The 115,343-nt window shown below is 38.3% G+C and carries 107 protein-coding genes and 2 pseudogenes (1 of these 109 running past the window's edge); 46 read left to right on the top strand and 63 right to left on the bottom strand.

Going from position 1 to position 115,343, the window contains the following annotated elements; genetic code table 11:
* The 5 genes from CXF79_RS16575 to CXF79_RS16555 all read right to left on the bottom strand — a co-directional run.
* Window positions 1–157, bottom strand: partial view of an ATP-binding protein gene (locus CXF79_RS16575; protein ID WP_232769223.1) — the 5' portion only. Its footprint begins 2,867 nt before the window's first position; 157 of the gene's 3,024 nt are visible here — the first part of the coding sequence; the start codon lies at window positions 155–157; its stop codon lies beyond the left edge, outside the window.
* A 398-nt stretch (window positions 158–555) separates the two neighbouring features.
* Window positions 556–1,629: a hypothetical protein gene (locus CXF79_RS16570; RefSeq protein ID WP_101156615.1), complete on the bottom strand. Its 1,074-nt coding sequence runs from the start codon at window positions 1,627–1,629 to the stop codon at window positions 556–558.
* Window positions 1,630–1,891: 262 nt separating this feature from the next.
* On the bottom strand, window positions 1,892–3,388 hold the full coding sequence (locus CXF79_RS16565) for a CoA-acylating methylmalonate-semialdehyde dehydrogenase (protein WP_101156612.1): 1,497 nt from the start codon (window positions 3,386–3,388) through the stop codon (window positions 1,892–1,894).
* Window positions 3,389–3,444: 56 nt separating this feature from the next.
* Window positions 3,445–4,779, bottom strand: coding sequence for an aspartate aminotransferase family protein (locus CXF79_RS16560; RefSeq protein WP_101156609.1), 1,335 nt, complete (start codon window positions 4,777–4,779; stop codon window positions 3,445–3,447).
* Between the two features lie 427 nt (window positions 4,780–5,206).
* A complete protein-coding gene (locus tag CXF79_RS16555) occupies window positions 5,207–6,262 on the bottom strand; it encodes a porin (RefSeq protein WP_101156606.1) in 1,056 nt (351 codons plus the stop codon).
* A 363-nt stretch (window positions 6,263–6,625) separates the two neighbouring features.
* Between CXF79_RS16555 and CXF79_RS16550 the strand changes: the two genes are divergently transcribed.
* The 11 genes from CXF79_RS16550 to mnmH all read left to right on the top strand — a co-directional run bounded on the left by CXF79_RS16550 (window position 6,626) and on the right by mnmH (window position 24,781).
* Window positions 6,626–7,498, top strand: coding sequence for a LysR family transcriptional regulator (locus CXF79_RS16550; RefSeq protein ID WP_269801475.1), 873 nt, complete (start codon window positions 6,626–6,628; stop codon window positions 7,496–7,498).
* A gap of 585 nt (window positions 7,499–8,083) precedes the next feature.
* Window positions 8,084–9,121 carry a TRAP transporter substrate-binding protein DctP gene (gene dctP, locus CXF79_RS16545; RefSeq protein WP_198560089.1) on the top strand — a complete coding sequence of 346 codons (1,038 nt, stop codon included), beginning with the start codon at window positions 8,084–8,086 and terminating at the stop codon, window positions 9,119–9,121.
* Window positions 9,122–9,200: 79 nt separating this feature from the next.
* A complete protein-coding gene (locus CXF79_RS16540) occupies window positions 9,201–9,809 on the top strand; it encodes a TRAP transporter small permease (protein WP_101156601.1) in 609 nt (202 codons plus the stop codon).
* Between the two features lie 6 nt (window positions 9,810–9,815).
* A complete protein-coding gene (locus tag CXF79_RS16535; RefSeq protein ID WP_101156599.1) occupies window positions 9,816–11,120 on the top strand; it encodes a TRAP transporter large permease in 1,305 nt (434 codons plus the stop codon).
* A 294-nt stretch (window positions 11,121–11,414) separates the two neighbouring features.
* Window positions 11,415–12,041, top strand: coding sequence for a trimeric intracellular cation channel family protein (locus CXF79_RS16525; protein WP_049757728.1), 627 nt, complete (start codon window positions 11,415–11,417; stop codon window positions 12,039–12,041).
* Between the two features lie 873 nt (window positions 12,042–12,914).
* Window positions 12,915–17,522 carry a glutamate synthase large subunit gene (gene gltB, locus CXF79_RS16520; RefSeq protein WP_011041610.1) on the top strand — a complete coding sequence of 1,536 codons (4,608 nt, stop codon included), beginning with the start codon at window positions 12,915–12,917 and terminating at the stop codon, window positions 17,520–17,522.
* A gap of 20 nt (window positions 17,523–17,542) precedes the next feature.
* On the top strand, window positions 17,543–19,033 hold the full coding sequence (locus tag CXF79_RS16515; RefSeq protein ID WP_101156597.1) for a glutamate synthase subunit beta: 1,491 nt from the start codon (window positions 17,543–17,545) through the stop codon (window positions 19,031–19,033).
* Window positions 19,034–19,367: 334 nt separating this feature from the next.
* The gene (locus CXF79_RS16510; protein ID WP_101156595.1) at window positions 19,368–21,353 is read left to right on the top strand and encodes a methyl-accepting chemotaxis protein; all 1,986 of its coding nucleotides are present in this window, start codon (window positions 19,368–19,370) and stop codon (window positions 21,351–21,353) included.
* A 186-nt stretch (window positions 21,354–21,539) separates the two neighbouring features.
* The gene (locus tag CXF79_RS16505) at window positions 21,540–22,466 is read left to right on the top strand and encodes an AEC family transporter (RefSeq protein WP_101156593.1); all 927 of its coding nucleotides are present in this window, start codon (window positions 21,540–21,542) and stop codon (window positions 22,464–22,466) included.
* 165 nt (window positions 22,467–22,631) lie between these two features.
* Window positions 22,632–23,666, top strand: a complete 1,035-nt coding sequence (gene selD / locus CXF79_RS16500) for a selenide, water dikinase SelD (protein ID WP_101156591.1) — start codon at window positions 22,632–22,634, stop codon at window positions 23,664–23,666.
* Window positions 23,663–24,781, top strand: coding sequence for a tRNA 2-selenouridine(34) synthase MnmH (mnmH, locus tag CXF79_RS16495; RefSeq protein WP_101156589.1), 1,119 nt, complete (start codon window positions 23,663–23,665; stop codon window positions 24,779–24,781). The genes selD and mnmH overlap by 4 nt, the downstream gene beginning before the upstream one ends.
* A gap of 117 nt (window positions 24,782–24,898) precedes the next feature.
* On the opposite strand, the gene CXF79_RS16490 is transcribed toward mnmH, so the two are convergent.
* Window positions 24,899–25,801: a LysR family transcriptional regulator gene (locus tag CXF79_RS16490; protein WP_101156587.1), complete on the bottom strand. Its 903-nt coding sequence runs from the start codon at window positions 25,799–25,801 to the stop codon at window positions 24,899–24,901.
* Between the two features lie 78 nt (window positions 25,802–25,879).
* Here CXF79_RS16490 and CXF79_RS16485 point away from each other — a divergent pair, with 78 nt between their 5' ends.
* From CXF79_RS16485 to CXF79_RS16450, 8 genes are all read left to right on the top strand, one after another.
* Complete coding sequence (locus tag CXF79_RS16485) at window positions 25,880–26,830, top strand: cysteine hydrolase family protein (protein WP_101156585.1); 951 nt, start codon at window positions 25,880–25,882, stop codon at window positions 26,828–26,830.
* 174 nt (window positions 26,831–27,004) lie between these two features.
* Window positions 27,005–27,595, top strand: coding sequence for a zf-TFIIB domain-containing protein (locus CXF79_RS16480; protein WP_101156583.1), 591 nt, complete (start codon window positions 27,005–27,007; stop codon window positions 27,593–27,595).
* A 314-nt stretch (window positions 27,596–27,909) separates the two neighbouring features.
* Window positions 27,910–29,166: an efflux RND transporter periplasmic adaptor subunit gene (locus tag CXF79_RS16475; protein WP_101156581.1), complete on the top strand. Its 1,257-nt coding sequence runs from the start codon at window positions 27,910–27,912 to the stop codon at window positions 29,164–29,166.
* Between the two features lie 103 nt (window positions 29,167–29,269).
* Window positions 29,270–30,001, top strand: coding sequence for an ABC transporter ATP-binding protein (locus CXF79_RS16470; protein WP_101156578.1), 732 nt, complete (start codon window positions 29,270–29,272; stop codon window positions 29,999–30,001).
* 16 nt (window positions 30,002–30,017) lie between these two features.
* Window positions 30,018–32,441 carry an FtsX-like permease family protein gene (locus CXF79_RS16465; RefSeq protein WP_101156575.1) on the top strand — a complete coding sequence of 808 codons (2,424 nt, stop codon included), beginning with the start codon at window positions 30,018–30,020 and terminating at the stop codon, window positions 32,439–32,441.
* Between the two features lie 173 nt (window positions 32,442–32,614).
* Entirely contained in the window at window positions 32,615–34,000 is a 1,386-nt protein-coding gene (locus CXF79_RS16460) for a sigma-54-dependent transcriptional regulator (protein ID WP_101156572.1), read from the top strand.
* Window positions 33,987–35,381 (top strand): sensor histidine kinase, encoded by a 1,395-nt coding sequence (locus CXF79_RS16455; protein ID WP_101156570.1) that lies wholly within the window; start codon window positions 33,987–33,989, stop codon window positions 35,379–35,381. The genes CXF79_RS16460 and CXF79_RS16455 overlap by 14 nt, the downstream gene beginning before the upstream one ends.
* 127 nt (window positions 35,382–35,508) lie before the next feature.
* Window positions 35,509–36,120, top strand: coding sequence for a 3'-5' exonuclease (locus tag CXF79_RS16450; RefSeq protein ID WP_101156565.1), 612 nt, complete (start codon window positions 35,509–35,511; stop codon window positions 36,118–36,120).
* Between the two features lie 85 nt (window positions 36,121–36,205).
* Here the strand turns inward: CXF79_RS16450 and prsT are convergent, their stop codons facing one another.
* Window positions 36,206–38,980 carry an XrtA/PEP-CTERM system TPR-repeat protein PrsT gene (gene prsT / locus CXF79_RS16445; protein WP_157825892.1) on the bottom strand — a complete coding sequence of 925 codons (2,775 nt, stop codon included), beginning with the start codon at window positions 38,978–38,980 and terminating at the stop codon, window positions 36,206–36,208.
* A 252-nt stretch (window positions 38,981–39,232) separates the two neighbouring features.
* Between prsT and CXF79_RS16440 the strand changes: the two genes are divergently transcribed.
* Window positions 39,233–39,967 carry a PEP-CTERM sorting domain-containing protein gene (locus CXF79_RS16440; RefSeq protein WP_101156559.1) on the top strand — a complete coding sequence of 245 codons (735 nt, stop codon included), beginning with the start codon at window positions 39,233–39,235 and terminating at the stop codon, window positions 39,965–39,967.
* A 215-nt stretch (window positions 39,968–40,182) separates the two neighbouring features.
* On the opposite strand, the gene CXF79_RS16435 is transcribed toward CXF79_RS16440, so the two are convergent.
* Window positions 40,183–40,725, bottom strand: a complete 543-nt coding sequence (locus CXF79_RS16435) for a TrmH family RNA methyltransferase (RefSeq protein WP_101156556.1) — start codon at window positions 40,723–40,725, stop codon at window positions 40,183–40,185.
* A gap of 433 nt (window positions 40,726–41,158) precedes the next feature.
* Here CXF79_RS16435 and CXF79_RS16430 point away from each other — a divergent pair, with 433 nt between their 5' ends.
* The gene (locus CXF79_RS16430; RefSeq protein WP_101156553.1) at window positions 41,159–42,247 is read left to right on the top strand and encodes a metalloprotease; all 1,089 of its coding nucleotides are present in this window, start codon (window positions 41,159–41,161) and stop codon (window positions 42,245–42,247) included.
* Window positions 42,248–42,373: 126 nt separating this feature from the next.
* Here the strand turns inward: CXF79_RS16430 and CXF79_RS16425 are convergent, their stop codons facing one another.
* The 6 genes from CXF79_RS16425 to CXF79_RS16400 form a co-directional block, all read right to left on the bottom strand.
* Window positions 42,374–42,829, bottom strand: coding sequence for a DoxX family protein (locus CXF79_RS16425; RefSeq protein WP_442871900.1), 456 nt, complete (start codon window positions 42,827–42,829; stop codon window positions 42,374–42,376).
* 97 nt (window positions 42,830–42,926) lie between these two features.
* Window positions 42,927–43,769: an HvfC/BufC N-terminal domain-containing protein gene (locus CXF79_RS16420; protein ID WP_101156547.1), complete on the bottom strand. Its 843-nt coding sequence runs from the start codon at window positions 43,767–43,769 to the stop codon at window positions 42,927–42,929.
* Entirely contained in the window at window positions 43,762–44,703 is a 942-nt protein-coding gene (locus tag CXF79_RS16415; protein ID WP_101156544.1) for a DUF692 domain-containing protein, read from the bottom strand. Before CXF79_RS16415 ends, CXF79_RS16420 begins: the two co-directional genes overlap by 8 nt.
* Before the next feature lie 256 nt (window positions 44,704–44,959).
* A complete protein-coding gene (locus tag CXF79_RS16410; protein ID WP_011041661.1) occupies window positions 44,960–45,244 on the bottom strand; it encodes a BufA1 family periplasmic bufferin-type metallophore in 285 nt (94 codons plus the stop codon).
* 32 nt (window positions 45,245–45,276) lie between these two features.
* A complete protein-coding gene (locus tag CXF79_RS16405; RefSeq protein WP_011041662.1) occupies window positions 45,277–45,606 on the bottom strand; it encodes a thioredoxin family protein in 330 nt (109 codons plus the stop codon).
* Window positions 45,607–45,643: 37 nt separating this feature from the next.
* Window positions 45,644–46,123: a YHS domain-containing (seleno)protein gene (locus tag CXF79_RS16400; RefSeq protein WP_011041663.1), complete on the bottom strand. Its 480-nt coding sequence runs from the start codon at window positions 46,121–46,123 to the stop codon at window positions 45,644–45,646.
* A 201-nt stretch (window positions 46,124–46,324) separates the two neighbouring features.
* Here CXF79_RS16400 and CXF79_RS16395 point away from each other — a divergent pair, with 201 nt between their 5' ends.
* Entirely contained in the window at window positions 46,325–47,152 is an 828-nt protein-coding gene (locus CXF79_RS16395) for an AraC family transcriptional regulator (protein WP_101156542.1), read from the top strand.
* 89 nt (window positions 47,153–47,241) lie between these two features.
* On the opposite strand, the gene CXF79_RS16390 is transcribed toward CXF79_RS16395, so the two are convergent.
* Window positions 47,242–48,108, bottom strand: a complete 867-nt coding sequence (locus tag CXF79_RS16390; RefSeq protein WP_041736645.1) for a LysR family transcriptional regulator — start codon at window positions 48,106–48,108, stop codon at window positions 47,242–47,244.
* Between the two features lie 153 nt (window positions 48,109–48,261).
* On the opposite strand from CXF79_RS16390, the gene CXF79_RS16385 reads away from it, so the two are divergent.
* The 3 genes from CXF79_RS16385 (at window position 48,262) to CXF79_RS16375 (ending at window position 51,657) form a co-directional block, all read left to right on the top strand.
* The gene (locus tag CXF79_RS16385) at window positions 48,262–49,392 is read left to right on the top strand and encodes an S-(hydroxymethyl)glutathione dehydrogenase/class III alcohol dehydrogenase (protein WP_011041666.1); all 1,131 of its coding nucleotides are present in this window, start codon (window positions 48,262–48,264) and stop codon (window positions 49,390–49,392) included.
* A gap of 109 nt (window positions 49,393–49,501) precedes the next feature.
* On the top strand, window positions 49,502–50,353 hold the full coding sequence (gene fghA / locus CXF79_RS16380; RefSeq protein WP_011041668.1) for an S-formylglutathione hydrolase: 852 nt from the start codon (window positions 49,502–49,504) through the stop codon (window positions 50,351–50,353).
* Window positions 50,354–50,655: 302 nt separating this feature from the next.
* Window positions 50,656–51,657, top strand: a complete 1,002-nt coding sequence (locus CXF79_RS16375; RefSeq protein ID WP_011041669.1) for a GGDEF domain-containing protein — start codon at window positions 50,656–50,658, stop codon at window positions 51,655–51,657.
* A 156-nt stretch (window positions 51,658–51,813) separates the two neighbouring features.
* On the opposite strand, the gene CXF79_RS16370 is transcribed toward CXF79_RS16375, so the two are convergent.
* Window positions 51,814–52,458 (bottom strand): cupin domain-containing protein, encoded by a 645-nt coding sequence (locus tag CXF79_RS16370; RefSeq protein ID WP_101156539.1) that lies wholly within the window; start codon window positions 52,456–52,458, stop codon window positions 51,814–51,816.
* A 389-nt stretch (window positions 52,459–52,847) separates the two neighbouring features.
* Here CXF79_RS16370 and CXF79_RS16365 point away from each other — a divergent pair, with 389 nt between their 5' ends.
* Complete coding sequence (locus CXF79_RS16365; protein ID WP_101156536.1) at window positions 52,848–53,192, top strand: winged helix-turn-helix transcriptional regulator; 345 nt, start codon at window positions 52,848–52,850, stop codon at window positions 53,190–53,192.
* A 197-nt stretch (window positions 53,193–53,389) separates the two neighbouring features.
* A complete protein-coding gene (locus CXF79_RS16360; protein WP_101156534.1) occupies window positions 53,390–54,157 on the top strand; it encodes an SDR family NAD(P)-dependent oxidoreductase in 768 nt (255 codons plus the stop codon).
* A gap of 104 nt (window positions 54,158–54,261) precedes the next feature.
* Here the strand turns inward: CXF79_RS16360 and CXF79_RS16355 are convergent, their stop codons facing one another.
* The 4 genes from CXF79_RS16355 to CXF79_RS16340 form a co-directional block, all read right to left on the bottom strand.
* A complete protein-coding gene (locus CXF79_RS16355) occupies window positions 54,262–55,731 on the bottom strand; it encodes a dihydrolipoyl dehydrogenase (RefSeq protein ID WP_101156532.1) in 1,470 nt (489 codons plus the stop codon).
* Window positions 55,732–55,777: 46 nt separating this feature from the next.
* A complete protein-coding gene (locus tag CXF79_RS16350; RefSeq protein WP_101156530.1) occupies window positions 55,778–56,047 on the bottom strand; it encodes a glutathione S-transferase N-terminal domain-containing protein in 270 nt (89 codons plus the stop codon).
* Window positions 56,048–56,277: 230 nt separating this feature from the next.
* A complete protein-coding gene (locus tag CXF79_RS16345; RefSeq protein WP_101156528.1) occupies window positions 56,278–57,249 on the bottom strand; it encodes an alpha/beta fold hydrolase in 972 nt (323 codons plus the stop codon).
* A 21-nt stretch (window positions 57,250–57,270) separates the two neighbouring features.
* Window positions 57,271–57,525 (bottom strand): glutaredoxin domain-containing protein, encoded by a 255-nt coding sequence (locus CXF79_RS16340; protein WP_101156526.1) that lies wholly within the window; start codon window positions 57,523–57,525, stop codon window positions 57,271–57,273.
* A gap of 253 nt (window positions 57,526–57,778) precedes the next feature.
* Between CXF79_RS16340 and CXF79_RS23705 the strand changes: the two genes are divergently transcribed.
* Together CXF79_RS23705 and CXF79_RS16330 are read left to right on the top strand one after the other, a co-directional pair.
* Entirely contained in the window at window positions 57,779–57,991 is a 213-nt protein-coding gene (locus tag CXF79_RS23705; protein WP_232769222.1) for a hypothetical protein, read from the top strand.
* 26 nt (window positions 57,992–58,017) lie between these two features.
* Window positions 58,018–58,908: a LysR family transcriptional regulator gene (locus CXF79_RS16330; RefSeq protein ID WP_101156524.1), complete on the top strand. Its 891-nt coding sequence runs from the start codon at window positions 58,018–58,020 to the stop codon at window positions 58,906–58,908.
* Window positions 58,909–58,980: 72 nt separating this feature from the next.
* Here CXF79_RS16330 and CXF79_RS16325 read toward each other — a convergent pair whose 3' ends face one another.
* A complete protein-coding gene (locus CXF79_RS16325) occupies window positions 58,981–60,012 on the bottom strand; it encodes a lipid A deacylase LpxR family protein (protein ID WP_232769221.1) in 1,032 nt (343 codons plus the stop codon).
* 332 nt (window positions 60,013–60,344) lie between these two features.
* On the opposite strand from CXF79_RS16325, the gene CXF79_RS16320 reads away from it, so the two are divergent.
* The 4 genes from CXF79_RS16320 (at window position 60,345) to CXF79_RS16305 (ending at window position 65,616) form a co-directional block, all read left to right on the top strand.
* Window positions 60,345–60,938, top strand: a complete 594-nt coding sequence (locus CXF79_RS16320; protein WP_232769220.1) for an HdeD family acid-resistance protein — start codon at window positions 60,345–60,347, stop codon at window positions 60,936–60,938.
* A 144-nt stretch (window positions 60,939–61,082) separates the two neighbouring features.
* Window positions 61,083–63,029, top strand: coding sequence for an alpha/beta hydrolase family protein (locus CXF79_RS16315; protein ID WP_101156522.1), 1,947 nt, complete (start codon window positions 61,083–61,085; stop codon window positions 63,027–63,029).
* A 401-nt stretch (window positions 63,030–63,430) separates the two neighbouring features.
* On the top strand, window positions 63,431–64,483 hold the full coding sequence (locus tag CXF79_RS16310) for a hypothetical protein (RefSeq protein ID WP_101156520.1): 1,053 nt from the start codon (window positions 63,431–63,433) through the stop codon (window positions 64,481–64,483).
* Between the two features lie 80 nt (window positions 64,484–64,563).
* Complete coding sequence (locus CXF79_RS16305; protein ID WP_101156518.1) at window positions 64,564–65,616, top strand: hypothetical protein; 1,053 nt, start codon at window positions 64,564–64,566, stop codon at window positions 65,614–65,616.
* 137 nt (window positions 65,617–65,753) lie between these two features.
* On the opposite strand, the gene CXF79_RS16300 is transcribed toward CXF79_RS16305, so the two are convergent.
* On the bottom strand, window positions 65,754–68,087 hold the full coding sequence (locus CXF79_RS16300) for an aminotransferase class V-fold PLP-dependent enzyme (RefSeq protein ID WP_442871899.1): 2,334 nt from the start codon (window positions 68,085–68,087) through the stop codon (window positions 65,754–65,756).
* Window positions 68,088–68,469: 382 nt separating this feature from the next.
* Here CXF79_RS16300 and CXF79_RS16295 point away from each other — a divergent pair, with 382 nt between their 5' ends.
* On the top strand, window positions 68,470–69,330 hold the full coding sequence (locus CXF79_RS16295) for a bile acid:sodium symporter family protein (protein ID WP_101156512.1): 861 nt from the start codon (window positions 68,470–68,472) through the stop codon (window positions 69,328–69,330).
* A 4-nt stretch (window positions 69,331–69,334) separates the two neighbouring features.
* Here CXF79_RS16295 and CXF79_RS16290 read toward each other — a convergent pair whose 3' ends face one another.
* Window positions 69,335–70,327 (bottom strand): helix-turn-helix domain-containing protein, encoded by a 993-nt coding sequence (locus tag CXF79_RS16290; protein WP_101156510.1) that lies wholly within the window; start codon window positions 70,325–70,327, stop codon window positions 69,335–69,337.
* Between the two features lie 288 nt (window positions 70,328–70,615).
* On the opposite strand from CXF79_RS16290, the gene CXF79_RS16285 reads away from it, so the two are divergent.
* The 6 genes from CXF79_RS16285 (at window position 70,616) to CXF79_RS16260 (ending at window position 78,001) form a co-directional block, all read left to right on the top strand.
* On the top strand, window positions 70,616–72,370 hold the full coding sequence (locus CXF79_RS16285) for an arylsulfatase (protein WP_101156507.1): 1,755 nt from the start codon (window positions 70,616–70,618) through the stop codon (window positions 72,368–72,370).
* A gap of 154 nt (window positions 72,371–72,524) precedes the next feature.
* On the top strand, window positions 72,525–74,417 hold the full coding sequence (locus CXF79_RS16280) for an Ig-like domain-containing protein (protein ID WP_101156504.1): 1,893 nt from the start codon (window positions 72,525–72,527) through the stop codon (window positions 74,415–74,417).
* A gap of 227 nt (window positions 74,418–74,644) precedes the next feature.
* Window positions 74,645–75,742 (top strand): DUF1254 domain-containing protein, encoded by a 1,098-nt coding sequence (locus tag CXF79_RS16275; RefSeq protein ID WP_101156501.1) that lies wholly within the window; start codon window positions 74,645–74,647, stop codon window positions 75,740–75,742.
* A 192-nt stretch (window positions 75,743–75,934) separates the two neighbouring features.
* Window positions 75,935–76,222, top strand: coding sequence for a BufA1 family periplasmic bufferin-type metallophore (locus CXF79_RS16270; RefSeq protein ID WP_101156497.1), 288 nt, complete (start codon window positions 75,935–75,937; stop codon window positions 76,220–76,222).
* Between the two features lie 109 nt (window positions 76,223–76,331).
* Window positions 76,332–77,219: an MNIO family bufferin maturase gene (gene bufB, locus CXF79_RS16265; protein ID WP_232769219.1), complete on the top strand. Its 888-nt coding sequence runs from the start codon at window positions 76,332–76,334 to the stop codon at window positions 77,217–77,219.
* A gap of 2 nt (window positions 77,220–77,221) precedes the next feature.
* Window positions 77,222–78,001, top strand: a complete 780-nt coding sequence (locus CXF79_RS16260; protein WP_101156491.1) for an HvfC/BufC N-terminal domain-containing protein — start codon at window positions 77,222–77,224, stop codon at window positions 77,999–78,001.
* A 144-nt stretch (window positions 78,002–78,145) separates the two neighbouring features.
* Here CXF79_RS16260 and hmpA read toward each other — a convergent pair whose 3' ends face one another.
* The 3 genes from hmpA to CXF79_RS16245 form a co-directional block, all read right to left on the bottom strand.
* Window positions 78,146–79,342 carry an NO-inducible flavohemoprotein gene (gene hmpA, locus CXF79_RS16255; RefSeq protein WP_101156488.1) on the bottom strand — a complete coding sequence of 399 codons (1,197 nt, stop codon included), beginning with the start codon at window positions 79,340–79,342 and terminating at the stop codon, window positions 78,146–78,148.
* Between the two features lie 77 nt (window positions 79,343–79,419).
* The gene (locus tag CXF79_RS16250; protein WP_101156485.1) at window positions 79,420–80,706 is read right to left on the bottom strand and encodes an NnrS family protein; all 1,287 of its coding nucleotides are present in this window, start codon (window positions 80,704–80,706) and stop codon (window positions 79,420–79,422) included.
* 1 nt (window position 80,707) lies between these two features.
* Window positions 80,708–80,980: a hypothetical protein gene (locus tag CXF79_RS16245; RefSeq protein ID WP_011041699.1), complete on the bottom strand. Its 273-nt coding sequence runs from the start codon at window positions 80,978–80,980 to the stop codon at window positions 80,708–80,710.
* A 252-nt stretch (window positions 80,981–81,232) separates the two neighbouring features.
* Between CXF79_RS16245 and norR the strand changes: the two genes are divergently transcribed.
* Window positions 81,233–82,816: a nitric oxide reductase transcriptional regulator NorR gene (norR, locus tag CXF79_RS16240; protein WP_101156482.1), complete on the top strand. Its 1,584-nt coding sequence runs from the start codon at window positions 81,233–81,235 to the stop codon at window positions 82,814–82,816.
* Here the strand turns inward: norR and CXF79_RS16235 are convergent.
* From CXF79_RS16235 to rpsJ, 21 genes are all read right to left on the bottom strand, one after another.
* Complete coding sequence (locus CXF79_RS16235) at window positions 82,813–83,112, bottom strand: hypothetical protein (protein ID WP_101156479.1); 300 nt, start codon at window positions 83,110–83,112, stop codon at window positions 82,813–82,815. The two genes, norR and CXF79_RS16235, sit on opposite strands and share 4 nt — an antisense overlap.
* A gap of 420 nt (window positions 83,113–83,532) precedes the next feature.
* On the bottom strand, window positions 83,533–84,426 hold the full coding sequence (locus CXF79_RS16230; protein ID WP_101156476.1) for a LysR substrate-binding domain-containing protein: 894 nt from the start codon (window positions 84,424–84,426) through the stop codon (window positions 83,533–83,535).
* Window positions 84,427–84,710: 284 nt separating this feature from the next.
* A complete protein-coding gene (locus CXF79_RS16225) occupies window positions 84,711–86,027 on the bottom strand; it encodes an amidohydrolase (RefSeq protein ID WP_101156473.1) in 1,317 nt (438 codons plus the stop codon).
* 112 nt (window positions 86,028–86,139) lie between these two features.
* Window positions 86,140–87,879 carry an insulinase family protein gene (locus CXF79_RS16220; protein WP_101156469.1) on the bottom strand — a complete coding sequence of 580 codons (1,740 nt, stop codon included), beginning with the start codon at window positions 87,877–87,879 and terminating at the stop codon, window positions 86,140–86,142.
* Window positions 87,876–89,012, bottom strand: coding sequence for a pyrroloquinoline quinone biosynthesis protein PqqE (pqqE, locus tag CXF79_RS16215; protein ID WP_101156466.1), 1,137 nt, complete (start codon window positions 89,010–89,012; stop codon window positions 87,876–87,878). The genes CXF79_RS16220 and pqqE overlap by 4 nt, the downstream gene beginning before the upstream one ends.
* Window positions 89,005–89,277: a pyrroloquinoline quinone biosynthesis peptide chaperone PqqD gene (pqqD, locus tag CXF79_RS16210; protein WP_101156463.1), complete on the bottom strand. Its 273-nt coding sequence runs from the start codon at window positions 89,275–89,277 to the stop codon at window positions 89,005–89,007. Before pqqD ends, pqqE begins: the two co-directional genes overlap by 8 nt.
* On the bottom strand, window positions 89,274–90,029 hold the full coding sequence (pqqC, locus tag CXF79_RS16205; RefSeq protein ID WP_101156460.1) for a pyrroloquinoline-quinone synthase PqqC: 756 nt from the start codon (window positions 90,027–90,029) through the stop codon (window positions 89,274–89,276). The genes pqqD and pqqC overlap by 4 nt, the downstream gene beginning before the upstream one ends.
* A 330-nt stretch (window positions 90,030–90,359) precedes the next feature.
* Entirely contained in the window at window positions 90,360–91,277 is a 918-nt protein-coding gene (pqqB, locus tag CXF79_RS16195) for a pyrroloquinoline quinone biosynthesis protein PqqB (RefSeq protein WP_011041710.1), read from the bottom strand.
* 238 nt (window positions 91,278–91,515) lie between these two features.
* Window positions 91,516–91,587, bottom strand: a complete 72-nt coding sequence (gene pqqA / locus CXF79_RS16190) for a pyrroloquinoline quinone precursor peptide PqqA (protein ID WP_011041711.1) — start codon at window positions 91,585–91,587, stop codon at window positions 91,516–91,518.
* Between the two features lie 109 nt (window positions 91,588–91,696).
* On the bottom strand, window positions 91,697–92,653 hold the full coding sequence (pip, locus tag CXF79_RS16185) for a prolyl aminopeptidase (protein WP_101156457.1): 957 nt from the start codon (window positions 92,651–92,653) through the stop codon (window positions 91,697–91,699).
* A gap of 465 nt (window positions 92,654–93,118) precedes the next feature.
* Entirely contained in the window at window positions 93,119–93,370 is a 252-nt protein-coding gene (rpsQ, locus tag CXF79_RS16180; protein ID WP_011041713.1) for a 30S ribosomal protein S17, read from the bottom strand.
* Window positions 93,370–93,561, bottom strand: a complete 192-nt coding sequence (gene rpmC / locus CXF79_RS16175; RefSeq protein WP_011041714.1) for a 50S ribosomal protein L29 — start codon at window positions 93,559–93,561, stop codon at window positions 93,370–93,372. Before rpmC ends, rpsQ begins: the two co-directional genes overlap by 1 nt.
* Complete coding sequence (gene rplP / locus CXF79_RS16170; protein WP_011041715.1) at window positions 93,561–93,974, bottom strand: 50S ribosomal protein L16; 414 nt, start codon at window positions 93,972–93,974, stop codon at window positions 93,561–93,563. The genes rpmC and rplP overlap by 1 nt, the downstream gene beginning before the upstream one ends.
* Window positions 93,975–93,985: 11 nt before the next feature.
* On the bottom strand, window positions 93,986–94,681 hold the full coding sequence (rpsC, locus tag CXF79_RS16165; protein ID WP_011041716.1) for a 30S ribosomal protein S3: 696 nt from the start codon (window positions 94,679–94,681) through the stop codon (window positions 93,986–93,988).
* Window positions 94,682–94,693: 12 nt separating this feature from the next.
* Window positions 94,694–95,026: a 50S ribosomal protein L22 gene (gene rplV, locus CXF79_RS16160; protein ID WP_011041717.1), complete on the bottom strand. Its 333-nt coding sequence runs from the start codon at window positions 95,024–95,026 to the stop codon at window positions 94,694–94,696.
* A gap of 11 nt (window positions 95,027–95,037) precedes the next feature.
* Window positions 95,038–95,313, bottom strand: coding sequence for a 30S ribosomal protein S19 (gene rpsS, locus CXF79_RS16155; RefSeq protein ID WP_011041718.1), 276 nt, complete (start codon window positions 95,311–95,313; stop codon window positions 95,038–95,040).
* A gap of 81 nt (window positions 95,314–95,394) precedes the next feature.
* On the bottom strand, window positions 95,395–96,219 hold the full coding sequence (gene rplB / locus CXF79_RS16150) for a 50S ribosomal protein L2 (protein WP_011041719.1): 825 nt from the start codon (window positions 96,217–96,219) through the stop codon (window positions 95,395–95,397).
* 12 nt (window positions 96,220–96,231) lie between these two features.
* Window positions 96,232–96,534 (bottom strand): 50S ribosomal protein L23, encoded by a 303-nt coding sequence (gene rplW, locus CXF79_RS16145; protein ID WP_011041720.1) that lies wholly within the window; start codon window positions 96,532–96,534, stop codon window positions 96,232–96,234.
* Window positions 96,531–97,136 carry a 50S ribosomal protein L4 gene (rplD, locus tag CXF79_RS16140; RefSeq protein ID WP_011041721.1) on the bottom strand — a complete coding sequence of 202 codons (606 nt, stop codon included), beginning with the start codon at window positions 97,134–97,136 and terminating at the stop codon, window positions 96,531–96,533. Before rplD ends, rplW begins: the two co-directional genes overlap by 4 nt.
* A 16-nt stretch (window positions 97,137–97,152) precedes the next feature.
* Window positions 97,153–97,791 carry a 50S ribosomal protein L3 gene (gene rplC / locus CXF79_RS16135; RefSeq protein WP_011041722.1) on the bottom strand — a complete coding sequence of 213 codons (639 nt, stop codon included), beginning with the start codon at window positions 97,789–97,791 and terminating at the stop codon, window positions 97,153–97,155.
* 14 nt (window positions 97,792–97,805) lie between these two features.
* Window positions 97,806–98,117 carry a 30S ribosomal protein S10 gene (gene rpsJ, locus CXF79_RS16130; RefSeq protein WP_011041723.1) on the bottom strand — a complete coding sequence of 104 codons (312 nt, stop codon included), beginning with the start codon at window positions 98,115–98,117 and terminating at the stop codon, window positions 97,806–97,808.
* Window positions 98,118–99,415: 1,298 nt separating this feature from the next.
* On the opposite strand from rpsJ, the gene fusA reads away from it, so the two are divergent.
* The 3 genes and pseudogenes from fusA to CXF79_RS23920 form a co-directional block, all read left to right on the top strand.
* Window positions 99,416–101,521: an elongation factor G gene (fusA, locus tag CXF79_RS16120; protein ID WP_101156453.1), complete on the top strand. Its 2,106-nt coding sequence runs from the start codon at window positions 99,416–99,418 to the stop codon at window positions 101,519–101,521.
* A gap of 391 nt (window positions 101,522–101,912) precedes the next feature.
* Window positions 101,913–102,074, top strand: coding sequence for a hypothetical protein (locus CXF79_RS23535; RefSeq protein ID WP_198560088.1), 162 nt, complete (start codon window positions 101,913–101,915; stop codon window positions 102,072–102,074).
* Window positions 102,070–102,298: pseudogene (locus CXF79_RS23920) on the top strand (tyrosine-type recombinase/integrase); the annotation flags it as partial. The gene CXF79_RS23535 and the pseudogene CXF79_RS23920, both read left to right, overlap by 5 nt.
* Window positions 102,299–102,308: 10 nt before the next feature.
* Here CXF79_RS23920 and CXF79_RS16110 read toward each other — a convergent pair.
* From CXF79_RS16110 to CXF79_RS16060, 11 genes are all read right to left on the bottom strand, one after another.
* Window positions 102,309–103,454 (bottom strand): Fic family protein, encoded by a 1,146-nt coding sequence (locus CXF79_RS16110; protein WP_101156450.1) that lies wholly within the window; start codon window positions 103,452–103,454, stop codon window positions 102,309–102,311.
* Between the two features lie 1,367 nt (window positions 103,455–104,821).
* Entirely contained in the window at window positions 104,822–105,415 is a 594-nt protein-coding gene (locus CXF79_RS16105) for a hypothetical protein (protein ID WP_101154019.1), read from the bottom strand.
* An 87-nt stretch (window positions 105,416–105,502) separates the two neighbouring features.
* A complete protein-coding gene (locus CXF79_RS16100; protein WP_101156446.1) occupies window positions 105,503–106,870 on the bottom strand; it encodes a zonular occludens toxin family protein in 1,368 nt (455 codons plus the stop codon).
* An 89-nt stretch (window positions 106,871–106,959) separates the two neighbouring features.
* Entirely contained in the window at window positions 106,960–107,364 is a 405-nt protein-coding gene (locus tag CXF79_RS16095) for a hypothetical protein (protein WP_101156444.1), read from the bottom strand.
* Window positions 107,361–108,818: a hypothetical protein gene (locus CXF79_RS16090; RefSeq protein WP_198560087.1), complete on the bottom strand. Its 1,458-nt coding sequence runs from the start codon at window positions 108,816–108,818 to the stop codon at window positions 107,361–107,363. Before CXF79_RS16090 ends, CXF79_RS16095 begins: the two co-directional genes overlap by 4 nt.
* Window positions 108,819–108,938: 120 nt before the next feature.
* A complete protein-coding gene (locus CXF79_RS16085) occupies window positions 108,939–109,166 on the bottom strand; it encodes a hypothetical protein (RefSeq protein WP_101154016.1) in 228 nt (75 codons plus the stop codon).
* A gap of 15 nt (window positions 109,167–109,181) precedes the next feature.
* Window positions 109,182–109,436 (bottom strand): hypothetical protein, encoded by a 255-nt coding sequence (locus CXF79_RS16080; protein WP_011041226.1) that lies wholly within the window; start codon window positions 109,434–109,436, stop codon window positions 109,182–109,184.
* Between the two features lie 6 nt (window positions 109,437–109,442).
* Complete coding sequence (locus CXF79_RS16075; RefSeq protein WP_101156441.1) at window positions 109,443–109,787, bottom strand: hypothetical protein; 345 nt, start codon at window positions 109,785–109,787, stop codon at window positions 109,443–109,445.
* Window positions 109,788–109,814: 27 nt separating this feature from the next.
* Window positions 109,815–111,248: a replication initiation factor domain-containing protein gene (locus tag CXF79_RS16070; protein WP_101156439.1), complete on the bottom strand. Its 1,434-nt coding sequence runs from the start codon at window positions 111,246–111,248 to the stop codon at window positions 109,815–109,817.
* The gene (locus tag CXF79_RS16065) at window positions 111,238–111,441 is read right to left on the bottom strand and encodes a hypothetical protein (RefSeq protein ID WP_011041731.1); all 204 of its coding nucleotides are present in this window, start codon (window positions 111,439–111,441) and stop codon (window positions 111,238–111,240) included. Before CXF79_RS16065 ends, CXF79_RS16070 begins: the two co-directional genes overlap by 11 nt.
* 2 nt (window positions 111,442–111,443) lie before the next feature.
* Window positions 111,444–111,686 carry a hypothetical protein gene (locus CXF79_RS16060; protein ID WP_101156436.1) on the bottom strand — a complete coding sequence of 81 codons (243 nt, stop codon included), beginning with the start codon at window positions 111,684–111,686 and terminating at the stop codon, window positions 111,444–111,446.
* Between the two features lie 112 nt (window positions 111,687–111,798).
* Here CXF79_RS16060 and CXF79_RS16055 point away from each other — a divergent pair, with 112 nt between their 5' ends.
* On the top strand, window positions 111,799–112,188 hold the full coding sequence (locus tag CXF79_RS16055; RefSeq protein ID WP_101156434.1) for a hypothetical protein: 390 nt from the start codon (window positions 111,799–111,801) through the stop codon (window positions 112,186–112,188).
* On the opposite strand, the gene CXF79_RS16050 is transcribed toward CXF79_RS16055, so the two are convergent.
* Genes CXF79_RS16050 through CXF79_RS16040 form a run of 3 tightly spaced genes read right to left on the bottom strand, consistent with a single transcriptional unit; the run spans window position 112,181 to window position 113,078 of the window.
* Window positions 112,181–112,405 carry a hypothetical protein gene (locus CXF79_RS16050; RefSeq protein ID WP_101156432.1) on the bottom strand — a complete coding sequence of 75 codons (225 nt, stop codon included), beginning with the start codon at window positions 112,403–112,405 and terminating at the stop codon, window positions 112,181–112,183. The genes CXF79_RS16055 and CXF79_RS16050 overlap by 8 nt on opposite strands.
* Complete coding sequence (locus CXF79_RS16045) at window positions 112,405–112,890, bottom strand: hypothetical protein (protein ID WP_101156429.1); 486 nt, start codon at window positions 112,888–112,890, stop codon at window positions 112,405–112,407. Before CXF79_RS16045 ends, CXF79_RS16050 begins: the two co-directional genes overlap by 1 nt.
* Window positions 112,890–113,078: a hypothetical protein gene (locus CXF79_RS16040; RefSeq protein WP_101156426.1), complete on the bottom strand. Its 189-nt coding sequence runs from the start codon at window positions 113,076–113,078 to the stop codon at window positions 112,890–112,892. The genes CXF79_RS16045 and CXF79_RS16040 overlap by 1 nt, the downstream gene beginning before the upstream one ends.
* A gap of 125 nt (window positions 113,079–113,203) precedes the next feature.
* On the opposite strand from CXF79_RS16040, the gene CXF79_RS16035 reads away from it, so the two are divergent.
* Window positions 113,204–113,776, top strand: a complete 573-nt coding sequence (locus tag CXF79_RS16035) for a hypothetical protein (RefSeq protein WP_101156424.1) — start codon at window positions 113,204–113,206, stop codon at window positions 113,774–113,776.
* Between the two features lie 196 nt (window positions 113,777–113,972).
* Here CXF79_RS16035 and CXF79_RS16030 read toward each other — a convergent pair whose 3' ends face one another.
* Together CXF79_RS16030 and CXF79_RS16025 are read right to left on the bottom strand one after the other, a co-directional pair.
* The gene (locus CXF79_RS16030) at window positions 113,973–114,512 is read right to left on the bottom strand and encodes a DUF7010 family protein (protein WP_101156420.1); all 540 of its coding nucleotides are present in this window, start codon (window positions 114,510–114,512) and stop codon (window positions 113,973–113,975) included.
* Between the two features lie 138 nt (window positions 114,513–114,650).
* Window positions 114,651–115,343: pseudogene (locus CXF79_RS16025) on the bottom strand (IS3-like element ISCps9 family transposase); the annotation flags it as partial.

Below are 115,343 nucleotides of genomic sequence, written 5' to 3'. Positions count from 1 at the left end.
AAAATATACTGCTAATAATTTGTAAAGTGAATAGAGCAAAATTTAATGCGCTTTCAAAAGGCATTGGTAGCCAGTTGGCAACAAAAGGGTAAGGAATAAAGGTAACAAGGCACACTAAAGCTAAAGCTAAGGTTAATTGTCTAATTGGTTTTTGCAATTGCTCTTCCTATTTGGTGTTTATTCTTTATTATTATTTTAAGTTACTCCTTCCTTTAAATAACCTCTTAATGTAATTTATAGTAACACTTTATTAACATCAAGCTGATGAGTTTATCTAGCACTTTATTAAAGAATTTTGCTATTGGGGTATTTGTAGCCTTTATAATACAGTCTGAAATTAGCTGTTGAAGATAAAGTGAAAAATACGAAATTGATGGCTACTTCAAAAAATATTTTTAACTATCTTTTGAAGCAAGTAGAAAATATATTTGGAAAATTAAGGGGGAAGTAAATTAGGGCAATAGTTATATCATGACTATAACGCTGTATTGCTTGAAGTTAAACCATGAGAATAATAGAGTTAATATGCAGTTCAGTTTAAACGTTATCAACCTATTAAACTTCAACACGCTCTACAATCGCGACTCCTTGTCGATAACCTAAGCCGCCATTTCCATGTATTAAACCAAGCTTTTCTGGGCCATCACATAATCGATGATGCATTAGCACTAGTGCATTAAGCGCCGGATTATTCCAGGCGGCTTTGGCCAAATTCATACCACCTGTTATGGTAATACTATGCTTAGCAAGAAAGTCTGGAATATCTTCTAAGACTTCAACCAAACCACTGACTAATAAAAAAGCCATTGGAACAACAGGATAACAAGTATAAGTTTCTAATAAGGCATCACCACCTTTGAACAGCTGCACAAAGTCGATATTAGCTTCACCGCAGGCTTGTTGATAAGCTTGCTGTAAATGTTCATATCGAGAAATGTCGGTTAAAAACTCTCGCCCATCACCATCAAGGCGGCTCAATCCTACGGCTTTGACCTTCAACCATTGGCTTTTATCAACGCCCAACTGCTCGGCGATGTCTGCACGAGTCAATAATAATCGACCTGAAAAATCTACCATAGGATTAGCACAATCAACCCCTCTAAATAAATCTGTTATCGGTTTATGCCAACGTAAATCGGGCAATAATTCTGGGGTAAAAGTATCAGACAGAGCGTTACGAAAACTGATTTGATAATTTTCAAACAGTGCACTAGAGAATTCTTTAAATTGTTGTTCTGTAATGGTGTGGTTGTCACTAAAAGCTCGCGCTAAGTCGGTATAAGCTTGTGTTAACGGATAACTTTGTCCATAAACTGCCATTTTACTTAACCGATTTTCTCGGCTATAACCCGTTCTGATATGATCTTCACCACTAATTACAACTGCAGCTTCACCATTTTCTATTAATCTTTTTGCTTCAGCCAAGGCTTCAATTGGAGCGCAACCACTTCTAAAGTGATGTTCTTTCTCAGGGCTATGCCAATCAGCCTCTAAAGGTTCTATCACTAGATGTTTAGGCGTAATACCACGTTGAAGTAATTGTGATTCGAGCAGTAAAACCTGATCAAGACTACCTACCTCATCTTGTTTTTTAGCTGCGCCAATAATAAATGCCGATGGAGTTTTCACAAGTTATTAAATCCAGAAAGAATGATAGTGGATAACTTTATGCTATTTATAGCAAAATTAAAAACCTAAAAGCAGTCAGTGAATTTTTAGCACTACAAAACGACTAAATAACCACGAAAAAGTAACCATATTTGTTAGTGACGTTTTACTGTTTGTAAATAATGAGTGAGCTTAGGGAAATAAAAAAAAGAAAGGAAAGGGGAGGGACGAAAGTGCGACTTAATTTTAATTAAGCCGCACTGATTTTTTTCAAGGTAGTTAACTAAGCAAACGCAAAACTTGCGCCTTCACGCACGCCACTTGAAGGCCAGCGTTGCGTGATGGTTTTACGTTTGGTGTAAAAACGTACGCCATCTGGGCCATAAGCATGTAAATCACCAAATAATGAGCGCTTCCAGCCGCCGAAACTATGATAAGCAACAGGCACAGGCAGTGGCACATTGATACCAACCATACCGACCTGAATGTTATCTGAGAAATAACGCGCCGCTTCTCCATCACGGGTAAAGATACAGGTACCATTGCCGTATTCATGGTCGTTAATTAACTGCATTGCTTCTTGCATGGTTTTAACGCGCATCACTTGTAATACCGGCCCAAAGATTTCAGCAACGTAACTGTCCATTTCCGCCGTGACACCGTCAATTAAGGTGGCGCCAACGAAGAAGCCATTTTCATAACCTTCAACGTGTGGTTGGCGACCATCGACAACAATGGTTGCGCCTTGATTTTGGGCGCTGGTGATATAGCCTTCGACTTTGTCTTTATGTGCTTGCGTAATGACCGGACCAAAATCATTACTGGCCTTGTCATGAGCGCCAACACTTAAGTTTTTCATCGCTTCTGTCATTTTCTCTACTAAGGCATCAGCCGCGTCATCACCGACGGCAACCGCAACAGATAACGCCATGCAGCGCTCTCCTGATGAGCCAAAGGCAGCACCAAGTAGTTGATTGACCGCATTGTCCATGTCAGCGTCGGGCATAATGATGGCGTGATTTTTTGCGCCGCCCAGTGCCTGACAGCGTTTGCCATTGGCATTAGCGGTGGCGTAGATGTACTCAGCAATGGGTGTTGAGCCAACAAAACTCACCGCTTTAATGCGCTCGTCACTTAATAACACATCGACCGCTTCTTTATCACCGTTCACGACGTTCATTACGCCATCAGGTAAACCAGCTTCTTTTAATAGCTGAGCAATGTACAAGGTTGAACTTGGGTCGCGCTCTGAAGGTTTTAAGATAAAACAATTACCGCACACGATTGCCAGTGGGAACATCCACATAGGGACCATGGCAGGGAAGTTAAACGGCGTAATACCGGCAACAACACCTAACGGTTGAAACTCACTCCAACAATCAATGTTTGGACCAACATTTTTGCTGTGCTCACCTTTGAGTAACTCAGGTGCACCACAGGCGTACTCAACGTTTTCAATACCGCGTTGTAATTCACCCGCAGCATCGTGTGATATTTTTCCGTGCTCTTCACCAATGAGCCTGCAGATAGTATCGGCATGTTGTTCTAATAATTCTTTGAAACGAAACATCACCCGTGCACGTTTTATTGCCGGGGTATTACGCCATGCGGGGAAGGCTGTCTGAGCCGCTGAAATGGCCTGTTCAACCGTTTGCTTTGACGCTAAAGCGACTTTCTTTTCTGCATCGCCGGTAGCCGGATTAAAGACTGCTTGCGTGCGCACATCATCATTAACCATTTCACCATTGATTAAATGGCCTATTACATTTACTTCATTCATAAAATTCTCCGAGGTGGGCTGCCAATCCGATGGATAAAAGCCCATTGTTAAATTGTTTACGCTATTTCGTTAAAGGTTTCGCCCAGAGCACTGAGCAATGAATCTATTTCTTCGCGTTCACTGGTAAAGGGCAGACCAAGCTGGATAGTGGCGCCGCCGTAGCGAACATAAAATCCTTTCTGCCACATTTTCATCGCTATTTGATAAGGGCGTAATGCAGGCTCACCGGGTACGGGGTCGATAGTAAAACCAGCCGCAAAACCATAGCTACGAATGTCAGTGACGTGTTTACAGCCTTTAAGGTTATGAACGGACTCTTCAAAATACGGACTATGGTCTTTAACACGTTCAATGAGTTTGTCTGTTTGCAAAATCTCTAAGGCGGCCAGTCCGGCTGCACAAGCAACAGGGTGAGCGGAGTAGGTATAACCATGCGGGAATTCCACCATATACTCAGGGCCACCTTGCTCCATAAAGGTATCGTAGATTTCTTGCTTAGCAATCACCGCGCCCATCGGAATGGTGCCATTGGTCATCTGTTTAGCGATGTTAATAATATCGGGGGTGACGCCAAAGGCTTCTGCCCCGGTATTGGCACCCATGCGACCAAAAGCGCAAATCACTTCGTCAAAAATCAAAAGAATATTGTGCTGGTCACAAATCTCACGTAAACGGTTTAAGTAGCCTACTGGCGGTGGTATCACACCAGCAGAGCCCGCCATGGGCTCAACAATCACGGCGGCAATATTTGAAGCATCGTGCAGCGCCACTAAATCGAGTAATTCATTCGCTAGCTCAACGCCTGTTTGGGGTTGACCTTTAACAAATTTATTTTCGTCTAACATGGTATGGCGTAAATGGTCGGCATCGACTGCAGGACCAAATAACGAGCGGTTAGCACCGATACCGCCAACTGAAATACCGCCAAAATTAACGCCGTGATAACCCAAACCGCGACCGATTAATTTAGTTTTGCTGGCCAAACCTTTTTTGCGCCAATAGGCACGTGCCATTTTCAGTGAAGTTTCAGCGGCTTCTGAGCCAGAGCCAGTATAAAAAACGCGGTTTATCCCTTTGGGCATAAACTCAACAATTTTCTCGGCTAGTTGAAAGGCTTTCGGATGACCAAATTGAAAGGCGGGCGCATAATCCAATTGTTTTAATTGTTTACTCACCGCTTCGGTAATTTCCGGACGACTATGACCCGCGCCGCAGCACCACAGACCAGATAAACCATCAAAGATTTTTCTACCGTCGGCATCGGTGTAGTAATTGCCCTGGGCAGAAACGATGATGCGTGGGTCTTTTTTAAACTCACGGTTGCCGGTAAACGCCATCCAGTGCGCCTCAAGTTGTGCCTGAGTGATACCATGTTTTGTTTGGTTGTTCATATTTCACCTCATTATATGAGTCTTACAGACTTCAGATTGTGTTATTATCAACAATCTGTAAGATTAATAAATTTATAATTATTGAACTTTAGTTAAGTAAATAGTTAAGTAAAAGGTTGAGTGAAAAATTACCTTATTAAGATTAACTCTGACATTAAGTAAGCTCTCATCATTGGGCATATTCTCCAGCCCAGTCGATTTCGAAATTAGATTTAAAGCCGATTGTCATCTAAGTGAAATCACCTTAGGGTCAAAATTTCTAATCATGAATTTACAGTGGATTTGAAAATCCTAGTCTCTTTGAGAAAGTTAGCGTGAGGCGTTTATCATTTATACTGCTCTGATAAATCACCTCAACAGGATCAAATAACTCGATCCCGTTGAGTCTTGAAATAACTTTATTTAGGCTGAGTAGTTACAAAATAAGTTAAAAGTTATAATCAAAGTTGTAGCGCATACCTACGATGAGCTGATTATTATCTTTCGCGTTATCATTTTCGAAACTGTTATTTTGAAATTCAACAAATAAGCGATAATCTGGACTTCCTTGCCATTCTAATGTGGTATTAAAGCGGGTAACTTCATTACTATCAGTAGGCATCAAATCGTCAGAAAATAGAGAGTAGCCCGCTTTAAGCTTGTAGCTATCATTAATACGGTAGGCACCAACTAAATCAATCGTATTAATATCTTGACCATTACCGCCGCGATCGACGTCTTGATAAGCGGCAGCAACGTACCAGTCACCGAATGATTTTGATGCGGAGACGCCCAGGGTGTTTTCGTCAGTTCCGGCAAGGTCTTTAGTTAGATAAGCGGCAGCTAAAGTAAAGCTATCACCTGTATATTGAACACCACCGTTAACTAAGTCACTACCTTCAATATCGCTTTCACCTTTGAATTGACCTTCAATACGAAAATTTAAGTTACCAAAGCTCTTTCTGTAGCTAACCATTTCTTGTTGACGAAATGGGCTAACATCATCATAAGCAAGTGGAGATGCTGAACGGTTAAAAATATCAACTGGACCGGCAATGATGGCGAATTGAGTAGTATCTTGTTTACCTATCGCAATACGACCAAAATCACCTTTTATGCCAACATAAGCTTTACGTGCATCGCCAAAGTGCGCATCACCTTGAATTTGAACTTTAAACTCACCCTTTGCAAAACCCGTCATGCCATTGCTCAATTTATGCTCTGCGCCGATACCAATGCGTGATAACGCGTCACCAACATCCCAGCTATCTTCTGTATCACTGCTTGTTACGCCAAAAGTAGGTCGTAAAGAGCCATAAAAATTAATAGATGTTTCACTTGCATCAGCGACTGGTTTTTTAGACTCTTCTAATTGCGCTAAACGAGTCTGAATTTCAGTAAGCTGTTTTGTTAAGCTTTCTTCAGAAGTCTCTGCATAGGCTGCAGATGTTGGTAACAGAATAGCTAAAGTAAGTAGTGATGTTTTAAAGTTAAAATTATTCATAGTGTTCCCCGTTTTGATCTTGTTATAGTTATTTTTTAAGTGCGAAACTTAGTAAGTTACGTGCTATTTTTATTGATACTTATATCTCTGTTGATTTATAACTCTCAGTAATTGAGCCGCTACAAATAGGTTTATTACTACGATTTAATATCGACTGTGGGTAATCGCGTTAAGGTGATAGCCCGATGTCACACACTCATTACTTGCTTTCAAAGTGTCGATATTGACTTATACTTGCTCAACGGCTAACGTAAATAAATTCAAACATAATTAACCTAAGTTAAACATTTGTTTACCTATTGGAGAGCTATGACATTAAAAAAACGAAGTTTCACAGGACAAGTCAGTAATATTGATCTGCGGATGTTACGTATATTCAAAACAGTGGTTGATTGTGGTGGATTTTCAGCAGCTGAAGTGGAATTAAATATCAGTCGGCCCGCAATCAGTATTGCTATTTCAGATCTGGAGAAACGATTTAATCTAAAACTCTGTCAACGGGGCCGTACCGGTTTTTCTCTAACGGAAGAAGGCGCAGAGGTCTATCAGTCTGTAATTGAATTGCTTAGTGCATTGGAAACATTTCGAACTCAGGTCAATGGCATTAATGAGCAGCTTAAAGGCGAACTTAATATAGGTATTACCGATAATTTGGTTACCATTGAGCATATGAGACTTACCAATGCCTTGATGGCATTAAAAGATTTAGGTCCTGAAATACAAATAAATCTAAGGATGATGCCGCCAGATAAAATTGAGATCGATGTTCTTGATGGCCGGTTGCATATTGGTGTAGTTCCTGAACTTCGACCCCTTTCAGGCCTCAATTATCATCAACTATATCAAGAGGAATCGTTTCTATATTGCAGTAAAGACCACCCATATTTTACGCTCGACGATAAACAACTTACTAACACGATAATCTCGAAAAGTGACGCAGTAGTGCTATCTTATCAACAGACGCCTGAAATTAGACACTTGTTGCAAAAGCTTAATAGTACGGCCAGTGCTACGGATCGTGAAGGTCTGCTTTTTTTGATTCTTACCGGACGTTATATTGGATATTTGCCCGAACACTTTGCTAGACAATGGGTGACTGATGGTAAGCTCAGGGCGATAAAACCTGATAAATTTCGCATTGAAAGCTATTATTCGGCTGTTACCCGAAAAAGTGCTCGTTCAAACATTATTTTAGATAGCTTTATGGAATTACTCCTTAAGAACACAGAGAAATAAACGCGCTTTAAGTTAAACTGGAAACCCTAAAACTATTGAAAATATCGCTATTATTTTAAGGCTGACGTGTAGTGATATTGTTAATTCTGCCAGCTAAGGAGAGAGAATGTCATACAATCCTCTCTCATTAGCTGGCATGGCGAAAAAAGAATAACCTCCTTGTCACACCCAAATTCAAACTGGAATAAATCCATCAGCTAAAAGTGCAGGTGATGGTGTTCAAAGTAGAGCCATGCCATTTTACCTCGGCAGATCTCTTCATCAGACTAGCTTCACTAATCCATTTGAAAACAGCTAATTTAACATCACTATTTAGCTATCCCCACCAGAAACTTTAGCTATGGCTCCTTTAGCGATAGGTCAGGTAATTTAGGTTAATCAAAGCGCTAACAAATGGGACTGATTAATGCTTTCTGCGTTATAGGTATATGTGTCTTTTAGGTAAGCAAAAAATTAACTTTAGTTAAGATATATAACATTTATCTGAACTTTAAAACGAGGCAGACTGATCTGGACCTCGCCTATTATCGGAATAAAAAATTATTCTGAAATAAGGCATATAAAACCTAAAACAGAGGATTCAAAATGTTGAAGACAAAAAAAATTACAACAATGATCACCAAAAATAAGCTTGTTAGTGCTTGTACGATGGCTGCTGTGTTAAGTGTATCTGTAATGAATACTGCAGTAGCAGATAGTAAGTTTATTTTTGCCCAAGCTTATAACACCGAACATATTTTTCATCACACTTCTGAGAAGTTCATGGAGCAACTCAGCGATAAAGGCTCTTCTTATAAAGCTGATTATCATCCAGGCGGTGATTTAGGCGATTGGACCTCGCAGTTTGAGCAAGCAATGATGGGTGTTATTCCCATGACTATTACTTATGGTGCGTCTGAATTTGATGGCAGACTCGATCTGACTTGGCTAGGTTATGTGGTTGATGACTGGGAAAGTGCACGTAAAGTTTATGGTCCTGGTGGTCCGATGCTTGATGTTTACAACAAAATTTTTGCCGAAATGGATCTAGTGGCGTTAGGGACTATTCCAACTGGCTTTGGTTCTATTACTATCCGCAAAGGTGTTGATAAAATCCCAACTAGTTTCCCTGAAGATGCGAAAGGCATAAAAATGCGGGTGATCCCATCGCCATTGGCTATTGAGCGTTTTAAAAACTGGGGTTTCTCTGCTGTTCCTATGCCATATTCTGAGCTTTATACTGCACTACAGTTAGGTACAGTAGATGGCAGGGCATTTGGTCCGGCAGTTGAAATTTACCAAATGCGTGATGTGCTCGAAGCTTACATTTTAACGCGTGATTATTTTGAGCATGCTTTCTGGTTAGTTAATAAAGACTGGTGGGAAGATCTTCCAGCCGCTGAAAGAAAGAAGATGCAAATGGCAGCGGATGAAACGCTTAAATGGGCATGGCAGGAAGCAGAGACTATTGATAACGGATTTCTAGACAAGGTTCGTGAAAGCGGTATTAAGGTTATTGAGTTATCTGATGAGGATCGCGCTAAAGCTAAAAGTATTTTGTACGCAAAAGAATGGCCATACATGGAGAAAAAGGTTGGCAGCGACATCATGAAAATGATGCGTGAGATAGCCGGTATTCAGTAATTCCTTAATTAGGTGTGATCTGGGCTCAAGTCAGCAAGTGACCTGAGCCTATAATTTACAAAATCAAGGATATATGTTTATGAAAACCAGTACCTTAGAATCCGAGAGTCTACTTCAACAAGTTGACTTACCAAGTAAAACCAAAAAAACCACGTTACAACAGTTTCAATTTCTTCTCGATTTCTGTCTCAAAGCGGCCATGATTTTTAGTGGTCTCGGGCTTGCCATATTAATGTTCACCCAAGTCATCATGCGTTATGTTTTAGAGTCCCCTTTTGCAGGAATAGAAGAAGCGGCAATTTTAATGGCGGTATGGATCTATTTTCTCGGCATGGGCTATGCGACTAAAGAGCGGGCACACATTCACGGTGGTATCGTCAGCCTAGTTGTCACTGACCCGTTTAAAATTGAGCTGATCCGGTTTATTGTTTCGATTATTTGTACAATTGCCGCCTGTATTTTTGGCTATTATGCGACTAAATACGGATTATTTGTCATTGAAAAAGGACGTATGAGTTTGTACTTGCAATGGCCTAAAGGATTATGGAGTGCCAGCATGATCTTTGGTTTTGCGATGATGGTATTTTACTTTATGTTGCAAATCATCAAAGATTATCGCGCGATGTTAGCTGCCAAGGCCCAGTCGAAAGCGACAAAATCTCAATTATTAAACAACGGAAAGGATTAGCATATTATGGTTATTTTTCTCATATCTATGCTGGTCATAGTTGTCTTGTTATTAGCTGAACTTCCGGTAGCATTTGCCTTTGGTATCGGCGCGATAATGTTTACTTTTGCTACAGGTAATGACATTTCATTTTTGGTCATTCACGGATTTAATACCAGTGGTGGTTTTGCCCTATTAGCTTTACCCTTGTTTATTTTAGCCGGGATTTTAATGGCTGAAGGTGGTATTTCAAACCGCTTGCTTGATTTTGTTAATTCAATTGTTGGTCGTCTTAAAGGCGGCTTAGGTGCAGTAACTGTTTTAACCTGTGCACTATTTGGCGCTATTTCCGGTAGCTCCTCGGCTGCCATTGCGGCAATTGGACAGATTATGATCCCGCGGATGAAAGAAGAAGGGTATCCAGAAGGGCACGCGACGGCGTTAGTTGCTTGTTCGTCTGTACTTGCACTGTTAATACCACCAAGTATTCCAATGATTATTTTTTCGATTACTGGTGGGTTGTCTGTCGGCGCAGCTTTTCTATCAACCATTATCCCTGGCATCATGTTAACCGTAATATACTGTTGCTTAAATTTCTGGTTTTTACGTAATAATACCTTGATAAAAGTAGAACCTGCGCTGCCATTTGTTCAAGCAGCACGCGGCGTAGTTACTTCTGGCTATAATGCTTTTTGGGCACTATTGATGCCAGTTATTATCTTAGGTGCTATTTATACCGGTATTGCTACGCCAACAGAAGCGGCGGCAATCGCGGTTATCTATGCAATCCCCGTAAGTTTATTCGTCTATAAAGGCTTAACCTTTAAAACGTTGGGCAGTGCCACAGTGCGTGCTGTTATTATGACGGGTTCAATTATGGCGGTATTATTCTTCTTGTTCATTATGAGCAGGGCAATGATTTTAGAGCAGGTGCCAAAACAACTTGCCGAAGCACTATTATTGTTATCTGATAATAAGCTAGTCATCCTTTTAGTGATTAACCTTTTATTACTGCTGATCGGTATGATAGTTGATGATATTTCCGGTGGTGTTTTAGCGGCGATTATTTTCTTGCCAGTAGTACAGGCTCTTGGGATTCATCCTATTCACTTTGCCGCAATCGTAGGGGTAAATCTTGGCTTGGGTAATGTTTCGCCACCCTGCGCGCCGATGCTCTATATGGCAGGGGGAGTCGCGAAGTTACCGCTCAATAAGTATATTGTTCCGACGGTTAAGTTATTGTGCTTTGGTCACTTACCTATGGTGATTTTAGTTACTTTTGTACCGGATTTAGCATTATTTTTACCTCGTTTACTGATGGGGATTGAGTAAGTTAAACCCGTGTTCTTTGGGGCATCAGATTGTTATTTAGCTCTGATGCCTCGTTTTTTGGTCATTACTGTCTAGTTTTGTAATTTTTCTGTGAGCTATAAAAACGTGTGACTTAATCAAGTTAGCAAGGAAATAGAGCATATTTATCTACTTCTTGTCATATTGAAAGCAATGCCCTGACCATTAATAAGATTTATTAGCTGGTTTTAACTTTTGCGATTGAAGAAAATAAGAGGGTTGGGTAAAGTCTAATTAATCCGTTTGGTATAAGATGAAAGTTATGAGAGTGCTGCTGTGTTATTTGAAATTACCGATGTAGTGAATATTATGGGATTGTCTGCAGTGGCAGTCTTTGCAATATCGGGGGCACTTGATGCCGCTCGCCAGAAAATGGATATTCTTGGGTTCATGCTGATTGGTACAGCTACCGGTCTCGGTGGCGGTACACTTCGCGATTTGTTGCTGGGTAATGTCCCCGTATTCTGGATACGAGAGCCGATATGGATCATCGTCTGTTTGGTTTCTACAGCAATAACCTATTTTATCGCACCAAAATTAGCTTCTATAACGCGCGCACTGATCTGGATGGATGCGGTCGGTATTGCATTATTTGCCGTAGTTGGCACTGAGATTGCGCTAGAGTTTGGTACCTCTCCTTTGATCGCCATTTGTATGGGAGTAATGACAGCTAGCTTTGGCGGTATCGCACGTGATGTACTTAGTGGTAGCAACCTTACCTTGATGAACGAAGAACTTTATATCACCACAACTGTGGCGGGTTCAGTTATGTACCTGTGGCTCAATACCTTAAGCCTACCGGCTAATTATGATTTGATCGGAGGTTTTTTTATTGCTTTTATTCTACGCGCATTGGCGATTAGATTTCATATTAAACTACCAAATCACTATAGGAAGGACTAACGGCCCTAGCCAATGTTAGTAAATCAAAGCTGATATAAATGCTAAGTAAAGTTTAAGGTAGGAAAAGGCAAGTTCTTCGACTCAACTGAACTAAATTAATCATTATTAGGTAATACGCTCTAATTCACATTTAACAAGACTAATAAGAGTAATTGCACTAATGGGGTTCTAAAGTCATTTTAAGGGCTAATTTAGCTTCTTAGAGCATGCTAATGCTATAGAGAGTGACTTTATTAGATTATGCAGAGTCAATTATCCTGATTATATATTATTTGAATAACTATTCTCTCAATCGATGACTTTCGTTTCTGTCTTTTCACTCTATCCCTAGCGGTAAGTAACTCAATAGACTTAGTACTATTTTATTCGTAGATAATATGTCGAGTAAAACAGTGATTCTTACTCTAACCCTAGTGTAGTAGGTGTTTTTTTTATTTTACAGTAGGCGTGCTTTTTGGTTCTTTATGCGATGTTTTTGGCGTTTTATTCAAACATTCAAGTGCGTGTGTGTGAGTGCACTACTAAATGTAGCTGCCATTTAGCGTAAATAGTAATAGTTTTCAATCGTTTCAAATCACTTTTATTGTTGTATATATTCAAATATGTCGTATATATATTCATAAAATGATTGACTCAGAACCATTTTGCGGGTAATTTTGCCGGCCGCAATTAATAATGACTTTCACAATTGCATTCGTCTCAGAAAGACTCGGTAGAAGTCTGACGTTCGATGTTCAAGAAATTCTAAGTAATATTCTGAAGGATCAGCAGCGCACATTTTGAACATAAAGAATATATAGCTTAATTAGCAAGCAGCTTAATTAGAAAGCAAAAGAAGCTAATAGAAATAGTTTGATGAAATAGGAATAAGCAATGAATGATATGAGCAAAAAATCCCAAGGCCTTTATCGCGCCGAGTTTGAACATGATAGTTGTGGTATTGGCTTTGTCGCCAACCTAAAGGGTAAAAAAACTCACGATATTATTGAAAATGCACTCACCATGTTGAGTTGTATGGAGCATCGTGGTGGTACTGGTTTTGACGTCAAAAGTGGTGACGGTGCCGGTATTCTTATTCAAATCCCACACGATTTTTTAAGCCAAGAAACCGAAAAATTAGGCTTTAGCTTACCTGATGCCGGAAATTACGGCGTTGGCATGATCTTCTTTCCGCGCGATAAAGCGCAAAGCGAAGCGTGTAGAGAAATTCTAAACCAAAATATTACTGAACTGGGCTTAACCTTATTAGGTTATCGTGATGTCCCGGGTGATAACTCTATGTTAGGTGCGGCTTCATTTGATAGCGAACCGAACATTGAGCAGGTATTCATTGCCAAACCAGCAGCATTAACGGCTCAAGAATTTGAGCGTAAGTTATTTGTTTTGCGTAAATACACCTCGCATAAGATTAATGCTAGCGGTATCACAGAACGTGATGAGTTTTATGTTACCTCAATGTCATCAACCAAAATTGTCTATAAAGGACAATTTACCACGCAGCAAGTTCGCCAATATTATCTTGATCTTCAAGACGAGCGTACTATCTCTGGTATGGCGATGTTCCACTCTCGTTTCTCAACGAATACTTTTCCAGCTTGGCGTCGTGCTCAGCCGTTCCGTTATATCGCCCATAATGGCGAAATTAACACAGTACGCGGTAATATTAACTGGATGAATGCTCGTGAAGCATTGTTTAGCTCAGTTAATTTTAGCGATGCTGAATTGAAAATGTTAAACCCTATTTGTAATAACGATAACTCTGATTCAGCCAACCTTGATATGGCGATTGAGTTATTGGTGTTAAGTGGACGTTCGTTAGCCCAAGTTATGATGATGATGGTGCCAGAAGCATGGCAAACACAAACTGATATGGATGCAACTAAACACGCATTCTATGAGTATTATGCCTGCATCATGGAACCATGGGATGGCCCAGCTTCATTATCGTTTAGTGATGGTAATGTTATCGGCGCGACACTTGATCGCAACGGTTTACGTCCTTCACGTTACTTGTTAACTGAAGATGGTACTTTAGTGATGGGCTCTGAAACAGGCACCTTGTGTGTTGATCAGTCAACCGTCGTTGAAAAAGGCCGTTTACAGCCAGGTAAAATATTCATTGCTGATTTAAAGCAAGGTCGTATCATCAGTGATGATGAAGTAAAAGCACAAGTCAGCTCAGCTCAGCCTTACGGTAAGTGGCTAGCAGATAACAAAGTTGAATTAGATAAATTACCAGTTCCAATAGCGTCTATTGCTCAACCGCCACTGGCAGAACTGCGTAAAATGCAAAAAGCCTTTGGTTATACTAGCGAAGATCTTAACTTAGTGCTTGCGGGTATGGTTGGTACATCTAAAGAGCCATTAGGCGCTATGGGTACAGATACGCCTTTAGCGGTATTGTCTAGCCGTCCACAACAATTGTCTCATTACTTTAAGCAATTATTTGCTCAAGTAACTAACCCACCAATCGATCCGATTCGTGAAGAGTTGGTTATGTCATTGCGTGGTTATATTGGTAAGTCGTTTAACTTACTCGATGAGACACCAGAGCATTGCCACAAAGTTGAAATTGAACAGCCGGTATTAACAATCGATCAATTACGCAAGTTACAGTATATTGATAATAATCATCTGCAATCAAAAACCATTGCTATTACCTTTAAAGCTAGCGGTGAAGCTGGCGCACTTAAAAAGGCGCTTGACCGTGTATGTTTTAACGCAAAAAGTGCCGTTGAAGATGGTTATGAAATCCTAATTTTAAGTGATCGTGAAGTTGATAGTGACCATGTTGCTATTCCATCAGTATTAGCAACAGCAGCTGTTCATCATTACTTAATTCGCGAAAAATTACGTTCTGGCGCTGATATTATTTTAGAATCAGGAGACATCCGTGAAACTCATCATTTTGCTACCGTTATTGGTTATGGCGCGGCAGCGGTAAACCCTTACTTAGCGCTAGAAAGTATGTATGGCTTACGTGATGAAGGCGTACTTGACAGCAAGTTAACTGATGAAGAAATTGTGGCTAAGTACACCGCAGCAGTAGGCAGTGGTTTATTGAAAACTTTCTCTAAAATGGGTATTTCAACGTTACAATCATACTTAGGTGCGCAAGTTTTTGAAGCATTAGGTATCAACTCTGATGTTATCGATGAGTACTTTACTGGTACGGTTAGTCGAATCCAAGGATTAAGCTTAGATCAAATCGCACAAGAAGCGTTATTACGTCATCGTGAAGGTTTCCCTGAAGCGAGCCGTATTGCTGTTGAAAACTTATTGCCAACAGGTGGTGAATATTCATGGCGTAATGATGGCGAACGTCATCTATTTAGCCCAACGGTTATTCGTTTACTGCAGCATTCAACGGCAAGTAACGATACCAATCAATTTAAGCAATACGCCAAAACAGTTGATGATCAAAGTAAAGAAGCCTTTACCTTACGTGGCTTACTTGAACTGAATAGCGATCGTCCTTCAATTCCATTAAGTGAAGTTGAACCGATTGAAAATATTTTCAAACGTTTTGCTTCAGGTGCTATGTCATTTGGTTCTATCTCATGGGAAGCACACACTACCTTAGCTATTGCTATGAACCGTATTGGCGGTAAGAGTAACAGCGGTGAGGGTGGTGAAGATCCTATTCGTTATACACCGTTAGAAAATGGCGATTCAATGAATTCGCGCATCAAGCAAGTAGCTTCTGGTCGTTTCGGCGTTACCAGTCATTACCTAACTAATGCAGACGAATTACAAATTAAGATGGCGCAGGGCGCAAAACCGGGCGAAGGTGGTCAGTTACCTGGCGACAAAGTTGATGCTTGGATTGGTAAAACGCGTGGTTCAACACCAGGTGTTGGTTTGATTTCACCACCTCCACATCATGATATTTATTCTATCGAAGATTTATCACAGCTAATTTTTGATCTTAAAAATGCTAACCGTGAAGCGCGTGTTAACGTTAAATTAGTATCAGAAGCTGGCGTAGGTACTATCGCATCAGGCGTAGCGAAAGCCTATGCGGATGTAGTACTTATTGCAGGTCACGATGGCGGCACTGGTGCTTCACCATTGAGTTCAATTAAACATACGGGTTTACCGTGGGAACTTGGTTTGGCTGAAACCCATCAAACCTTGGTACGTAATCACTTACGTAGCCGTATTACTGTACAAACGGATGGTCAACTTAAAACACCACGCGATTTAGCTATTGCAACATTACTTGGTGCAGAAGAATACGGTATGGCAACAACAGCTCTAGTGGTTGAAGGTTGTATCATGATGCGTAAGTGTCATTTAAATACTTGTCCGGTTGGCATTGCGACACAAGACAAAGGTTTACGAGATAAGTTTACTGGTCGTGCTGATATTTTAGTTAACTTCTTTACCATGATGGCTGAAGGTTTACGTGAAATCATGGCTGAACTAGGTTTTAAAACCATTGAAGAAATGGTTGGTCAGACTCAGTGTCTTAAACAGCTTGAAAATGTTGATCATTGGAAATACCAAGGACTTGATTTAACGCCGTTATTGCACAAAGAAGAATCTCACGAGAGTGAAACGCTTTATCAATCAATCAATCAGAAGCATTTAATTGACGATATTATTGATCGCAAGATGATAAAAGATGCGCAAGTGGCTCTTGATAGTCAGCAAAGCGTTTCTCTTGAATATGATGTTATCAATACAGATAGAACGATTGGTGCGATGATTTCTAATGAAATCTCGAAGAAGTATCAAGCTGAAGGCTTACCAGAAAATACTATCAAGGTTAAGTTTAACGGCTCTGCGGGTCAAAGTTTTGGTTGTTTCTCAGCCAAAGGTTTGCATTTTGAACTGGAAGGCGATGCCAATGATTACTTTGGTAAAGGGCTGTCTGGCGCAAACTTGGTAGTATACCCAAGCAAGCAAGCTAAGTTTATAGCAAGTGAAAACATTCTAATTGGTAATGTTGCCTTCTTTGGCGCAACCTCAGGTAGTGCCTTTATACGAGGTATTGCTGGCGAACGCTTCTGTGTTCGTAACTCAGGTGCTACGGCAGTTGTTGAAGGGGTTGGTGATCACGGTTGTGAATACATGACCGGTGGTAAAGCAGTAATCTTAGGCGCAACAGGTCGTAACTTTGCCGCGGGTATGTCTGGCGGTGTTGCTTATGTACTTGATGATAACAAAGACTTTGCACCTAAATGCAACATGGAAATGGTTTCATTAGAAACAGTTGATACCGATGCAGAAAGCCTTGAGTTAAAAGCATTAATTGCAGAACATTTTGCCGCAACAGGCTCAGATGTCGCTAATGAATTACTTAATGATTGGGACAATAACGTGAAACGTTTTGTTAAAGTCATGCCAGTTGATTATAAGCGAATGCAAGGTTATATGAATGACGTGCGCGAAAGCGGTAAGTTCGAGTCAGAATATGACATTGCCGTTCAAGCATTCGATATCCATTTAAATAAACTAGCTAGCGCTAAAGCTTAAGCTGCCAAGGAGAATATATTATGGGAAATCCAACAGGATTTATCAACGTAGGTCGTGCCTTGCCAACTGAACGCAAAGCAGGTGAACGTTTATCTGATTGGCTTGAAGTCTATGAAGAAATACCACTAAAAGCTGTAGAAAAACAAGCTTCTCGCTGTATGGACTGTGGCGTACCATTTTGCCAATCGGCAAAATCAGAGTTTGCGCCTGCCGTGGCGGGTTGTCCGGTTAACAATGTTATTCCTGAATGGAATGATTTGATTTACCGAGGCCGTTGGAAAGATGCAATAGAGCTATTGCATAAAACCAATAACTTCCCTGAGTTCACTGGGCGTGTGTGCCCAGCACCTTGTGAAGGCGCTTGTGTACTAGGTATCAATGCTGATCCTGTGGCTATTAAGTTACATGAAAAAGAAATTATTGATCATGCCTTTAAGGAAGGTTGGGTAGTCGCTCAACCACCATCAGCACGTACAGGTAAAAACGTTGCTGTCATAGGTTCTGGACCTGCTGGTCTTGCTGCTGCAGCACAGCTTAATAAAGCTGGCCATATGGTTACTGTCTATGAACGTGCCGATCGTATCGGTGGTTTGTTAATGTACGGTATTCCAAATATGAAGCTGCAAAAGGAATTAGTACAACGTCGCGTTGATATTTTAGCGGAAGAAGGCATTGTATTTGTTACTAATACCGAAGTAGGTAAAGACGTTAGTGTTGAGAAACTTGAAAGCGACTTTGATGCGATAGTGTTATGTATTGGCGCCACGGTGCCACGTGACTTACCTGTTGAAGGTCGAGAACTTAATGGTGTTCATTTTGCCATGGACTTCTTGAAAGCGAATACTAAAAGTTTACTCGATAGCGAACATAAAGATGGCCAGTACATTAATGCCCAAGGCAAAAATGTGGTCGTTATTGGTGGTGGTGATACTGGTACCGATTGTATCGGCACTTCATTACGTCATCAGTGTACAAATGCTATACAACTCGAAATCATGCCGCGTCCACCAGAAAAACGTGAAGAGAATAACAACCCTTGGCCACAATGGCCAAAACGTTTGTTAGTTGATTACGGTCAAAAGGAAGCTATTGAGATTCAAGGTCAAGATCCTCGTCAGTATTTGGTGATGACTAAGAAAATTGAAAGTGATGAGCAAGGTAATGTTAAAGCGGTTCATACGGTTGATATTACTTGGGAACGCAATGACAAAGGTCAAATGTTCCCGCAGGAAGTTGCTGGTAGTGAAAAAGCTATTCCAGCCGATATCGTACTCATCGCAATGGGCTTTATGGGTCCTGAAGGTGGGTTAGTTGAGCAGTTTGGCCTTGAGCAAGATAATCGTTCTAACATAGCTGCAGAATACGATAAGTTTGCTACAAGCAAACAAGGCGTGTTCGCTGCTGGTGATGGTCGCCGTGGTCAAAGCTTGATTGTTTGGGCAATTGATGAAGGTCGTCGTTGTGCGCGTGAAGTAGACAGTTACTTAATGGGTAAGAGCTACTTACCTTAAGCAATTAGCGACTACCGCTATACTATTTAAAATAGCATTCTATAAAAATCCTACCGTGTGCATCACGGTGGGATTTTTTTATAAATTTTTTTATAATGTATTACAATAGAAAGGTGATATTCGCTAACGTTTGGTGCGTTATCTCAACAATCACTGGTTAGGTGTAGACTAAAGTTTTACCTAATTAATCAGTACCTTTTAGCGAAAGTGTTTATACTAGAACCAAACAATATTTTATTTTATTAAATGTAAAAATTTAACTATTGAAGAGTGGGAAGGGATCGCTTATTTCTTTGTTGTTTAAATTTTTGTTAAAACCTTAATAAGGATCCATATGAATTTACTTAATAACTTAGTGTTTAAACAAAAGTTAATTTTACTTGTGTTGATACCCCTTTTAGCCACACTGTATTTTAGTTTGAACAATTTAAATATCTTGACCTCAAAACAAGGGCAGCTTGAAGAGATTCATGACTTGATTACGCTAACAGTTGCTAATAATGCACTGGTTCATGAGTTGCAAAAAGAGCGTGGCGCCACTGCAGTTTATCTAGGTAGTAAAGGTGAAAAATTTTCTTACGAGTTAAAAGAACAACGAAAACTTACCGATAAAGCTCACACACTCTTAAATGCAAAGTTAAAAGTTTTCTCATCTGAGAATGACAAAGTAAATAATATTATCTTAACGGTTAAAAATGGTTTGTTAAAATTAGACAGGATTAGAGCTCGTTCTGATGAACTCTCAATTTCACTCAATGATGCTATTGGTTACTACACAACCCAAAACCATGAGATGCTTAGCTTAGCAGAGTTCTTTTCAACGATTAGTCCAACAGAAACAGTCAGTAACGCCATTGGGTATTATGTTCTTTTAGAAGCTAAAGAGCGGGCTGGTATAGAGCGGGCTGTTGCTAGTGGTGGTTTTGCAATGGATAAGTTCACACAAGCGGCCTTCCAAAAATTTACTAGCTTAGTGGCTTTACAAGATAGTTATTTAGAACAATTCAGCGCTAAAGCATCATCTAATACCATAAACGCTTATAAAAACAGCTTAAATAGTAATGCTGTAATTGAAGTTAATAGAATGAGAAACGTGGCAGTATCGGTTGGTCAAGCTGGTCCTTTCAATATTGATGCGAGTGCATGGTTTAAAAGCGCGACAGGACGAATTAATTTACTAAAAGATATTGAGAATCTCGTTGCTGATGAGTTCATTACTGACATAGATAAACTGCTTCATGAAGCAAGTAGAGGAGTCAGTATTAATTTAATTATTATTATTATAACGTTCATTATGACTATTTTTATTGTCTACGTTATTTTGACAAATTTAATTAAGCAATTGAATGAGATTTCAGTAACGATGGAAAAAGTCACTGAACATAATGACTTAACGGTACAGGCAGGTGTTTTTAGTACGGATGAATTGGGTAACATTGCCAAAGGCTTAAATAAAACACTTAGCACCTTTTCTAATGCTATCACTGAAATAAAGAGTAGTAGTATTTCTCTCGCTGCATCGGCACAACAGTCATCTGTCATTGTGAATAATAACGTAGATAGTTTACAACAGCAGCGTGATGAAACCGCTCAGGTTGCTACTGCAATAGAGGAAATGTCAGCAACAGTACAAGAAGTCTCTCGTAATGCCAATGAGGCGATGTCTTCGACGCATCAAGTAAATACTCAAGCAATAGAGAGCCAGACTGTTGTAGGCAACTCATTAGAAGCAATCAATAATTTAGCGACAGAAGTGTCGGAAATAGGCACGCTTATATCAGGACTGCACTCTACAACGTCAAATATATCAAATGTTATTGATGTTATAAAAGGTATTGCGGATCAAACTAACTTACTTGCCCTAAATGCAGCAATAGAAGCAGCAAGGGCAGGAGAGCAAGGGCGAGGCTTTGCCGTAGTGGCAGATGAAGTTAGGACCTTAGCTCAACGTACTCAAGACTCCACTATTGAAATTGAAGAAATTATCAATCAATTGCAAAGCGAAGCCAGCAATGCAAATACTATGGTGGCTGGTACCCAAAAACGTGCTGATGAAAGTATTGATGGTGCTCATCAAATTGAATTATCACTGACAAGTATCGTAACGGCAGTATCGGATATAAACCTGATGATCGAACAAATTGCTACTGCAGCAGAAGAACAAGTTAGCGTCACGGAAGATATCAATAAAAATGTTAATGATATAGATAAGAAGTCTTCTGAAATAACATCGGGAGCACAAGATGTATCTCTGGCAGCTAGTGAGCAAGTAGAGATTGCTAATACGCTTGAAAGTCTGGCAGCAAAGTTTGTGGTATAGGTAAGTAATTTAAAATTTTTATAGTGCAATAGTTAACTTACTAAGTATGGTCATGGTTAACCACTATCATTACTCTTCAGAAGCAAGACTTTATAAAAGTATGAAGTCTTGCTTATTAACTACTTCGAAAATGACTTTACTATTTATACCTATAGCTCTCCTTAATACTATGACGTGAAGAATAATGTGAATATATTTTTAATACTGTTAGTCAAAATTTTCCCACTATACATCAATGTAGGTTTAGGCTTTTTTGCGACAAAATATTTGGATGTTCAAAGACATAGTGTTGCTGCTCTTCTTATTTATATCATAGGACCTATTGTTGTATTGTCTGCAACAATGAGTGTAGAAATTAATGCCAGTGTTGCCTTTTTACCCATTTTTTTATACATCTTCGGTTCTATCATTGCCTTCGCTACTTTGTTCATTTTTGGAAAAAATTGGAATGACCCAACAGGGAATATTTTAGCTTTTTCAAGTGGAACGGGAAACACAGGTTACTTTGGAATACCGCTTGCTCTGATCTTTTTCGATACAGATTTAGCGAATATATATATATTTACGGTGTTAGCTTCTCTTTTATATGAAAATACTACAGGATTTTATGTCACTGCAAAGGGCAATTTCACCGCTAAACAAAGTCTTGTTAAGATAATTAAACTGCCAATTCTGCATGCTTTTATTGTAGGAATTACATTGAACATCATGGGAATAAAGCTTCCAGAAGAGTTAACATTTTACTCTGATCAATTTAAGAGCTCCTATGGGATTCTAGGAATGATGATGTTGGGGATGGGGCTTCATGGTTTTAACAAAAGTGAAGACTTGGATGTTAAATTTATCAAAATATCTTTTATCATCAAATTCATTTTTTGGCCGGCTTCAATTTTGGCGCTTATTTACCTAGATAAATCATTTATTCAATTACTTAACGAAGATTTATACAAGGTACTGATTCTGTTTTCAATTGTACCACTTGCAGGCAATACCGTATCACTTGCTGTCTTATTAAATGCTAAACCAGAGAAAGCGAGCTTATCGGTGTTTTTAAGTACCGTACTATCCATTTTATTCATACCATTAGCATTGTATTTATACGGTGGTTTTTAAATTTTTCAAGGTTCCTCAAATTAAAACTGCTCATGGGATCAGCTAAGTTAAGGTTATTATTTTCAGTTTTACCCTAACACCAACAATTATATATTAATCGACGGGTGTAACAGGGAAGGTATTGCTGTAAATTAGTCACTTGCTTACTCTCTTATACGAATCACCATGACATCAATTCGCTTGACTCAATACTCACACGGCGCAGGCTGTGGCTGTAAAATTTCTCCATCGGTACTTGATGTGATGCTAAAGTCATCACTTGCTTTACCCGTGAATGACGCACTTTTAGTGGGTAATAGTACTAAAGACGATGCGGCCGTTTTCGATATTGGTAATGATCAAGGTGTGATTTCAACCACTGATTTCTTTATGCCCATTGTTGATGACCCAACTGACTTTGGTAAAATCGCTGCCTGTAATGCCATCAGCGATATTTATGCCATGGGCGGAAAACCGATCATGGCAATAGCTATTTTGGGCTGGCCAGTCAATCTTTTAGCACCAGAAATCGCTCAACAAGTGCTTGATGGTGCTAGAGCTATCTGTGCTGAAGCGGGTATCCCATTAGCGGGCGGTCATTCCATTGATGCGCCAGAGCCTATCTTTGGTTTAGCGGTTACGGGACTAATTAATAATGCGCACATTAAGCGAAATAATACTGCAGAGGTTGGCGATCTTCTGTACTTAACCAAGCCATTAGGTATTGGCATTATGACCACGGCTGAAAAACAAGGGAAATTATTACCTGAACATGCGCAACTAGCACCACAAGCGATGAAGACCCTAAATGTCATTGGACAGAAGTTTGCAGAACTAGAGGTAGTTACTGCTATGACCGATGTAACCGGTTTTGCACTATTAGGACACCTTTTAGAAATGTGTCAGGGCAGTGGGGTTGCTGCAGTTATTGATTTTGAGCAAGTACCGCGTCTTGATTTCGTCAATGATTACATTGATCAAGGTTGCGTACCTGGTGGTTGTGAGAGAAACTTTATCAGTTATGGCGAGCATGTTGGGCCGTTAAGCCCCAAACAAAAAATACTTTTGTGTGACCCTCAAACCAGTGGTGGTTTACTTGTGGCAGTGAAACCACAAGGCAAAGAAGCTTTTGAAGCGTTATGCAAAGAGAATGGTCTTAATCTACAACCTATTGCTGAACTCGTGGCGGCAACTTCGCCTACAGTGAGTTTGTTGTCATGAGCATAAATACCTCTGGAAAAGTCACCTCAGCAACAGAGCGCGCCGACAGTGCTGATTTTCGCACTATCATTCGAAATAAGATCCCGTTAATGGATGTACGTGCCCCCATTGAGTTTGGAAAGGGGGCTTTTGATTTGTCCATTAATTACCCCTTAATGAACAATGATGAACGAGCAGAAGTTGGTATTTGTTATAAACAAAATGGCCAAGAAGCTGCCATTAAGTTGGGTAATGCGCTAGTTTCAGGACAAAGTAAAGCCAGTCGATTGGCACAATGGAAAACCTTTGCACGAGAAAATCCACAAGGTTATTTATATTGTTTTCGTGGCGGTTTACGTTCACAAACGGTGCAACGCTGGTTAAAGGAATCAGGAATTAACTATCCACTCATTACAGGGGGATATAAAGCACTGCGTCAGTTTTTATTGAACGAACTTGAGCAACTAGCGTTACACCCTTTAACTATTTTAGCCGGTAATACCGGTAGTGGAAAAACGCCTTTTCTGACCCATTGTGTTAACAGCCTCGATTTAGAAGGCGCAGCAGGACATCGAGGCTCAAGTTTTGGTGGCTTCGTTACACCGCAAGCAAATCAATTAAATTTCGAAAATAAGCTGGCTGAACAATATATTAGGGGTAACTTTTCTTTAGATCAAAGGTTAGTCTTAGAAGATGAAGGCAGATTAATAGGTAGTGTTCATTTACCTGAAAGTTTACGAAATGCCATGACGTTAGCGCCAGTAGTCGTTATTGAAGAAAGCTTAGACTATCGACTTGAACATATATATCAAGAATACATCATAAAAATGACAGCGCAATACCAAGCTGCTTATGGCGTTGAACGAGGTTTTATCGCCTTTGGTGAATATTTGGAACAAGGACTATTCAAAGTACGAAAACGTCTTGGTACAGAGCGTTATGGCCAATTAAAGACAATACAGAGTGCGGCTTTAACGCAGCAACAAAATGGTGAACAGAAGTATCACTTGGATTGGTTAAAACCATTACTCAGCGAATACTATGATCCTATGTATCAATATCAATTAGGACTCAAGTCCGACAGAGTTATTTTTCGTGGTAATAATTCGGAATGTTTAGCTTTTTTGCGCGATTAACACAATCCTTAAAACCCGTCTTATATGTTATATCCGTTACCAATCAAGATGAATGTTTCAGAGTGCGAGAGCTATTTCAATTCAAAGCGCTGTGATGGATTAACGGGTATATAACATTCATTGTTCTTGCAAGAACTTAGCTTTTAATTTATTGATAAATAACCGTAGGACTAACGGTAACTGTTGCTGATAAGAATGCACCGCATAGACATTTCTTGGCTCACCCAAATAATCAGGTAGTACGTGTTGCAAAGCACCTGATTGTAGTTCACTTTTAATAAAAACTGACGGAATTAAACAGATACCCGCACCTGTTATTGCACTATTGATAGCGCTGGTTGAGGTATTCATTTTCAGATATTTCAAGCTACTAAAAGTAATCGCGTTATTATCATTTTTAGTCAGAGAAAAATTATGTTGCCATGGCAGCATAATTAAATTTTGTAGTGATAAATTTTGCTCATTAATGCCTGTATGTTTAGCCAAATATTTTGGCGATGCAACTAACACACTTTCTAATTCCCCAATCAGTATCGCATGATACGAACTATCTTTTTGTGGTCCCACTGAAATGGCCAGATCAAGCTGATGTTTAAGTATATCTAAACGTTCATCGGTAAAAGTAAGCTCAGGTGTAAGTTTGGGGTATTCATCACATAACTCAGTAATGATTGGTGTGACTAAAGACGCCTCAAAAGCATGTGGAGCCGTTATTGCAATTCGGCCTGCTGGTGCTATAGCACTCTCTTGTATTTCATCTAAAGTGACGGTTAATAACTCAAGTAATTGCTCACTACGTTTGGCAACTAGCTGTCCTGTTGGCGTCAAATTTAAAGTACGGGTACTCCGATTGAGCAAACGAACTCCTAAGGCTCGTTCAAGTTGACTGACATACTGACTAATTGCTGACTTAGTATGCCCTAGGCTATGAGCCGCTTCTGTAAATGAGCCTTGTTTAAGCACTTCATCAAATACTAACATTTGGTAAGCTAAGCGCTTCTGTTCACTTTTATTGAACATTGTTTTCATCTTTTGGCTAATTATCATTCTTTAGAATAACAATAAAATGGTGCTTCTGAAATAACTAAGAGATAAAAAATGAATCAAACAACATTAAACACTATTAGAAATAACGTTATGCAAGCTAGCGCCCAGTGGATCTCTGATTTCAATCAAGGGAATGTCCAAACATGTATTAACCGATATCTACCCAGTGCAACGATGCAAGTTCATCCTTTTGGAAAATTCACTTCAATAGAAGCTATTACTGATTTTTGGCTCGAGTTTGCCAAAAGCAACCCAAGTGACTTAGTTTATCGAAACATTGAGATCAAAGTATTAAATGACCGACAAACAGTACTTTCAGCGAATTGGCGTATGAATATTGCTAGTGGTTTTATCAGTAAAGAGCTGTGGACCTTGGCAGAAGACGGTCAGTGGTACCTTGAAGAAGACGACTTTACTGTTTTAGCACAGCATACAAAACCTGTTGACGATAAAAGAACGGCTTTAGTCTTGGTTGATCTACAAAATGATTATTTTAGTGGGGGTCGTTTTGAGCTTGATAATACTGATTTTGCAGCCAAACAAGCCAGTCAATTATTAGCACACTTTAGACAAAAAGAACTGCCTGTTATTCATATTCAGCATTTATTTGAAGAGACTAATGCCGCCTTTTTCAGTGCAAATACAGTAGGCGCTGAAATTGAATCAAGTGTTAAACCTACTGCAAATGAACCTGTCATTATAAAGCATCAAATAGACAGTTTTATTGAGACAACATTGGAACAAACATTGATTGAATTAGGTATAGATAATTTAGTTATTGTCGGTGCAATGGCACAAGCGTGCGTGCAAACTATTTGTCGAAGTGCGGTCAATAAAGGTTATAAGTGCCAGGTCATCTCTGATGCGATTGCCGCGCCTAAATTAGAATATCAGCAGCACAGCTTTACCGGAGAGCAATTGGTTGCAGCTAACTTATTATCATTGTCATTTGGCGGCGCTGATATTACTGATACAAAAGGATGGTTACAAGAAAATAGTTAAGCAATAGATTAAAGCGTAATAAAAGAGTAATTATTATTCAAAATAAGTACTCTTTTTATTTACCAACGCATGAGGGGGAGCTTCTATATACCTATTGCATGACTGAAAGTAATTACTTTAGCCTGTTACTCAATTACAATAAATTCCATAGTAAGTATTTTATAATGGATTTATATGTCAAATTCGCACTGCATTCACTGCCAACACATAGTAAAAGGCACATGTCGTATTTGCCCTATGTGCGGTGGTTCGATGAAACAAGAAATAGAGAATGAAAACCGTCAATGTCCTCGATGTAAAGAACCTTTAGTGGTTTTTCAGTTTAATCATTATCAATTAGACAAGTGCACAAGCTGTGAAGGTTTATGGCTAGAGCCTGATAAATTTAAAGTTTTAACTAGTGAGTTTGACGTTTATCGTGATGAAAAGTCGGAGCCAAATTTTCTTAGGAAACCAACGCCAAAAGCGGAAGGATATTTACCTTGTGCTTGTTGCGATAAATTAATGTCCCGGAAAAACTTTAAAGCTATCTCAGGGGTAATTATTGATTCCTGCATTAGCTGTGGGATTTGGTTAGATAAAGGTGAACTAATACAAATTCGTAGTTTTATTGCTAGTGGTGGTTTAGATAGATCACAAGATAGGCAACTCGATAAACATTCACAACAAATCCAAGCGTTAGATGATCGGCTTTCAGATGTTGAATTAATGGAAAAAATGTTAAATAAATTTAGTTTGAAACGCATCTTTTTTAGAGGATTTTAAATCTAATTACCCTAGACAGGTTTTTGTATAGGCTAACATGGCATTAAGAACTTTCTGCTTTCACAGCCCTATTGTAGTGATTAGCGCAAATCAGTCATCACTAAAGCAGTAATGTTCATTTAAATATCAAGTGTTCATGTCTCACAAGTGCGACTCACTACAATAAAAACCGTGTCGAAATTGACACACCCCCTCATATGAGTAACAGTGTAATTTAAATAAAACTCAATATAATCAGTATTTTAATTTTTATTTCACAGATGGCACAAGACTTGTAAAAACTAATCATCTCATTTACAAATTTAAGATGAATCATGGATATACAAAGAAAAGCCGTTCAAAAACCACTTTGGAAAAAATACTGGTTTGTTTTACCTGTATTTATTCTACTCATCGGCACTTATTCATTAAGAAATATTTTAGGTAATGCCTCTTACTTTATTGAACGAAGCGCTGTTGTTACTGCCAAGGTAGAGCAGGGTGATTTTCGAGTGAATGTACGTGCAACAGGTGTTTTAAAACCACTTAATATTCGTTGGGTATCTTCACAAGTTTCAGGTAGAGCAGAGCAAGTTTTTGTTAAAGCAGGCGCAAAAGTCAATAAAGGTGATGTGCTTGTACAATTATCTAACCCTGAACTACATCGTAATTTAGAAAAGGCCCGTTGGGAGCTGGAAGCAAAAAAGGCTGAAAGTCATGTTGCTTTTGTGATGCTAGAATCACAGATGGTTGATTTAGAAAATTCAGTATTATCTGCAGAATATAGCTATCAATCAGCGAAACTAAAACTTGATGCAGAAACCGCTCTATTGGCACAAGGTAATGCGACAGTCTCTGCGCTCGAATACCAAAGAAGCCAATTAACTGTTAAGCAACAAATGCAATCTTGGCGCGCTCAACAACAAAAAACTGAAAAAATGAAAGCGAATATGGCGGCAACAAAAATTGCTCAACAAGCCCGTATTGGTTTAGTTGAAAATAATTATCAGCGTGTGCAAGAGCAAGTCGCTGCGCTGCAAGTGAGATCATCAACGTCTGGTGTTGTTCAACAAGTTTCACTAGAACTCGGTGAACGTGCTCAAGTGGGAGATAGTGTTGCTTTAGTAGCCGATCAAAACACCTTATTTGCAGAATTACAGGTACAAGAAGTTAGGGTAAGAGATATTGCGCTAGGCCAATTAGTGACTATTGATACTCGTATCAGTGAGATTATTGGTGAAGTGACGCGTATCGACCCAGCGGTAAAATCTGGCATGGTGTTAATTGATGTCAAACTAATGAGTGACTTACCAACGGAAGCTCGTCCTGAATTAACCGTTGATGGGCTGATTGCCATTAGCAACATTGAAAATGCTTTGTATGTAAAGCGACCTGTTTATGCGCCAAGACATACTAAGGTTGGCCTGTATAAACTGAGCCAAGACCAGCAATTTGCGAGTAAATATTCCGTTGGCTTAGGTCAAAGTTCAGTAAATAAAATTCAAATTATAGATGGTTTGATACTTGGTGATGAAATCATTATTTCAGACACATCAAGCTGGCAAGAACATCAAGAAATTAAGATCAATTAATGGTCTATTACCAATAATACTTAATGAATTGTTACTCAATACACACTACTCAAAAAATGAAAATCAGCAGCAAGTAACTTGCTGATACGATATGGGAATAATTATGACTGCACTTATCACCTTAAAAAATATTAGCAAAAAATTCTTAACTGAAGAGATAGAAACGCGGGCTTTAAATACTATTAACCTAGAGATTAATAAGGGGGAATACCTGTCACTCAGTGGTCAGTCAGGTTGTGGTAAATCAACCTTACTCTCTTTACTAGGATTATTAGATGCACCTAGTTCAGGGCATTATCATTTAGCAGGTAGTGATGTTTCTGCTTTAACACGGGATCAACGAGCAAAAATACGCAGTGAACAAATAGGGTTTGTTTTTCAATCGTTTAATTTGATTTCAGATCTCACGGTATTTGAAAATGTTATGTTGCCGTTGACGTATCAAACAGGAAAGTCTAAAAAAGCCATTGAAGCTAAAGTGAATGAAGTATTAGCGAAAGTAGAAATGGGACATCGTAAAAACCATTACCCTTCACAATTATCAGGCGGACAACAACAGCGCGTTGCCGTTGCTAGAGCCTTAGTTAATGACCCTTCAATTATTCTTGCCGATGAACCAACAGGTAACTTAGATTCAAAAAATGCCGAGGCAGTTTTACAGCTATTCGATCAACTTCATCATGATGGCGCAACTATCTGCATGGTGACCCATGATCCCTCGTCAGCGAAGAGAGCAAGTAGGTGTTTAGAAATGTTTGATGGGCAACTGATCAAAGACAATATCAATCATGATCGTCAAGTAACGCTTAAACCAGTTGAATTGGCTGCGGGCTAAACCTTAGGAGAAGTACATGTCGATGTTAATAGATATTAAATACGCTTTTCGCTTGTTATTTAAAGCGCCTAAATTTACTGCGATGACCTTGGGGGTATTAATCGGTGGATTATCGATTAGTTTATTCACCTTCTCATTTTTATATACCATGGTTTACAAACCTCTACCAATACCTGAGGCTGAAACGGCAAAAGCGATTACTGTTGAATTTGACGGTAACTATAACTTAATCACGGGTTATGAATATAACAATGTTAAAGAGAGTGTAACCAGTTTTACCGAGTTTGGTGTTTATGATAATCGTAATATTCGTTTGTCTGTTGAACAATCAGGTAAAGATATTTCAGGAAGCTATGTCCAAAATGGTTTTTTTGAGTTCAGCCGTACAGAACCTATTTTAGGTCGAGCGATACAAGCCCAAGATAACAAAGTAGGTGCATCGCCAGTCGCATTAATTAGCTATGAAATTTGGCAGTCTGAACTTAATGGCGATGAAGGTGTTTTGTCAAAAAGCCTGATGCTAAATGGGGTGATGACTGATGTTATTGGGGTTATGCCAAAAGGGTATCTATTTCCTAATACTTCACAAATTTGGTTGCCACTGTCAGACAGCGTTTTTAATGCTACGGCAGAGCAAAGTGAAAACTATTTTGCCTATGGCCGAGTTAACGCTGGTACCACTATTGAACAAGCTGAATTGGAGTTGGGGCAAGCCATTAACCAAGTTTATCAACAGAATGTAGCATTATATAACATGCCTGAGTTTGAAAAAGGCGCGAAGCTGATGTCATTCCAAGCGGCGCAAACCAACGGCCAAGGCAGTATTGTTTTTGTCTTCTTAAATGCCATTTCATGGTTGATTTTATTACTTGCTTGTATCAACGTCGGCAATTTATTACTCGCTCGTACCATTGAACGTCAAAAAGAAACCGCTATTCGCGCTGCTTTGGGGGCAACTACCTCTCGTTTAGTTAGCCAGTTAATGTGGGAAGGCGTTATCATTTCAACGGTTGGTGGCATTTTGTCATTACTATTGGTTGGGGCTGCTTTAGATTATACCGAAATTGCTTTTCACTCGTGGATTCCAGGTGGAGGTTCCTTTTGGTGGCATTGGAGTATGGATCTACAAACGTTGTTAATGGGCATTGCATTTACCGTGGTTACTATTTTACTGTCAGCTTTTTTACCGGCATGGCGCTCTGCAAATCAAGACATTAATACCACATTAAGAGATGGAACCCGTGGTGCTCAAAGTAAAAAAGCAGGCAGAATTTCTCGAATATTAGTCACTAGCCAAGTATTTTTGGTCGCCACTTTAATGTTAATTGGCTCTGTTTCTGCCTACATATCACATAAATTGATTAACCTTGAAATGGGCGATGATTATAGCTATGTGATGTCAGCAAGAATGTCGATACCTGAAAATAAATACCCAGAGCCTATGCAGCAATTAGCATTATTTCAATCGTTAAAAGAAAACATTGAGCAACATCCTCAAGTGGTTGGTGTTGTTGCAAATGATTGGCGACGTCAATCGACAGTGACTCTAGAAGGTAAGGATTATGCCTCTGAAGAGAGCAAACCTAAAATTGATACGATTACGGTTATTGGTGATACAGCAACAGTGGGTATTGACTTAGTCGCAGGGAGACAATTTACTCACCTTGATAAGTTGGGTCACCGTAAAACGGCTATGATAAGCCAATCTATGGCTAAGCGTTATTGGCCGGGAGAGTCTGCTTTAGAAAAAAGTTTTCAGGTGAAAATAGATGATAAAAATGAAAAAGTTTTTATTGTTGGCGTTGTTACAGACCGTCTTAATGCTTCTACTATGTTTGCCCGATTAGATAGTGCTGATGAAGTTTATGTATCAGGATTACAATTTATCAATAGCTTCCAAATTGTTTATTATCGTACTTTACCCAATACGCAAAACGCGGAAGAAATTTTCTATCAAGCCATGTTTGATACCGATCGTTCTATTGAGATGACATATTCGGTTCAATTAGCGAGTAAGAACAGAAACATGATGCGAGATTCAATGGGCTTAATGTCGAATGTAACCTTTGGTACTGGCTTCTTTGCTTTATTATTGGCCATGGTGGGTATTTATGGCTTAACGGCAAATTCAGTGGCTCAGCGTACCCATGAAGTAGGTATTAGGCGTGCTGTTGGCGCTAGTGATAAAAATATTACGCAGATGTTTTTAAAGCAGGGGGCTCGTCAGTTAGTTATTGGTTTAGGCTTGGCGGTGGTACTGTTTGCTTTAATCTCTTTTGGTTTTCATAAGTTTACTGAAGAAATATTCCCGGTATACCTTTACTTCGGCATTGCTATTACGGTAGTTTCGGTGCTTTCAGTCATTGTTATGTTGGCAATTTTCACACCAACCAAGCGTGCCGTTAAAATGGAACCGAGCATAGCGTTACGCTACGAGTAGGCTGATTAAGCTGCCTAGGGTAATAGATGGATCTCGTACTTCATCTGTTACCCTTATCAGTCAATTTTTTAAGCAAATAGGCTTTCTAATTATCTAATTCTTGTTCCTTTGCTCGATATTACTTACAGTGAAGACATAATCTCGGAAACTTAACTACTTATGAATAAACGCTTGTGAATAAAAAAATACTAATCGCTGATGATGATATTAATATCATTGCCAGTTTAAAATTTGTTTTAGCTGATGAAGGCTTTGATATTGTAGCGGTCACAACGCCACAAGCTGCTTTAGATAATTTAAAAACTCAAAGTGTTGATTTGATTCTGCTTGATATGAACTTTCAGCAAGACACAACCTCTGGTGCTGAGGGTGTTCAATTAGTGGAAGCAATCACAGAACTTGAACTTAATGTTCCTATTATCGTGATGACTGGCTGGGCGACTATTGATATTGCCGTTGAAGCTATGCAAGCTGGCGCAAAAGACTTCATTCAAAAACCGTGGAAAAATGAACGTATGCTCAGCGCGATTGACAATCAATTAGCCTTGGCAAAATCCGATAAAAAAGCACAGCGACTCAGTCAGCAAAATCAATTGCTCACCTCGCAAGCCCACCCTGGCAGTCGTGCAGGTATCATTGCACAATCCCAACCTATGCAAGAATTATTAGCAACCCTTGATGATTTAGCAAAAAGCGATATGAGTATTTTATTAACTGGTGATAATGGCACTGGTAAAAGCATGCTTGCAGCTTATGTGCATAGTGTTTCTACGCGAGAAAAACATTCTTTTGTGCCTGTTAATATGGGCGCTATACCCGAATCACTTTTTGAAAGCGAAATGTTTGGCCATGTAAAAGGGGCGTTTACTGACGCCAAAGAAAATCGTATTGGTCGCTTTGAAATGGCAGACCAAGGTACTTTATTTTTAGATGAACTTGCCAATATTCCTTTTGCTCAACAAGCTAAATTGCTGCACGTATTAGAAGCACAACAATTTGAGGCGGTTGGCAGTAGTAAATCATTACATGCAGATGTACGTATTATTTCGGCGACTAACAGTGATTTATTGGCTGATATTAAAAACAATACCTTTAGACAAGATCTGTATTACCGATTAAATACTATTGAGTTAAGAGTACCGTCATTAAGTGAGCGAGTTGAAGATATCCCCGCGCTCGCTGAGCACTTTCTTCAATCTTTCAGTGCTAAATACCATCGAGCTTGTCCTAAACTTACAGAACAAGCCATCATTGCAATGCAGCAATATGACTGGCCTGGTAATATTCGTGAACTCAGCCATATGATGGAACGAGTGCTTTTCACCTGTAAAAAAGACAGTATTGAGACCCAAGAGTTGATGTTAACAGGCGCTAATAACTCTGAAAATGGTGCTGCTGAATCTTTGGATGATCCCAATTTAAGTCTTGATGAAATCGAAAGGAAAACCTTAATCAAGCGTCTGAAGTTTCATCGTGGTAATGCCACTGAAACAGCGAAGTCCTTAGGGTTAAGTCGAAGTGGTTATTATCGACGTTTGAGTAAGTATGAACTGGATTAAAAAAAGTTGGCAATTACTTTTGGGTAAGTCAAAAACTCAACGCGGCGATAACCAACATAATTTATTATTGTTGGTATGTATACCGTGTTTCTTCATCACAGCCACTGCGCTTTTCTTAACGCAAATATCAGGCTATTTAATTGCTTTTATCCTCATTGTTTTATTACTGCTGTGTAGTTTTGTCATCGTGGCGAGTAGACAAAATTCACATTATCAAATCCGCACCTTATCTAACTTAATTGAGTCGATGATTGATGGCGACTACACATTAAGAGGGCGGCTTCAAACGAACCAAGCGTTTCAAGAACTGCTCAATTCAGTTAACGTTTTAGCGGATACTTTGTCAAAACATAAAATTGAAGCCAAAGAATCACGTTTGTTATTAGAGCGCATCATGGAACAAATGGATGCCATGGTATTAGCCACTGATGAGCAAGGTTTTGTCGTTATGGCGAATGCCTCGGCGCATAAACTTGTTTTGGGTCAGGTCGGTAATGAGACCGATAATATAACCAATATTCAATTAGCGACTTTACCTATTGGCGCTGAAATTATTAGCGCCAATGCGGGCATTATTGAATTTAAAGAAGGGCTCATTACCGGCGAGCACTTTTTATCTAAAGAGTCTTTTCTAAGTGATGGCAAACAGCATCAACTTTATACCCTTACTAATGCCGAACGTCTATTAATGGAGCAAGAGCGTAAAGCTTGGCAAAGTCTGCTTCGGGTATTAAGTCATGAAATGAATAATTCATTAACGCCAATTGTTACCATCAGCCAATCAATGCAAAAAAAGTTACAAAGGGAAGATCGCGAAGTAGACAAAGTATCCTTACTTGATGGCATTAACATTATTAATGAACGTGCAGACTCGTTAAGCCAATTTATTGCCAGCTACAGTCAACTATCTCAGTTACCCAAACCGAATAAATCAGCATTTAAATTAGCATTGTTGATTGATAATCTTTCGACACTTTATCCGCAATGTAAAATACAGTGTGAAATAGAATGCGAATTATTAATTGAAGCGGATAAAAATCAGCTTGAACAAGTGTTGATAAATTTATTTAAAAACTCGGTTGAAGCGATGAGTAAAATAGATGAAAAAGTCATTGAGATTAACAGTTCTCAAGAAGGAAATTGGCAGCATATATCTATTCGAGATTTCGGCTCAGGCATTGCAAACTTAGCTAATGTCTTTGTGCCATTTTACACCACAAAACCTCAAGGTAGTGGTATTGGTTTAGCACTGTGCCGACAAATTTTATTTAACCATAATGGCTCTATTAAAATAGACAATTATCAAGGTGCTCTTCAAGGCACTGATAAAATTAAGCAAGGTGTTGAAGTGGTTTTATCGCTGCCAATATATGTTGCGTAAAGTTGAAATTTTATAGAGATGAAATCACAACATTCTTGCTATAGCTGATATCATTAACTCAAAATTAAAGAAGCCTCAACAAGCTTTATTAATGACCATTACTTGATCACTACTCTGTAACTAATTTATGAACGCAAACTCTCTAATAATCCTCGATTTTGAAACAACCGGTCTCTCACCTGATAATGGCGATAGAGCCATTGAAATTGGTGCGGTAAAACTTGAAAATGGTGTGGTAACTGATCGTTTTCAAGAGCTGATGTACCCTGGGCGACCGGTAAGTCATTTTATTGCTGATTACACTGGCATCACTAATGTAATGCTAAGTAAAGCCGCGCCATGTCATGAAGTCATGGATCGTTTTAGCGATTTTATTCAAGGGCAAAACCTAGTTGCTCATAATGCATCGTTTGATAAGCGTTTTTTAGATAGTGAGCTAAAGCGTATTTCGTCGGGTTATGATGGGCAGTTTGCCTGCTCGTTATTGTTATCTCGTCGATTATATCAAACTGCACCTAACCATAAGTTAGGTACATTAATTAACTATAAAGGCATTGCCTCAAATGGCAGTTTCCATAGAGCATTATACGATTCTGAAATGACAGCAAAGCTTTGGGTCGCGATGTTAGATGATATTCAGCAACAAGCTGGTATTGATGAAGTGCCATTTTCTTTAATACAGAAGTTAACTAAAACGACTAAAGCGAATGTTGGTAAGCTTTTAGCCAACTACAGATAATCCGTAATAGCCTGATAACTACATTAGGTTAATCGCTTAATTAAAGCTAATAAAACAGTAGTCTACATTTCTTAGACTTTTATCCTTATTTTAACCATTGCTTCAATAAGACATCCGCATCAGCTTTTTCGGAATAATCTGAATTCACTACATCTACCATTAATTTTATTGCCTCTTTATCTCTATTAAGAGCTTTGAGTGTTAACGCTAAATGATATTTCACCGCCGGATTTGAATTATTGATGGCTAACGCTTTTCTAAATAGAGGTAAGGCTTTATTAAATTCTTTGGTGTGATAATAAACCCAGCCTAAAGTGTCTAAAGAGTCAGGCTGATTATCAACAAGTGCTAATGACCTTTTTACTAATGCTTCAGCTCGTGGGTAATCAGATATATTCAAAGCCACATAACTGGCATTATTTAATATTGCCGGTTGCTTAGGGTACAGCTGAACTAATGTTTGATATATCTTATCTGCATTGAGCCATTGAGATTGGTCGATATAAAGCTCAGCTAATGCTGTATTCAAGAATAAACTGTTTGGCCTGTCATTTAACGACTTTGTTAATAAGTCTACCGCTTTACTGGTTCGTTTAGTCGCTCTGTATATTAAGTTTAAACCAACTACGCTACTGTCATTACTCGCTAATTTAATACGTTTTTTATAATATATTTCAGCTAGTTTATATTGATTTATACGTAAATATGAATTAGCTAACACTTCGATTAATTGGGCAGATAACTGATGATTAACTTCAAACGATTTAATTAATTTTATTGCACTATCAGTATCATTTTCTGCATTATAAAGTTGCGCTAATCCTATGATCGCTTTATCGTTATCCCCATCCCAAGCCATCGATTTTTTATAGGCAGTGATTGCTTCAGGTACTTTAGAAAATCGTTGATAAGCATGGGCTATTAACAAATAAATTGTCCCTTTATCTCCGTCTTGTTTTATCGCCGATTTATACGCACTAACTGCAGAGTTCACATCTGAATTCATTATTTGTAAACTTGCCAGCATCAGATAAAGCTCAACTGTTTTTCTTTGATTCAATAAATAAGTATTCAATGTTTCAATAGCAAGCATCAGCTGTTTATCGCCAACATAACTAACAATTAAGTTTTTTAATAATTCTTCATTTTGATTATCAAGCTTAAATGGTTCTTCTAATAAGATGACGCTAGCAGCTGAATTATTAGTACGGTTATATAACTTAGCTAAAGCTGTAATTAAATCAATATCGTTTGCTGAGATTATTAATGCTGCTTTTAAACGATTAATAGCAATATCAGCGTTACCCTTTTGATAATCGAAGTTAGCTAAGCTAATAATGGATTTGGCATGATTTGGTTCAATAGCCAATGCTTCTTCAAATTGATGTTTTGCTTTCTCTACTTCACCTGAAATTTGGTAAATATAACCAAGATGATGCTGGATATTTGCATTGTCTGGCATGTTTTCAGCTAAGTTTTTCGCAACACTAATGCCCTTATTCATTTCTCCAGACTTAATATAAGACTCAACCAATAATAAACCAACCACTGTTGGATCATATTCTGCTGCAGAGGCTGTTAACAAATGTTTAATCGCTTTTTCGGGCATTCCTGTTGCTAAATAGCTTTGTGCAAGTTGAGTGTCTGCGATCCCTAAATTAGGCTGCAGTTTTTTAACTTTTTCAAGGTGAAAATGGGCTTTTTCATACTGCTTTAGCTCTAAGTAGGTCATGCCTAACATAGATAATATTTTTGGATTATTAGGATCTAAAAAATTAGCCCTACTTAATAACGCCTTTGCTTGCATTGGTTTTTCTTCCACTAATTCAATAGTGGCAGCAAGTGTTAAAGCGTTAATATTATTTTCATCTATAAATAAATAGTCATCTATATATTGTCTTGCTGCTTCATATTTTTGTTGGTGAAATAAAATGATACTGGCTAAATAATAATAAGAAGGATTTGACTGCAATACATCCTCACTCAGGTGATCCAGAACTTGTGCAACTTTTTCTATTGAGCTGTCAAAGCCAGTGTTTTCATTTTTTCTAATCTGTACCATAGCTTTAAGAAATTCTGCTTTAGGTTCATTAGGCACTTGTTCTAATACGGTATCTGCGTATTGTTCGGCTAACTCAAAATGTTGTAATTCGGTGTTAATAGTACTGGCAAAAATTAGTGATTGAATATTTTTTTTATCAATCAATAGCGCTTGGTTGATTGCATTAAGAGCAAGTTCGTTATTGCCTAAACTTTGCTGAATACTCGCTTTCAAATTCCAAGCTTTAATGGGGGGGATATACCCAGATAACACCTCATCAACGAGTTTTTCTGCCTGACGGAATTGAAAATAATTAACTGCAACTTGCGCTAATCCCAACTTGGCGTCTATATTTTTGGCATCAAAAGCTAACGCTGTGATGTAATCATTTTGTGATAGCTTTAGTTGTCGTAACCCCAAATGAGCATCACCACGAAGTACATAAATTTTGGCGGCTAATGTGTCGTCATTTGTTTGCTCTGGTAGGTAATCCAAGGTTTTATTATATTGCCCTTGCATAATGTAGGATTTAGCAAACAATAGTCGTAACTGCTTTTTATTTGCGCCTAGAGAAGCCGCTTTGGTTAATGCAGCTTCTGCCGCACTAGCACTACCATGAGCAAGTAATATTTCAGCGATTAAAATATTTGAGGCTAAGTGATTTGGTGATGTTTTTAGTATGTTTTTTACGTGTATCAGTGCTTCACTATATTTATTGTCGTTTAATGCACTACGAGCTGTTTCATAAAGCTTATCTTCCTGTGAGGCGGCTAACGAAAAGGAAATAAATAGTAAAAATATATACGGGGAAGCTTTCAAACATCTATCCAAAATAGCAAGTGAATATTAGATAATGATTATGGCAAAATTATTAGAATAAAGATAACGCAGCATTAATTACCTTTTTAAAACTGTCTATAAATTTTACACTTTTTGTTTTTTTATAAATGAAAAATCACAAAGAAATTAATAAAGTAATAAATAACAGGTAATTAAAAATAAGGTGTGATTTTTGCATCTTATTTTCATATGTATGATTATGATAATTGAAATATTTTTTAGGTGAATATTATGTTTTCAAAAAGAAAATTTTCAAAAGTTCTATTAATAGTAGCTTCTCTTTTCTCTAGCTTTTTTGCTAATGCTTCATTAACCCCTGTCGGTGATTTGCTCCAAGTATCTATTCTTGTAGCGGATAACGTCCAAGGAAACAGTAATGATTGTAGTGGTTATTTTGGTCAAGGATTTGAGGAATGTAAAATTACCCATGTCCCATCTTCTGACACTACAGTATTTGCTGAGATTATGGGAAAATTCGAAGGCGAGGGAGCGACACAGTTTGCAGCTCCATCACAGGCGTCTGATTGGAATTTTGATGTTAATAATCTAACAAATCAAACCAACCCCGGGGAAAATGGTACTGGAACATGGAACTACACTGGAGCTGAATATCCAGGCGTTTCATATTGGGTAGCAAAAGCAGGATCTGCTGGTTTTATTTTGAACTGGATGATTGCTGATAATGCAGATAATAGAAGTACTTGTGCATCTCCAGACGAATTCTCTGTAAGCTGCCTAGATTTAGCTGTTAGTGTTACAACAGGAGCTTGGACTACCCCTTTAACAGCTGGTAACGGTAATAGTCCCATAATACCAAGAAACCTATCTCACATATCCTTTTATGGGAACAAATGTGATGGTGACTGCGGACCAACAACAACAAGTATCCCTGAGCCAACGTCTATTGCATTATTTGCTTTAGCCTTCCTCGGTATTGCAGCTAGACGTAAAAATTCCACTTCATAATTTAGCTTGGTGAAAGCTAAGTCTATTTAAAAAGCCAGTCAGTTTATGACTGGCTTTTTTATCTTTGAGTACTTTTCTCGGAGAGGACTACTTTGTGTTACCGTAAATATAATTGCATAGCTTAGGCAACTGTTAGCAGATAGCCGGTTGAAAAATATTCCAACACGCTTTTGAGTCTCTGGTTTTTAATAATCAACTCTTACAACATGTTAGCCTTATGGCAGATTTCTAATTTGATTAGCACACTCAGCTAAAACAATAGCACCAGCGGTAGACACGTTGAGCGAGTTACCCATGCCGAACATAGGAATATGTATTTGCTGATGGCTTAATTTTAATGCTGCTTCACTCACGCCTTTACGTTCATTGCCTAATACTAATACGCATTTAGCAGGGTAAGTTACATCAGTGTAATCAACCGACTCATGGCATAATTCAACACTGTAAATTCTATGTCCCTCATCCAATAAGGTTTGTAAGCTTGCCGTAGTACTGTCGCTATATTCAACGCAAACCCATTTTGCTTCATTTCTTGAGGCTTTTTTCATCTTTTTATCTGAGATAGTTAGAGCGCCACAAACAATGACTTTTTCGATAGCAAAAGCATCAGCCAAACGAATAAAAGCACCAATGTTGTAACTGTTGGTGACGTTATCTAAGACCACGATTAAAGGTATTTTGGGCTTAGTTAAATATTCATCTCGTGTTGGTTTGTTCTTTCTAAGATCTTCTTTGGTAAGCTGTATTTTTGAATCCATTATTTCTACTCTGATTACTTAACATGACTAGGCGCCGTCTGAATTAGGTACTTACTGCGTTACGTATGCCTAGGGTAACTGGTTACTAATTTATATAGTTACATAATTGCTCTGACTTGTATTTCAGTGCGTCATTTTAAGGTGTTATTTTAGGTGTTATTTTAGGTGTTAGCTCTTGGCGAGGATTGTGCGACTTTATCTGCTGAAGATCAAATGAATGTTAGTAGGAACTCGCTCAATTATGCTAAATGGTTCAATAAATATTTCCATTGGTAATCGCTTTGTTCTCAAGTATTTTGCTCAAGTAGGCTTAAAATTTCATGCTCATGTTTTATTTATTAGTAATCATCGACAATGTTTTTTTCGATAAACCTTGCTGGTTAAGAAAATATAGCGATAATCGGGCAAGGTTTTTACTTGCTGAGTTAATTAAGTGCAATTATTAGAAATAGAGTGTTTAGGTCAAACACTACGGTTAGAAGGTTCAATGGCTGGATGGCAGCAACTATTTTGGGGTGATAAATGTGTCTCCCAGATTAATGCTAATGCCAATAGTGAGACATTTTCACATCAATTTTCTTTGCAAAGAGAGGGAAGTGAACAGGGAGAACTGCAAGTTGAACTTAAAGGATCATTACAATGGCAGCCCTTTGACCTGCAGTTTCAGCTTTTAGTCAATGATGAGCTGTTGCAAGAAAATACCCTCAATGAGAAAGACATAGAACAACGTCAAGTCACGCAAGGTGAAAAGCAACCAATTAAATTTAGCTTTGTTGGTATGGCTGGTCTTGGTTTAAAACTATTGAAAAGTGCCAAAGTCATCAAAGTGTTGTTCGCTGCGGGTAGTTTGGCGGCTTATAGCTGGTTGTTTTCTATTGAATTTGCTATCGCACTTATCCTCTGTTTAGTCTTTCATGAGTATGGCCATATTAAAGCGATGAAATATTTTGGTTTGAAAACCAAAGGTATTTATCTCATTCCATTTGTGGGTGGCTTAGCGCTTAGCGACGACAAAATTAATACTCGCTGGCAAGATATTGTCATTTCCATCATGGGGCCCTTCTTCGGCTTAATACTTTCTATTGCCTGTTTAATTGGCTATTGGCTTACCGATATAGAAATACTCGCCGGTTTAGCGGTATTTAATGCACTACTGAATTTATTTAATATGTTGCCGGTATTGCCGTTAGATGGAGGGCATGTCCTTAAAAGTATTGCGTTTTCAATCAACTCTAAAGTTGGTTTAGTGGCTTGTGTATTAGGTGCAGCATTGGGCGTATATATCAGTTACCACTTCGGTTTAGCCTTGCTAGGTTTTTTACTGGCTATTGGTAGCATTGAAATATTCTTTGAATACAAGCGTCGACATTTAAGTGATCTATTACCCTTAAATCGCTATGCGCAAATTGTATCAGCACTTTGGTATGTACTTACTGTCGGTGGTTTAAGTGCCATTATTTGGTTTGTTGGTCAAACAGCTAATGATGCCTTGTCACTACCTCTTAAAATATTGGCTAGCTAGTGCCCATTGCCGAGTATGTAGTCTCTATTGGTGAGTAAAATAATAGGTTAAACCAGCTGTGAAGCTGGTTTTCTTTTTTTAGCTAAATTAATTTAGTCAGTTTTTACAGAACTATATTAGTTAACTCTATTTACTTAACTTTGTTTTTAATAAATAATCTAATGAGAGTTTTCCTGCGCCAAATAACACAACTTGCAATAGAAGTAAGCCCCATATAACGTGTGAGTAAAGTGCTGCGGGAGCAATCTCAGTTAAGCTGACAACAGCAACGATATTTACAACAGTTAAACCTAAAGCACCAAATCGACTGGCTAAACCTAGTATCAATAAAACTGGCAGAATGAGTTCACCTGCTGTGCCCAAATACGCAGCTAGTTCAAAAGGAATAAACGGCACGCTGTATTCTTCTTCAAACAAAAATAAAGTGGAATCCCAATCTCTTAGCTTTGTTAGGCCAGAAGCAAAAAATACCCAAGCTACGTAAAATCTTGCACCGAGCAGTGCCAGGGGCTGTAAATAATTTAGCAGTTGACTCACTTGGGTGTAAGGTTGAATAAATCGTTGGGTAATTGTTGTCATCATGTTGTTCCTTTACGGGTAAATTTTTATTTAAATTGTGGTTTTTAGATTTAATTAGGGTTTGTTTAAGCGTTAATTCGGACTTAAGTTACTTTGTAAATTAAACTTTTAAATGACTAATCAGGTTTTGTTCCAGTGCTATACCAATCCATTGCGCGAAGTCAAAGTCATGTTCAAGCTCGTTATTATTGGTCATAATATCTAATGCTTTACCTATACTTACTCCTTGCTTTATTAGTGTTAACCAAGCGTATTCATTTGCTGATAATTCACGTATCTCAGCGTTGTAATAAGGTCTATATATCAGCACTTTTTGTGAGAAATCACCTTGTGCTAATTTATCTAGTGACTGTTGAATAAATCGTTGGTTGAGCTCTTCCGTGGTATCAGAAACCACACGCTGTTGATGAGATAACCAAAATTCAATCACAGGATAGTTAGAACTCAACCTAAATTGGCTGGTTGTTAGTTCTATATAAATTTCATCTATGTCGTGTGTTGCCAATAGTTGTAAGCTTGCTTGTTCTATTACCGAATTTTTCGCACGCATACTCTGTTGTCTCAGTCGGTCTACTTGCGCAATATCAGCAACAAAAGGGTAGTCAGATAATTGTGCTAAATTAGTGAGTAGCGATGGAAAATCATCTCCCCAAAGTGCCCAGTCCCCATGTTTAGGTGGTGACGATATTAATAATTCACGACTAGCATAATTAAATAAACCTTCACCAATTAACGTTAAAACAGTAGGAAAACTTATCGCGAGTGCTTGTTGGGCTGTTGCTAATAAATTGTTGCGATATATCGCCATTCCTCTGGGGTCGAATTCATCAATTACTTCACTATCGGCAGAGGGGAATATGGCAGAAATGAGCGTTTGCTGTTGTTGTGCAACTTGTTCAAATGCTGCTTGGAGTGAGTGTTTTTTTGCGTCGTTGTTATTCATGTATAAACTCACTCTCAAGTCCTGTCATAGCCGTTGTGACTTTTGATGAATGATTATCACCAAAAACCTGCTCTGCTATCATTCTCGCTTTGTCGGCTTCTGCGACTAATGTATGCCAGCTAGGCAGATTATTATCCCATTCAACTAAGGTAGGAATTTTTCCAAAACGCTCTAATGCGCTGCGATATAGTTGCCATCCTTGGCTAGAAACAGCTTGGCTATGATCATCAATAATGAGCTCACCTTCTTTTACCTCAGTAAAACCTGCAAGGTGAATTTCACCGACCATGGTTGTCGGAATTTCAGCTAACCATTGTTGTGCATAATCTAAAGGTTGTGCCGCATTAATGTTGTTGGCCGTCACAATGATATTGTTTAAATCAACTAATAACTTGCAGCCAGTTAACTCTGCAAGACGGACTAAAAACTCGGTTTCAGGCATACAAGCATGTGAATATTGAATGTAAGCTGATAGGTTTTCTACTAATAGTGAACGACCTAACGATTGTTGAACACGGTCAATATTGTGCGCTAGCACCATCAAGGTTTGCTCGCTGTAAGCTAGCGGTAATAAATCTCCCGCATGCACTTGTTGACCATTTAATTGGCTCCAACTAAAACAAGCATGGTCAGACATTAAAATAGGGTTGCAAGTACTTGCTAACTGTTTAAGCTTTTGTAAATAATGGCTCGGTACACCTTGTGCGGAACCTAAGCCCATTGCGGTTGAATGCAAACTAATCGCATATTTTTCACTGGCTTGAGCTAAGACACTTTGTGTTGCGCCGCCTTGTGCAAAAAAGTTTTCTGAATGTACTTCGACAAAATCGATATTTGATGGAGTTGTTAACGCCTCAGTAAAGTGTTGATGTCTTAATCCAACACCAATAAGTACGTCAGACTTCAATTTTTCATCTGCTCTTTGTAATGACATTAATTCAACTCCTAAATACCAAGTTCAATAAATTATTGCTCACTTGTACTGGTTAAAATACGCCAGGCCAGCGTTGCTCTCAATTACAATAGCTAGCTATTGCTCAATCGAGCGTCTTGCCCTGATTTATTTTTCCTTTGTACAACAAGAGCACAAACTTAATGTCATTGGCATGATACCAAGCTCAATAACGAGTAGTTACTCCAAGCGGACTAATAAATTTAATCCGTTGGGTATTAATCGTAACTATCGACTATTACTTTGCTTTATCTTCTGCAAATTTTTTCTTAGCTGCTGCTTTTAAAAGGCCGCCAATATCTTCGCAAGTGCCTTTAGCAACTAGTTTCCACTCACCTGGATCTTTATCTACTGCTGATTGTCCTGCACATGAATGTGTTCCCGCTAAGTTGGCGCAATCATTTTGACCAGCCATCGCTACGCCATAACACTTCTCTTTACTCGCCGCTTGAGCTGGCGCAGTAACTGCAGTAGAAAGGGCAACAACCAGTGCTGCACTAGCAAGTAATTTTTTGTTATTCATAATAAAGCCTCTATTTAATTGTATTTTTGTGTTTAAACATTCGCTTGATTAAGCTGCTCGCTTAACCAAAGGTTTATTTCTTCAGTGTTTACGCCACCTATTAAGCGAGATTTTGAACCAGAGCGGCCTAATAGCACTAATGATGGAACGCCTGTCACTTCAAGTTGTTTTGCTAACTGTGTTTGCTCATCGACATCAATTTTGATCACGTTTAGCTGATCTACATAATGTTCTGACACATCGACCATTATCGGCGCCATGCTTTTACATGGTGCGCACCATGAAGTACTAAAATAAATAAGTACCCATGATTTTTCATGATCGCACCAGTTAAGACCTTGCAGGTTGAGTTCTTCTTTCATTGGCAAAGGCTTAACTCGGGCAAACTTTGTAAGCAAATTATTCAGCATCTAACTGCGCAATAGATACACCTTGAATACCAGACCAAGTTCTATCTGCAGTCGCGATGTAACCAGGAATATCAGTTGACCATTTTTTCTGTACTGCTTTGTTCAAGTTCAAATACAATTTACCATCAACAATTTTCCATGCTGTTGGGTCAGTATCTAGTTTTTTGTTTAACGCTACGCCCATCGCACAAAAACCGCCAAATTGTGGTGCAAATTGCTCTGGGTTTTGTTTGAATTGATCACGGTTTTGTTCACTGCTAAATTGATAGATGGCGCTTTTATAAGTCGCGGTGTATTTTTGATTACCTTTAGTTGCTTTACTGTCAGTGAAATATGAAACAGCATCATAACCATGAATAGCAAGGTCATTTTCATTGCTATTAACATCAATTTGGGCAGCAAAACTTACACTGCTGATAGCTAGCGTTGCGACGATGGCGACAGATTTAAGTAGAGTAGAAATATTCATTAAAAGCTCCTTGGAGGCTAAGTAGTAAAGGTGTGCAACGTGTTGTTGTACATAATTTATTGTTATACATAATTTTTGTGTATAGACATAAGTGGTGTAATATTCACAGCACTTCGTCATGTGGTTACTTTAACAAGCTGCTTGTGAGCGAATGCCGCTATGAGTCTCGAACTTGAAACCAATCGTCTAAAAGAGTTATTTATGGATCAATTAAGTCAAATATTAGAAAATCTTTCTTTTAATGCTGATGTTTTTTTCAGCGGTAACTTGTGTGGCATTCAAAGTTTAGGCGGGGCTGATAGTAAAAAAGGCCATTTGCATTTATTAAAATCAGGTGTATTAACCATCGTTTGTGAAGAAGGGCATAAAGTTACCCTAGATAAGCCGTCGGTTATTTTTATGCCGGGCCCGAGTAAACATCAAGTTATTGCCAGTGAATCAGATGATGCCGAGTTAGTTTGTGCTGATGTTGATTTTCATTCAGGCAGTGGGGCAGCCTTGGTCAATGCATTACCAAAATTTATTTGTTTGAACATTGGACAGCATGATCCCGTAGGGAGAACTGCGCATTGGTTGTTTGAGGAAGCGTTTAACAAACAAGCAGGTCAGCAAATGATCGTGAATAAGCTTGGTGATATTTTCTTAATACAGATGTTACGACATGTCATCAAAGAAGGCATCGTTATTCAAGGCATGTTAGCAGGTATGGCGCACCCTCAATTATCAGCATTAATGACAGCGCTGCATAAGCGGCCGCAAGAACAGTGGACCGTTGAGTTAATGGCTGAAACAGCCTTCATGTCGCGAGCTAAGTTTGCCGCTTTATTTAAAGACACCATAGGTCAAGCGCCCAGTGACTATTTAACAGACTTACGTATCGCTTTAGCGCAAGGTTTATTGAAAAAAGATAAACCCGTTAGTTTTGTTGCTAACGAAGTGGGTTATGAACATGGCTCTGCATTGGCTAGAGTGTTCAGGAAAAAAACGGGATTATCACCAAAAGAATGGTTAATGAAATTTAGGAAGTAATACCGATTGGTATATACCCAAGCTACCTGAAACACGCATCTTCAAGTGGTTTGGGTATAACAGCAACACATAGGTTTGTTGTTATCAAACTACGACAAATGCGCTACCAAGTAGTCTACTAGTAGTCTTATTTTGGGCGACAAGTGACGATTTTGCGGATAAATGGCCCATATGCCTTCATCTGGCGCGCGATAATTATCTAATAAGGTGACCAGTTCACCACTTTGCAAATGTTGTTTAACATAATAATCGGGTAGTTGTACTATGCCTAGCCCTTTCAGTGCAGCATCAGTCAAGCTATAACCGCTGTTGTATCGTAACCGTCCCGTAATGCGAACGCTCTTTTCCTTGTCAGACTCTCTAAAATGCCAATAATTATTTGTTCCCAATAAACAGCTATGCTTATTAAGTTCTGAAATTGAGTGAGGTATGCCATGTTTGTGCAAATAAAGTGGTGAGGCACAAACAAAGTTTGATCGTTCTCCTAATTTTTTTGCCATCATTGAAGAGTCACTTAAGTTGCCTAAACGAATAGCTAAATCATAACCATCTTCAACTAAATCAACTCTCTGATTACTCAAGTAAGCCGATACTTCAACATCGCTATATTGTTTTAGGAAATTATTCACCAGCGGTAATATCTGCTTTTCGCCATAGGTAACGGGAGCTGTCAGCTTAATTTTACCTTGAGGTTTCGATTGTAAATTTGTGATTGCCCGTTCAGCAGCGTCAAGCCCATCAAGTACACTGCGACAGTGTTGATAAAAAATGCGTCCCTCTTCAGTTAATGAGACCTTGCGTGTAGTGCGATAAAATAATTTGATATTTAAGCGCTTTTCTAACGCACTTATTTGCCGGCTTACTTGGGCTGTCGATATTGCCATTTTTTTTGAAGCAAGCGTAAAACTCTCATTTTCAGCAACGTAAACAAACTCACTAATACCTTCCCACTGCATCATTGTTACCTATATGTAAAAGTAATTTACCAAAACAGTATATTATCATTGTTTCAGAAATAGATATAATATTGCTTACAGATTCAAATACGATGTGCTGAAGTGAAGCTATAATTGAGCTTTAAGGCCTTATAAACAAAAGTGAGAATACCTATGTCAGATAAATTTATTAAATCGAAAGCTGCTATTGCTTGGGGTCCTAATCAACCCTTATCCATTGAAGAAGTTGATGTAATGTTACCTCGTGAAGGTGAAGTGTTAGTTAAGGTTGTTGCATCGGGCGTTTGTCATACCGATGCTTTTACCTTATCAGGCGATGATCCTGAAGGTATTTTCCCTGTTATTTTAGGGCACGAAGGTGGTGGTATTGTTGAGCAAATTGGCGCAGGCGTTACTAGCGTTAAAGTTGGCGATCATGTTATCCCGTTATACACACCAGAGTGTGGTGAGTGTAAATTCTGCTTGTCAGGTAAAACAAACCTTTGTCAAAAAATTCGTGAAACTCAGGGTAAAGGTTTAATGCCTGATGGCACCACGCGTTTTTATAAAGACGGTCAACCTATTTTTCATTACATGGGATGTTCAACCTTTTCTGAATACACAGTTCTACCAGAGATCTCTTTAGCTAAAGTCAATAAAGATGCACCGTTAGAAGAAGTTTGTTTGCTTGGTTGTGGTGTTACTACCGGTATGGGCGCGGTCATGAATACGGCGAAAGTTGAAGAAGGTGCAACAGTTGCAATCTTTGGCCTTGGCGGCATTGGTTTATCAGCGGTTATTGGTGCAACTATGGCTAAAGCGAGTCGCATTATTGCCATTGATATTAACGAAAGTAAATTTGAGCTAGCAAAAAAATTAGGCGCAACAGACTTTATTAACCCGAAAGACTATGACAAGCCAATTCAAGATGTGATTGTTGAAATGACTGATGGCGGTGTTGATTATTCTTTTGAATGTATTGGTAACGTAAACCTAATGCGCTCAGCGCTAGAGTGTTGCCATAAAGGCTGGGGAGAATCAGTAGTCATAGGTGTTGCGGGTGCAGGACAAGAAATCTCAACTCGTCCATTCCAGTTAGTGACAGGTCGTGTATGGAGAGGATCTGCATTTGGTGGTGTTAAAGGCCGTACTGAATTACCTGATTACGTAGAACGTTATTTAGCGGGTGAATTCAAATTAAGTGACTTTATTACTCATACTATGCCTCTTGAAGACATTAATGAATCATTTGAATTGATGCATAAAGGCGAAAGTATCCGTTCAGTGATTCATTTTGATAAATAAGCATTAGCCACTTTGATAAATAATAGCTCGCCATCTCGGTAAGTAACAGTTTTTCCGTTACCCCTTTTCTAGCAATAAGCAGAGTGGGGTAGCGTCTTGAGGTTTTACTATGACAATTAACCATGTAATTGAAAACGTAAGTGTAAACAAAAGTTTTGGTGGATGGCATAAGCAATATAGCCATCAATCCACCACGTTAAATTGTACGATGAAATTTGCAATTTACTTACCACCTAAGGTATCAGACGGGGAAAAAGTACCGGTATTGTATTGGCTTTCTGGCTTAACGTGCACCGATGAAAACTTTATGCAAAAATCGGGCGTTCAGCGTATGGCTGCAGAGCTTGGCATTGCCATTGTTGCGCCAGATACCAGCCCACGTGGAGAGCAGGTAGCTAATGATGAAGGTTATGATTTAGGGCAGGGCGCAGGCTTTTATGTTAATGCAACTCAAGCACCTTGGAATCGTCATTACCAGATGTATGATTATGTGGTGAATGAACTACCGCAGCTAATTGAATCCATGTTTCCTGTCTCAGATAAACGAGCAATTTCCGGGCATTCTATGGGAGGACATGGCGCACTGACTATTGGCATGTTAAATCCAAAGCGTTATAGCTCAATGTCTGCGTTTAGTCCTATCTGCAATCCGATAAACGCTCCTTGGGGCAAAAAAGCTTTCACTACTTACTTGGGTAAAGATAAAGCCACTTGGCTTAATCACGATGCAAGTGAGTTAATGCGACGAGCAACACAGTTTATTCCAGCTAAAGTTGATCAGGGAGGCGCTGATGATTTTCTCACAGAGCAGCTACAACCTGAAACGTTAGAAGCTGCAGCTAAAGCCAGTGGTTATCCTTTGTCATTGTGTATTCGTGAAGGTTATGACCACAGTTACTATTTTATTTCATCATTTATTGAAGATCATCTGCGCTTTCATGCAGAACACCTCAATAAGTAGTTACTCTGCGGATATAGTGAAATAGTGCCTTTATTGCTCAATAATTGAAGGTACTTTTCATTCACTTTGTACATGATGTGACCACTCATCATGATGTAAGCATAAATTTAAATATAAAATAATTGCTTTGAAATGTGTAATTTATATTCTTAAAAACAGTTATCTTTAGTCTAATATTCTCAGTCTTACTCTTTTTTTGTCTATAAAACAACAAGATTATTACTTTTGCTCTTGTTACTCTCAATTGATGACGTTAAAATAGTTAACAATATCATAACAAATCCAGAGTATAGGAATGCAGTATGTCCTTTGAAGATGAGTATCAAGTAACGTCTGAATTCAGCGATCGTACCAATGACTTCCTCTCTAGCCATTTAATTTCCCCAACACCAGTAAATTATTCAGTCATTTATCTCCATATCAGTAATGAAAACGAAATGTTATCTGCTGCTATCAATAAAAAACTGAAACAGGGAGTATTAATCACCGCAGATTTCATGGCTGATTTATTTGAACGTTATGTATCTCTTACAGAGCAAATTGAAAATACGGTATTAGCCCCTTTTGAAAAAACCTTAAGTAAAACACTAGAACAAATTACTAAACAGGTAAGTAATGAAGATAAAGCGGCAATTAATTTAGAGAAGTTAGATAAAATTTTAGCTAAGACTAAAACTACTACCTCAATGGACAATATTGTTAGTTATCTTTTTAATACGATAAATAGCACTAAAGCTCAACATGAAGAGCTGTCTCAAAAGTTGACCACGACTCAACAAGAAATTAATCAATTAAAAGACAAACTAGCTTCATCAAGACAAGAAGCTTTAGTTGACTCTTTAACCGGTTTATTGAATCGTCGTGGCTGTGATGAGAAATTACAAAACTTATCTCACGCCGATACTCATTCCTCTTTAGCCATTGATATTGATCATTTTAAAAAGGTTAATGACACCTTTGGCCACTTTATTGGGGACAAAGTTATTCAGCGTATAGCAAAAACCATTCAAAGCCATATTGGTGAGCAAGATCTCGCGGTACGTTTTGGTGGTGAAGAGTTTGTGGTGGTAATGACTAACACTCCCCTTGCAGAGGCAAAAAACATTGCTGAGAAAATACGTATTGGTATCTCTAAAATGCGATTAAAGCAAAGAGATACCAATACCTTTTTACCCCCAATTTCAGTGTCTATTGGTATTGCTCAAAATGATAACATTTCAGAGTGGACCACTCTGTTTGAACAAGCAGATACTGCGCTTTATCAAGCTAAAAACTCCGGACGCAACTGCTGTATTTGTGCGTAGTAAAAAATCACCTTATTGATTTTACTTATCTACGAAAAATATGAGAAAAAAAAGGGTGCACTTTCTGCATAGCCAAGAATCAAAGTTGACTTAAAATTACGGAGAGCTATTAAAAAGACGTGCTGATCTCCCTGTAGTGATTCCTCGGTATTAATTTTATAGATGGCCCACCTTAACCAATATAATCGTTTCCTGTTCTACATACGGAAAGTGCTCGCTCAGGTGAGGGCTACGAATCCAAGAACCTTCTGGATAGCGACCATGCTCGTCTATAAATTCGCCACTAATGACAAATATTTCTTCACCACCAAAATGCTTATGAGGCTGAAATCGCTCACCTTTGGGCCATTTAACAAGTGCGGTTGATTCTCCTTTAAAGCTATGCAACGGCATAACCATTAAATTACCCATGCCCGGTGACCAGCTTTTATTAGCGGTATCGATGACAACATGTTCATTATCACCGGATTGAAATTGGTGAAGTTTTACTAATAATATACAGCCATCTTTACTAAAAGGTGCATGACGAAATCCTTCAGGGTTTCGAAAGTAGCTGCCTGCATGATAATCGCCAGTGTGATCAGAAAAGGTGCCTGATAGTACAAGGATCTCTTCGCCTAGCGGGTGATCATGTTCAGTAAAGCTAGCGCCGGGATCAAATTTTACCAAGCTCGTTGCATGACCTCTTTCTGCATCTTCTCTGGCTAAAGGCTTACGCCAAACACCGGCTTTAGGACTTGCTACCCAAGGTTGTTCCTGTGTATTAATAAATACTTGTTCATCGAAGTTCATATTGAGCATTGTTTTTCCTTTAACGCTTGTAATTTTAAGAGGAAGACTTCATAACTGTAGCTATATACCCGTTACCAATCAAAGTGCAGTATTTCAGTGGGAATTAAAACCACTTTAGGCAAGGTAAATAATTTAAGCATAGTCATTTTATGCTTTGATTTTTTAACGCGGTATAAAGTGATTTTAAACCCATCAAAGAAGCGCTTGAGCAACATCACTTCATCGTTGCTATGACTTAGAATAGAACAACCATTATTTCATCACAGCGCCTTGAATTGAAAGTTCTTAAGCACTCTGAAAGCTGCATCTTGAATGATAATGGGTATATAATATCGCTTATCAAATACTACACCAAGTATGCACAAAATGGTTTGGTAGGCACTTTAAGGTACATCTTTATGAATAATAAGCTTATAAAATTTTCTAGAAAGTCAGCCCCTGAAAAATCTGCTCGTATGGTTGAAACCATTGTTGGTTGTAAATGGTCACTCACCGTATATAACTTGCTCAATAATGACATACATCGACCGGGGGAAATGGTGAGGAGTGTCGAAGGTTTAACCACCAAAGTGCTGAATGCATGTTTAAAGCGCAATATAGAGTTTGGTATTCTCGAACGAGAAATGTTTAATGAGATCCCACCTAGAGTTGAATATAAAGTCACTACTTTTGGTCATAAATTTATTAAAATATTAACTGAGTTAGAAAAGCTGCAAGCAGAAATAGATGACAGTAATTTATAAGCTTAATCTGTAGTAATAGTTTATGACGGTTATTTGTAATATGAACTTTTAATAAAAAATATCCCTATATTATTCAGTAAACTAGACCAATAAGTACCTAGCTTACTAGATTGTACCTACTTTTTTTATCCGTCTTATCTCCTTATTATTTAGTGGTATCTACTTTACTTTTTTAAATAATTAACAGGAGAAAAATGATGAATTTTACCCATCAAGGAAAAGCAATAATTATTGGTGGCTCAAGCGGTATGGGCTTAGCAACAGCAAAACTATTAGTTAAACATAATGTCGAGGTTATTATTGTCGGGCGTAATGCTGAAAAACTTGAACTAGCATTAACCCAACTTAACGAGACTGGAAAAGCATCGGCGATTCAAGTAGATCTTTATCAAACCGAGGATTTAGAAAAATTGCTGTCGTATATTAATCAAGAGGATGTTCATTTAAGTTATTTGGTGAATGCCGCTGGATATTTTAGTCCTAAAGCATTTTTAGCGCATGAAGGTGATGATTATAATACCTACATGGATCTCAACAGAGCGACATTCTTTATTGCTCAAGCCGTTGCTGAAAATATGAAAAAACAGGGCGGTGGTAACATTGTAAATATCGGTTCAATGTGGGGACAACAAGCGATTAAAGCGACACCATCTTCGGCTTATTCTATGGCAAAGGCTGGTTTACACGCGTTAACTCAACATATGGCAATGGAACTAGCAGAAGATAATATTCGTGTTAATGCGGTATCTCCAGCGGTAGTAAAAACACCTATCTATCACTCTTTTATTGACCCTAGTACATTAGATGAAGCTCTGGCTGGATTTAACGAATTCCACCCAATTGGAAGAATAGGTACTGCGGATGATGTGGCTAATACTATCGGCTTTTTATTATCATCGGATACTTCTTGGGTAACAGGGGCTATTTGGGATATTGATGGTGGTGTTATGGCGGGGCGTAATTAAATCTAAAGATAATTACAGCTTGTTAGGCAGAGATAACTCAATGAGCAAGAGCTACTGTGTTATCTCTATATATAACTCAGTAGCTTTTATTTTGTCATACTAATTTATATGACCAACTTCATTGCATTGTCATGTGTCATGATAAACTCATTCATGTCATGTTTCTCAATAGCTAATTTTTGCTGTGCATCTCTAAGTGCAGTGCGTAAACCTTCCTCAATTACCGGATGATAAAAAGGCATAGTAAGCATCGCTTGAACCGTCATCTGTTGTTGTCTTGCCCAGGCGAGTAAGTGGCCAATATGCTCAGCAGCAGGGCCAAACATTTCAGCGCCTAAAAATTCACCTGAAGTTCGATCCGCGTAAACGTTTAATAAACCTTTATTTTTACCCATAACGCGACTTCGACCTTGTCCTTCAAAACTGACTTGGCCAACCACATAATTTGCGGCATCTTGATCGGCATATAAATCCTCTATTTGTCGCAATGATAAACCGACACTGGCAACTTGTGGTTCAGTAAACACAACGGATAATGGAGCACGTCTTTGTCCTTGAGCGATAACTGGGTATGCTCCTGCATTGGTTCCTGCCACTTTTCCATCATCGGCGGCTTCATGTAGTAGCGTTAAGGTATTGTTGGCATCTCCCGCGACAAAAATATGGTCAACTGACGTTTGCAGAGTCAATTCATCAAATAGTGGGCTATTCTTTTTATCAAGTTCAATGCTAGTATTTTCTAGTCCTAGTTTGTCTACATTCGCTTTACGACCGGTTGCAGCTAATACATACTGGAATGACTCAGTCGTTTTTTGCCCTGATTTGTCGAAGTAGGTTACTTCAACAGCACCCTCTTTTTCTATGGTACTAATGACGCGTGCTTTAGCATCAAAATAAAACTCTTCATTAAAGGTTTTCTCAGCGTAGCGTTTCATTTCTTCGTCTTGCAAATTTGCAACAGAGCCACTTCGGCCAAATACTTTAACGATTACGCCTAATCGACTTAAGGCCTGACCTAATTCTAGCCCTATAACACCCGGACCAAATACTGCGACAGACTTTGGTAAATCGTTCAGTTCAAATAAATTATCATTGGTTAATAAACGGCTTCCGGCAGCAGCCAAAAACTCAGGGTAATTAGGACTAGAGCCTGTAGCGATGACAATCCGTTTTGCGATTACTTGGCTGTGATCATCTACCTGTAAGGTGTGCTCATCTAGAAACTTGGCAAAGCCGCGAATTTTATCTTGTTCATCGAAGCTTTCTACTGACTCAACCACAAAGCCGACAAAACGGTCTCGCTCAGTTTGTATGCGCTTCATTACCGCTTTACCATTAACGCTAATGCGGTCAACTTGAATGCCAAAAAGGTCTGTTTGACTAGCGTGGTAAGACGCATCTGCCGCTGCAATTAATAATTTACTAGGCATGCAACCTACGCGAGCACAAGTAGTACCGTAAGCTCCGGCTTCAATTAAAACTACCTTGTCAGTATGTTTTTTTGCGGCGCGATAAGCGCCCATTCCTGCAGTGCCTGTACCAATAATGGCAACATCGACATTGATTACTTTCATGAGAATAGTCCTGCTTTAATTATGAGATTAATGTAAATGAAATCGCTTATTTTCTACTGCGTAAAAAATTAATAATGTCATCGGACTCATATAACCATTGCGCTTTACCATTTGATTGACCGATGCGTAAACAAGGTACTTGTGTTTTATTACCTCCTTGTTGCAGTTCAATACGGTGTTGATGGTTTTTTTGAATATTTCGTAGTTCAATGTTGAGATCAAGTTCATTTATTGCATGGCGTGTTTTAGCGCAAAAAGGACAGCTGTCATAATGATAAAGTGCCATGTCGTTTGGCTGTATTGCTGATAAAGTCATAATTTTTCCTTGATGATAATAGTATGAATTCAAGAACTCTTAGCCTAAACATTCATGAATATGAGCTAAAGAGTGAAGCCATAATATACGTGTTCATCAGGTGATAAAGGCAACTAGGTGTCTAGACATTGCCACCATCGGTCTAATCCGCTTTATTTATCTTTCAAAGCAATAAAAAAAGCGCTACAAATAAATGGGAATATTGCAGCGCAAAGGAAATTTTTTAATTCCTAGTTATTCTTTTTCATGAACTTAAGGATGTGATTGGCAATAACATCACCGTCTTCTTCTAAGGCAAAGTGACCTGTATCTAAGATATTAAAATCTAGGTTTTTTAAATCACGTTTATATGGATGTGCACCTTCTTCAGGGAAAATATAGTCACCTTTACCCCACATTAATAACGTTGGCGGTTGGTGCTCTCTAAAGTACTCTTGCCATTCTGGATAAAGTGCTGGATTAGTGCCGTAAGAATAAAACAATTCTAATTGGATCTCTTTATTGCCTGGGCGGTCTAATTTAGCTTGATCTACTATCCAGTTATCAGGGCTAATGGTTTCTTTATTGCGAGTACCATTAGTATATTGCCACTCTGTTGCACCAATAGTTAACAGGTTATCTTTAAGTACTTTGGCATTTTCAGGTGTTTTATCTTTCCAATAGGCTTTAATAGGGTCCCAAAAGTCACGTAATCCTTCATCGTAAGCATTGCCATTTTGTATGATCAAACCTTGGACACGCTCCGGATGAGCCGCGGCTATTCGAAATCCGATTGGAGCGCCATAATCCATAACATACATGGTATATTCTTCAGCGCCTACTTTGGTTAAAAAGGCATCGGTAATCTTAGCTAAATTGTCAAAGCTGTATTCAAAATCACCAAGCGCTGGCATAGAGCTGTTACCAAAACCTGGGTAATCTGGAGCAATAACGTGATATGTTTCTGACAATTTAGGGATTAAGTCACGGTACATATGTGACGACGTTGGAAAGCCATGTAATAACACAATAGTTTTCTTGTGTTCTTGACCTGCTTCACGGTAAAAAATTTCTTGGTTTTGTACTTTAATGGTTTTGTGTAAGGTTTGTGCTGCTTCCACATGACTCATTGAGGTGAAACCTAGTAATAATACGCTAGCAGTTGCCATAAGATAATTGCTAAAACGTCTGTTTTTTACTATCGATTTTGTTAAATTTTTCATTGTTTTTTCCTATGTAAGTAATTAATAAGTTTTACTATTTTTTAGTAAGCTAAATTGTTCATTTTCTAGTAATTCAGTAAAACCACCCACCGATAACTCTTCGATAAATATCTGAGGGTAGGTTCTGCCCGTTGTTCTTTGCTGTAACTCTTTTATGTACACTGGGTTTTCATAAACATCATATTCAACATAATCCAACCCTTTATTGGTTAATAACCGTTTAGCGTGAGTACAGTAACCACAGCCAGGTCGGGTATATATCTCTATCTTTGCCATTTACTTCTCCGTTTACATTTTCGGTGACGCTGTTTTGTAGTTGATGAAGCTATTATCTATTTCAACGCCTCATTGATAAATAGGGTTGATGTTGAATTATTGTCAATGTAGTGTTGACAATAAGGCCTTGATTGCACCGTAATTGAGTTAATATCAACGTTAGGCAGGATATTGTTGGGCTGACATTTAGGGTCTATTGACCTTTCGCGGTTAAATTTTGTTCGAGATAAAAGCGTTTTAATAGCGGCGAGTAGTGTGTAGCCTAGTCACTCTAAGCAAACACTACTCAACAAAGAGTAAGACGCTTTTAACCGAATCCATCGGACAGCGTTTGTTGAACATTTTTACAGCGTTATCGCCTTTTTATGTGGAACAACCACATGACAAAGGCTCTGCCTTGTATAAATACCCAACAAAACGCTGCAAAAACAATCTCGAAAGATCAACAGACCCTAGTCATAGTTGAATAAAATAGGGGTCTTCGAGCAGCTTATGGATACGTTAGATGGATTAAAAACAGTGGTAGCAGTCGTTGAAACAAACTCATTTACGGCGGCAAGTGAAAGGCTAGGGATCTCAAAAGCGTTAGTAAGTAAGTACGTAGGTGAAGTTGAAAACCAATTAGGGATTCGACTCTTTAATCGAACAACCAGACAGTTGGCATTAACTGACTCCGGCCGACGTTATTATGAAGAAGCAATCATATTACTTGAGCAGTTTAGCGCTATGGTAGATAACGTCACCGGTGAGCAGACCGCACCACGGGGTTTATTACGAATTAGCGCACCGGTAACTTTTGGTGAAATGAGGTTAGCACCGTTATTACCAAAATTTATTGCCTTATATCCTGACTTAACCGTTGAGTTAGTGCTGACCAATGGTGCGATAGACATGTTGGAAGAGGGGATTGATGTGCGTTTACGTATTGGCGGTGTAGATGACTCGAACATGATAGCAAGGCATTTAACTAATTTTCCTCTAGTATTGTCGGCATCACCAAATTACGCTCAGACACAAGGTTTACCTACAACGCCCGAACAACTTGGTGAACACCATTGTATTATTGATAGTAATTTTAGGATTGGGAAACAATGGCCGTTTATTTCGCCAAAGGGGCAAGCAGAAACTATTAATGTGCAGTCTGGCTTAGCGGTAAATAGCCCGCAAGCCGTTAGGGAAATAGCCATCGCTGATGGTGGGATTGCGATGACACCTAACTTTATTGTCGAAGACGCATTAGCTGATGGCAGGCTGTTAAGAGTAATGCCAGAATACACCACGCTGGAGTTTGGTCTTTTTGCTATTTACCCACACCGGAAGTATGTGGCTAGAAAAGTACGTTGTTTTATCGACTTTGTCTTAGAGCAGTTCTCCAAAAAATAGAGTGCTATTAACTCGTAACCGCTAGGGCTAATGACGGCGACCCCTTTATCTATTTGACATTAATTACTCTTGTTAAGCACGCCAGAATACTTCAAGCGACGCGGTAGAATTGTACTTACGTAGGTCTTCTTTATAGTCAGGAGAACTGGTAATAATACTAAAAGCTAATCCCCATGATTCTTGATAATAAACGGCACCGGTAGATATCGTTGCTTGCCAATGTTCAGTATGTACATCAAATAAATGCTTAGGCCGCGCGCCATCAATAGTAATGTCTTGAAATCTATATCTCCCTTCTACTGCAAGGTAGTAAAATTGTCCGGAGCGACTTTTTGACAAAACACTGACGTCAATGTAATTGCCAGGTATAACCCCAACACTGGCGAAACTTTCATGTAAAGAAGTACCCCATCGAATGGTGCTACCCAATGCTATTTCACTTTGATAATTACCAACATTAATTCTACCTGAGAAGCCGCTATCGTAGTCTTTATCAAGCCAACCTGGTGCTCTAGTCAACAACCTTTGGCCTTCATAAGAAAAGTTAAACACTGTTTGATTTTCAATTTGTCTAGCCCAACCCATAGGTTTTGGTGAGCCTATTAAACTGTGAACAGACTTTTGTGAATTCTCACCAAAAGCATCAGGACCCACGGCCCCAAGCATCAAGCTGTATTTATTGGCTGTATCCGCTGAAAATTCAAAAATATTCGCTTCAATAAACAAAAATCCGGTGTAGGGTCTATCGTTTTCTCCTTCAACAGGAGATTCTAAGTCGGTCGGTGTCCATATTTGTTGACCAAGAGTGATACCCCAACCTTTGTTGGTCTGATGATGAAAGGGTAACCAACTACCAACGGTTTTAAGCAGTAACGGGGAGCTCTGCTCTATATCAACCGTACTGTTTGAGTTGAATTTGAAAAATAGTCCATTGGTGTATCCTCTATCAGAGCCAAGAAAACCATCGTTATCAAGGCTTAGACTGATACTGCCAGTATTGTATTCTTCTGCAACAGCGACACTTCCCATGATTATTGCCAAACAGATAACAACAACATTGACGAAAGTACCTACTGAATGAAACTCAAAATGTATTTTTTTCATAACAACTATCCAAAATTATTTACAAAATATGTGAATTAAAAAATTCAATAATTTAGGATGTTTGTTGAAATACGCTTCGCTAATTCATGATTATTTACGCTGAAAGTAATTGAATACAATTATTGTCTATCAACTTATTCATCCTGAGACAAATATTATCAAGGGCTCACCTGGTCAAAGCACCCATTAGGCTTAATGTTGAAACAGATCGTCTTAATAGTTAGGTTTCACCATATGACTTTGTTAGAGGGCAATAATTAATACAGTTTATTCAGTATTTCTGTTACATTATTTTAACAACTCTTATTGTGTCAATTTAAGGATAATTCTCTATGACAGACATAGTTCCTCACTCAGAAGATACGTCAGAAGTAATGCCAAAAGTAACTCGTGAAACATCAGCTCAGCGGATCAATCTCGCTTTTATAAAAAATACCAAAGCGGTTGGTATAGTGATGATCATTATTGGCATTTTAGGTATTTTAGTACCTAATTTGATTGGTTTGGCATTTAATACTTATGTTGGCGGTATATTCTTAATATCAGCAATCGCACTGGCTTTTAATGCTTGGCAATATAAAACACAAGATATGTCTTTATGGTTTAAGCCCTTTATTTTAATGGCTTTGGCACTGATTATTTTTACTCATCCAGCCATCATTCTTGGTGTGTTAGGTTTGTTAATTGCGATTTACTTTTTAATTAGTGGTTTTAGTGCCGTTGTGGTTTCTTTTGGACTTAATTCATCAGCCAAATTTTTTAGTCTGTTAAGTGGTGTAATTTCTTTCATTCTAGGCGTAATTGTACTGACTAATTGGCCCTTTGCTAGTGCTTGGGTTATTGGGCTTATTATTGGTATGACTTTTTTATTTGATGGAATAGCTTTATTAAGTATTTCTAATCAATTAAAGAAAACTCAATACTAGCGCATTAGGTCATGAAAAATTTTATGTTTGTAGTATGTTTACTTCAATTATTCACATCGATTTTTACATCGGAAGTATAGGTTAATTCAATTTTTTACTTGGGTAATTGATTGTTTTATCAGTTTTAAATAAAAGGATAGCAATGTGTATAAATTTTTAATAAAAGCAATTTTGCTTGGTTTGATTTTCATTTCAGCGATGGGATACGCTAAAAACTGGGATGGAATATTCGAGCGGGCACAGTATCAAAATGCAAAAATATCCCCTGATGGCAAACATCTAGCCGTGTCAGTATTTAATAAAGGGGAGGCGACTTTAGTTTTTGTCGATAGTAAAACACTAAAACCCCTTTCAGGCTCTAAGCTGCCTGGACGGTTAGAAATCAATCAGTATTACTGGGTTAATAATGAACGTGTCGTTATCAGTCTTGCCAAACGAGATCCCTGGCTTGAAGAACCCGTATCTTATGGTGAGTTATTCGCGATAAATATGGATGGCTCAAGAGGGAAGATGATTTATGGTTATCGCGCTGGTGAGACACAAACAGGCAGTTTTATTAAAAAGAAAGAGTCTACATTTGGCTGGGGGAAAATTATTGATATCCTGCCTGAGGATAAAAAGCATATTTTAATTAGCTCTACCCCGATGAGTGCTACAGAGGAAAGAAATGCCACAGTGTTAAAACTGAATGTTTATACCGGTGTAATCAAAAGGAAAGTTGTTAAATCTCCAGTGCCATTTGCTCGATTTTTAACAGATGGTCAAGGCAAGGTAAAGTTTGTCGTAGGTAGAGATGGCAATAATGATACTAAACTTTATTTTAGGGAAGATGGTAAATGGAAACATATCCCTCAGGATATTGTTGGCTCACGTGTACAGCCATTGTTTATTGATGCATCAGGTAAATCTCTTTATACCTTTGATGATTACCAGCAAGACATTAAAGGTATTTTCAAATTAAATCTGGAAAACTTTCAATATAAATCGGTTTACACGGATAAAAAAGTCGATATAACTGATGTGGAAATGACCACGGATAAGCGTTCAGCGTATGCTGTTCGGGTTGATGATGGTTACCCCGCTTATTTAATTCTCAATAAAAAGCATGAAGAAGCAAAAGTTTTTAAAGAGCTATTAAAGCTGTTTCCTTATAGTTCAGTTAAAGTAACCAGTAAAACCGAAGATGGGCAAATCTATGTCGTGTTTGTTTCATCTGATATTGATCCCGGAAGTTTGTATTTACTTGATAGAGAATCGAATAAACTAAAGAGGCTCTTTCAATTTAAACCTGAATTTCAAAGTGCTGACTTTGCTCAAGTTGAGCCTATTAAATTTGAAGCATCGGATGGTTCAATGCTCAATGGCTTTTTTACCCAAGCAAAAGCAAAGCAAAAAAATGAGCTTGCCCCAACTGTTGTGTTAGTTCATGGCGGTCCTCATGGTGTGAGGGATTATTGGGAATTCTCTTCTCAAGTACAATATTTAGTGGCGCATGGTTACTCTGTGTTACAAGTCAATTTTCGGGGCTCAGGCGGCTATGGTGTGAACTACCAAAGGTCGGGTTATAAAGCTTGGGGAGGGCTAGTACAGCAAGATATATTGGATGGTTACCAATGGTTAGTTAAAAATAAAAAAGCGGCTGATAATAAAGTATGCATCATGGGGGGGAGTTTTGGTGCCTACTCGGCGATACAAAGTGCCGCTTTATACCCTGATGTTTATAAATGCGCCATAGCCAATGCCGGCATTTATGATTTAGAGTTAATGTTTGAAGAAGGGGATGTACAGCAAAAGCGTTCAGGTATGAGTTATCTAAAACACGTTTTAGGCACAGATGAGCAATTACTAAAAAGTATGTCGCCAGTTAACTATGTTGAAAAAATACAAGTGCCTATTTTATTGGCTCATGGCGAGAAAGACGAACGAGCACCCTTTGAGCATGCAGAGAGATTAAGAGCAGCGCTTGATAAAGAAAATAAGTCGTATGAGTGGTTTGTAATTGGTGATGAAAGCCATGGTTTTTTTAACCCTAAAAATCAAAGAGCTTATATGAAACAGGTTGTTGGCTTTTTAGATAAGCACCTATTGTAAAGGATGTTTACATTTTATAAATATTGTCATTCTATTACTTAACGTCTCAAAATCGAGAGAAAGCCAGCAACTATGCTGGCTTTTTTACGTTAGAGTAGTGGTTGGAAATGCTATTTACTCACTCAAAATCACCTAGCCTTTTTCAGTTAATCAAGATGCCAAATCTACACTAATATTCTAACTTTCCTCATCAAAAATAATTTTGAATTATTAATTCCCCTTTCTTATTAACCATTATAACGGTTGTTTATTTTCATTATTTTTATTGTAAATAAGTAGTGTCTGGATAAAAAACGACCACTAATCTATTGTGATTTAACTGGTCTAACGTCAGACCAGTTAAATTACAATAAAAAAATATGACGGTATAAAAATAATTATAAAAAATGATTGGGGAAAATATGAATATTATCAAAAATACAATGGTGATTGCAGCGCTCTGCTTTGCATTTTACTCAGCGGATACATTCAGCAAAGAATATAAAATAGTACTTATTCATGGCTTTCAGCCACAACAATTGATATCCGATGGTGATGTTAGCGAAAGTGGTCAAAACTACTGGAATGGTTATTGGGACAACTTAAGTGATGCCCGTATTGATTGGCCCTCATATGAGCGAATTGAAGAGAAAATTGCAACGGATTATATTTGGCCAAAGCTGAAGGCTTTTTCAGAAAGTGACTTCTGCTCACCGGGCTGTATATTTGTCACTCACTCCACTGGTGATTTAGTGGCTCGCTATATTATCGAAAACCAAGAAACATGGTTAGAAAATGCTGGATTAGCACCGCTTAATATCGTTGCTACTTTTGATATTGCGGGTGCTGGCGGTGGTAGTGAACTTGCCGATTTAGCTGTAAGTGTTGCCCAAGGCACTGAAAGCTGGACCTTTATTATCGAGTCTGCGTTAGAGGCTTGGTTGGGAGGCCAGCTAAGCGATGAAATGGGCGTACTTCATGACCTAAAAGTTAATAATGCGAGACAACTTGCACCATTACCTGATGCGAGAATTCCTCGTTTACGTTTTGTTGCTGATGCCAGCGATTTCTTAGGCGTTACAAGTCCATTTATTCAAGGTCATGATGATGGTGTTGTTGGTAGTCATTCCTCGTGTGGCGGTAACCGCCAAGGGCATTATGGTAGTTGTAGTTCGCAAGTCGATTTTAACGGTAAAGTGTCAAATCAAGGCAATGCGGTTTCAGGTTTTATGCCGTATCATTATCCTATGCTTATGAGCAAAGACTATGCTCACTTGTCAGTACTTGAACAACAGCACAAAGGTAAAGTAACGGCGGCCAGTAATCATGAAAACTTATTATCTGGTGAGGGCGTGCATTTTGATACTTACACTCAAACTACTGGTTGGTGGTTGTGGAAGAGTAATTATCTTTATGTAGAAAATTCAAATGAAGACAGTATGTCAACGCTAATTTATGACGCGATTCCTAACTAATAATATATGAATAGCTGTTAACCCCAACTATTAATAATTTGAACGGTTAACAGCTCATAAAGCAGGAAAGTTGATTAATTATGAAAAAAAACAAAATTTTAAAACGAATAGTGACGATGAGCATTGTTGTTATCAGTGTTTGGATTTTTTGGCCATCGATGCAGCAACAGCAAATAACGGTTAATAAATCACTGATAACAACACCGCTCCTAGCAGAAAAAAAACAGTTAGTTAACACTGCTCAAGTTAATAATTTGCTTGAGATAACGTCTAAAAAAATAACGTCTAACGACTCTGCAACATTAGTGGCTAAGGCGTATGCCGCAGAACTAAGTTTTCCATCATACTCTCAACCATTAACTCATAATGATTTTGATCGCTTGAAACCAAATCACTTCAATCCGCAATCAATTCTTGTGGACGATGAGGGAACTCAAGTTACAGCAGCATTATCAAAATATCGTTATACATACCCAGAACAAGTGTTAGCGACGCTTACAGGAGACAATATCGATAATGCAGAACTTCAGCTCATAGACCTAAGCACTGGGAGAACGCTACTTAGCAGTCAATTTGAACAAGATGAAAGTAACTGGTACGCACAATTTGAAGGCCAAAGAGATCTGCCAAGACAATTGCAAGCTACGATAAAAGCCCGTGTTAATGGCAAAGATATTACTATCGCACTGGCGTTGAAATATGTTGATTCAGTGGCAACCTTAGAAGGATTCAATTCAGTCTTTAACCAAGAGGCTGATATGGTGATGCAAGCTAACTTAACCACAAGAAAAAAAGGTCTTTATCGGGTCCGCGCCAATTTATTTGATGCGAACAACCAACCCATTGCACACTTAGTAAGTAAAGAAAAACTCAATAAAGGCAGCAGTCATATCAATTTAAAAGCGCACCAATCAGTATTACATGGGAAACAAGCGCCATTTTATTTATCTACCTTTTCAATCGAGTTGATGTCGCCAGCACCGGGTAAACCCAAAAAATACGGCAATAGCGCGATTAAGAAATATGAAATTAAAGGTTTTGAAGTATCTAGTTTGAGTGATATACCGTATCAGCCTTCACAACAGGAGCAACAACGCTTGCGACTATTGCAGAATATGGCTGAAGGGGGATGAGTTAGTAACGTGTTTGGTAGCGATAGAAAACTAGTTTCTATCGCTACCATTTAGTCTTGATTTAACAAAGGGGATTTTCTCACCAAATTTTAAATAACTTGGGCTGTCATCAAGAAAATTTATACTTAAATGTATTATTAGTACTGATGTAAAGCATAACCACCTTTCAAATGGCCAACATTTTCAAAACCTAACCGAGCTAGTGCTTGAGCGGCTAATTGAGAGCGACCGCCACTACGACAAACCAACACGAATTCTTGTTCTTTATTCTGTTGTTGCTCTTTTACAAATTGCACTAGTCGAGTCAAAGGAACATTGCTGGTGAATTTTTCATCGTGTTGTAGTGCGTATTCGTGTGGTTCACGGATATCAATTAATTTCATGTCACTCGACTTTTTTACCGCCTTGGTTAAGCTGACGCTGTCATATTCACGTACTACAACCTTTTGGCAAGCACCTATTAAAGCGCCACACATGATTTCACTGCCAGACTCATTGATTATATCTTTATCCATTTTAATTTTTTTACTAGTGAATTCTTCAATATCTATTTCACTATTGATAACTTGACGAAGTAGCGAGTTACGTGTCATTTCAGTTTCAAGGCAGGTAGTAAATTCGTTGTGATAATCATGACTTGGGCAAATCAAACTATTGTTGCCGATAAGTGACTTCATTAACTTTAAGCTTGAATACATTGCTGGCGCACTACTGGTTGAAAAATTGCTTCGACCAATACTATCCATTAAAATAAGATCACCACAAAAGGCATAGTGTACCTGTAATTTTTCTGCTGAATCAGTGACTGGATCGCACAGTAATAAGCTCATGCTGTCGTCGGTATGACCAGGTGTGGCGACTTTGATTAACCACTTATCACCCAAAATAAGGTATTGGAATGTTTGGCCATGAATGGTTGTTGTTTGCGCACCAGCTGGCCAGCCAAGGTAGTCAGTTTGTTGCTCGGCTAAAAACTTCTTTGCGATACCATTACGACAAGACTTATGATCTGCATGACCATGGGTATCAATGACGGCAACTAAATTAAGTCCGCGGCAAGTCAATAATGTTTGTAGACGTTCACTGACTTCCGATAAAGGGTCGATAAACACCGCAGATCTTGTTTTTTTGTCAACATATAACCAACTACAGCTGCCGCCTGCTTTAAATTGCACAAGACCGTCTAGCTCCGTCTTATTAGTGGTGCTACTCGTGTTCATGGTCTGTGTATCAATATTCTTTTTATCAAGAGTCAAACAGCTCTGCACCAGTGCTTGAGCGGCCGAAACTATTCGGCTACAGGCAATGTCAATTTCTGTTTGGGTCATCGCGGGTCCAAATGACATTCTAATGGCTGACTCACTTTGCCAAGCGGGCAGTCCCATGGCATCTAAAACGAAACTACGGGTAACTTTAGAGCTACAAGCTGAGCCTGAGCTTACGCGTATATTGGCAGCGTCGAATAAATCCATTATTTCTTTCGAGCTAAATCCAGGAATAGCAAAATTAAGGGTGGTTGCTACTGAGTTTTCAAAGCTGTGGTTAAAAGTGATCTCAGGAAATGCCTGTGTTAATGCTGACACTAACTGCTGACGGTATAAGTGCAAAGTTTTTATTGGGGTAAAGCTAGCTTCACTTTCACCTAACAACATGCTAAAAATTTCACTTAATGCAGCTAAACCAGGTAAATTTTCGGTGCCAGAACGCAATCCACTTTCTTGACCACCGCCGGCGATAAAAGCGGTGAATGGTGCTTTTTCTTTAACATACATAAAACCGATACCTTTGGGAGCATAGAGTTTGTGTCCACTAAAAGGAGCATAGTCAATACTTGTTTGCGCTAAGACTAGGTCTGTTTTGCCTAATGCCTGCACGCAATCTACCATCCACGCTATGTTGGGATTATTGGCTCGTATGGTTTGGTCTAGTAAACTTATATCTTGATAAACACCAGTTTCATTGTTGACCGCCATGGTACAAATCATCAAAGCGTTAGGTACTTCTTTGGCGATGAATTCTAAATCAAGCCGTCCTTTTTCATCAACAGGAATCGCTTTTATCTCAGCATTTATCTCCAGAATTTTGTTCCAGTGCTTTAGCGACTCTGGCACAGCTTTGTGTTCAGTTGCGCCATACAAAAGGCTATAGCTTTTGTTATTAAGAGACTTATTAAGCGTTTTCTTAACATTCACTAATGCCGATAGTATTGCTGTTTGAATACCTTCAGTTGCACCACTGGTGAAGATGATTTTACCTTCAGCAGCGCCAACAATGCGCTTTGCTTGTTGGCGTGTTTTATCTACTATCTGCTTGGCTTGTAGCCCAGAAATATGACTGCTGCTGGGATTGCCGAAGAGTGTTTCCATGGTTGATAGTGCTGCAGATGCAGCTTGTGGTAATACTTGAGTGGTCGCATTGGCATCGAGGTAAATTAGGCTAAGTGGTTGCTGAATGTTTTTTGGTAAATTCATTATGAAGTTCTCTCAAGTTATGTCGTTAATGTTTACTGAAAAAGCTTGGGCATTAACAGTGATATGCATAAGATAATTATTTCATGTAGTAGTCGGTTTTATTTTGCGTATTTCTTTATAAATACTCATATTTGAGTTTTAAATATCAATAAACTGTATTTTTATAGATTAATAATTTAATTATCATCTTACTTTTAGATTAAATAATCACTAGTGGTTTTTCTTAACTACTCAAACGTTATAGTTTTTTAACGTTGGTATGATTACATGTGAGAGTGAGGGTTTTTAGGCAACTTTCTTCTTGGTGGTAGAGGGGGAAAGGGGTATCATCTTTTCTAAGTCCTTATTATAAAACTCTAAATATTGTTAGGTATCAATTCAAATGGAAGTGATTGAGTTAGCCATCCCTGCGTTAGTTTTCTTTTTAATGTTCATTATTGGCGCTAGTCTTGAAAAGCGTGATGTTAATGAGGTTAAGGCGCAGAACAAAAAAATACTGTTCCTCACCTTAGGCCAAGTTTTATTACTGCCATTATGTGCTTGGATCATCATAAAGTTAATGCATCCACCGACTCTGGTAGCAGGGGGAATGCTTTTAGTTTCTCTTTGCCCTGGGGGAGCTGTGTCTAATATTTATAGCTTTTTGGCAAAAGCGAATGTCGCGTTATCGGTTACACTCACCGCTTTTAATGGCTTAGTTGCTGTCTTTATTTTACCTATCGTCGTTGTTACGGTATTTCCTGCGCTGTTAACGGTTGATTTAGCGCTTGAAAACTTGATGGTTAAGCAAGCACTGCAATTAGTATTGTTACTGCTTTGTCCTGTTGTGCTTGGTATGACGTTAAGGTATTGGAAACCAATATTGATCAAAAAGATGATGCCAACTTTTGAGAAAATTGGTGGGATAGGTTTACTCTTATTATTAATGACTATTCTGGCTCAGTTTCAGCAAAAAATTGCCGAGCAATTATCCTCTTTAGTTTTATTAGCATTAGTTTTCACTCTGGCAGCTATTTTTATTGCGTATTGTTTAGGGCGAATATTGAAATTGTGCCAAAGTGATCTGGCTGCCGTTGTAATAGAGTTTCCGGTGAGAAATCTAGCATTAGCCGCGCTAATTGCAGTTAACATTTTTGAAAATAGTGATTATTTATTGTTTGCGGCAGTCTTTTTTGTTATTCAAACGCCTATCATGCTGGCAATTACAGCATGGTACCGAAGCCAATTAAGCATGAATAAATAACAGGTTATTTTGTCTGATTTAGCTTATTGAGTGTCACAGAAGGTAACTCTTGAAATAGCTGACGATATTCTCCTGCAAAGCGGCCCAATTCAATAAATCCCCAGTTAAGTGCTATATCAACAATGCGATCTTTTTTGGGGTGAGAAAGTAATAAATCACGCTTTACACCATTGAGTCGTACCAATCGTAAATAGCGTATAGGCGTAATACCTAAGTATTCATTAAAACCGTATTGAAGGTTTCTTTCGCTTAATTTTGCAATATTACAAAGTTCAGGAATCGTGGGGACTTGGTCTGCGTAATGATGAAGATAATCAATAACCATACGAACACCTTGAGCCCTATTTGAGGGGCTAACTTGTTGTACATTAATCGGTGTTGTTTTGCTAAGTACTTTAAGTATCAACCTTAAAATACTATCCGACAGCATTCGTTGAACATTATCTTTTTTTAATATTTCAGGTCTACTTTTAATAATAGTAAGAATATTATCTAAGCCACAGGCATAGGTTTTCAAGGCATGAGGCTCCGTTAAGCAAGCTTGACTGACAAACCAAGCTTGGGGAACTTCTTCTCCGGTGAGCAACTCAATACTACGGCTAAAAGCCTTTCTATCAAAAGCGGCAACGACAAAATTTAAACTATGTTGAAAACTCGCATCCCAAAAACCACCGGTGGCTTGCAATACGGTATTCTTTTCTCTTTGTTTACCACAGTATTTAAAGTTGTCCGCATTGGAAGTAATAGCTGCAAAGGGTAAAAATGAGCTCGCTGGTGCAGCTTCAATCAATGCGCCAGCATTAAGACTTTCACGAAAAATTTGCACATCACCTAAGTTTGCCTCTAGATAAGCACCATTTAATTGGCCTGCTTGTAGTTGAGTATATCGTCGATTTTTATTGATTTGGAATTGAGAAAGTTCGTCAACATCAGATGTTGATATACCTCTAACATTGTTGTCGATAGTGGTACTGGGGATTTGTTGGTGAATTTCCATCGCTTATTAACGTCCTTTATCTATAAGCTTTTCTTTACCTAGTTAAATTAATCACGATATAAACAGCACGTTTTCGGAAACTGCATACTCATGTGTATTCAACGTTAATATACTGTCTTAGATACTATAAATGGATTTTAAACCTCAATACAGTTTTATTTCTGTTGTATTTGAGTAGCCATCATTGCGGATATATACCCGTTCTACTTAAAGATGCATCTTCAAGTGGAGCGGGTATAAACCGGTGTAGATCAATGGAAATCTAATTTAAACACTTTGGAAACCTTTATGAAAAAAATAATAAGTATTCTGTCGACCGTTATATTACTAACCAGTTGTGCAGAAAAGTCAGAATCAGTTCAGGCTAATACGGCGGTAGAAGCTGATGCTAAGAAACCTAATATTCTGCTCTTAGTCGCTGATGATACAGCCTTTGGCGATATTGGCGCTTATGGCTCAGAAGTACATACACCGAATATGAATGAGATAGCTAATGCAGGGATTCGTTTCACAAATTTTCATGTGTCACCCGTTTGTTCGGTAACACGTTCAATGCTTTTTACCGGTAACGATAATATCGAAGTGGGTTTAGGTTCATTTGATTATTCTGTTTATCCAGCGACACGCGGTAAAAAGGGTTATGAAGGTTACCTCACCAAAGATGCAGTGACGATTTCAGAGTTATTAAATGATGATGGTTATGAAGTCTATAAATCGGGTAAATGGCATTTAGGTGGTGAAGAATCCGGTGGTAAAGGACCGTTAGAATGGGGCTTCACTAAAGAATTCGGTATTTTGTCAGGTGGTTCTAATCATTGGAATGATTTAGCCATGACACCAAATTTTAAAGATCCTAATGGTTTAAATGTTAAAAGAAAAGAAAATTGGACTTTAAACGGCGAACCTTATGACCGCCCTGAAGGTGTCTATTCAGGTGAAATTTACACTAACCAAATGTTAGAGTTTATTAAAGAAGGGGCCAAGAATGATAAACCTTGGTTTGCTTACATGGCTTTTACCACTGCACATTTTCCTATTCAAGCGCCTCAAGAACTGATCATGAAGTATTATCCTAAGTACCTTGAATTAGGCTATGCAGGATTAAAAAAAGCGCGATATGAAAGTTTAAAAGCGCAAGGTTTGATTTCACACGAAGCGACAGAGGCACCGTTTAATAGTTTAACTAAAAAATGGGAAGAGCTCTCTCAAGAAAATAAAGAGAAACAAGCTAAAATCATGGCAACGTATGCGGCCATGATTGAAGACCAGGATAATCGTATTGGTCAAATTTTAGATTACCTTAGAGAATCAGGTCAGTTAGACAATACCTTAGTTGTTTATATGACAGATAATGGTCCTGAAGGCTTAGAGCCAACCAATCCTAAAACGGGTAACCCAGAATTTGCAAAATGGATTGAAAATCAATTTGATTCTTCTTTTGAAGCCATTGGTACTGCAAACTCTGAAAATGTTATTGGTACTTCTTGGGCAAATGCCGCCACAGGCGGATTACAGTGGTGGAAGTGGTTTGTCGGAGAGGGTGGTATACGTGTGCCATTGATGATTGTACCGCCAGGTGGTTTTAATTCTGATTATGCCCGTGCTGGTCAAAAGTCTAACGCAACAGTTTATGTTAAAGATGTTCCTATGACTATTTTGGAATATGCCAATGTTAAACACCCGATGACTCAGTATAAAAATAAAAAGGTAATACCCCCTAGTGGTATTAGCATTAAACCTTTCCTAGATGGGCAGTCCGATGTTGTAAGAACAGAGAACGATTGGTGGGCTTTTGAATTATTTGGTAACGGTTATGTGATGCAAGGTGAATTTAAAGCCATGAAAGTAAGAACCGGTATGTTCGGTGATGGAAAGTGGCACTTATATAACGTGGTCTCGGATCCTTCAGAGTCTAACCCGTTAGAAACTACGCACCCACAGAAACTAAAAACGATGATTACTCTATATGAGAGCTATATCGCGAAAAATAATATTTTACCCGTAGACTCTGCTTGGAGCGCGTTCCAAGGGGCTAGCCAATAAATCACACTGTTAATAGTGATGATAATAAAAGGTGATGTTCACAATGAGTGCATCACTTTTTTTCGTATCGAGTATTTATGGATGTCGATACCCGTACTTCATCGTGTCGCTGCAAATAAACAATTAATTATTTATCTTTAAAAAAGGATGTTTTATGTCTCCAAAAATTTGGTTTATTCCCTTAATCTTATTACTGTTTACGCTTGTTGGGTGTAGTGATGATGAAGAGGATGCCCCACCCCCCGTAACATTTGACTCAATCAATATGTATTCAGCTTATGACTCGATTCCTGTCGGTGTAGGTTTCACTATCGAAGCGTATGGTTATTACTCGGATGGCAGCAGCGAATCAGGTATTGATTATGTGTGGAGTAGTGATGATCCCACTATTGCTTCCATTGATACTAAAGGGAAGGCTCTTGGTAAAAGTGTTGGTCAAACAACTATTCGTGTTAAAGACCGAGGTATTGAAAGCTCAGTTAGTATCACCGTTACCAATGCTGTTATACAAAGTCTTAATATTTCACCGGGGGAAACTGCTGTAGCGCTCGGTATTAATGTGCCCTATGAAGCGTATGCAATTTATACAGATCAGCAACCATATAAGATTCTAGATATCGAAAATATCACTTGGTATAGCACAGATAAAGCGGTTGCTTCATTTCCAGATAATGATGGAATTGCACATACCTTACTTGAGGGGGACACTGAAATTAGCGCTACTTATGGAGGTGTTGGTTTAGTTTTTCCCGCTATTCTTGAAGTTACTAATGCTGAAATGACCTCATTGGTTATTACCCCAACTAGTAGTGATACGGTACCTAACGGTCAGAGCATTAGTTTTCAAGCACATGCATATTATTCGGATGATAAGGTTATAGAAGTAACTGACATTGCCACCTGGGTCTCTGAAAATGATGCTGTTATAACAGCATCCAGTATTTTGGGACGTTTTGATGCAAAATCTGTAGGTACTACAGAAATAACCACCCGTTATAATGGTACGACTATCTATACGCCAGTCGAAGTTATAACGGCAGAGTTTGAGTCACTGAAAGTGAGCTCAGCTGAAAGTACTTATCCTGTGAGAATTAACAGCCAATTTACGGCGAGTGCCGAATTTGTTGGTGATATTAGTGTTGATCTTACCAATCAAAAAAATGGTTTTTGGCAAAGCTCTGATCCTAAGGTTGCTACTGTTTCGTTAAGTGGTTTGGTCCATATGAGGACCCCTGGCGATGTTGATATATACTTCACTTTTAATGGAGAGAGCGAGAAGAAATCTATTCAAGTAGTCGAAGCTAGTTTAGAGTCTTTGACTATTCACCCTAGTGCCGACTACTTTGTCGGGGAAGGGCATAAACGAAAATTAACTGTTACTGGGCATTATGATAATAATACCTCTCGTTATCTTACTCATAATAAAAATCTCACTTGGAAAGTGGTATATGGTGAGGACTCCAGCATTAATGATGGGGAGGTATCCCAAGGAGGTGAAGTTTTTAATTATCAAACAGAGTCCCCTATATCAACATATTTTACCGTTGAAGCACAAATGGGGGATAAAAGAGCTACATCAGTAGCTAACTTTGGTGCGACTGAAGTTTTACAGGATAATGAGATAACATTAAACTTCATTGGTCCTTTCACTGATATTGACGCAAAATCATTATTGTATTTCAATAACTTTACTCTGGTTCATGCTGAAAATGGCACGACAGGACCAGACAACTCTACCTTTATTATGCTGACATTCAATGAAGCAACGGACCTATGCCAGACTCTGCTCTATGACGGGTTCGATGATTATCGTTTACCAGAATATGCTGAATTACAAGCTGTTTGGACAGATTATGATGGTAACGATGACGCTAGTTATCGATTATATAACGATAAAAAATGGGCTATAGGACAAGCATTTTGGACTGTTGATTATGGTGTTGGAGGTGAGCATTTACTTGTTGATTTACGTACTGGTGAAGAAGGTTTATCAGCAGCAACCGATACACGACAGTATGCCAGCTGTGTTAGAGATGTTGTGAAATAAAATAAATAAAGTGAATTGTGGTTAAAATAAAAAGCTTAATACGAATATCGTATTAAGCTTTTTTGTTATTTACTTCACAAAAGATTATTTTAAGCTTCTAACTATGTGACCAGCTATGCATTTCACGCATAATGCTTAGCTGTTTTTATCATTATCCTTAATGACAAAAGATGAGTATTATCTATTCATACCAAAGACATAATTTAACGTTCAAGAAGGAATTTAAGATGAAAAAGACACTTTTAGCGATTACAGTTTTGGCAGTATTATCAGCTTGTAACAGCACGACGACTGAGTCGACTCAAGTCGCGCCATCCGCTTCGACAAATACTGAAGTAGCGACGTTAGCAACATTTTTTAATGATTCAGGGACAGTGGTAACACCAACAACCTATCCAACTGATGAAACCTCTCATCAAATGCTGAAAAATCAGGATTTAGTTGGCGTTAATCAATTACTACACAAACGTCAATTAACACCAACGGATAATCAACCCGTAGTTCGCATGAACCGTGATACTTATTATTCATTTGCTGTAGTTGATGTATCAAAAGGGGCAACAATTACTATGCCCGCCATTCCTGAAGGTAAATATATGTCAGTGCAACCGGTGACAGAAGACCACCGTATTCAGGCGATGCAATATGGTGAAGGTAGCTTTGATTTATCAACACATACCGGCGACCATCTCTATGTTGTGATCCGACTTGATGCAACCTTTACAGAAGCTGAAGCTAAAAAGTATCAAGATCAAATGAAGATTAGCGCTAATTCAAGTCGTAAATTTACCGCAACACCAGTAAATAAAGCGTCTTTCGACACCGTAGAAAAGGCACTGAAAGCACAAATGCCTGCTATCTTCAAACGTGATGGCGTAGAGGCATTAACGGGGATGTTTACTGACCCACGTGGTCAATCGAATAAGTTATTTAGCACAGAAAAATACCAGGTTGGGGCGGCAATTGGCTGGGGCGGTGCACAAATAGTCGATAATATTTATGAAGTCTCAGGTAATTATCCGAGCAATATCTGTCACCAAGCTACCTTTGAAGATCCTAAAAACAAGGCCTTTTGGTCAATCACTGTATACGACAAAAATGGTTTTATGTTTAATGATTTAGCTAATGTGAGCTCAAATACGGCAACCGTAAATAAAGAGGGTACTTATACGGTAAGTTTTGGTTGTGGTAGTGATGCACCAAATAATATTGCCATTGCTAATGATACTAAGATGTTTAACTTAGGTATTCGCCATTACATGCCATCCGATAAAGTGAGCAAAGAGGGTTATCGTTTATTGCCGTCAGTGAAAGCGAAAAAATAGTTTATTAAAAACTTAAAATAATGGAACAAATATCTTAATCATAAATGCCAGTAAGTTACCCAAATACTTACTGGTATTTTTGTTTGTTAAGCCTTCAATACTCAACAAAAATCGATATTGTTGAAATTTATTATTCTTATTCTCTGTCTTATTTTTGTACACAACAATTAATTACACTTTAAGGATATCACTATGGACAACAAAAAAATTGCCAGCGCAGCTATCTCAAGTATTTTAGCATTAGGCGTTTTAACCGCGACTTCGGCTAATGCGGTTCCTAGTCAACCTACCTCATGGGAAAAATGTGCAGGTATAGCCAAAGCAGGTAAAAATGACTGTGGCGCGTTAAATGGCAGCCATAACTGCGCAGGGCAAGCAACAATGGATAACTCTCCACATGGGTGGGTTTATGTTCCTCAAGGCACTTGTGACAAAATTACGGGTGGTGTGGTCAAAGCGTTAAAACCAGCGAAAAAATAGCTGAGAAAATAGAGGTTAGTAACTTGTTAAATTTATAGGTAAGGCGCTGAAATAAAGTACTGTGCGCTTTACCAAATTTACTCTTAATCGATTTGATATGGTTTTAATTATGCAAAGTATTCAAGGCGTAGGCATATCACTGAAACATCAGCACTTCCAAGAGTTTATGAACCATAAACCGGATGTTCCTTGGTTAGAGATTCATACGGAAAATTTTTTCAGTCAAGCAAGTACTTCGTCAAAATATTTGGCTAAGATCCGCCAAGATTATCCTATATCCGCGCATTGTGTTGGCATGTCTTTGGGCTCAGCAGCGATTAACTGCCCTATTCGTGAGCAACACCTTCACCATATTAAAAGTACTGTTGAATGGTTACAACCAGGATTGATCTCAGATCACCTTTCTTGGAGCGCATCACAAGGCGGGCATTACTTACCTGACTTGTTACCTATTCCGCTTACCGAAGAAGCTTTTACTATTGTGGCTAACAATATTAAGCAAGCGCAAGATATTCTTCAACGGCAGATATTAGTAGAAAACCCTTCAAGTTATTTAACTTATGTTGACTCTCCGATAACAGAGTGGCAGTTTTTATCTTCATTGGCAGAAGAAACAGGTTGTGGCTTATTACTTGATGTAAATAATATTTATGTCAGTGCACATAACCATCATTTTGATTCTTTAACCTATTTAAATAATATGCCGCTATCTGCGGTAAAGGAAATACATTTAGCCGGTTTTAGTACTGAAATAGTTGAGGGAAAAGAGCTCTACATAGATACTCATGGTCATAGGGTTTGTGATGATGTTTGGCTGTTATATGAACAAGTGATTAAGCGTTTTGGCGCTTTACCAACCTTGATTGAATGGGATACTAATATTCCGGATCTTGCTGTGCTGTTAGAAGAAAAAAGCAAAGCAGAAGCGATTATTACCAAGGTTGAAAGTATTGAAAAATCGAGCCTCATAGCTAATACAGTTAATGGGCAGAGTTGATTATGACCACACTCGCGGAGCTGCAAACTAACTTTATCCACGATTGTTTATCGGGCTCGCTCACGGCTGATAATACTTTAATGGCTAATGACCTTAATACGCAATTAATTTCAGCCCAAGGTCTTATGGGAATTTATCAAAGTAGTGCCATTGCCAATATCACTAATTCTTTGAGCCTTAGTTACCCAGTGATTGAAAAATTAGTTGGTAAGGATTTTTTTCAAGTCATGTGCAAACCGTACATTGTTAAGCACTGGCCAACTTCAGGGAATATGGATGACTATGGCGAATATTTTTCATCATTCTTAGCTGAATTTGAGCAGGTCAGGCATTTATCATACCTTGAAGATGTTGCTCAACTGGAATGGCGTTTTCATCAAAGTTCATTAGCGAATGACAATAGTTATTTTGATTGGGCTCGATTGGCAAAAGTTGCTTCATCAGAGACATTAACCTTTTTATTAAGCCCTTCAGTATCAATAATGTGTTCGACTATGCCAGTTGATAAAGTTTGGTTGATGAACCAAATGAATGCGCCTGAAAATATTGAGTTATCCCTTGATGGTGATAGTGATACTTATATCGTGCTCTTTCGACAGGGATTAAAAACTGAAATGATGACGATTGATGAAAGTGAATTTACATTTTTACAATCAATTGAAAATGGTCTTAATTTTGAAACGGCAATTGAAAGTGCTAAGGCTGTAGATGCCGACATTGCGATAGACCATTGCCTCAAAAAACATATTGAATTAGGTATTATCAGCGGCTTTTCGATTTAGCTTTATTGTTAAGTAAACATGGTTAGCAAAAATGATTAAGTTAAAGCATTAGCAGGAATGACTAGTCAGAATAACCAGCACTAATCGGTTTGTTATTAGTACTGGTTTATTAGTTTATCGATTGAAAAATAATGTATAAATTATTTATAAATCAGCGTGCGGGCCAAATACTTCATAATGGATATTACTTGCTGCTACGCCTAACGTTAGTAATTGCTGCTTGGCAAATTGCATAAATGGAATTGGGCCACAAAGATAAAAATCACCTTGTTCAATAGGTAAATCTATTTTAGTAAAATCCATCATGCCTTGTAGTATATGTTGCTGTGATACATCACCCGTTCGATACCAAATATGTTGTTGCCAATTATTTTGGTTAATAAGCTCTGTAGTACGTTGATCAAATGAATGTTGCTCACTATTTTCACAAGCATGAAGATACTGAACAGGATGGTTATAACCTTGCTGTGCTAGTGTTTCTAAGATGGCTTGCATCGGTGTTATACCGACACCCGCAGAAAGTAGTACTACAGGTGCTTGGCGATCATTAAAGAAAAAGTCACCAGCTGGCGCGTATAAATTGATGCTATCACCAACATTTACCTCATCATGCAAATAATTAGAGACAATACCTTTAGCCGTGATGCCATCTACATTATTTATTTCTCGTTTGACAGAAATTCGATATGTTTGATCATTGGCTTTAGTTGATAATGAATATTGACGAATTTCTTTAAATTCTCTGCTTGGATCTGATACTTCGATACCTAGATACTGACCGGGCTGAAAACCAATAACGGCTTTATCATCAACGGGCATAAATACAAAGCTGGTGACGAGTGTTGATTCCACCACTTTATCTACTACAGTAAAGGATCTAGCGTCACGCCAACCGCCCAAGGTTTCTGCGCGCTGTTGGTATAACTCCGCTTCTCGGTTAATAAATATTTGTGCTAAAAATTGATAAGCAACAGTCCATGCTTCTTCAACATCAGCAGTAAAAACATCGCTGGCTAATTCACGCAGTGTTTCAATAAGATGATGACCAACAATAGCGTAATGATCGGCTTTGATATTAAAACTGGTATGTTTTTGCGCAATACGTTCCACAGCAGTGGTTAACGCTGCAAGGTTTTCAATATTCTTAGCGTAGGCAGCAATGGCTTCAAATAACGCAACTTGTTGTCTACCTGAATGTTGGTTGGCCATATTGAAGATATCTTGAAGCTCAGGGGTGTGGCTAAACATCCGTTGATAGAAATGCCCCGTTAACGCTGCTCCTGCGTTTTCTAACAGGGGAATAGTACTCTTAATAATGTCGATATGTTTATCAGTTAACATGATTACTCCTAGGGTAAACTGAAGTTAAAAAAAAGTTCTTTAAAATTGTTCTTTGATTAATATTTTCTACTTTTGTTTTAACGACTAAATGATTTCTCAACCTTTTTAGCCATTAAAATAGGCAAGTAAACCTTTAAGAAGAACAATCCAGCGATGAACCAAGCTAGCGCGCTAATATTCCAAGCAAGTAATGATTGTGACGTTATCGTTGGCAGTATTGCTCGGGTAAATGCTGAAAACATAATCAGGAAGAACACCCATGAAACCAATTTACTGGGTATTAATGCTCGCCCTGTATGGCCTAAAGATACTCGGCTCATCATGGCAAAGATCATCAAACCCATTGCAGCGATAGTGATTAAATGTAAGGCATCACCAAAGGATATTGATACGCTGAAATACTCTATGCTTTGCGTCTGAAAATAACTCACACCAAGTAAAATAAGCCCTAAAGCTAAGGAAAAGTTGGCGATATGCAATGACCATAATAAAGCGATTTTTCGGGTTGCAAAGCTGCGCCAATAACATTGCCTGATAAGGTGAAGTAGACCGGACGCTATCATTAATATTGCCGGACTAAAGGGTAATTCAATAAAAGCAGAACTAAAAAAGGCTAATACGCCCAAAATTGACGTGATTGTTAATAAGGGCGTCAGCCAGTTAGGCGTTTTGATAGGTTCAAGCTTAGCGCCTGAAACGGTAAAAAAGGGGATTACGCGGCCACCTAAAATACCCATCAGTAGGCAAAACATTAATACACTGGTTCTAGCAATGTGTCGGGTTAATTCATGATAGCCATTAAAATCAAGTAACAGTAAAGCGATATTGAGTAACATTAACGCTGATAACAATGGAATAAATAAGTAATTTCGTCGGTTGTTACCTTTTAGCACCAAACGAGTAAAGACAATAATTGAGCCCAACCACCAAAAACTTTGTAAGACAATAGCCACAATAATAGTACTAGGTGAGTTAACCAATAATGCGGCTCTAACAAGTAACCACAATCCTACGAAAGCAAGTACCTGTAAACCTTTAATGCTTGGTTGGCCTGTCCATGTCTGCGCGGCGGTAAGAATAAAACCGACGGCAACAGTGGCACCAAAACCAAAAATCATTTCATGAATATGCCAAGCCAATGGGCTAATGCCATTTTCAGCAAAGGTAAAGTAGCCATTAAAATAAGCAGCCCATATTCCTAATGCGACCATAGAGCAAGCAACGGCCAGTAAAAAATAGCTTCTAAAGGGCAAATCTAATATCGGGTGTTGTGCTAAATAATTAAGTGCATTGGTATCTTGATGATCAGAACTAGGTTGATCAAAGTTTAATTGAGCGCTTTCAGAGTCTTGAATTTGTAACATATTAAAAGTTCCTTTGACCAAAACCATGTAAAGCAATACAGCGCAATACATAGCCAATTTTGAGTAAACCCGCGAAAACAATTGTGGCAATATGTGCAGAGACTTGCGCAGAGATGGTGAAATGGTCATCAATAGCGAAAGTAATAAAAACAGAAGTAACCACAACAAAAAAAGACAACAACATTAAATAGTTACCTATGACTAAGCATTTTTGAAAAGCTAGCGCATTCTCTATCTTAGGCAGTTGAGGAGCGATGAAAAATTGCGAATACATGGTGACCTCTTATCGATTGTTGTTTATTTACTTTGATTATTTATTTAGTAATTGCAAAGCAAGTGCCAAGTTTATTTATTCTTTAAATACATGATGTTAAGTTGTTGGTGGATGTTTACGTAGTCATTATGACCTTGTTATTTGGTGGTCATAATGACTCTATTGTGTTATTTTATCTCTTCATGACCAGTGTAAAAATGTTTTAACTCTACATGGGCTTTCATCAGGACAATTATTTCATCAGGAAAAGTTATGAAAAAAATATCATCAACGGCAGTTATTGAGCTAGCCCTCGACCTTGCGACGAGTTTAAACACCAAAGATAGATTTGATCGGTTATTAGATACTGTTAGGAAAACGATCACCTGTGATGCGGTAGCGTTACTTTCTTATCATGGTGACGTGCTCAAACCTATTGCTTTACAAGGGCTAAGTAGAGATACCTTAGGTCGCCGTTTTTATGTCGAAGAACATCCTCGATTTCTAGCACTTTGCCAATCAAAATCACCTATTCGTTTTGCGGCTGACTCACCGTTACCTGACCCTTATGACGGGCTATTGATTGACCGTGAGGGGGATTTACCTGTGCATTCATGTATGGGCTTGCCACTATATTATGATGATAAGCTATTGGGTTTATTAACGATTGATAGCCTTACACCGCATGATTTTGAAGACATTGATGTGCGTATGTTAGAGGTTATTTCAGCGATTGCTGCTGCAACACTCAATACCGCTTTTCTGCTAGATCAACTTGAAAGTAGAGCGGATCATTCACAGCGCGTAGTGGCAGAGTTAACAGAAGAAGCATGGAAACGCGATGGTGGTGAGCTTATTGGCGAAAGCCCTATTATGTCGCAACTCAAGCAAGAGTTAGATATTGTCGCTTCTTCCGATTTTAACATTTTAATCTATGGTGAAACCGGGGTGGGCAAAGAACTAGTTGCCCGTACTCTTCATCAAAAATCACTTCGTCAACATGGCCCTATGGTTTATGTCAATTGTGCCGCGCTACCTGAAAACTTGATTGAAAGTGAGCTGTTTGGACATGTTAAAGGGGCTTTTACTGGCGCAGATAGAAATCGTGCTGGTAAATTTTCCTTGGCTGATGGCGGTACATTATTTTTAGATGAAATAGGGGAGTTGCCCTTTGGTGCGCAAAGTAAAATATTAAGGGCAATACAAAGCAATGAGATTCAGCCGGTTGGCCAAGATAATGTTGAAGAAGTGGATGTTCGTATTGTCGCTGCGACCAATCGAGATCTCAAAGAAGAAGTGGGAGAAGGCCGCTTTCGTGCCGATTTGTATCACAGATTAAGTGTATACCCGATTAGAGTGCCTAGGCTTTATGAGAGAGTTGGCGATGTACAGTTATTAGCTGGTTACTTTGTTGAACAAACTCGGCGAAAGCTAGGTATTGCTCAGTTAAAAATTACTGAGCAGGCGGTTGCTCATTTAACACAATATAACTGGCCTGGTAATGTGCGCGAACTAGAGCATGTAGTCAGCAGGGCAACCCTAAAAGCGCGAGCACGACAGCGTGATAAAGCGATAATCTCAATTGATAAAATCGATTGCGGAACACTTAATGCGGTTGGCGTAGAGTTGCCGATAGAGCTTATTGGTGAAAGTGGACTCTCATCAATTGCTGAACAGCAGGTTAACTTGAATTTAAAAGTAGAAACAGAGAGTTTTCAAAAACAATTAATTAGCCGAATACTTAAAGAAGAAGAGGGTAATTGGGCCGCTGCTGCAAGGCGGCTATCTACCGACCGTGCTAATTTAAACCGTATTGCCAAACGTTTGAATATTAAAGTGGTGAAGTCCATTATTTAAGTCACTTCTTTTAGTAACCTGAAGTCTGGATGACTGACTTTGATATCACTTGTCGTTTTTAGGTAACTATTGGCAGTAGGTACTCTAAACTTCGTTAAGATCATACCTCGATTTAATACAGCTTCTAATTTGCCGTCGAGAAAGATAGCGATAGCTGATAATCCGAGTGTTATTAATGGCACATAAATAATCGAGCTGACAATATCTCCGTTACTATAAATATTTATTACCGTAGGTATACTCAGCATTAGTAGGGTAATTATTCGATAAATCACCATGATTTTTGAACTAAACATTATTTTATCCTTGGTTTGACCGTTTGGATAATGTTAGTGGTATAGCGCAATGGTTACAAAAGGATAATATTCACTGTATAGATGAATTAAAGTAACCCATAAGGTATATACCCGTTACCAATCAAAGTGCAGGATTTCAGTGGGAATTAAAATGGCTTTAGGCAAGGTAGATAATTTAAGCATAGTTATTCTATGGTTTGATTATTTAACGCGGTATAAAGTCATTTGAAACCCATCGAAGAAGCGTTTGAGCAACATCACTTCGTCGTTGCTGTTAATTATAATGACGCTACATGGATGTAGCTTATTCGAGAATGCAGGAGCAATTCTCCTGAATAACCATTATTTCATCACAGCGCCTTGAATTGAAATTGCTCAAGCACTCTGAAACATGCATCTTGAATGGTAACGGGTATAAGATTAAATGGGCTTAAGATTAGGTGACTTCGTTAACCAGTCAAGAAAGCAGTGAATATCATTTCGATTTTGATCTTCTTCACGATATACCGCATAGAGTGACTGGTCAAAATTCGTTGATTTTTCGAACGGTAACACCAATAAATTGCGTTCTATTAACGCATGTTCAATTGGCATTATTGCCAGTGCCAACCCCAGTCCCTGCTCTGCGGCTTGTAGAGAAGCATCATAATTACCAAAGGTTAATTTATGCTGATATTGCATTTCAGGCAGCTGCATCGCTCCCGCCCAAGTACGCCAAATATTATTCATATTAGCAAGGTCGATAAGGGGAACTTGGCTAATTTGTTCAGGTGAAGTGAGTTTATGTTTTTTGGCGAACTCTGCAGAGCATACAGCATGGGCTGTAAGGTTAAGTAATTTTTTAACCACAACACCCGGCCAATCACCCTTTCCCATACGTATAGCTAGATCACAGTCATCATAACGTAAGTCAGTTAAATTCATCCCTGTTTCAATACGAATGTCGATAGTAGGATGCTGTTGCTGAAAATCACTTAATGTAGGGATAATGACATTACTTGCCATCGTCGTAAAAGTAGATATTTTAAGTGATGGTGAAGAGAACTTATTACTAACAATTTTTGTGCCTTGTTCAAGCTTATTTATACCCTGCTGTACATAGTGTAAATATACTTTACCTGCAGCATTTAATGCGACACCACGACTTTTTCTCTGAAATAACTCAAAACCTAAAAAAGCTTCTAACGCTTTAATTTGATGACTTACCGCTGAGGGTGTTATAAATAATTCAGCCGCAGCCTGCTTGAAATTTTCATGGCGCGCAGCAGCTTCGAAAATTCCAAAAAGGTGTAAAGCAGGCAACTTGTTTGACATGATTGTATTAACTTGCAGTGAGGTAACGATAACAACAATGATAAGTGATCATTTGTATAATTAATAGGTGAATAAAATTAATCATTACCTTTGTACTTTACTGTAATCAAAACTATTATTTTACAGGGGTTAAGTAGGGATAGTTTAGGGTATTACTTTTTATTTTGAAGAACACCCTTGATTTTTATCACTTTTCCGGTCAGTAGAAAATTGTTTTGCTACTGACCTCAAATACTCGATTTTTATGACGGGATGATAGAATTAGTTCAATTTAGGTTGTGAATTTACTTTGCCAATATGGTTAACACGGCGCTGTTCATCGCTTGTGTTGCGGTAGCAATGACTTTTTCAGCATCAGGCGCCCAAAATGGGCTATGCAATGAAGGTAAGCCTTCACCTGTTTCTTGGGCTGATTGCCATTTATCATGTGGCACACCACCAACCCAAAATATCATACTTTTAATGCTAGTATCTGCACGATAGTAACGGCCAAAATCTTCACCTGCCATTACCGCAGGCACTTCAATCACGCGATCTTTACCAAGTTCAGTGACAAATAAGCTAGCCATTTTTTTGGTAAATTCAGGTTCGTTATAAGTGGCTGGGGTAAATTCATCTTTGACGGTAACTACCGGTAGTAATTTTTCAGGTAAACCCATAGCGATACCTTCACCTTTGGCTATTCTAGCAATACCATCGAGTAAGGTTTGACGCGTTTCATCTGAGTAACTGCGCACGGTTAATAACAATAACGCCTGATCAGAAATGATATTGTGTTTCGTACCTGATTGAAAACTGCCGACAGTGACAACAGCAGGGTCTTGAGGATCTAATTCTCGACTAACTAATGTTTGCAAGGCACCAACAATGCGTGCGCCCAATACAATAGGATCTTTAGTTGCGTGTGGGTAGGCACCATGACCACCAACGCCTTTAACAAGGATATTTACGCTATCAACATTAGCAAAAGTATAACCAGGAGTATAACCAATTACGCCCGCCTTTAAGCTGGCAGAATTATGAAAAGCTAAGGCATAATCAGGTTTTGGGAAACGTTTATATAAGCCGTCCGCTATCATGTCTTTTGCACCACGACCACGTTCTTCAGCAGGTTGTAATATCATCACTAAAGTACCTGACCAATTTGCTTTATTTTCACTGAGTAACTTTGCGGCACCAACCCAGCTACTCATATGGGTATCATGTGCGCAAGCATGCATTACATGGGCTTGTTGGCCTTCTTCAGTCGTGGTGGTGACCTTGGAAGCAAATGCTAATCCGGTTTGCTCTTTTACGGGCAAGGCATCCATATCAGCACGAATCAATACTGTTGGGCCTTTACCGTTTTTTAATACCGCAACAACACCTGTGCCACCTACTTTTTCAGTGACTTCAAAACCTAATTCTCGGGCTGTTTTAGCTAACTTTTTAGCGGTGTTAAATTCTACGCTAGAGAGTTCAGGTGTTTGGTGCAAATCTTTATATATCGCCATCAACTCAGGCATAGCCGCTTTAACTAATTTTGTATTATCCTGTGCAGCATAGGTTAATGTGCTGCTAGCGAGGCATAAAATAGAGGTTATAAATACTATAGTTTTCATTGTATTACTCGATTGACAATTGAAAAACCATTTTAGCTTAATGGGCTAAGGGGTTCAAATAGGATTATTACGAAATTTCTGGCTCTATCTGTAAGTAAACCTAAACTGTGAACTAAGTATTGCTAGTGAGTAGATTATGTGAAATAAACTCAGCAACTGAGTCAGCGGTAACATTTTTAAGCTCAATATTGTTAAGTTTAGATTTTGCTAAGGGTAAAGCTGCGGCAATAAATGGTAGATCTTTACACAAGATCTTAAGGGACTCTATTATGACTGTTAATCTAAAGTAGGGCGCTACATCAAAGGCGCTATAAAAGACGAGATGATGACTTTCCATGACATATTGACTGGCTATAGCATAACAATGACCTTGAGTACGTGAAGCAAGAAAGGTCGGGTATGCGTTGATAATAAAACTAGTTAATAACGCTAAACCTTGTTCTTTCTCTTTAATGTTAATGACTATGAGGCTGTGGTCTGTATCAAACACCTCAGCTATTCTATTTTGATGCAGTTCTGGGTGTTGGCCTTGGTCTTGCTGCTGTATTAATAGCTGTTGAGCTCGCAATAATAAAGATGAAAAAAGTGTTGGTAAAGCACGGTGTTTATATTCACTTTGCGGATATTCATTCTCACTTAAATGTTCTGACAACGGTCTTAATAACAGGTTTGCAACAGGCAATAACGCTGTGGGTGTTTTTGTTTGCTGCTGCTTTATCTGTGCTTGTTTTTGCTGTAGCTGTTTTTGCAGCGGATAAGCCGTGCCTCTGCCTACAATGAATGTTGCATGTTCTGTTAAGCTCTGTGGCGGTTTTTTAGTTAAGTTTTTAGCTATGCTTTTAGTTAAGTTAGTCTCTAAGTCTCGCACGAGAGTTTGATAGTAATTAAATAAGCGAATAATCTCAGGTGAAAACTTATGAAGTTGTTTATCCTCTTCAACGCTCTTACCTTCAGGATGTTTTAAAATAAAGCTTATCAATACTTTAGATAAAACTGTTTCTGAGACATTTATAGGCGCAATAATATCGAGTGCAAACTGTTGGTTATTGTTTAGGTTGTATTGTGGTGAAATTAGCTGGGCGTCAAAGCTTTTAATTAAGTGATTTAAGTTTTTATGATTTGTTGAGAAATAGGCATAAAACTCAGAATGAATATACCACCGAACTAACTGCCTATTGTTACAAAAATCAGCTTTAGGTAGGACTTTAGGGCAATACGGTGTCCTGTTCTGGGTTGTATCATCAATGGATTCAAGTAGAGAAGCGACTAACGTTGGTTCAATATTTCCAGTAACCAAGTGCATCTTTTTTGCTTGGTAATATTGAGCATGATACCGTGTGATATCGGTAAAGGTTAACTGCGAGAGCAGTTCAATATCACCACCGTATTGATAGCATCGTTGAGCCGAAGTATCACTACGCGCAATGACACCTTGTTGGTCATCTTGTTGAGGAGTTAATTCACGGTTAATCACACCGTAACAATCGTCGTGGTAAATTTCCTGTGCTAAATCTTGTGCTTCGAATATAGGTGCTAATAGACCATTTAGTAAATAATTTAAGCCCAATAAACAGGTTTTCTGGCACTGACTGTGACAATGATAGTAGGTGACATTATAGTGGGTGGAGGCGTTAATGGCTAAGTCGGACAGTGCCGTAAGCTGAAATAAAGATTCAGGATGATTAAATGCCGCACTTCGACGAAAGATCAAATGTTCAACGGCGTGGCTAACACCACTGTCGTCTAGCGCAGGTGTGTTAACCACAATTAATGCACTAAAACCTTGCTCGTCATTAATATTATGATGTTGTAACCCGTTAGGGTGACGCTTAATTTGACTGGAAGGTGTCATAGTTTTATTTGAACAATATCAGCATCTTTAATGCTGCGCTTATTTACCCTTTCTAATAGCGGATTTTTTGGGTGTTTTGCTCGTTCAATAGCTTCTTGAATTAAATGATGATCGGGCGATTTACTGCACACAGGATCTGTTTTATCCATATCGCCTGTCATCATAAAGGCTTGGCATCGACAACCGCCAAAATCTTTCTCTTTTTCATCACAACTTTGACAAGGTTGAGGCATCCAGCTATCACCACGAAAACGATTAAAAGAGAAGTCTTGCTGCCAAATATCGCTGATAGATTTATCTTTTACATTAGGAAACTTTAGTGGCAACATTTTTGCGCTATGACATGGCAGCGCACTACCATCTGGCGCTATGGTTAAGAAGGTACTGCCCCATCCATTCATACACGCCTTAGGACGATCTTCAAAATAATCAGGTGTCACAAAAATAAATTGTGGCCCTTTACCTTGTTGCTTATCACGGAACTCATTGACGATTTTCTCTGCGTCTATCAGTTGTTGTTGTGAAGGTAATAAATGATCTCGATTATCATACGCCCAGCCATAATATTGCGCCGTAGCAAGCTCAACATAGTCGGCATTTAATTGGCAGCTTAAGCGCATGATATCTTCAACTTGGCTAATATTTTGTTTTGAAATAACAAAATTTAATACCATAGGATAACCCTGTGCTTTAACCGACTGCGCCATTTTAAATTTTTGCTCAAAGGCGTTACCGCGTCCTGCGATAATATCGTTCATTTCAGGATCTGCGCCTTGAAAACTAATTTGGATATGATCTAAGCCCGCTACTTTTAACTTGGCAATACGTTTTTCGGTTAAACCAATGCCCGAGGTAATCAAGTTAGTATAAAAGCCCAATTCTCTTGAGTGCTTAACCATCACTTCTAAGTCTTTGCGCAATAAAGGTTCTCCACCTGAAAAACCTAGTTGTACTGCGCCCATAGCACGTGCTTGTGTAAATACATCAAGCCATTGCTCAGTATTGAGCTCATCTTTTGTATCACCAAGCTCTGTTGGATTAGAGCAATAAGGACAATGCAAAGGACAATCGTAAGTGAGCTCAGCCAACAACCATAATGGAGGACCAACTTTTACTTGGGATTCATTATTCATAATAAAGCCATTTTTTATCATAGGCAGCAATTAAAAACTCATGCACATCGTCAGTTAAATCACCAGCATCAGGAAATTTTTTATTTAACATGTTGATTATGTCAGAAACTTTGTTTGTGCCATCAACCAGTTGCATGATTTCTCCAGCACTACCATTAAGTTTAACCATACCTTCAGGAAATAATAGTACATAACAATCTTGCGCTTGTTCCCATTGCAGTCGGAACATAGCGTTTAAACTTGGCGGCACGGACTGATTTATCATTTAAAAATTCTCTTATGGTAATTTGGCTCAGCTATTAAACTTTGGTAAGGCGCTCGGTCCTGTTGATATGCTAAGGTCATAGCATCAAGCATACTCCACAAAATATCTAATTTAAATTGGAGAATATTTAATGCCTCGTCTTGTGCTTGACGAGTAGTAAAGTGATCTAAGGTGATTTGCAGGCCATGATTAACATCGCGTCTTGCTTGAGATAAGCGCATTTGAAAATACTGTAAGCCTTGTGTTTCAATCCAAGGATAATTTATAGGCCAACTGTCTAGTCTACTTTGATGGATTTGAGGGGCAAACATTTCCGTCAGTGATGAACATGCAGCTTGCTGCCAGTTAGCACGGCGAGCAAAGTTTACATAGGCATCTACGGCGAATCGCACCCCAGGTAAAACAAATTTCTCATCCAGTAAGTCTTGTCTATCTAATCCTACCGCTTGGCCCAATTGTAACCAGGCTTCAATACCACCTAAGGTTTTGTCTTCTACACTGCCATCGTGATCTAATATGCGTTGGATCCATAAACGACGAGTTTCTATATCATGGCAATTAGCTAATATGGCGGCATCTTTAATAGGAATATTTACTTGGTAATAAAAACGGTTTGCCACCCAACCCTGAATTTGCTCAACACTACATTCACCTTGGTGCATGGCAATATGAAATGGGTGATGAATATGGTAAAGCTGCCCTTTAGCGCGGAGCATTTCTTCAAATTGCTCTCTTGTCCATGGTTGTTGCATAAATAAAGCGCCTCTTAGTATTAAGTGTTATACCCGCTCCACTTGAAGATGCGAGTTTCAGGGTGCCTGAGCGATTCATGATCAAGGCGCCTCTTTTTATTAAGGGTTGTTCCCTTAAAAATAGATGCAACGAAGCGCATGATTTGCTCAGACATCCCCAAAGGGCTGTTTTAGAAACGCTTTATGCTACGTTATTGATTTTGAGAAGGGAACAACCATTCTCTTCAATCAATGCCTTGCCTAAAGGCGTTTCTAATTCCAGCTGAATCCTGCATCTTCAAGTGGAACGGGTATATATCAATTGCATTCATTATCAGATCATTAAAGCAATTATATTGTTATTTCCATGCCATCTACGGCTATTTCAACACCGTTGTCCAACACAAATTGATGTTGTGCTGATTCTTCATTGAGAATTGGGTTGGTGTTATTAATATGGATTAAAATCTTTCGATCGATATCAAATTTATTGAGTAATGCGACAGTGCCAAAATCACCATTTACTGGCATATGGCCCATTTGGGATCCAAGTTTAGTACCAACGCCTTGTGCGATCATTTCATCGTCAAGCCAGAGTGTGCCATCGATTAATACGCAGCTAGCATCTGCCAATATCTCTTCAACTTCAGGTGTGCTTTCTACGATGCCCGGTAAATAAAAAAGGTATTTCCCACTCGTTTTATCAACAATTTTGAGGCCGATATTGTTACCAGCAACGACTTTGTCACGGTATTTAGAATAAGGAGGAGCATTCGACTCTATAGTCACGGGAACGAACTCGATATCTGCAACACCTTCAACACTAAAAGCATCACTCTGCTGATAACCAATAGGTTTAAATGATAGACCGCCGTGCCAGTGTTCAAGCATGTTAAATAACGGATATGCAGAAGTTAAATCTTCATAAACAACATGAGAACAATAAACATCAAGGGGTAAGCCTTCACGTAAGGTAATTAAGCCTGTGGTGTGATCAATTTGGCTATCGGTTAGAATGGCGCCACGAATATTAGTACCCCGTGCACCTTGCTCAGGCCATAATTGTGGGGATTGATTTATTTGCTGACGAATATCGGGTGAAGCATTAATGAGTGCCCAATTTTTACCGTCAGGACTGACAGCGATAGAAGACTGTGTACGCGGTGTAGCTTTTATGGTTCCGGCTCGTAATCCTTTACAATTAGCACAATGACAGTTCCACTGTGGAAAACCACCACCAGCAGCCGAACCAAGAATTAAAATTTGCATAAATTCCTTAAAAAACTATGAGAAATACCCTCAGAGGGAGAAGTTACCGAGGGTAATCGTATACCAATCTCACTAACTATTTGATCATTTCTACTGGTTAAAATAACCAACTACTTCATTATTTATTTAATAATTAGAAGAACTAGTTATTAAAATAAATGCCTTGTATTTAGCTATTTTTACTGCGTATAAAGTAGATAAACTAGTCAATGAAACTGGTATCATTCCTCAAAAGGCATTATCTGTTGCTGATATAAAGTGTTACTTCAAAACCTAAACGCATTTCTTCAAACTTTGGTTTAGTCCACATAGTCAATCCTCATTATTGTAAGTTAGTTGCTAGATCAATATAGATCGGCAGCCATTTGAAAGAAATCATACTTTAGAACGAACATTCTTAATATATAGGAGGGTTTTTGCTAGAGGTGAGGGGATAAGAGTTTAGAGAAACTGCGTGTAGCCTCAACTAAGGCGTCAATTATTAAAGGCTCATTAGCAAGATGGCCTGCTTGATCAATTACTGTTAATGTCGCCTGTGGACAGTGATATGCCAGTTGCCAGGCTTGCTCAACAGGGCAAACGAAATCAAAACGGCCTTGTATTATGTTTATTGGAATTTCATCGACTCGATTGATTTGCTCAAGAATAGGGCTTTGTTCAATGAAGCAACGGTTTATTGAGTAATGAAGCTGAATTATTGAGGGGTTTTTATTGATTGTATCGCCTTTACTAGCAGGGATACTTGGTTGTATATTTAGTATTGATGATTCCCATTGCTTTAAGCGATTATAAGCATTTCGACTTGTTTGCTCATCGCTATCAATTAACTGTTGGTAAATAGCTTTGAGCGGGTTTTGTTGCTGATTAAGAGGAAGTTCATCAACGAAAGCTTGCCATGCTTCAGGATATATTTGAGCAGCGCCTTTATTAGTGTATACCCAGTTAATATCTTGTGCACGACCTAGAAAAACGCCTCGTAAAATTATGCCTAATACTTGTTTAGGATACTGCTTTGCATAAACCAAACCTAAAGTAGCCCCCCAAGAACCACCAAAGACTAGCCATTGGCTAATGCCAAGATGTTTACGAATAGTATTGATATCTTCCACTAATGCTAGGGTGTTGTTTTCCTTTAGCTCACCTTGTGGTTTTGAGCGACCGCAGCCTCGTTGATCAAATAAAATAATATGATAAACAGCGGGGTCAAAATAACAGCGATGTTGTTCACGACAACCAGAGCCGGGTCCACCATGTAAAAAAACAACGGGTATTCCTTGTTCATTACCGCACTGTTCAATATAGAGTTGGTGAAGAGGACTAACTTTAAGATACTGTTGAGAAAATGGTTCAATTTCTGGATAAAGTGAATGTAACAAAGTAGGCCTCTTAACAAGTTTAGGGAAAATATATAAATGCTAAAAATAATAACAATTCAATAAGTTTACACTAGGCGAATGAAAGCGCAACACAATGACTTTACGTTGAATAATACCATTAATGTTCATAACACTTCTCTTTTTCGTAGACTAAATATCTATACCTAGATATGTACTCTATTGACTAATAGACCACATAAAAAAAGACCTTAACAAATAAATGTTAAGGTCTTTTTGCTAACTATTTAAAGTTTAATTAAGTATAAATATGAATTTATAAAGAATTAAGCTTTAGTAATTACGTAAACTAATTTCCACGTGTCTTTCCTTTAAACTAGGAACAGCAGACTTAGAAATTATGCTGATATATTTAGCGCATAAAAAAAGACCTTAACAAATAAATGTTAAGGTCTTTTTGCTAACTATAATAAAGTTAATTAAGTATAAATATTAATTTATAAAGAATTAAGCTTTAGTAATTACGTCAACTAATTTCCAGTTTTTAGACTTAGAAATTGGCGCAACTTCAGTAATAGTTACTAAGTCACCTTCGTTACATACGTTAGTTTCATCATGTGCTTTCAACTTAGTTGAACGCGTCATGTATTTACCGTACATAGGGTGCTTAACACGGCGCTCAATCAAAACAACGATAGACTTATCCATTTTGTTACTGACAACAACGCCTTGTAGTGTGCGGATTTTAGTTTCGCTCATTACTTACCTGCCTTTTCAGTGATGATAGTCTTAACACGTGCGATATTGCGACGTACGATTCTTAGCAAATGAGTTTGTGCTAATTGACCAGTACTTGCTTGCATGCGGTAGTTAAACTGCTCGCGAAGAAGTTCTAGTAATTCAGCATTTAGCTCTTCAATGCTTTTTGCTTTAAGTTCACTAACTTTCATTACAATGCCGTCCTAGTTACGAAGGTGGTTTTGAATGGTAGTTTAGAAGCGGCTAAAGCAAAAGCTTCACGCGCGATTTCTTCAGAAACACCTTCCATTTCATAAAGAACACGACCTGGAAGAATTTGGCAAACCCAATACTCAACTGAACCCTTACCTTTACCCATACGAACCTCAAGAGGTTTTTTAGTAATTGGCTTATCAGGGAATACGCGTATCCAGATTTTACCTTGACGTTTCACATGACGAGTCATGGCACGACGAGCGGCTTCAATTTGGCGTGCAGTCATACGACCACGTTCCATTGATTTCAAACCGAAAGTACCGAAGCTAACTGAACTACCTACGTGAGCAAGACCACGGTTGCGCAGTTTAAATTGCTTGCGGAATTTAGTACGTTTTGGTTGTAACATAACTTATTCCTCTACTTAGGCTTGCGGTTGGTTTTTCTTTTAGGTTTAGCCGCTGGTACTTCTGCCTGTAGAGGCATGTTACCAATGATTTCACCTTTGAAAATCCAAACTTTGATACCAATAACACCGTAAGTAGTGTTACCACGCGCAATTGCGTAGTCAATATCAGCACGTAAAGTATGTAAAGGTACACGACCCTCACGATACCATTCTGCACGTGCGATATCAGCGCCGCCTAAACGACCACTAACTTGTACTTTGATGCCTTTAGCGCCTAAACGCATTGCGTTTTGAACTGCACGCTTCATAGCGCGACGGAACATAACACGACGTTCTAATTGACTAGCAATGCTGTCTGCAACAAGCTGCGCATCCATTTCTGGCTTACGTACTTCAGCGATGTTGATTTGAGCAGGAACACCAGCAATTTTAGAAACGGCTAAACGTAGTTTCTCAACATCTTCGCCTTTCTTACCGATAACAACACCTGGACGAGCCGTGTGAATTGTTACGCGGATAGATTTAGCTGGACGTTCGATTACCACTTTAGAAAGTGATGCACGCTTAAGCTTTTCTTTTAAAAATTCGCGAACCTTATGATCGCCGTCTAAGTTGCTAGCAAAATCTTTGTTGCTTGCAAACCAAGTAGACGCGAAAGGTTTCGTGATACCTAAGCGAATACCGGTAGGATTAACTTTTTGACCCATACTAATATACTCCTAAGAATCAGACACAATCACAGTGATGTGACTAGTGCGCTTGATGATGCGATCGGCTCGGCCTTTCGCACGTGGCATAATACGTTTCATTGTTGGACCATCGTCAATCAAAATTGTTTTAACGAATAATTCATCAATGTCTGCACCTTCGTTATGCTCGGCATTCGCGATAGCAGAGTTAAGTACTTTTTTAACTAATTCAGCAGCTTTTTTGTTGCTGAAAGTTAAAATTTCAAGTGCTTTCTCTACATTAACGCCACGGATTTGATCCGCAACTAAACGCGCTTTCTGAGCAGAACCGCGGGCAAATTTATGTATAGCAATAGCTTGCATGTAACTTCCCCTTATTTCTTCGCTTTCTTATCAGCGACATGACCGCGATAAGTACGAGTTGGTGCAAATTCTCCTAATTTGTGACCGATCATTTCTTCGGTTACAAATACAGGGACGTGTTGACGGCCATTATGGACAGCGATGGTCAATCCGATCATTGTAGGAATGATCATTGAACGACGGGACCAAGTTTTAATTGGCTTTTTATTCCCGCTTTCCACCGCTTTCTCTACCTTCGTCAACAAGTGTAGGTCAATAAATGGACCTTTCTTGAGGGAACGTGGCATGGTGAATCCTTATATATTCAATTCTTCATGTGAACTTAGCAAGCTAAGTTCAGCAATCAGAATATTAATTAAATGTACTAATTACTTAGCACGACGACGTACGATAAATTTATCAGTACGCTTGTTCGAACGAGTCTTGTAACCCTTAGTTGGTACGCCCCAAGGGGATACCGGGTGACGACCGCCAGATGTTTTACCTTCACCACCACCATGTGGGTGATCAACTGGGTTCATAGCAACACCACGAACAGTTGGGCGAACACCGCGCCATCTTGAAGCACCAGCTTTACCCAAAGAGCGAAGCATGTGTTCAGAATTGCCGATTTCACCTAAAGTAGCACGACAATCAGACTCTATTTTACGCATTTCGCCAGAGCGAAGACGTAAAGTAACGTAAGCACCATCTTTCGCAACTAATTGTGCGTAAGTTCCGGCTGCACGTGCGATTTGAGCACCTTTGCCTGGCTTAAGTTCGATTGCGTGAATAACACTACCTAACGGTATGTTACGTAGTGGCATTGTATTACCAGGTTTGATCGGAGCACCAACACCAGACAGGATACTATCACCAGCTGATAAGCCTTTAGGGGCTAAGATGTAACGACGTTCACCATCGGCATACAATACTAATGCGATGTTAGCGCTTCGGTTTGGATCGTATTCTAAACGTTCAACTTTGGCTGGAATGCCATCTTTAAGACGTTTAAAATCAACTATACGATAATGTTGCTTATGACCACCACCAATGTGACGAACCGTAATGCGACCATTATTGTTACGACCACCAGACTTAGACTTAGTGTCTAATAATGGTGCATAAGGCTTACCTGTATGAAGCTCTTTGTTTACCACTTTAACTAGGTGACGACGACCCGGAGAAGTAGGTTTACATTTTACTATAGCCATTTTAACTGCTCCTTATGATTCCGCGCCAACGAAGTCGATGTCACTACCTTCTGCAAGAGTAACGTAGGCTTTTTTCCAGTCGTTACGACGACCAAAACGAGCACCGGTACGTTTTACTTTACCCTTAACATTAAGTGTATTAACACCTTCAACTGTAACTTCAAAAAGTTTCTCAACTGCCGCTTTAATTTCAGCTTTAGTTGCATCTGTAGCTACTTTGAAAACAACAGTGTTGTTTGCTTCAGCAGCTGTAGTTGCTTTTTCAGAGATATTCGGTGCTAAAAGCACTTTCAACAAACGTTCTTCGTTTATCATGCTAAAATCCCCTCAATTTCTTTAACTGCATCAGCAGTGATTAAAACTTTTTCGAAACCAACTAAGCTTACAGGGTCAATTGCTGCAACATCACGAACGTCAACTTTATATAAGTTGCGTGCTGATAAGAACAAGTTCTCGTCAACTTCTTTCGTTACAATCAATACGTCTTTAAGCTCTAAGCCTTTAAGCTTAGCAACTAATTCTTTAGTTTTAGGTGTTTCTACCGAAAAGTTCTCTACCACAACTAGACGTTCTTGACGAACTAGTTCAGATAGGATGCTAGCAATAGCACCACGATACATTTTACGGTTAACTTTTTGGCTGTGATCCTGAGGTTTAGCAGCGAATGTTACGCCACCTGTACGCCAGATTGGACCACGGGTAGTACCAGCACGTGCACGGCCAGTACCTTTTTGACGCCATGGTTTTGCACCACCGCCGCTAACTTCTGAACGAGTTTTCTGAGCACGAGTACCTTGACGAGCACCAGCTGCATATGCAACTACTACTTGGTGTACTAACGCTTCATTAAACTCACGTCCAAAAGTTGCTTCAGATACTTCAAGAGCACCAGATGCGTCTTTTAATGATAATTCCATCATAAAATCTCCTGGACTAAGCTTTAACAGCTGGTTTGATGATTACATTGCCATTGATAGCACCCGGAACTGCGCCTTTAATAAGCAACAAGTTACGTTCAGCATCAACGCGAACCAATTCAAGGTTTTGTGTAGTACAACGCACAGCACCCATATGACCAGACATTTTTTTGCCTTTAAATACACGACCTGGTGTTTGACATTGACCTAACGAACCGTTAGATCTATGTGATAACGAAACACCATGCGTTGCATGTTGCATAGTAAAGTTCCAGCGTTTAATACCGCCTTGGAAACCTTTACCTTTCGATGTACCAGTAACGTCTACTAATTTAGTGTCATTGAATACTTCAACAGTGATTTCACTGCCAGCTTCGATGTCACTACCTTCATTTTCGTTTAAACGGAATTCCCACAAGCCGCGGCCTGCTTCTATTCCTGCTTTAGCGAAATGTCCAGCAGCAGGTTTAGTTACACGGCTTGCTTTACGCTTGCCCGTAGTAACTTGTAGTGCTGAATAACCATCGTTGTCTACAGTTTTAACCTGAGCAACACGGTTTGCTTCAACTTCGATAACAGTAACAGGGGTAGAAACACCATCTTCTGTGAAGACACGAGTCATACCCACTTTACGTCCAACTAGACCTATAGTCATTGTTAAAACTCCCCTTAGCCCAAGCTGATTTGAACATCAACACCAGCTGCAAGATCTAAACGCATTAATGCGTCTACAGTCTTTTCAGTTGGCTCAACGATATCAATCATGCGTTTATGAGTACGAATTTCGTACTGATCTCGCGCATCTTTGTTAACGTGTGGAGAAGTCAAGATAGTGTAACGTTCTTTGCGAGTAGGAAGTGGAATTGGACCACGAACCTGTGCGCCAGTACGTTTTGCAGTATCAACGATTTCTGCTGTAGATTGATCAATCAAACGATGATCGAACGCTTTCAAACGAATGCGAATTCTTTGATTTGACATGAAGACAAATCCCCTTTTTTAAAGAACAAAAAAATACATCCCTCTGCTTCCTTGTGTGCCGGAAGGGGGTGTATTAACTAATAAACATTCAACTCAAAATTAGAGCTGCTGTGAAACGAATAGAAACTTAATTCTTATTCATTTAGTGCTATAAGCGTTACTTAACCATAAAGGTTTTAGTAATAATCTTTAGCATAACACACTCAATTTGGCTGAATGCGAGCGCGTATTATACAAGGAATTTTGTCGTGTGCAAGTTATTTATAGCTGATTATAGAATTGCTACTTTTACTAGCAGAAACTTGCCAATAATAGGCATGTGCAGTGATATATGGAGGGAGAAAAATAAGATTAGAGGGTTAAATTAAATAGAGCAAACAGGGGTTGTCGGTCTTTAATTTAGTAGGTTTATATAAAGCAGAGTAATGTTAATTTTAACAAAGCTAGGTTTGGCAACCAACAATACCTTGGAAGCTAGCTTTGTGCCAAGCTCATGCGTTTGGCATGTAAAAAGGATAAAGTGGTTAGCTATAATAGAGTAGCGTTAAGTAAGGACTTATATACCCGTTACCATTCAAAGTGCAGAATTTCAGTGGGTACTAAAATCATTTTAGGCAAGGCAAGTACTTTAAGCATAGTCATTCTATTATTTGATTATTTAACGCGGTATAAAGTTATTATAAACCCATCGAAGAAGCGTTTGAGCAACATCACTTCATCGTTGCTGTGATTTATAATGACGCTACATGGATGGTGTTATTTGAGAATGCAGGAGCAATTCTCCTGAATATCCATTATTTCATCACAGCGCCTTGAATTGAAATTGCTCAATCACTCTGAAACATGCATATTTATTGGTAACGGGTATACATGAGCAAAGTCGTGTGAGATATAAGTTCGATAATTTTGTCACGTATTCCATATTAGTGATAAAAGTGCAATCTGATTAATCAACTATATAAACAGCCATGGCTTATATAGTAGGTGTGTTTATGTATGGTTGAACTACTGTTCATTTAATAAATTTCTGCCGGCCACAATTGGATAGAATTTTCATTTCTTCCTGATATTGAGATTTACTGAGAAAAACTTTTTAAACTATTCTTTTGCTATATATAAGCAGAAGCTCAATTTTAGACTAATAAACCGAACCGAATTAATAATTATTTATCAATTTTCTATGGATTTGTTTTTGTTAATGGTATACTCGCGCGCAAATTTTCAACAATTCTGCTTTCATTCTTTCTTATATATAGAAGATAAAGTGGGATAGACCTTAAACTAAGTAGAGTAAAGTAATGGCAGATTTATCCAAATACAGAAACATTGGTATATTCGCTCACGTTGATGCGGGTAAAACCACAACAACTGAACGTATCCTTAAACTAACCGGCCAGATCCATAAAACTGGTGAAGTACATGACGGTGAGTCTACGACTGACTTCATGGAACAAGAAGCTGAGCGCGGTATTACCATCCAGTCTGCTGCGGTAAGCTGTTTTTGGAACGATCACCGTTTCAACGTTATCGATACTCCTGGTCACGTTGATTTCACTGTAGAAGTTTACCGTTCACTTAAAGTACTTGATGGTGGTGTTGGTGTATTCTGTGGTTCTGGTGGTGTTGAACCACAATCAGAAACTAACTGGCGTTACGCGAACGACTCAGAAGTTGCTCGTATCATCATGGTTAACAAACTTGACCGTTTAGGTGCTGATTTCTACCGTGTTTGTAAGCAAGTTAAAGATGTTTTAGGTGCTAACCCACTTATTATGACTTTGCCAATTGGTACTGAAGATGAGTTCGTTGGTGTTGTTGACCTACTTTCTGAAAAAGCTTACATCTGGGATGACACAGGTCTTCCAGAAAACTACGAAATCACAGATATTCCAGCTGATATGGTAGAACAAGCTGCTGAGTACCGCGTAAAGTTAATTGAAACAGCTTTAGAAGTTGATGAAGACATGTTGATGGAGTTCTTAGAAGGGGAAATGGTTCCTACTATAGAGCAAATCAAAGCGTGTATCCGTGCTGGTACTCGTGACATGACTTTCTTCCCAACTTACGGTGCATCTGCATTTAAAAACAAAGGTATTCAATTAATCCTTGATGCTGTTGTTGATTACTTGCCTTCACCTACAGATGTTGATCCACAACCACTTACTGATGAAGAAGGAGAGCCTAATGGTGAATACGCAATTGTTTCTGCAGAAGAAACATTCAAAGCGTTAGCATTCAAAATCACTGATGACCGTTTTGGTACCTTAACTTTCGTACGTATCTATTCAGGTACGTTGAAGAAAGGCGATACCATTCTTAATGCTGCTACAGGTAAAACTGAGCGTGTTGGCCGTATGTGTGAAATGCAAGCGGATGACCGTAACGAACTTACCTCAGCACAAGCGGGTGATATCATCGCAATCGTTGGTATGAAAAGTAACGTTCAAACAGGTCACACATTATGTGATCCTAAGCACCCTATCATTCTAGAAGCGATGGTATTCCCTAAGCCGGTAATCTCTATCTCTGTAACACCAAAAGATAAAGGTTCAACTGAGAAAATGGGTCTTGCTATCGGTAAAATGGTTGCAGAAGATCCTACTTTTAAAGTTGAAACTGATATCGATTCAGGTGAAACAATTTTATCTGGTATGGGTGAGCTTCACTTAGACATCAAAGTAGATATTCTAAAACGTACTTACGGCGTTGAATTAGAAGTTGGTAAGCCACAAGTTGCCTACCGTGAAACAATCACAACAGCAATTGAAGATTCTTACACACATAAGAAACAATCTGGTGGTTCTGGTCAGTTCGGTAAAATTGATTACCGTATCAAGCCCGGCGAACCTGGTTCTGGTTTCGTATTCAGCTCTGTTGTTGTTGGTGGTAACGTTCCTAAAGAATTCTTCCCGGCAATCGAGAAAGGCTTCAAAGGCATGATGGATAACGGTGTTCTTGCTGGTTTCCCTGTACTTGACGTTGAAATTGAATTATACGATGGTGGCTTCCATGCTGTCGATTCATCTGCTGTTGCATTTGAATTAGCTGCTCGTGGCGCTTTCCGTCAATCAATTCCAAAAGCTGGCGCACAGTTAATCGAACCTATCATGAAAGTTGATGTGTTTACGCCTGATGATCACGTTGGTGATGTTATTGGTGATTTAAACCGTCGTCGTGGCATGATCGCAGGTCAAGAAGCAGGTGTTTCTGGCGTTCGTATTAAAGCTGACATCCCTCTTTCAGAAATGTTCGGTTACATCGGATCTCTACGTACAATGACATCAGGTCGTGGTCAATTCTCTATGGAATTCTCTCACTATATGCCTTGTCCTAATAACGTAGCTGAAACAGTAATTGCTGAAGTTAAAGCAGCTAAAATTGCTAAAGATGCAGCTAGAAAATAGAAAATAATTAATCTTTAATTATTTTTGATATAAAGGATGCTTCGGCATCCTTTTTTATTGCCTGTGATATGCCGTGCAGGCCTTTATATCAAAGGTCTTGGTTGAAGTACCTAAAAGATTAAAGCAAAAAATACCCGTAAAATACCCCCTATTTAATAAATAACGCTAAAAACATATCTAACTAAAAAGTGCACTCGCATCCGCTCACAAGTACGGAAGTGCAAAAGAGACTAGGAGATTAGAACTTAACGATATCTGATAGCAATGATACGTGATTATCCTATTATCTCAGTTTTATCAGCAGCGACTTAATAAGCATTGTAAAATTCGTAGTGCGGCAGGAGCTCGTGGCGTAACTGTGTATCATGATATTGCATACTTATGAAGTGTAATGAAAACAGCACTCCCTACTTTTTATGTATCAGTAAATGGAAAAATACTTGAAGATGATGTACCTGTATTAATTGATATGAAGCTTGTCGGTAAAAGCCAAAAGAGAACACGCAGACCTACTGACAATGAATTAGAAAAACTGATAAAACCTTCTTTTTAATTCTACATCAGTAACTGCTGGTTTTCAGGGTGTAAGAACGGCTTTAGGGGTAACTTGACCTCAGATATCATTATTTAAGGAGGAAAAGCGGATCTAGGTTATTTGATAAAGGCTACAGCATAGAAGAAGTAGCCCAAGTAACAGGACACAGAAATTTGAAGATATTATGGCAAGTCTATATTCAATTTTTCCTTCATAAGCAGCATGATAAATTCAAAAATTGAATGTTTTTGACTAATCTATTGAGGGAATAAAGTCTTCTTGTTCTAATATTTTTATCAAACAACGCATTAGAGAGTTGTTAACAAAATTAACATGATAAGTCCTTCCATTTTCAGTAAAGGGTTTTATTAATCCAGCTTCTTTCATTTTTGAAAGTTGATGGGTTTTCTGTCTTGATGTCAGGTCTTTAAAAGCAGATTCAAGCTCATTAGCATTGAATTTTTGAAGCTTGATCCCTTCTAGCAAAACATCAGCCTCAAGCTTATTTAAGTATCCTCGTTCAACTGATAATTGTATTGTAGGGTGTAGTATTTTTTTATGAAGATAACCAAAATCTAATAATTTATTAACTTTAGATATCTCATCAACAATTCCCTTTAATACATATTCACACCAATTTAATAAAGATGTGTCATCACCTTTATCTGCTTCAGATAATCGTTCGTAGTATAAATTCCTATCGTTACAAAATACAGCTGTAGGATTTAGCAACTTACCTTCTTGAACATTAAAGCCATACTTAATAAGCATTGCATAGGTTAACAATCGCACTACACGGCCATTTCCGTTACCAAAAGGATGAATCCATGTAAACCTGTGATGTGCGATGGCTGTTTTAAGTAATTCATGTCTATCAGGGTCTGCATTATTGATAAAACCAACAAGTTCATCCATATATCCTTGGACACGATAAGCTTCAGGAGGGATGTGTTCAGCCTTAGATATTTGTACATTCCATGTACGATAAGCTCCAGGAGTTTTATCGCCTTCTTCCGTTAGCCCATCAACAGCTAAATGATGCAATTCCCTAATAAAAGTATGCGTAATTTCTGTGCCCTTAGAAATACTTTTTTCAATGTAATCCATAGCCTTTTCAACATTTGCTATTTCTGAAAAGCTTTCTGTATTTTTGGGCTTGTTTTCGATTTTTTGTTCAATATACTCAGAAATAGTTGTGCGATTACCCTCAATTCTTGCCGAGCCGACACTTTCAAGGATGTGAAAAATATTTTTAAGCTGGAAAAACATCCAAGGAGCGGTTGTACCGCTAAGGTTCATACGCCTGAGATGATTTAATTCCATTAAAGTATCAGTCAATGAAGAATCAAAAATTGGACTGACTAGTCTAAGATTGAAGTCTTTAAATGATGCATCCATACTTTACTTTACCTTATGATTAGGTTTGAGTAGTTAGTAACTACATAGTGTATTAGTTTCTAACTACATTGTTAGCTAGTAACTACATAGTGTATTAGTTTCTAACTACATTGTTAGCTAGTAACTACATAGTGTATTAGTTTCTAACTACATTGTTAGCTAGTAACTACATAGTGTATTAATTCCTAACTACATTGTTAGTTAGTAACTACATAGTGTATTAGTTCCTAACTACATTGTTAGCTAGTAACTACATAGTGCATTAGTTCCTAACTACATTGTTAGTTAGTAACTACATAGTGTATTAGTTTCTAACTACATTGTAAGCTAGTTCCTAACTACATAGTGTATTAGTTCCTAACTACATAGTGTATTAGTTCCTAACTACATTGTAAGTTAGTTCGTAACTACATAGTGTATTAGTTCTCAACTACATTGTAAGTTAGTTCGTAACTACATAGTGTATTAGTTCTCAACTACATTGTAAGTTAGTTCGTAACTACATTGTAAGTTAGTTCCTAACTACATTGTAAGTTAGTTCCTAACTACATAGTGTATTAGTTCCTAACTACATTGTTAGCTAGTTCGTAACTACATAGTGTATTAGTTCTCAACTACATTGTAAGTTAGTTCGTAACTACATAGTGTATTAGTTCTCAACTACATTGTTAGCTAGTTCGTAACTACATAGTGCATTAGTTCTCAACTACATTGTAAGTTAGTTCTTAACTACGTAGTAAACTCCTAGATCGTTCTTTAGAAACTTATTCATAAAAATGCAAAAGTTAAAATAACTACAACGACTAAAAGTAAAGGAATTGTGTGAAGCCGTATTTTGGTGGTATCTACCCCCGTAATACATAATGAGAGCTAGCGCACTCGCTACGCGAAGAAGTAATGAAGTGACTAAATATTAAATGAATCGCTGCGCTCGTTTAGTGCAGTTTGTTTTTTTCTTAACGCTTCGCTAAAAAAGAACAAACCTAAAACTGACAAATCGCTGTAGGCTTTGGTATATAACGCTTACAGAGGCACTCCGAAAAAACTTTACCCCCGTATTACTAAACGGGAGTAAAATCTTTCATTTCCTCCCAACGCTCAATTCCTCTTCCTCGTTGCTCAGGCTTCGCCCTCGTCCTCGTCATCATCGCTCAGGGTCGTCAATTGAAAGCTCATTGGCCTAAAATAATTGCAGTAGTCATTAAGTAAAAGAAAAGAGAAAGTTCAAAAGAAGGTTTAGCAGGAACGCGGATTAAGATTTTTATGTGTTGAACAACTGGAGAACGCGAGCAACGGTTTCCCCAGTTGCTCTATCTCTAATAAAACTACGTTTTATGTTACGCTCCGCTTCATGCTTCGCATAAGGTTTATTCTTTAGGTATAGGCATTTGATTATAGGCGTGAGTAATAATTTGGTTCAAATCATGACCAGAAGCTAACATCTGATTATAAAGCGCTGAGGCTTGCGGTGTAAGCGTTGTATTAACCGTCACTAACTTACTCGCTTTCTTTTTATCCCTAGCCTTTTTAGCTCTTTGTGCCCCTGTTAAAGCATTAGCCAATTTAGGGCGACCAATTTTTTTAGGTATGTCATTAAGCTGCAATTGAATCTCTTTAGTGTTACGCGAAACGATAATAGTATCACAAGTGCTCTCAATTGATAAATCATCGTCTTTCTTTTGCGCTTCAGTAAATTCTACCTGTTCAACTTCAAGTGACTTAATAGTATTTTCAAGCGTAGAACGCGCACGAATGATATTAACTGATGCAACATCTTTTCTCTTAGCATCAAGAACAAGCTGTATCAGCTCACCATGAACCGTATCAAAATCAATAAAGCCATTAAGGTTCAAATCATCAAACAAAGACTTAATTTGATACAAAGGCATACCATTTAATAGCGATTTATCTGCTAAATGAACTATGTTTAATATTTCTTGTAGCTCTTTGATGTTGTTCATATCATCCCTCTTAGTTAGTAAGATAATTATATGTTACGCGTAACACCAAGTAAAGGTTTATGTTACGTGTAACGATAAATGAATCAACTAAAGTAATGACAACTCAACAGGGCTATTACCCCTGACTTCTTGAAATGGCTCACTCGGTTTAGTTGGCTCACAATACACATAGTTACTGTGATTATTTGACCTTAATTCAACTAAACAGTCTGAGCTAAAGAAAATCTTATAACCCATCGCTATTAACGATTCAGAGCCAACATTTAACACTTCATCATTAATATAAGCAGTGAAGACATAATCACGAGTAACACGATGCTTATTAAAATAAACCGTATTAACCGCATTGATATACATCTTGGTCGCACCGAACGGCAGCGCTACAAAATTATTAGGCGCAGTAACAGTCGAAACGCTAGCACGACGAAAAGAAAAAGGATTAATCTCCCCATCACTTTTTTGAGTAGGACGAACGGAAACATTAGCAACTTGAGCAGCAGCCGCTGAAGCTTTCGGACTTTGTGAAATCGCATTAGGTAAACTATTCGCCAACGGTTCATCAACTTCAATGCTTTCATCGTCGAAGAAAAAGAAAACCATATACACAAGATAGGCAACCACAAAGGCGAAGCCAACAATAACACTAGGAGTAATAGGCGACTGACCAGCGCCCGACTTAGTAGATTTTCCTGTTGCTGTGGACTTATAAAGTTTGAAAACATCGAGCGGCACCTTTTTGAACGTGACAATATCGTTTTTACCAACAGAAATTCCGTTAGTTTTGGGTAAATGTTCTAGAATTCTAGGACGTCTTTTATAATAGGGAATTGGGATCGCATCTTTTGACGAGTGGGCATAAGCCACCTCACAAACAGAACGGATAAACGATGATATTTCTTTAATGTCAGGCGTGGCCAATAAGATATCCCAGTTGTAATGCCGATGACGCATAAAGCATTCACGTAGCGTTCTTGGATATCGTAAGTAATTTCGTTCATCAAAAAGAGATTCACCAATATCATCCTGATAATCTTCAATGTTTACATTGGACTTAATTTTGCGTTGTTCTTCATGATAAATTTCCGAAAACTCTTGAGGCAATAAATCATCAAAAGCGCCCTCAGTCTTATAGTCATAATCAGAAGCCTTAAAAGACTTATCATTTGGGTAAATATCTTGTATTTCATCAAGAAAAATAAGCGAGCCAATCGGCAACCAATGAAAAAAATTCCGCATCAACAACATACCCGTATCATTACCAATACTTATTCGTAACAATCTAGCCGTACTAGGAAAAACCTCTTTTAACTCGCGCTGTATCTCCTCAAGCGTTTTGATGCCCTGCAAATTAGTCACAACTACACGACCAAGACGTAAAGCAGGAACAATTTCAAACCACATGGCCGTCGATGATTTGTAAGAACCAGGGGGACCATGAAAAACTTTAGTAGCCATGACTTAACCTCTTTGCATATAAAACAAAACGACAAATGAAAGAACAATCAAAAAAGATAAACGCGCAGACAAATATATAAATCTAATCATTAAAAACTCATCTGATAAACAAGGCGGGTAATAAGCGCCTCAATAAGTAAGCTAAGCGCATCAAAAAAACGCATATCTGAAGCCGCTTGTCGTAAATCAGGCGGAAGATTAGAAATTGCCGTATTAACAACCTCATTAATGTTAATCATTTGAATAAAAGATAAGGCGACCTCATGAGCAAAAACCAACGTTTCATACATAAGATAAAACTTTAAATAAAGTAAATAACTCGTTAGCCAAACAAAAAAATCACCTATTGCAGTAGGAATAATGACAGTAAAAAACTCATAAATACTCATGAAAAAGATTGTGGCAGTATCAAAAAAACCAGTAACACCCGTTTGAGGAGCAGCAAAAACATCAAAGGAAAAACAAGCTAATAAAACAAAAATCAATAATTTCATGATTTAATCCCTCCAAGTACAATCGTCAACGCACTAAGGGCAGCAAGAAAATAAACAACATTGCCAACACCGCCAAAATACTCAGAAAAACGAGCCAATGAAACATCATGAGAACCCCATTTACCTAAATCAAGATTATTAGCCTGATAGCCAGCACCAGAACCCGCAGAAAAATTAAACTTTGCTTTTACCTCATTAACAAACAATCTATTCTCAACACCGATAGAAGCTTTAAGGCCATCAGTAAGACCAGTTAATGTTTCATCACCGATAAACATAGTGTCATAAGCAGAAAATTCAGCGACACCAAAATCTGATTGATAAGTACCACCCAGTTCATCACCCAAACCATCAATTTTATCACCCAAACCATCAATACCAGTACCCAAACCATTAACCGCATCAACAATACCTGAATCATCAAAATCACTAGAACCAATACCATTAATTGCATCTACAATATTGCCATCATAAAAAGGAGAAGCATTATTAACAGCATCAATAATGCCGTTCGCAGATTCGCTAATCGTTCTTTGAATATCATCAGTTTTTTCAACAATTGTGCGATTAGTAGTATCAGTGGTAGACGCTAAATTTTCAGTATTATCATTGCGAGATTTAACAACTTCATTTATTAATTTATCACCCTGCAAAGAGGACATACTTGAAGAAGAATCAGAAGAAGAGCCGTCAGGCTCATAATCAATATCATTTTCTGTATCAGGGTCAGTAGTCGTATTACTTGGAGAGCCAACATCAGAGCCAGAGCCACCAGAGCCAAAATCTAAATCACTAGGAGCGTCTTTAACATCACAATAATTATTAGCTAAGCTTGGAATACATTGTTCTTGTGCAGGAGTTCCATCATTACACGTCCCAGTACAAGACGTTGTACCGTCACCATTATCAGTATAATTAGAGGAAGCCATATCAAGATTATTAGCACACTGCTGTATAATTTTATCCCTGCATTGCTCAGCTGGTTCTTTGGGCGTATCAGAGCAACTATGAGTAAAATTATCAGCCTGTGGAGTACCGATATATTGAAAATCAGTTAATAACTTAGATTCACCCTGACAGATGTTATTCGCATAAAAGAAACACTCTTCTCTATCAGAGCAAATAAGTCCGTCATCAACAAAACTCGCTCTAAAAACAACACTAACAACAGCAGCATAATTATTATATTTTCGATAATAAACCGTAACAGTAGAAACATTACCAGAAACAGAAACACCTGATTGATTGCTTTTATTAAAATCATTACCACCCGTAACACTGCTATTAACAGTTGCAGGAAGAGCGCCAAGACATTCCTCTATATTAGAGCCACAAAGAGTTCCTGCAGGGACTAAAATCATCGAACTAAAAGACGCATTTTGACTAAGCCTATATTGCCCTGCATCTGAATAAAAACTAAAAAACATAAAAAGTAGAACAATATAACGCAACATAATAAGACCTAAATTTTAGGTAAAAAAAAGAGCTTCCTAAGAAGCCCTAATTCCGCTTGTAAATCCCTCGATACAGCAGTAATAAAGGCAACAAGCTAATAAAATGGTTGTGACCATCGCTTAACGACCGAACCAACCAAGCATTTTACCAACACCAAAACCAAGGATTGCTACACCAATAACACCCGCAATAACAGCGGTTACATTGCCACTACCTTCAGTCACTGCCGTACCAATTTGAGCCGTATAATCAGCCGCTTGAACAGCAGCAGAAGAGCCAGCAATTGCAGAAACAGCAGCTACAGTTTTAACTTTTTTTGTTTTTAAAAAACTAACTAATTTGTTCATGTTATAAACCTTATTTTATTTACCTAACCAGCGGGCAACACGCCCACCGAAATGTGATGTTAAAAAAGCCATAATTAGCGCTAATTCAACGATTGCGAACACTTCTACATCAAAAGCAAAAAGCAGATGTAGCGTTTCATTCATTTGTTGTAGTGAGCCACTTTGTAATTCAACGAATTCAGACTGACTCACCAAAACAAATTCTGTACAGTCAGTTTCTGCAACTATTTTTAAGTAACCTGTACCGTCATTAGCTGCACAAACCGACATAATTAATTAACCAGCCTTTTGTTGTTGAGCGGGTTCAATCACAAGCAGTACTGCTTTTGAATCAACGTAAACATTGCGGTAATCACCCACGTTCACAGGTAATTCAACCAAAGCACCGTGACTTTCTGAGAGCGTCTTAATGAAGAGCGCATCTTTTTCTTTTTCAGCGCTGATGCGCGCGGTTCTAATCATCTTTTGTTCTTGGTCAAAGCCATTAACAAAAGAGACTTCGATACCAATTTCGGTATAGCTGTTCTCTTGAGCTACACCGCCTTTATCGATATAACGGTTTTTAGTTAACTTCGTACCCACTAAAAGACCACGTAAAAAAATACCTGTTTGAATACTCATGTTTATCTCTCCAAAATAATTAAGTGTTTAAGCTGCTGCCGTTTGTGCTTGTTGTTGTAAAACCCACTCTTCAATAACAGAGGCTTTCAACCGTTTAGGCATTGACGAACGACAGTCGGGCTCTTCAATGTCTTTTACAAATTTCTCTACAATTTCACTATCTGATAACCCACAAATGACGCGCATCATGTTGATGGCTTTGCGAGTGCTGATAACTTGGTTTTCAACAATTTTTTCAATCGTCATGGTGGCTTGTTTAACCAATGTTTTGATTTTGCATTGCTCAACACTTAAAAAATTGAGTGCTGGGTAAGTGGCCGCAAGGTATTCACTCGGCTTTACCATGGCATCCAGTGGTATAACTCGTTGGCTAGAATGTAATTCAACTTCCCAACGTACCCACTTTGATTTCATATCACCAAGCTGTTTACCTTTTTCATAAATGCGTAAGAGCTTGCCCGATTCACGTGAGCCGATATAAAGCGTTTTCCCTTTACTTGGAATGAAACCAAAGGTTTTCTTAGCGGTTGATTTAGTGGACTCGTTACTGATTTCTTTTAAGTCTTTAAAATTCTCTTTCAGCATTTTTTCGGTTAAATGCCCAGACTCAACATACATATAACAAGCAGGGCGGCCGCCAGAGTTAAACTGGCCTTTCTTGGCTTTAGTCAATGCGCGCTTAATAGAGTGCTTCCCTGCGTAATCGTCATGCGCTAAATCAATACGCGTAATTTTCAAAGCGGGTATGTTTTTGATTTCGTCATAAAGGCGTTTCATATCCAAAGCGTTACAACCTGTTCCCATGAACGACACGTAACAACCAAGGTTTTTACCACCCCAACAAATAACACCCGCTTGTTCGCCATCAGCGTACAAAGTCGCTGAATAAGAATAATTAAAACGTCCTGTTGGATTATTCTTAACAGTCCAAATAAAGGTTTCCTGAGTGAAGACATTATTCAAACGACAAACAAAGCGTTCTACTTCGCCGCAACAAAGAACATCAAGTAAATCGACACCAATGTTGTCTAATAAGTTGTTTAATCGGTCACCATATTTAATGCCGGTATCGACTTCTAATTCGCCTTTTAACATGTCACGTAATTCATAACGTGCAGAAACTTCGTTGTCTGAAAGCGCGAGTGATTTAAGCGGTAAATCTTTATGTCTACGATTGTTATATTCACGCGTAATGGTGCTACAGGATTCTTTGTAACGACTCAAAATGGCTTCATATTCATGTGCGTTAAAGGCGTTAGTGCCTAACAGTTCTTTGTTTTTTGTGTTCTCAAGCTTTGCCAATTCACGGTTTAAGGCAGCATCTTTTGCCTTAACGATTAATTCGCTTTTGATACACGCGCCAATCTTTGCCATCTGCTTAATGTTTAATAATTCTTTGGGTGACCAAGTAAGTGATAGCGCATCAACTAAACAAGGGATTGTTGTTGGTTTAGTTTTCATCAAAAGCCCCTTGTCGTTGTAGTTCGTGATAGTTATTTTCATCAACTTCAATTAAGTTGAATTCGTGACCGTATACCGTTTGAAGAAATCCAATTAACGAGACTAAATTACAAAAGTGATGCACTTGGCCGTTGTGCTGTATAGCAACATCGCCCCAGTCTTCCCTTTGAAAATAGACGTTAGGATTATTCATGATTAAGCCGCTGCCTGTGCTTCTTGGCGGATAGCTTCTAGATTGATGAAAGTTTTTTCACGAGCTTTTAATTTTGATTTTATTGGTAATAAACCCTTGTGGATTTGTTGGCGAACGCTTACTTCTGTTTCGCCCTTAATGCGGGAATAGTCGGCTACACTAACGAAAGGCAAGCTTAAAAGGATTAAATCAGTTTTTAGTGATTCAAATTGGCTGTCTGTGAGTGTAATATTGCCTGTTAACATAATATCTCGCCTTTAGTGTCAATCCTTGTTACTTGGTGTAACTGACGAGATGATAAACTCACTCACAGTGACTTTCAATGCCTGTGAGTTACTTTTTTAGATGGTTTTAATTATGACTATGATTTCTAAAGATATTTTTTTTCGATTAATGAAAGAAAATAATGCTAAAACACTAAAAGAACTTTCAAATATGTATGGTTATAAAGATAACTGGGCAACAACAACCAGAAAACGTGAAGGAATACCGTTTGAAGCATGTGCAATGACATGTGAAAAATTTGGCGTTTCTATGGATTATTTATTATTTGGAGAAGAAAGTAATTCAATTGATATAAACGAGTTAAAAACGTCTATAACCGAGGGGATTTTTGCGATGATGCAAACTGATATGATCGTATTAAGCAAAGACGTCAAAATATCAACAATGGCCAATATAATAACGTCTGAGATTGTAGAAAATTGCGATATAAATATGAGTAAAAAAGTAAGAAAAGCTATTTAATAACCTTAAAAGTCCCTAAATCAATCACATTATCAACTGACTGTATTTCACTTTTATCAACTGTCAATTTTGCTTGTGCCTCCCAATCTCTAAGGTATTTGATTCTATAATCAGAATGAATATTTTTAATCTCAAAATAGCGTTTAATCAGCTCTTTTTCATGATAGACACTACTGGTTTTTTCAAACCTTAAAGCCTTAAAAACTGCAAAAAACACTATGAAGATAAGCGCCCAAAGTATGAATTCCATGTTATTTTCGTTCCGTAAGCAAATACACAAATGCTTAAAAAGTATAAAGTTAAAGTAAACACAGATTGCAAATTGATTAACCACATAATCGATTCATCCGTGTCATAAATAACAACCCTAACTCTATGAATTACTAAATAACTAATAGCAATTAAAAAATAAAAGCCATAAACAAATAATGTTGATTTCTCGTGCTTAATTTTTAAAGCCAAATGGATTATTAAAGAAAGAAAAACACAAAGTATACAACCAGCCGCACCAGCTAAGTAGAAGAAATAAAAACCAAGTGATGATTTTAAATACTGATTAAAAATACAAAATACTAAAGCCAAAGCAACAACAATTAAATTTGATTTATTATTTTCTTTATTCAAGAATGATAAAATAAAACAAACGAGATAAGCGCAAATATAAAATTTAGCTATAAAATGCGCAAACTCTAAAGGAATCATTAATTTTCTTTCTTTGGTCTATCTGGATGCCCTCCACCCTCACTAAAAAGGACTTGAGCCTCTGGCGAAATACTCAAAGTATCAGAAGAACTAACAACAGAATGTGCTGAGCTATCCTGTTCTGGCTTTGGCTCTGTTTTGAGGTTATGTTGATATTGGGTCGCTAACTGTCCGCTTTTTATTTCCATATTTATCCCTTAAACTTAAATTAAACGAAATTTGCGCGAATAATAAAATAATTTACAATACATTTACATTACAAGAGATTACAAAATTCAGCTTTCAAGTAAAAATAGCAATAAGGATATATAAAATGCTAAAAATATTAATAACAATCGGCTTATTAATAGTTTCAAATCAAACCTTTGCAAAATCAAAATGTGAACGGGAATGGAATGCGCTTAAGAATGTCCAATCTCAATTAAGGCATAAAAGTACTGAGTATTTAAGAGATAAAGAACGTAATAAACATAAAGAATATCAAAATTGCCGAAAGGGTAAGAATAAGAAATCAAAAAGTAATAAAACAAAAACTAACTATAAAACCTCAAAAAAAACAAATATACAAAATAGCCATATCAAATACCCAGATATTAAAAGCTATAGAACAAAAACCAAATACACTAACTTCAATTACTCAAAAAACTCTCTAAAGAAGCAAAAACCAAGAAAGAATCAATTTAGAGGTGAAAAGCTAGAAGCATGGTTAAGTCATTTCAAAACACCACAAGTATGTATGGCCCCTAAAGAAATGTCACAATTTGCAAAATGCGTAAGTTATAGAAAAGAAGAAAAAGAAAAATTCAATATAGAGTGGACAGCAAACCACAATAAAAACAATTTAAATGTACAGGGCGGTATTTGGAAAACTGATTCTGAACGCTAAAAACTAACATTTCTAGCTCCACTTGGAATGCTAACTTTTGCCACAAAGCGGTCGTTAGGTTATTAGCGTCGAACAGCACTTTAGATTAGATTTTGTATCGATAACGCCACGTTAAGCGGCAAAAAATTGTTGGCTAAAATTGTGAACGGAGTGAAACAGCCAACTGTTTTTTGTCCGTTTGAACGCCTTGTTAGGGCTATATTACTGCATATTTGACTGTTGAATTCTCTTTAAGAAGAAGTAAACACGTAAGTAAATACAGAGGGATAAGAGCTAAAAAAGTATATGTATAAGAAAACTCGCTCCCTCCAAAAGCCATTACACATCCTACAGCAGGCATAGCAAAACCTAAAAAGTAATAAGCTTTACTTTTATAAAGCCATCCAAAAGGAATGAAATGAGAGCCAAAAAGAATCGCTAAAACGAATGGAAACCAATTGGGAATTAATTGAAGTACTAAGATAAGCACTGGCCAATATAAAAATTGAGCACAGGCTAAAACTGTGGCCAAGTTTGATAATGGCGGAAATTTAGCAAATGGATTAACTTTGAATATTTTTGATATAAAGAAAGCTATTGGAAATGTACTACCAGTAGCAAAGATAACCATTATCAAAGCCTGCCTTTGTGGGAGAAAATTAATGACTAAAGCGCAAATGCACATTACGATTAATCCAGCAAATGGAAAACCGATCCCCTTTTTAGTAAAACGTATTAACTCATCTCTATTATCCATTACATCTCCAGAAATTGATCTATAGCTCTAACGCCCACGTTAAGGGGCTAAAAATTAGTTTGCTAAAATGTGTAGCGAAGCGAAACCGATCAAACTGTTTTTAGTGATCTTCCCCCGATAAAGTGGACACCATCCACTTTAATTCACCGCCAATTCAAACTCAGCAGGTGTTTTATATCCTAAACTTGAATGCAATCGTTGTCTATTGTAAAAATAGTTCATGTAACCTTTTAATTTTGAATGTAATTTATCAGTAGTCGCGAAGACATTCCCTCTGATTAAATCAGCTTTTAATGAATGAAAAAATGATTCAACTTCAGCATTATCAGTACAACAACCTGGACGGTTCATACTCGCCGTAATGTTATGTTTAACTAAGAACTGCTGCACTACATGTGCTCGATATTCAGCGCCTCTGTCAGTATGAAATAACAAGGGTTGTGTCGGTTTACGCTTCTTTATTGCTAGCTGCAGCGCTTTCAGTGTCAGCGCTGTTGATTTGTTCTGACCAAAAGCCCAACCAATGATACGACGTGAAAATAAATCTAATACAACGGCTAAGTAATACCATCGCACTCCTACTTTCAGGTACGTAATATCTCCCGACCATTGCTGATTGATAGCATCAGGCTTACTTATGTTTTTACGATTGTTTTTGATCGCTTTATAAAAGAACTTCACCTTAGCTGGCCTGCTATAAGTCTTGAGCGCTCTAGCGCGTAAGCCATTTTCTCGCATCAACCGTGCAACACGCTTCTCACTCGTTGTAATACCTTCACGCTTTAATGCATGAAATACGCGTGGGCTGCCGTAGGTTTGATGATTGTTATT

The organism is Colwellia sp. Bg11-28, from assembly GCF_002836245.1.
Lineage (GTDB): Bacteria > Pseudomonadota > Gammaproteobacteria > Enterobacterales > Alteromonadaceae > Colwellia > Colwellia psychrerythraea_A.
This window is presented reverse-complemented; position numbering and strand designations above follow the sequence as displayed.

Coding starts and splice junctions, on each gene's coding strand:
- CXF79_RS16565 (WP_101156612.1), bottom strand. CDS start 3,388: ATGAATGAAGTAAATGTAATAGGCCATTTAATCAATGGTGAAATGGTT.
- CXF79_RS16560 (WP_101156609.1), bottom strand. CDS start 4,779: ATGAACAACCAAACAAAACATGGTATCACTCAGGCACAACTTGAGGCG.
- CXF79_RS16555 (WP_101156606.1), bottom strand. CDS start 6,262: ATGAATAATTTTAACTTTAAAACATCACTACTTACTTTAGCTATTCTG.
- CXF79_RS16550 (WP_269801475.1), top strand. CDS start 6,626: ATGTTACGTATATTCAAAACAGTGGTTGATTGTGGTGGATTTTCAGCA.
- dctP (WP_198560089.1), top strand. CDS start 8,084: ATGTTGAAGACAAAAAAAATTACAACAATGATCACCAAAAATAAGCTT.
- CXF79_RS16540 (WP_101156601.1), top strand. CDS start 9,201: ATGAAAACCAGTACCTTAGAATCCGAGAGTCTACTTCAACAAGTTGAC.
- CXF79_RS16535 (WP_101156599.1), top strand. CDS start 9,816: ATGGTTATTTTTCTCATATCTATGCTGGTCATAGTTGTCTTGTTATTA.
- gltB (WP_011041610.1), top strand. CDS start 12,915: ATGAATGATATGAGCAAAAAATCCCAAGGCCTTTATCGCGCCGAGTTT.
- CXF79_RS16515 (WP_101156597.1), top strand. CDS start 17,543: ATGGGAAATCCAACAGGATTTATCAACGTAGGTCGTGCCTTGCCAACT.
- CXF79_RS16510 (WP_101156595.1), top strand. CDS start 19,368: ATGAATTTACTTAATAACTTAGTGTTTAAACAAAAGTTAATTTTACTT.
- selD (WP_101156591.1), top strand. CDS start 22,632: ATGACATCAATTCGCTTGACTCAATACTCACACGGCGCAGGCTGTGGC.
- mnmH (WP_101156589.1), top strand. CDS start 23,663: ATGAGCATAAATACCTCTGGAAAAGTCACCTCAGCAACAGAGCGCGCC.
- CXF79_RS16490 (WP_101156587.1), bottom strand. CDS start 25,801: ATGTTCAATAAAAGTGAACAGAAGCGCTTAGCTTACCAAATGTTAGTA.
- CXF79_RS16485 (WP_101156585.1), top strand. CDS start 25,880: ATGAATCAAACAACATTAAACACTATTAGAAATAACGTTATGCAAGCT.
- CXF79_RS16480 (WP_101156583.1), top strand. CDS start 27,005: ATGTCAAATTCGCACTGCATTCACTGCCAACACATAGTAAAAGGCACA.
- CXF79_RS16475 (WP_101156581.1), top strand. CDS start 27,910: ATGGATATACAAAGAAAAGCCGTTCAAAAACCACTTTGGAAAAAATAC.
- CXF79_RS16470 (WP_101156578.1), top strand. CDS start 29,270: ATGACTGCACTTATCACCTTAAAAAATATTAGCAAAAAATTCTTAACT.
- CXF79_RS16465 (WP_101156575.1), top strand. CDS start 30,018: ATGTCGATGTTAATAGATATTAAATACGCTTTTCGCTTGTTATTTAAA.
- CXF79_RS16455 (WP_101156570.1), top strand. CDS start 33,987: ATGAACTGGATTAAAAAAAGTTGGCAATTACTTTTGGGTAAGTCAAAA.
- CXF79_RS16450 (WP_101156565.1), top strand. CDS start 35,509: ATGAACGCAAACTCTCTAATAATCCTCGATTTTGAAACAACCGGTCTC.
- CXF79_RS16440 (WP_101156559.1), top strand. CDS start 39,233: ATGTTTTCAAAAAGAAAATTTTCAAAAGTTCTATTAATAGTAGCTTCT.
- CXF79_RS16435 (WP_101156556.1), bottom strand. CDS start 40,725: ATGGATTCAAAAATACAGCTTACCAAAGAAGATCTTAGAAAGAACAAA.
- CXF79_RS16425 (WP_442871900.1), bottom strand. CDS start 42,829: ATGATGACAACAATTACCCAACGATTTATTCAACCTTACACCCAAGTG.
- CXF79_RS16420 (WP_101156547.1), bottom strand. CDS start 43,769: ATGAATAACAACGACGCAAAAAAACACTCACTCCAAGCAGCATTTGAA.
- CXF79_RS16415 (WP_101156544.1), bottom strand. CDS start 44,703: ATGTCATTACAAAGAGCAGATGAAAAATTGAAGTCTGACGTACTTATT.
- CXF79_RS16410 (WP_011041661.1), bottom strand. CDS start 45,244: ATGAATAACAAAAAATTACTTGCTAGTGCAGCACTGGTTGTTGCCCTT.
- CXF79_RS16405 (WP_011041662.1), bottom strand. CDS start 45,606: ATGAAAGAAGAACTCAACCTGCAAGGTCTTAACTGGTGCGATCATGAA.
- CXF79_RS16400 (WP_011041663.1), bottom strand. CDS start 46,123: ATGAATATTTCTACTCTACTTAAATCTGTCGCCATCGTCGCAACGCTA.
- CXF79_RS16395 (WP_101156542.1), top strand. CDS start 46,325: ATGGATCAATTAAGTCAAATATTAGAAAATCTTTCTTTTAATGCTGAT.
- CXF79_RS16390 (WP_041736645.1), bottom strand. CDS start 48,108: ATGCAGTGGGAAGGTATTAGTGAGTTTGTTTACGTTGCTGAAAATGAG.
- CXF79_RS16385 (WP_011041666.1), top strand. CDS start 48,262: ATGTCAGATAAATTTATTAAATCGAAAGCTGCTATTGCTTGGGGTCCT.
- fghA (WP_011041668.1), top strand. CDS start 49,502: ATGACAATTAACCATGTAATTGAAAACGTAAGTGTAAACAAAAGTTTT.
- CXF79_RS16375 (WP_011041669.1), top strand. CDS start 50,656: ATGTCCTTTGAAGATGAGTATCAAGTAACGTCTGAATTCAGCGATCGT.
- CXF79_RS16370 (WP_101156539.1), bottom strand. CDS start 52,458: ATGCTCAATATGAACTTCGATGAACAAGTATTTATTAATACACAGGAA.
- CXF79_RS16365 (WP_101156536.1), top strand. CDS start 52,848: ATGAATAATAAGCTTATAAAATTTTCTAGAAAGTCAGCCCCTGAAAAA.
- CXF79_RS16360 (WP_101156534.1), top strand. CDS start 53,390: ATGAATTTTACCCATCAAGGAAAAGCAATAATTATTGGTGGCTCAAGC.
- CXF79_RS16355 (WP_101156532.1), bottom strand. CDS start 55,731: ATGAAAGTAATCAATGTCGATGTTGCCATTATTGGTACAGGCACTGCA.
- CXF79_RS16350 (WP_101156530.1), bottom strand. CDS start 56,047: ATGACTTTATCAGCAATACAGCCAAACGACATGGCACTTTATCATTAT.
- CXF79_RS16345 (WP_101156528.1), bottom strand. CDS start 57,249: ATGAAAAATTTAACAAAATCGATAGTAAAAAACAGACGTTTTAGCAAT.
- CXF79_RS16340 (WP_101156526.1), bottom strand. CDS start 57,525: ATGGCAAAGATAGAGATATATACCCGACCTGGCTGTGGTTACTGTACT.
- CXF79_RS16330 (WP_101156524.1), top strand. CDS start 58,018: ATGGATACGTTAGATGGATTAAAAACAGTGGTAGCAGTCGTTGAAACA.
- CXF79_RS16325 (WP_232769221.1), bottom strand. CDS start 60,012: ATGAAAAAAATACATTTTGAGTTTCATTCAGTAGGTACTTTCGTCAAT.
- CXF79_RS16320 (WP_232769220.1), top strand. CDS start 60,345: ATGACAGACATAGTTCCTCACTCAGAAGATACGTCAGAAGTAATGCCA.
- CXF79_RS16310 (WP_101156520.1), top strand. CDS start 63,431: ATGAATATTATCAAAAATACAATGGTGATTGCAGCGCTCTGCTTTGCA.
- CXF79_RS16305 (WP_101156518.1), top strand. CDS start 64,564: ATGAAAAAAAACAAAATTTTAAAACGAATAGTGACGATGAGCATTGTT.
- CXF79_RS16300 (WP_442871899.1), bottom strand. CDS start 68,087: ATGAATTTACCAAAAAACATTCAGCAACCACTTAGCCTAATTTACCTC.
- CXF79_RS16295 (WP_101156512.1), top strand. CDS start 68,470: ATGGAAGTGATTGAGTTAGCCATCCCTGCGTTAGTTTTCTTTTTAATG.
- CXF79_RS16290 (WP_101156510.1), bottom strand. CDS start 70,327: ATGGAAATTCACCAACAAATCCCCAGTACCACTATCGACAACAATGTT.
- CXF79_RS16285 (WP_101156507.1), top strand. CDS start 70,616: ATGAAAAAAATAATAAGTATTCTGTCGACCGTTATATTACTAACCAGT.
- CXF79_RS16280 (WP_101156504.1), top strand. CDS start 72,525: ATGTCTCCAAAAATTTGGTTTATTCCCTTAATCTTATTACTGTTTACG.
- CXF79_RS16275 (WP_101156501.1), top strand. CDS start 74,645: ATGAAAAAGACACTTTTAGCGATTACAGTTTTGGCAGTATTATCAGCT.
- CXF79_RS16270 (WP_101156497.1), top strand. CDS start 75,935: ATGGACAACAAAAAAATTGCCAGCGCAGCTATCTCAAGTATTTTAGCA.
- bufB (WP_232769219.1), top strand. CDS start 76,332: ATGCAAAGTATTCAAGGCGTAGGCATATCACTGAAACATCAGCACTTC.
- CXF79_RS16260 (WP_101156491.1), top strand. CDS start 77,222: ATGACCACACTCGCGGAGCTGCAAACTAACTTTATCCACGATTGTTTA.
- hmpA (WP_101156488.1), bottom strand. CDS start 79,342: ATGTTAACTGATAAACATATCGACATTATTAAGAGTACTATTCCCCTG.
- CXF79_RS16250 (WP_101156485.1), bottom strand. CDS start 80,706: ATGTTACAAATTCAAGACTCTGAAAGCGCTCAATTAAACTTTGATCAA.
- CXF79_RS16245 (WP_011041699.1), bottom strand. CDS start 80,980: ATGTATTCGCAATTTTTCATCGCTCCTCAACTGCCTAAGATAGAGAAT.
- norR (WP_101156482.1), top strand. CDS start 81,233: ATGAAAAAAATATCATCAACGGCAGTTATTGAGCTAGCCCTCGACCTT.
- CXF79_RS16235 (WP_101156479.1), bottom strand. CDS start 83,112: ATGTTTAGTTCAAAAATCATGGTGATTTATCGAATAATTACCCTACTA.
- CXF79_RS16230 (WP_101156476.1), bottom strand. CDS start 84,426: ATGTCAAACAAGTTGCCTGCTTTACACCTTTTTGGAATTTTCGAAGCT.
- CXF79_RS16225 (WP_101156473.1), bottom strand. CDS start 86,027: ATGAAAACTATAGTATTTATAACCTCTATTTTATGCCTCGCTAGCAGC.
- CXF79_RS16220 (WP_101156469.1), bottom strand. CDS start 87,879: ATGACACCTTCCAGTCAAATTAAGCGTCACCCTAACGGGTTACAACAT.
- pqqE (WP_101156466.1), bottom strand. CDS start 89,012: ATGAATAATGAATCCCAAGTAAAAGTTGGTCCTCCATTATGGTTGTTG.
- pqqD (WP_101156463.1), bottom strand. CDS start 89,277: ATGATAAATCAGTCCGTGCCGCCAAGTTTAAACGCTATGTTCCGACTG.
- pqqC (WP_101156460.1), bottom strand. CDS start 90,029: ATGCAACAACCATGGACAAGAGAGCAATTTGAAGAAATGCTCCGCGCT.
- pqqB (WP_011041710.1), bottom strand. CDS start 91,277: ATGCAAATTTTAATTCTTGGTTCGGCTGCTGGTGGTGGTTTTCCACAG.
- rpsQ (WP_011041713.1), bottom strand. CDS start 93,370: ATGAGCGAAACTAAAATCCGCACACTACAAGGCGTTGTTGTCAGTAAC.
- rpmC (WP_011041714.1), bottom strand. CDS start 93,561: ATGAAAGTTAGTGAACTTAAAGCAAAAAGCATTGAAGAGCTAAATGCT.
- rplP (WP_011041715.1), bottom strand. CDS start 93,974: ATGTTACAACCAAAACGTACTAAATTCCGCAAGCAATTTAAACTGCGC.
- rpsC (WP_011041716.1), bottom strand. CDS start 94,681: ATGGGTCAAAAAGTTAATCCTACCGGTATTCGCTTAGGTATCACGAAA.
- rplV (WP_011041717.1), bottom strand. CDS start 95,026: ATGCAAGCTATTGCTATACATAAATTTGCCCGCGGTTCTGCTCAGAAA.
- rpsS (WP_011041718.1), bottom strand. CDS start 95,313: ATGCCACGTTCCCTCAAGAAAGGTCCATTTATTGACCTACACTTGTTG.
- rplB (WP_011041719.1), bottom strand. CDS start 96,219: ATGGCTATAGTAAAATGTAAACCTACTTCTCCGGGTCGTCGTCACCTA.
- rplW (WP_011041720.1), bottom strand. CDS start 96,534: ATGATAAACGAAGAACGTTTGTTGAAAGTGCTTTTAGCACCGAATATC.
- rplD (WP_011041721.1), bottom strand. CDS start 97,136: ATGGAATTATCATTAAAAGACGCATCTGGTGCTCTTGAAGTATCTGAA.
- rplC (WP_011041722.1), bottom strand. CDS start 97,791: ATGACTATAGGTCTAGTTGGACGTAAAGTGGGTATGACTCGTGTCTTC.
- rpsJ (WP_011041723.1), bottom strand. CDS start 98,117: ATGTCAAATCAAAGAATTCGCATTCGTTTGAAAGCGTTCGATCATCGT.
- fusA (WP_101156453.1), top strand. CDS start 99,416: ATGGCAGATTTATCCAAATACAGAAACATTGGTATATTCGCTCACGTT.
- CXF79_RS23535 (WP_198560088.1), top strand. CDS start 101,913: ATGAAAACAGCACTCCCTACTTTTTATGTATCAGTAAATGGAAAAATA.
- CXF79_RS16110 (WP_101156450.1), bottom strand. CDS start 103,454: ATGGATGCATCATTTAAAGACTTCAATCTTAGACTAGTCAGTCCAATT.
- CXF79_RS16105 (WP_101154019.1), bottom strand. CDS start 105,415: ATGAACAACATCAAAGAGCTACAAGAAATATTAAACATAGTTCATTTA.
- CXF79_RS16100 (WP_101156446.1), bottom strand. CDS start 106,870: ATGGCTACTAAAGTTTTTCATGGTCCCCCTGGTTCTTACAAATCATCG.
- CXF79_RS16095 (WP_101156444.1), bottom strand. CDS start 107,364: ATGAAATTATTGATTTTTGTTTTATTAGCTTGTTTTTCCTTTGATGTT.
- CXF79_RS16090 (WP_198560087.1), bottom strand. CDS start 108,818: ATGTTGCGTTATATTGTTCTACTTTTTATGTTTTTTAGTTTTTATTCA.
- CXF79_RS16085 (WP_101154016.1), bottom strand. CDS start 109,166: ATGAACAAATTAGTTAGTTTTTTAAAAACAAAAAAAGTTAAAACTGTA.
- CXF79_RS16080 (WP_011041226.1), bottom strand. CDS start 109,436: ATGTCGGTTTGTGCAGCTAATGACGGTACAGGTTACTTAAAAATAGTT.
- CXF79_RS16075 (WP_101156441.1), bottom strand. CDS start 109,787: ATGAGTATTCAAACAGGTATTTTTTTACGTGGTCTTTTAGTGGGTACG.
- CXF79_RS16070 (WP_101156439.1), bottom strand. CDS start 111,248: ATGAAAACTAAACCAACAACAATCCCTTGTTTAGTTGATGCGCTATCA.
- CXF79_RS16065 (WP_011041731.1), bottom strand. CDS start 111,441: ATGAATAATCCTAACGTCTATTTTCAAAGGGAAGACTGGGGCGATGTT.
- CXF79_RS16060 (WP_101156436.1), bottom strand. CDS start 111,686: ATGTTAACAGGCAATATTACACTCACAGACAGCCAATTTGAATCACTA.
- CXF79_RS16055 (WP_101156434.1), top strand. CDS start 111,799: ATGACTATGATTTCTAAAGATATTTTTTTTCGATTAATGAAAGAAAAT.
- CXF79_RS16045 (WP_101156429.1), bottom strand. CDS start 112,890: ATGATTCCTTTAGAGTTTGCGCATTTTATAGCTAAATTTTATATTTGC.
- CXF79_RS16040 (WP_101156426.1), bottom strand. CDS start 113,078: ATGGAAATAAAAAGCGGACAGTTAGCGACCCAATATCAACATAACCTC.
- CXF79_RS16035 (WP_101156424.1), top strand. CDS start 113,204: ATGCTAAAAATATTAATAACAATCGGCTTATTAATAGTTTCAAATCAA.
- CXF79_RS16030 (WP_101156420.1), bottom strand. CDS start 114,512: ATGGATAATAGAGATGAGTTAATACGTTTTACTAAAAAGGGGATCGGT.